A 115,343-nucleotide genomic window follows, 5' to 3' on the forward strand; every position below is an offset into this window, starting at 1 on the left:
CGCTGCCGGGTCCGGCGACATCGCTGCCGGTGCGCGTATGACATTGCCCCGCACCGGATTGCGTCATGACAATGACGAGTTCGTCGTGCAGATGCCGGTCGAATTTGTGCTCGCCGTAGCGGGCGCTGGCGAGACAGGCGCCGTCGAGCGCGCCGTCACGCCAGCACACCACTTCCGGCTCGCTTTTATCCGATGTGTCCATGGCTCGCTCTCCCGGGATGCCCTTCAAACCAGCTCTATTCTGACCCGGCGATTGCGGCGCCCCTTGTTTTCTATCTTCACGATGCGGATCGGTTTCGATTGCGCCGTGTTGGTCAGATGCGTGCCACCGCAAGCCTGCCGGTCCAGGTCGCCGATTTCGACGATCCGCACCGTGCCGTCGGAGGTCGGCGGCGGCGCCACGGAAAGGCTGCGGATCAGGCCCTGCGTCGATTTTGCCTCGGTTGCGCTGACGTAGTAGGTCCGTACGTCCATGGCGCTGCGGATCACCTCGTTGGCCGGCTCCTCGAGCAGGCGCAATGCGTCGTTATCCGCCTCTGGCAGATCGAAATCCATGCGAGCGGTGCCGTCGGCATTGATCTGCGCGCCGGTCACGAGTGCGCCGGCGAAGCGCTGATACACGAGCGCGTTGAGAATATGCGTGGCCGTATGAAGCTGGGCGACGGTGGCGCGCCGGGCCGCGTCGACGGCCACGTGGACCTCGCCGTTCAGTTCGAGTGGCTCGTCGAGCAGATGCCAGAGCATGCCGCCTTCCGGTGCGACGCCGGTAATGCGGACGGCGCCGTTCGCGTGCGTCAGCATTGCCGCGTCCGACACCTGGCCTCCGCCACCCGGGTGCAAGGCCGTGCGACCCAGCACGACGGCGCCGGGCCGCGAGGCGATCACGCTCGTTTCAAACTCGAGTAAGTCCGGCTGCTCATGGCAAAGATAGTGCGCCACCTTGAATTCCCCGTATGAAATGAAATGACTGATTACGCCTAGGATACTCAGTCTCATGGGAGGTCGTCTTGGTCAAAAATGCCCTGTGCGGTTGGGGCCGGACCATCGGTTTCAAAGCGTCCGGAAACGAACCCCTGGTTGATATAATTTTCCAGTCGCCTATGACCGGGCACGCTCGCCAGGAGCAAATATTTCGCCCGTCATACGTCAATCTGACTGGAAGATTCGATGTCCCAACAACTTGCCAACACGAGTCGACCGCCCACCCTCACCGGGCTCTTCCTGATATTCAGCCGTATTGGCCTGACCAGCTTTGGCGGCGGCCTGAGCGGTTGGCTCCTGCGTGAATTCGTCCAGGATCGCGACTGGATCAGTGAAGAAGACTTTTTGAACGGCCTGGCCATTTCGCAGGCGCTGCCGGGCATCAACGTCAAAAACATGGCGATCTGGATCGGCCACCGTCTGCTCGGCTGGCGCGGCGCGCTGCTGGCGGTTGCCGGCATCATCATCCCGCCCGCCATCTTCATCATTATTCTCGGCACGGTTTTCGGTCATCTGCTGCAGTTCCCGCTCGCTCACATTCTGCTTGCGGGCGCGGCAGCAGCGGCCACCGGCCTGTCGTTGTCGATGGGTGTGACGACCGCGCGCCGGGTGCCGCGCAGACTCCTCCCGCTGCTGTTTCTCGCAGGCACCTTCGTCGCTGTCGGCATATTGCGCCTGCCGCTGGTGTGGGTTGTGATCGGCGCGGGAGGCCTGAGCGTGCTGTTCGAATACATCAAACTGCGCAAAGCCTGACCATGTCGAATCGCGTTCTTCTACAGCTTGCGGCCGTTTTCGCGCCCCTGTCACTGGTGACGATAGGCGGTGGCCAGGCCATCATTGCCGATATCCAACGGCAGGTTGTCGACGTGCATGGATGGCTGACGCATGCCCAGTTCGGTGTGGATTTCGCCATCTCGCGCATGGCGCCTGGGCCCGGGTCGCTGCTAGCCACTTTGATCGGCTGGCAGATTGCCGGGTTCTGGGGCGCTGTGGTGGCCACGCTGGCATTACTCGCCCCGACCGGCATTCTGATCTATGGTGTGACTCATATCTGGACGCGCTATAAGGGCGCGGCGTGGCAACTCGCACTCGAGCGTGGGTTGCGCCCCGTCGCCTCCGGCATGATTCTCGCCGCGGGATGGGTTTTGTTGAAATCGCTCGACGGTGGGCATCCGGCCCAAGCGATTGCCCTCATGTCAGTGGGGACACTGCTCAGCACGCGAATCAACCCACTGCTTCTGTTGCTTTGCGGCGCGTTGATGCTGCTCGGTATGTACGAGCTTGGCGCCAGCCTTCCGTCCATCCTTCAAGTGCACATGGCGAGCTAGTGCAATCTCGTTACGGCGTCTGCAGCGTGCCGTCTTTCAGGCGGGTTTGCGTCCACGTCGTCACGGTGTTTTCGCAGGGATATTTCGCGGCCTCGGTTTCGTCGATGTCCACGCCCAAGCCCGGTTTGTCATTGGCATAAACGTGTCCGCTCCTGAATTCCGGCAGACCCGGGAAGACATCGAGCAAGGCCTCTCGTGGCCCCTTAAGATCCTGGATCACGAAGTTCGGCGGCTCGGTTCCCGACCACTCCTGCACACCGAAGTTGCGCGCGGCGAGATCGATATGGATGTTCGCTGCATGCGCCAGCGGCGACATGTCGCCCGGGCCGTGCCACGCGGTCCTTACTCCGAACTGCTCAGCAAATATCTGCAGCTTACGGCCTGCGGTGATGCCGCCGATCTGGCTGAGATGCACGCGAATGAAGTCGATCAGGCGCTCGGTGATCAGAAACCGCCATTCATACGGGTTGTTGAACAGCTCACCCTGGGCCAACGGCGTAGTCGTTTTGGCGCGTAGCTGACGCATCCATTCGCCTTCCTCGAGCGCAATCGCGTCTTCGAGAAAGAACAGCTCGTACTGTTCCAGCTCGCACGCGAAGCGGATCGCTTCCACCGGCTTCAGGCGTTCATGCACGTCATGGCACAACTCGACGTCGAAACCGATCTTGCTGCGAATGCCGTCGAACAGTTTGAGCGTCTCCCGCATGTATTTTCTGCTGTCGAGATACACGCCATCCGCGGCGCCTTCGGGTGCACTCGCTGGCGCCTTGGCGAAGCTACCTCCGCCATAGCCGCCGCTCTGGCAACGAATATGCGTGATGCCTTGCTCGCGATACTTCTGGATGTTCTCGCATAACTCGTTCAGATCGCGGCCCTCCGCATGGCGATAAATCGGCACGCCTTCGCGGCACTTGCCACCGAACAACTGATAGAGCGGCATGTTCGCCATCTTGCCCTTGATGTCCCACAGCGCCATATCGACGCCTGAAATCGCGTTGTTCTCGATCGCACCGTTGCGCCAGTACGCGTTCTGATGCATCAGTTGCCACAGCTCCTCGATCGCCTCGGCGTCACGACCGATCAGCAACGGCCGCAGGTATTCCTCGATGAGGCACTTCACCGCCACGTGCCGGTAGGCGAATGTCGCGCATCCGAGACCGACCAGACCGGGCTGGCTGGTCTCGATCTTCACGACGATCAGGTTGATGCCTTCCGGCGCGGTCAGGATGACCTTTACATCGGTAATCAAGGTTGCCATGTTCTGCCTGCCAAAATCGAATCAATCAAACGAAGTCGAATTGCGCTCTTCTTCGCCAAAACGTGACGTCCGGGGTGTCGGGAACGACGGACATTACGTGCGATGCAACGACAGCGAAGCTTCACGCCTGGCATGCTCGTCGGCATTCGCGGGCACGGTCATCATCAGGATCACCGAGAGCAGCAGGCCGGCCGCCATGAAAATGTACGAAGCCGCCGGGCTGCCGGTCGCGCCGTTCAGATAGCCCACCACCCACGAACCGAGGAACGCCCCCAACGCACCGCATGCGTTGATGAGGCCGATCGCGCCGCCCAGCACGTTGCTCGGAATCAGTTCCGGCACGAGTGCGAAGAACGGGCCATACGGCGCGTACATCGTTGCGCCTGCAACGACCAACAGCGCGAACGAGATCCAGAAGTGCGAGCCGCCGATCAGATAGGAAGCGACGAACGCAATGGTCCCGACGAGCAGCAGCGGCCAGACGAACAGCTTGCGATTGCGCGTCTTGTCCGAGAGCCACGACGCGAGCAGCATCAGGATGATTGCCGCGAGATAGGGCACCGCGGCGAGCCAGCCCACTGAAACGATGTCGATCGTCGAGGCGGCTTTGAGAATCGACGGCAGCCACATGATGAAGCCGTATACGCCGATGCTCCACAGCGCATGTATCGCGCAAAACTTCATCACGATCGACGAACGGAACGCCGCCTTGTAGTTGCGCACCGGCGCGATATGGGCCTGCTCGGCCTTCAGGCGCGCGTCGAGTTCAGTCTTTTCGGCGTCGCTCATCCAGGGCGCGTCGGCCGGACGGTCCTTCACCGTGAACCACCAGACCACGGCCCATGCGATTGCAGGCATGCCCTCAAGGATGAACATCTCGCGCCAGCCGAAGCTGCGAACCAGATAGCCCGACACCACCGACATCCACAGCACCGTCACCGGATTGCCGAGAATCAGGAACGTGTTGGCACGCGAGCGCTCGCTGCGCGTGAACCATCGGCTGATGTACATCAGCATCGACGGCATCACGGCCGCCTCCACGACGCCGAGCGTGAAGCGCAGCACCATCAGCATCGGAATATTGCTGACCATGCCGGTCGCCGCCGCGCACAGTCCCCACAGAATCAGACTGAAGAAGATCAGCTTCTTCACGCTGTTGCGCTGTGCGTAGATTGCACCGGGCACCTGAAACAGGCAGTAGCCAAGAAAAAACAGCGAGCCAATCAGCGACGAGGTGCCGTGCGTGATGCCGAGATCCTTGTCGATCCCGGCCGCAGCGGCGAAGCCGTAGTTCGCGCGGTCGAGATAGGCGAGGCTATACGTGATGAAGATGATGGGCATCAGATACCACCATCTTTGAGTTGCTACGGGTTTGACGCTTTCCATGATGTCTCCGGATCAGTGCGGCGCACGAACTATCTGATGCGAGTGGCTGTTTGTTTTGCTCTACTCGCGTGGACCTGCATTTAAAGAACGGCCAGCCAGCCGCCATCGACGTAGATGATCTGACCGTTCACATAGCTCGACGCCGGTGAAGCCAGATACACCGCCGTACCGACGAGTTCTTCCGGCTTGCCCCAGCGTTGCGAGGGATTACTGCTCTTGACCCATGCGTCGAAAGCGGCGTTCTCGATCAGCGGCTTGTTCATGTCGGTCAGGATGTAACCCGGGCCGATCGCGTTCGCCTGAATGTCCGAGGCCGCCCACTCGGCGCTCATGGCGCGGGTCAGCATCTTGATGCCGCCCTTCGCCGCCGTATAGGCGCCGACCGTCGCGCGCCCGGCTTCGCTCGTGAGCGAGCCGATGTTGATGATCTTGCCGCCCGTGCCGCGCGCGATCATGCGGCGTGCGGCCTGCTTCGCGACGATGAAGGCGCTCGTCAGATTGGTGTCGATCACGCGCTGCCAGTCGTTCAATTCGAGTTCGACGAGCGGTTTGCGAAACTGGATGCCGGCGTTGTTAACCACGATATCGACTGGCACGCCGTCCTTGTCCCACTGCGCGAACGCTTCGGCAACGGCGCTTTCGTCGGTCACATCGAAGGCGCGGCCTTGCGCATTGAAACCCTTGTCGCTTAAACGGGCGACCGCTTCGGCGACCGTATCGGCGCGCGTGCCGTTCAGGATGACGTTCGCACCGGCGGCCGCCAGTCCCTCGGCAAGCGCGAAACCGATGCCACGCGCCGAGCCGGTAACGAGTGCCGTGCGGCCGCTCAGATCGAATAGCTGTGTCATGCGTATGTCCTCTCGATGTTCAGAAACGAGGCGCGAGTGCGCCCCTCGCGATCCCGACGAGGATCGCGATGAAATGGGTTACGGCGATTGCTAAACGGGTTGGTCGTTGGCGGTTCGGTCTAGCGCGGCGCGGTCCTCGAAGTCCTGCTCGGCGCGCCTGATGAGCGTGAGTACGGCCTCTTCCGCCGCGACGGGATCCCCCTTCTCGATCGCGACGCACAGTGCCTCGTGCATCGGCAGCGAACGGGCCGGACCGCCGGCGATTTCAGAGCTGAGTTCGAAACTGGTGCGCAGGATCGCCGACAGCGCGTTCTGCATCTGCTGGACGAACTGGTTGTGGCACGCGGTCAGGATGGCGCCGTGAAACGCGAGGTCAGCGGGAACGTACTCGCCGTGGCCGGCGACCGCGCGTTCCATCGCCTTGAAAGCCTTCCGGACCGCGATGCGGTCTTCGTCAGTTGCGCGTTTCGCGGCAAGCCTCGCCGCGTTCGGCTCGATGATCAGGCGCAGTTCCATCAGGTCTTCGATGAGGCCGGGCTCGACGGCGCTTGCACGCGCGCGCCACATGATCACGTCCGGGTCGAACAACTGCCATTGCGCACGCGGCAGCACGACCGTGCCGTAGCGGCGGCGCACCTGCAGCATGCCCTTGGCGGAGAGCGACTTCATCGTCTCGCGGATGGTGATGCGGCTCACCTGCATCTGCTCGGCAAGCATCGGCTCGGCGGGAAGAATGTCACCGGGCATGAATTTGCCTGAACAAATCTGTTCACCCATCTGATTCAGGACCTGCCTGTGCAAAGTCGCCACAATTTGCTCTCTATGTCATACGTATGATGTAGAAAGATAGGCGTGACGAGGCCGCGTGGCAATTCGGGTTCACCCGGAGTGCGGGTCGGAATGGGTGGTCGGGGTGGAAGGGAATTGCTGGCGTGAAAGGGGTTGCCGAGGATGGCGGGCGCCGCCGGAGATGGAAGACACCGGGCAGACGCGCACCGGTTTTGTTGGCCTCGGAGCAGCGCGCCGCAAGACGCGCCGCCGTTCGCGTCAGACCTTCGCGATATGCGTCTCGGCAATCGCACGGACGTCGATGCGGCGCGGCAGGATAGCGTCGCGATCCGCGCTATCAGCAACCTTCTGGAGCGCGGCGATATCCGCCTCGGTCACGAAGTGCTGTTTCAATGCCGCGCGCTGCGTGATCTGCTTCGCGGCATCGAGTGGCGAGCGCGTCAAGGTTGAGTAGATCTGCGCGTAGGCATCGGGGTTCGCAAGCGCCCAATCGCCCGCGCGTTGCAACCTGAGCAGAACATCTGCGATAGCCGCGCGTTTGCGTGTATCAGCAAGCGCGGCGCCCGATGCAGTGATGAAGCCGAGACCACTATTGATGCCGGACCCGTCGCGCAAAATACGCGCGCCACGTTGAACAGCGATACCGTAGTACGGATCGAACGTCGCCCACACGTCGATCGAACCAGACGCGAACGCCGCAAACGCGTCGACTGGCAGGATGAAACGAACCTTAACGTCGTCCTTCGAAAGTCCGGCTTCGGCGAGCGCACCATACAACTGGAATTGCGAAATACTACCGCGCGCCGACGACACGAACACGGTGCGACCCTTCAGATCCGCCACGGCGCGAATCGATGAATTGGGCGCAACCAGAATGCCGAGTTGCGCGCCCGAACCCACACGCGTCGCGACAATCTTCAAGGTCGGATCGCCGACAGCCGCTGCAAGCACAGGCAAGTCGCCCGCCGGGGCAAGATCGACGGCGCCCGCGCGTTGCGCCTCGAACAGTGGCGCGGCACCCTGGAAGTTGGCCCAGCGAAATGCGTACGGCGTGCCGTCGAGTACCTTAGCGGCTTCGGCGAGCGCTCGTGTGCCACCGGCCTGGTCGCCCAGCACGATCGTGGTCGATGCCAGATCGGCGGCCTGCACGTTGAGTGAATGAAACGCACCGGTTGCGGCAAGCGCCGGCACTGCGCCGAGCAGCTTCAGCGTGCGCCGCCGCATGGGAAAAGACGTAGAAACAGAAGCGGCCATATGCCCTCGCTTGCAATATTTCTGCAAGCGTAGCGATCAGGACGCTTCGTGAGAATGATTCAATTCCGATATCCTTATCGCGACCGGGCAGCTATGTTTTTCACCCCGGCGCGAACCCGTCACCTACGACTTCTCGAATATGCCGCGATACGCGCCGTACATCGACAGAACGATCAGCGCGCTGACCAGCGGCGTCACCAACAAGCCGCGCAATATAAGCGGTGCAAAGGTGGCAAGCCACACGTCGACGGCGATCGCGATGCCAAATACCAAAGCGACGCGCCAGTTACGCGCCACGGCACGCACACTCGCCGCCATCGCGTTCAGAGGCGGCACGTTGTTCAGAACAACCAGCGCCGGCGCGAACCATACGAGCGAGGCCGCAACCGCATAGGCCAGCATATTGAGCACCGGCTCCAGCGCATTGCCCGTGCCGTTATGCGCGCCGTAGACGATCGTCAGATCATGCACGCCGTTCGGTGCAACAGATGTCTTCATCGACACATGAAACGCCACAAACGCAATCAGGTGCCCCGCATAGGCAACGGCCGCACCGCATTGCCCGATCAGGATCAACGCATTGCGATGCACGTTGACGGCTTCGATCGTCTCGCGGATCGACCACGGGCGTGCATTGCTCGCACGTTCCTGCATCAGCACCAAACCAGCGGCGAGGACCGGCCCGACGAGCACCGCCAGCACGCGCAACGGTGGCGCCAGTTCAAACAGCGTGACGAAATCGGCGCAGCCGAGAATCGCCACGAGCCACAACACCGGATTCGCGCGAGCGATACGAACCCCTTCCGCGAGCCAGCCGGCAACATTCTCGACGCTCACCACGCGACCATCTGGATAGCGCAGCCCCGAAGCAGGTTGCCGGTGTGCCGGGACTGCCGTACCGCCTGAATAATGCATGTTCATGACCGTTTCCTTTTCATCGAATGAGGATAGAGACGTCAGTCAACCTGCGCCGCACTTCAGGCGGATTGCCCTTCGTCGAGTCGAGCAGTAATCAGAGCGAGTTGCCGCTGAACATAGCGGACCAAGGCGCGCCATGTAATTCGCGTCAACCACAAACAAAGCCACAAACCGACGATGCCGGCGACCAGCATCGCGAATCCGTAAATCATTGCGCCGATGCCCGAGCCATGCGGCCCGACGATCACGACGTTGTCCGAACCGTCCTTAATCGAAATGTGGTCGCGATCGATCACGACCGAATCCGAGCCGCTGTTGACCGCCAGACGCTTGCCGCTGCCGTCCGCGCCCTGCACGAAGGACACGTGGTCGCCGTGGTTCCTGATGTCCCACGCCAGCGCCTTCGCACCGGTTCCGATGCGCGCGACCGATACCTTGTCCCCTTCGCCATCCTTAAGATCGAGCGCTACGATGTCGGTGGCTGCGATAGACCATGTGCCGTCCGGGTCGACCTTGAACAGATCGCGCGCGCCGCCAACCGAATTGACCTTGAGTTTGCCGTCGTCGTTCTTGATGTCGATCGGACCGGCCAGCGTCACAACCGAAATCCGCGTGGCTGCATCGGGCCGCAGCACGAAACGGTCACCGTCCACCCGGAACACCTTCATATTGGCGGTTGCGAGGCGCGGGTCGCCCTGCTTGGGGGCGTCATCCGCGTCGTCGTCATCATCGTCATCGTTTCCGTTGGCGCTCGCCTGCTGACCCGTTTTCACGTCACTGCTCTCGAAGGTGAACGGCACCGAATTAAACGCCGGCCACCCGAACAGATGATGACTTCCGAGCGCAACCACCGTCACGAGCCCGGCAATCGTCAGTGCGCCTGAAACCGCGTAGCCGATCGTCAGCATCAGCAGATAGAACATGAACGGAATCAGCAGGAACAATTGCAACAGGCCGAGCCCTGCGATCGACACGACCACCCGCATCAGGTTGCCGAACGAGCGCCGCGTTTCCCACTGACGGAAATTCGCCTGCGCCTTCAGTTCGCGTGCGAGCTTGACCGGGTCGCCGAGCGCTGCAACCACTTCCGCCTCACTGCGGCCCGCTGCGAGTGCATCACCGAAGTACTCGCGATAGTCGGCGACGATTTCGTCGACCATCTGCTTCGGCAAACTCCGCAGTTCGTGGCGCAATTGCTGGATGAATGCGTCCTGCGTCATTGCTTTTCCCCTGTTCCTGAGGGCGTACGGGACAAGGCCAGCACACCGTTGACTTCATCGACAAAACTGCGCCATTCGCTTTGCATTTCCGCCAGACTGCTGCGGCCCGCCGCTGTCAGCGAGTAGTACTTGCGCGGCGGCCCCGAACTGGATTCCACGAAATACGTCGACACCCACGCCTCGGCCTGCAGCCGGCGCATCAGCGGGTAAATCGTGCCCTCGCTGATCTCCATGGTTTCGGAGAGCGTCGAGACAAGCTCGTACGCATAGCTGTCGCCGCCGGCGAGGACAGCTAACACGCACATGTCGAGCGTTCCCTTCTTGAGCTGCGTTTTCATTCAATTCCATTACATTAGTGTGCATAACACGGTACCTTGCTATGCACTGGTGCCGAACGCACCGATCCGCGAAATGACGAACGAACTCTAGCACCCAGTATTGTTTAATGCAAGGTACTGTTTTATGCACAGGACACCCGTGCTCACCAGACCGGCCGTCCGATCATTCGCTCCATTAATACAAAGGATTAGAAATGAGACTTTTACTTATTGTTTTTGGCTTCCGATAAAGGCACCAGGCCATGCGCGCAATGGCTGCGTTCATCCACTGAAACCGCCATGCCTCAAGGAGAAACCCATGACGTCCTATCGTCCCGCGGACACGCCAGCGCCACCGCCAGGAGATGGCACCCCGGCCAACATGAAAAAAATCGCGGTGGCGAGTGTGATCGGCACGACCGTCGAATGGTATGACCTGTTCGTTTTCGCCACCGCCTCGGCACTCGTCTTCAACAAGGTGTTCTTTCCCGGCTTTGTGCCGTTGGTCGGCACCTTGCTGGCGTTCGGCACGTTCGCCTCCGCCTACCTCGCGCGTATTGTCGGCGCTGCGCTGTTCGGCCATTTCGGCGACCGCCTCGGACGCAAGGCGATGCTGCTGGTCTCCCTCATCATCATGGGCATCGCGACGTTCTCGATTGGGCTGCTGCCGAACTACGCGTCGATTGGCATCTGGGCGCCCATTCTGCTGCTCACCTTGCGCGTCATTCAGGGACTCGCGCTCGGCGGCGAATGGGGCGGCGCCGTGCTGATGGCGGTGGAACACGCACCGGCCGGCAAGCGTGGACTGTATGGCTCGTGGGTGCAGATCGGCGTGCCTGCCGGCACTCTGATCGCCAATCTGGCGTTTCTGGTCTGCAACGCGACGCTGTCAAACGACGCACTGCTCTCCTGGGGTTGGCGCATTCCGTTCCTTGCGAGCGCATTGCTCGTGGGGGTCGGGCTTTATATCCGTCTGAACACATCGGAAACCCCGTCGTTCCGCAAGGTCAAGGAAGCCGACGCGCAGGTCAAGCTGCCGATCGCCGAAGTCCTCACCCGATACTGGAAGCAGGTTCTGCTCGGCGGCATCGCGACGATGTCGACGGGCACCTCGTTCAACTTGATCGTCGCTTTCGGGTTGACCTACGGAACGCAGACACTGGGTTTCTCACGTAACGCGATGCTTTCCATCGCGCTGATTGCCTGCGCGCTTTGCATCGTGTTGTTGCCGGCCTTCGGAAAGCTATCCGACGTCGTGGGCCGCAAGCCGGTGATCATCGGCGGTATCGTCGCCGAGGCCCTGCTTGCTTTTCCGCTTTTCTGGCTGCTGGATACGCGCGAGTTTCCGTTCGCGCTGCTCGGCTATCTGCTGATGATGACCGCCTTCGCCGCGAACTATGGACCCATCGCCACCTTCCTCGCGGAGCTGTTCGGCACTGAGGTTCGCTACTCCGGCTTGTCGGTGAGCTATATGTTGTCCGGACTGCTCGGCAGTGCGGCCACGCCGATTGTCACCACCGCGCTGTTGTCCGCGACAGGCCGCGGTTCGTCGGTGGCGTGGTACATGATGGGCTCGGCTGCTGTTTCGGTACTCGCGCTCGTGCTGCTCGCGGAGACGCTTCGCCGCGATATCTCGTCTGCGGCGCGCACCAATGCGGCCACGGCGAGCCTTTCGTGAAGGTCTGATATGAAAACGGAAAATGCCGCTCTGATGCAAGCCACACCCGACTCATCCTTACTGCGCAGCCTCGAATCCGTCAGCTTCCCGACGCTCGGGCACTTCATGGAAGACGGCTTCGCGGACCATCGAATTCGCGCGATGGTCCCCAACGTGAAGGTGATCGGGCGCGCAGTGACGCTCAAGCTGCTGTCGCCCGACGCCATTCCCGTGAACCGCGCCCTCTCGCAACTCAAACCCGGTGACGTGCTGGTGATCGACATGAGCGGTAACCATACGCACGCACCGGTCGGAGCGGTCACGGCATGTGCCGCGCTCAACGCCGGCGCGAGGGGTGTTATCGTCGATGGCGTGGTGACCGATCTCATCGAACTACGCAGTACGGGGTTGCCGGTGTTCGCGCGCGGAACGTCGTTGCTAACGACCAAAAAGCGCGACACGATGTCGAGCCTGTTTAACGAGCCGGTGATATGCGGCGGGGTCGTGGTGCGCCCGGGCGACATCGTATTGGCCGACGACAACGGCGTGCTGTTCGCTGAAGCATCGGCCCTCGCCGCCGTGATCGATATGGCGCTGGCTTCCGACCGCGCGGAACCCACGATACTGGCTCGCCTCAACGCCAAAGCGCCGCTTCACAAGGTCCTGCAGTGCGTCATGTCGTAAAGTATTCACGCGGCTAATAATCTGCATTAGAACAATGAAGTTGACGGACACTGACGCGCTGACGAACACTACGCGCACTACAGCACGTGAGAACCTGGGAGTCTTCTGAAATGCAATCCACACCCACATCCGATCGCACGAGCGACAAACCGGCGCCGATCGGTACCGAACAGCAGGTACGGGAGGAACTGGCGGCACTCTACCGGCTGGCCGCTCACTTCCGCATGACCGACATGATCGACACGCACATCACGGCGCGCCTGCCCAGCTCGCCGGGCGAGCCGCCGGCCTTTCTGATCAACCGCTATGGCGTGCTGTTTCACGAGATGCGCGCATCGGACCTCGTGAAAATCGATCATCTCGGCAACGTCGTCGACGAGCGGGCGCACAGCGACCCGGCGTTGTTTCGTGTGAACGCCGCGGGGTTCACGATTCATTCGGCCATCCACGCGGCACGCGACGATCTGCATTTCGTGATCCATACGCACACCGCCGCCGGAACAGCCGTATCGGCCCAGGAGCAGGGACTGCTGCCGATCAGTCAGCATGCGCTGAAGTTCTACGGCAAGCTCGCTTACCACGATTACGAGGGCATCGCGCTCGAACTCGGCGAGCGCGAGCGTCTGGTGCGCGACCTCGGTTCCTGCAAGGCAATGATCCTGCGCAATCATGGCTTGCTTGCGGCCGGCGCCACGGCAGCCGAAGCGTTCCACGAAATCTATTTCCTCGAGCGGGCCTGCCAGGCGCAAATCCAGGCGCTGGCCGGCGGCAGCGCGCTGCGCATCCCGCCGCGCGAAGTGTGCGAGTTGACCGCGAGCCAGTTCGCTCGCGACGACTCCGCGGGCATTTCCGAGTTGGCGTGGCGCGCGGCGTTAAGGTTGATCGACGACCCGAAATCCGACTACCGCAACTAGGCCCGTTCTCCGATTCGATGCAATGACCAAATTAGTTCTGATGAGCCGTGACTTCGACATGTCACACCTGGTGCAGCCGATTCTGCGCGCCGCCCCTGAATTCGATGTCGTGATGCACGGCGAGCGGTCCAGCGGCGATGCTGACATCGCCGTGTGCTGGAACCCACCTGCCGGCGCGCTGGCGGAGCTACCGAAACTGCGGCTCGTGCATAGCATCGCTGCGGGCGTGGACAACATTCTGTCCGATCCTGCCCTGCCCGCCGTGCCGCTGTGCCGGGTCGTCGATCCGCAACACGCACGCGGAATGAGCGAATTCGTCACGTGGGGGGCGCTGCACTTTCATCGTCAACTCGACCGTGTGCTTGCCAATCAGCGTCTTAACCGCTGGTTCCGCGACGATCAGCGCGATGCTTCCGAATGCGCCGTGGGCATCATGGGACTGGGAGAAATCGGCAGCCGCGTCGCGACGGATTTGCAGCGCTTCGGCTTTGCGGTGCGCGGTTGGGCGCGCAAGCCCCGCGAACTGCCTGGCGTGACGACCTTCGCCGGTCCGCAGGAATTCAAGCCATTCCTTCAGGGGACAGACATCCTCGTGTGTCTCCTGCCGCTCACGCACGAAACCCGCTGGATTCTCAACGCGAACACGTTCGAACACTTGCGGCCGGGCGCGAAGCTGATTCACGTCGGTCGCGGCGAACATCTGGTGCCCGCGGACCTGCTCGCGGCACTGACGAGCGGACAAATCGGCGGTGCGATCGTCGACGTGTTTCCGACCGAGCCGTTACCCCCCGAAGATCATTTATGGCGCGCACCCAATCTGATCGTGACGCCGCATATGGCGTCGGTGGCAAGCTCGGACACGATCGCCACGCAAGTGGCGCACAACGCGCGCAGGCTGATCCGCGGCGAACCGCTGCATAACGTGGTTGACGTGACGCGCGGCTACTAAGCGCGAGGCTCGAGGCCGGCACCTTCCGCCTGACCATCGATGAACACATTCAGCGCATCGATAAACGCAGCCTCAGCAGCGCTCAGCTTACGGTCCTGTGACCACAGCATGTAGATATCGAGGTCGGCCACGCCTTCATCCGGCGGCAGCCGCTGAAGGCGGCCTTGAGCGATATCGTCGCGCACGACGTGTTCCGGCAGGCAGCCAATGCCGAAGCCCGCGAAAATGAAACGCCTCACTTCGGTCATGCTCGACGATGAGCCGACCACGCGCCCCGTGAAGCCCATCTCGTCACGAAAGAATGTGAGTGGCGACAGGTGGTCGCCTACTTTGTCGCCGGTGAAGGAGACGAACTTCTCGCCGGCGAGATCGGCGACCTGAAGATCGTCGCGTCCAAAGAGCGGATGATGACGTCCGCAGAAAAGTGCATACCGTTGACGCAGAAACACGCGGCTGTCGACTCGTTTGGGTAACGCGCGCCGCGGCGTCAGTCCGAGTGTTGCGGACTTTTGCTGGAGACTGTTCACCACATCGGCGCTGCGCATTTCCTGGCTTTCGAGCTCGATACGCGGATACGTGCGATGGAACTCCGCGAGAAACGTGTCGTAGGCCGGAAAATCGATTCCGCTGACGGTACTCACGCGCACCATGCCGGAGATATCGTGTTCACGATCCACCTCGGCCAGCGACAGCCGCGAGATCGTGCCGTACACGTCTTCAGCAATCTGCTTCACTTCGATACCGGCCTGCGTGACCTCGATACGCGGACCGTGGCGATCCACGAGGCGCAGACCCAACTGCTCCTCCAGCCGACGCAGCGCCTGGCTCACGGCGGGCTGCGTCAGATGCAGTTTCGTCGCCGCGCGACTCACGCTGCCTTCTTTCGCAATGGCAAGAAAGGTACGCAGCAGGTTCCAGTCGAGACGGTCGTTCAGATAAGTGTCCGGGCGGTCTTTGCTCACGATGAGCCTCACTGGTTTCATCATCCGCCAAAATTATACTTAGGATTAGAATTAGAAATTAGACTTATCATTTTTGATTACGGATAAAGGCATCACGACGAACCCGACGCGGTCAGTACGCCGCGACTTCAGGAGTGTGTGATGCTAAAGATCAATGGTGAGCGGCTCTGGACGAGCCTGATGAACATGGCCGCTGTCGGCGCCACGGCAGGCGGCGGTGTGCGGCGCCTCGCATTGACCGAACAGGACGCGGCAGGCCGGGCGCTTTTCTCGCAGTGGTGTGTCGACGCGGGGCTGACGTTGTCCGTCGACCAGGTCGGCAATCTTTTTGCGCGGCGCGCCGGCAAACGGAGCGACGCCGCGCCCGTAGCAAGCGGGAGCCACCTCGACACTCAGCCCGAGGGCGGCCGCTTCGACGGGGTCTATGGCGTGCTCGCCGCGCTCGAAGTCGTCCGCACGCTGAACGATGCGAACATTCAAACCGACAAACCCATCGAAATCGTCGTGTAGACCAACGAGGAAGGCGCGCGCTTCACGCCGGCCATGCTCGGTTCAGCGGCCTTCACAGGCGTCATGCAGCTCGCCCAGGCGTTGAACACGCGTGACGCAGCAGGCACATCGGTCGAGCAGGCATTGCAAGCGACAGGCTATGCCGGCACGCGCGCCGTGCCCGGCATCGTCTTCGACGCCTACTTCGAAGCGCATATCGAACAGGGTCCGGTGCTCGAGGAAAGCGGCGTGCCGATCGGCGTCGTCACGGGCGGCCAGGCGATTCGCTGGCTCGATGTGCGCGTGCGAGGGCAGGCCGCGCACGCAGGCACGACGCCGATGCAGTACCGCCGCGATGCGCTATTCGCGAGCGCGGAAATGGCCGCGGAGCTGGAGAGCATCGCGGCAGATTTCTTTCCGCAGGGTCTTGCCACCATCGGCGAGCTGCACATACGCAATGCATCGCGCAATACGATCGCGGCGGACCTGTCGTTCACTGTGGATCTGCGTCACCCCGACGATGCGATGATCGAGAAAATGGAAGCCGCGCTGCGTGAGCGCTTCGATGCCATCGCCAGAAGACGGCGCCTGACTGTCGAGGTGGGACAGCATTGGGTCAGTCCATCCACGCCGTTTGACCCGGACTGCATTGCGGCTGTCAGCAACGCAGTCGAGACGCTCGACTATCCACATCAACGCATCGTCAGCGGTGCGGGACATGACGCGATCCATCTCGCGAAGCATTGTCCGACCGCGATGATTTTTATCCCCTGCGTCGACGGCCTGAGCCATAACGAAGCCGAAGACGCTTTACCGGCAGACGTCACGCGCGGCACGGATGTGCTGCTTCACGCGATGCTGGCCCGCGCCGGGCAGGCCGTATGAACGCGCATCAAACGCCTCGTCCACCCGGCATCCGGCGCACATGGCTCTTTGTACCCGGCAACCATGCCGAAGCCCACGCGGTCGCGCTGCAAAGCGGCGCAGATGCAATCGTCGCCGATCTCGAAGAGATGACTTCGCCGCAAGACCGGCCGCAGGCACGCGAGCGCATCCTCACGCTACTACGCGAGGCGGCTCGCGCCGGCACGGTCGGCTCGGTACGGATCAACAAACTGGAGCACGACGGCCATGCCGATCTCGAAGGCGTCATGCCCGGCACCCCACGGGCGATTTTTCTGCCACACGCGGAGAGCGCGGCTCAACTGGCCGCGCTCGACGATGCGCTGGCCGTCATCGAGCGCAAGCTGGGCATTCCGGCGGGCTCGACGGAGGTGGTTCCAGTTATCGAATCCGCAAAGGGTCTGGTCAATCTGGGAGCGCTACTTCAGGTGGGTGCACGGATAAAGTGCTGCATGCTGGCGGTCGAAGACCTGGCGGCGAATCTCGGCGCGCGCCGCACACCGGGCGGTCACGAACTGCTCTACGCACGCAGCCGCTTTCTGATCGAGTGTATTGCCGCCGGCTGCGTGCCGATCGATCTTCCTTGTACGTACCGGTCGGCGCAGGTGCTTGGGCAGGACCTGGACCTCTCCACGCAACTCGGATTCGCATCGAAGAGCGTCGTGTTTCCCGAACACGTGCCCGCAATTCACCGCGCGCTGACGCCATCCGCGGAAGACGTGCAGGCAGCGCGCGCGCTCGTCGACGCACACGCAGTGCAGCTAGCGAATCCATCCTCTGCCGGATCGGAATGGATCGACTACCCGGAGCGCAACAATGCGCAACGGCTGATCGCGCGTGACGCGCTGCTCCGCGCCTTTGAGGAAAGCGGCAACGCATAAGCGGGCCAAGCATTAGCCGCTTTGATACTGAAGATTAAAAATCCGAATTTGGCGGCCGTATTTCGGCGACCGATAAAGACAGCGGTCAAGCCAACGCTGCGCGTTCAACAACAGGATTCCCCATGTCCCCTTCTGAACAGACTCATCAGCCCGTGCGCGCCGCCACCGCGGCTTTTATCGGCACGGCTGTCGAGTTTTACGACTACTACACCTATGCGACGGCCGCCGCGCTCGTGCTCGGCGAGGTGTTCTTCCCGAGCAGCAATCATTTCCTGAGTACGATGGCTTCGTTCGGCACGTTCTTTGTGGGCTTCATTGCACGCCCATTGAGCGGCGCGGCGTTCGGGCATCTCGGCGACAAGCTGGGTCGCAAGAAGATGCTGCTGCTGACCATGTTCCTGATGGGGATCGCCACCACCGGCATCGGCCTGCTGCCCGGCTACGCCAGCATCGGTATCTGGGCACCTATTTCGCTCGTGCTGTTGCGGATTCTCCAGGGCATTGCCGTGGGCGGCGAATGGGGCGGCGCGGTATTGATGGCGAGCGAGCACGCGCCAACCGGCCGCAAGACGTTCTTCGCGTCCTTTCCGCAGATGGGTAGCCCGGCGGGACTGATTCTTTCGCTCGTGTCGTTCAGGCTCGTCACTTCGCTCGATCACGCAAGCTTCGTTGCCTGGGGTTGGCGCCTGCCGTTTCTGGCCAGCTTCGTGCTGCTGTTGATCGGCATGGCGATCCGTCTCGGCGTTAAGGAGTCGCCCGAGTTTGAGCAGCTTCGCAAGAATCGCGAGGTGCTGAAGTCGCCCGTCAAGGAAGTGCTGCGCACCGCGTGGTATCCGATCGTCATGGCGGCGATGGCCACGACGATCGGCTCCGCCGGGTTCTTCTTCACCAACACGTTCATGATTTCGTATGTCACCGGTTATCTCGGCATGTCGAAATCGTTCATTCTCGATTGCCTGTTTGTGGTCACGCTGATCCAGTTGGCGTCCCAGCCGGTTTCGGCGCTGTTGGCTCAACGGTTTGGAGAGACCCGCTTTCTGACCTGCGCCGCCCTGCTATCCATGCTCACGCCATACCCGATGTTTCTGCTCGTTCAGACGCAAAATCCCGTCGCGATCGTGGCGGGTATCTCGCTCGCGGTGGTGGTACTGTCCGCCGTCTATGCCGTCATTGCCGGTTTCATGACGCCGGCATTTCCCACGCAAGTCCGGTACTCGGGCATTTCGATTGCCTATCAACTGTGCGCGACGATCGCCGGTGGGACGACGCCCTTGATCGGTACGATGCTCGCGCAGAACTACAAGGGCGAGTGGCTGCCGCTAGCGATTTTCTTCAGTGTGCTTTCGGCGGTGTCGCTGGTTGGAATCGTGGGGCTCGGGCGTTATCGCAAGGGGATATGCGCGGAGGGATCCGCTGCGGTGCTTGCTAACTAAGGCGGGCTGACGTTGGCCCGCGAGCCCTTCCGATTTCGGCGTGAATCGCGAATCGGATCGGCAAAGCGCCGCAGATCGAGGTCGGGGGCTAGAGCGACGAGCCCCCGCACATCACGATCTGTTGCCCTGTAATCGCGCCGGCATCTGCTCCTAGCAGGAAGCCGGTCAGCGCGGCCACTTCCGACGGTTTGACGAAGCGGCCGATTGGCGGCAATTTAGGCGGTGTTCCGGCTCGCGCCGGATCGTTGAGTAACGGCGTATCGGTGGCTCCTGGCGCAACCACATTGACTGTGATGCCACGCGGCGCGAGTTCCGCGGCCCAGGATCGGGCCATGCCGACCAGCGCCGCTTTGGTCGCCGCGTATTGACTGCGGGTAGCGGCGCCGTTCGCAGTCCGACTGCCGATCAACACGATGCGGCCGCCGGCGGACATCTTTGGCAACAACGCATTGGCGAGAAAAGCGGCAGCATCGACATGGAGCCGCCACATGGCTGCGCCGTCGGCGGCGGTCAGTTCGCCAAGTGGCGCCGTGCGCATGAATCCGGCCGCATGCACGAACGCGTCGCACGTATCGATCGCGTCGACGATGGGCCTCAGCGCGGCAAAGTCCGTCACGTCGACGGGGACGATCGTCAGGTGCTCGAGGTCATGCTTCGCCGGTGTCCGGCACAAACCTGTTACACGCCACCCATCCGCAAGCAGGCGTTGAACGATCGCCTCGCCGATTCCCGACGACGCACCCGTCACCACCGCATGCCGTTGCACAACCGCTTTCGCTGTCACTCCGTTTCCCCTACAAATCGGTCACGGAGAGCCATCGCGCACGCTTATCGAACCGCCGCGGTCTCCACCGTCACCTCGCCTCGCTCGTCGAACAAGGCCAGTTCCTGCGGCTCTGCCGCGTTATCGGTAATCAACGTCCAATCGCGCTCGAGCGGCGTCCAATGCTGCTGGCTGGCACGGCCAAGCTTGTCGGCGGTGACGAGCACGAACACGCTCGCCGCCTGACGGATCACGCACTCCTTCAGATACGCCTGCTCGGCGGTCGCCTCGCACAGGCCGCGCGTGGCCGTCACACCGTCGGCGCCAAGAAACGCCTTGTCGAAACTCAAGCGGCTCAGCGCAAGCTGCGCCAGCGGCCCAAGCGTACTCATGCTCGACGAACGGATATCGCCCCCGATCAGCGTCACCCGCACCTCGCTGGAGGCGAGCGCGCCGACCACCAGGAGGTTGTTCGTCACGACATGAATCGAACGATATCCGGCCAATTGCCGTGCAAGCGCCGCCGTGGTCGTCCCGCCGTCGAGAAACAGTGTGTCGTCCTCCTGGACATGCGCGAGCGCGGCGCGTGCGATCGCGTCCTTCTGCTCACGAAAGCTCTCGCTGCGTTCGTCGAGCGAAGCTTCCGGTTCGTGCGCGCTGACCGCCGCCGCACCGCCATAGGTGCGCAGGATCTGGCGGCCCTCCGCGAGGGCCCGCAAATCACGCCGTACGGTCGCCTCGGACATGCCGAAGTGCTCGCACAGCGTACCGACATCTGTCATCCCGCCCAGCACTGCGTGAAGCATCGCCTCGCGGCGTTTCGCAACTTTCATGATCTTGGATCGGAGGAACCGGTTAAGCCACAGCGCGCCATGAGCGCGCGCAAAAGTGTGCCTAGTGTAGCGAATTTCCATTCGTACGCCGTCTCCCTTTCCGGTCCGCTCAAAACCGACCCTTCCCTCTACTGCTTCACCGATGGTTTTAGCCGCGTACCCATGTTTCGTCGACGCGCACGTATTTGATCCGTTGACGGAAATACGTGAAAGCAATGTGCAATGCACCGTCGGCTGATTGCACGATGGACGGATACGAATACTCGCGGTTACGCTGCTCGGCCGAATTGTTCGTCATGCAGTAACCATCACCGATTTCCAGATTGCGCCGACGCGCCCACGTGTGGCCGCCGTCTTCGGAAATAGCCAGCGACATCGGGCTTCGCGGCGCGCCCCAGAACGCGCTGCCGCTGGCGGATGCGCTCTGGTCGCGCAACGCGCCGCTGTCTTCGGAATCTTCGATGTCGTCGTACAGCGAGGCGCGCCGTCCGGTGCTATGCGACGCGTCGCTCTCGTTGAACACCAGCGCGAGATGGCCATTCTTCAGCGACACGAACTGGATCGACGAGTTGTTGTTCGGCAACGTGGTCGCTTGCGGAGCGCTCCACGTGCGGCCATCTTTCGAGCGGCTCGCATAAACGAAGTCCGCCCACCGGCTGCGGAACAGCGCGAGCAACGAGCCGTCGGCGAGCAACTGCACGTTCATATGCACGCAACCGATGCTATCGGGCACCTCGTGCTCGCGCCACGAGCGTCCTTCGTCTTCGGAGATCAGCACAGCGCTGATGTCATTGTTGCCGACCCAGCGTTCGCCGGGTTCGGTGCGGCACATGAACACCGGGCACAACCATGCACCGTCCGGCAGCACCACGATCGGCTGACGCACGAAGGTGCCCGCGCGGTCGAACAACGTCTCGATCGGCCCCCACGTCAAGCCGCCGTCGGACGAGATACGTCGCCGCACGATCGCAGTGTTCTGATGTCCGGACAACTGTGCGGTATAGGTCAGCCACAAGCGGCCATCGGGGGCAGTGAACAGCACAGGGTTCTGCTCGGAGCGCGTCGGGTCGTTCGACAGTTTCTCCGGCTCGGACCAGACCTCGGTGCCCGCACGCAACCGCGACATGTAGATCGACACGTCCGGGATACCTTCCTGTGTCCCGCCGAACCAGACACATAACAGGTCGCCATTGGGCAGCGCATGCAGATTCGCTGCGTGATTCTGCACGCACGGGGACGGTAAATACGCGTCGTGGCGCTGTGCATCGGCATAGGCCACACGCACACGGCTGTCCCACGTCGTCGAGGTCGGGGCTTCTGCAGGGATGGAAGTCATCCGGTGTTCTCCTGAATTGCGTCGCTTCAATGTGATTCGCGATGCTGGAGCCGCTCACCGCTCGCGCCGACTGGCGTGGAACCCGAGGGAAACAGCAGCTTTTCCAGCACGATAACGATAGCCGGCGTCACCAACGATACATACATGTTGTCGATGCCGAACGGATTGCCGAGCAGATACCACACCGTCGTCGAGATCGTCGCGATGATCAGCGCGGCCATAGCGCCACGGCTGCTGTTGAAGAAGGGCAGATAGATGCCGATCAGGGCCACTACGGACACCGTCAGCCGCAACGCCCGCGTGAAGAACGACAGCGCCAGAATCTGCGGCACGAACAGCACGAACACGAGCGGGACGAGTCCGACTACGAGCGAAATCCAGCGCGTCATGCGCAGCTCGACATCCGGCGCCGGGTTGTAGCGCGGCACATAGAAGTCCTTGACGACCAGCGACGCGATAGCAAGCGCCACCGTGCACACGCTGACGAAAATTGACGCAACGAGCGACGTCGTCACCACACCGGCCAGCAGCGGATTCATATGCTGCAAAAACACCGGCAGCGCATAGAGGCTCTTAATGTTGGGAAACAGAAACTTGGCCGACACGCCGAGAAAACCGAGTGCGAGCGAGATCGGCACACACAACGCCGCAGCGAGCAGGGATGCATTGCGCGCCGCCGCTGGCGAACGGGTTGCGGAAATCGCCTGAATGATGAACTGCGTCGAGAAGATCGCGCCCGCCGTGCCGATGATCCACGCGCCGATCGTACCGTTGCTGAGCGAGCCGTTCCAGGTGAAGTAATGCTCGGGCATCTGCGCCATCATCGGTTTGATGCCACCCGTCATTTGCCACGCCACGTAGACCAGAATCGCGATGCCGATCAGCTTGACCGCACTATGCACAATGGTCAGATACGCCACGCTCTTCAAGCCGCCCCATGCGAAATACACCGTGCTGACGATCGCCGTGATCACCGCGGCGGTCGGCAGATTGATGCGCATCACCGTCGAAATCGCCGCCGCGCCGCTCACATAGTTGCCTACGTTCACGAGAAATAGCGCGTAGATCATGATCGCCGAAACAACCAGTTTCGCACGCTTGCCGTACTTCATCGCAATGAAGCCGGAGATTGTGAATTCGCCTGAACTGTAGAGACGCTTGGCCATGAACAGGCCGAAGAACAGAAAACCAATCGACGCGGCGATCACCGACCACGATGCCGCAATACCCGCACTGAACGCTTCCTGCGAGGTGCCTACCGTCGACTTCGCGCCGATGAATTCCGACATTAGCAACACCGCGACGACCACGGCCGGCATCGAGCGCGACGCCACCATGAACTGTTCGGAATTACGGCTGCGCAGCTTGACGCTAAACCAGCTGGTTAGAAGAATGTAGATCACGACCATCCCTATGATGATCGCTGTGTCCCAGTAGCCAAAAGTTGCCATGGTGTCTCCAATATATTTTGACGACGTCTTCGCATCGAACAATCCGGCCGCCGGGCGTGTCCCCGCCTTCTCGACGGCCGAGAATCTGTTTCCGCCGCAGCGGTCCTATCCTGCCGGTTCGTTGCGCTCAAGCTTCCAGTTCGGAGCGCCGCGTCGCGAGATCGAGTGCCTGTTTCAGCGCCTCGAGCATGCTGCGTTCGTCGGCAATGCCCTTGCCGGCAATGTCAAACGCGGTGCCGTGATCGACCGAAGTCCGAATCACCGGCAAACCGACCGTCACGTTGACACCGGCCTCGAGGCCCATCACCTTGACCGGGCCGTGGCCCTGGTCGTGATACATCGCGACCACCACATCGAAGTCTCCGCGGCCGGCGCGGAAAAACAGCGTATCGGCGGGCAACGGGCCCTCGACGTCCCAGCCGCGTGCCTGCAGAACCTGCACCGCCGGAATGATCTTTTCCTCTTCCTCGCCGTAGCCGAACAGGCCGTTCTCGCCCGCGTGTGGATTGATCCCGCATACACCGATACGCGGGTTGTCGATCCCGGCGCGCACCAGCGTTTCATGCGCCCTCTCGATGGTCCGTTGCACCAGGCCCGGTTCGATACGGCGAATGGCATCCAGCAGCCCGATGTGAGTCGTCACGTGAATCACACGCAGCTTTGGCGCGACGAGCATCATCGACACTTCGTCGATGCCGGTCAGATGCGCGAGCATCTCCGTATGCCCGGGGAAAATGTGGCCGCCCGCGTGCAGCGCTTCCTTGTTCAGCGGCGCCGTGCAGATTGCATCCAGTTCGCCCGCCGAAGTCAGTTTGACGGTACGCGCGATGTACTGATACGCCGCATCTCCCGCGACGGCCGAGAGCTTGCCGTACGGCAGGTCCGCTGGAATCAGCCCGAGATCGATGCAATCGACCACGCCGCATTCAAAGCCGGCGTCCGCCGGACTGCTGATCGAGCGCACTTCGAGCTCGACGCCGGCGCGTTTGCCAGCATCGCGCAGACGCGCGGCGTCGCCGATCACGAGCGGGCGGCACTGCTCGTAGACAGAGGCATGGGCCAGCGCCTTCATGACGATTTCGGGGCCGACGCCGGCAGCATCGCCCATGGTGATGCCGATAACTGGACGATAGGTCATTGTGGTGAGTCCTTTGATGGGGGCCTCGTGAGGCCGAGCGATGCGGTGAACGCCGGCGAGTTTCCGCCAGGCAAGATGAAGCGTATCGGGATGACCGAAACCACCCGCTTTGGTGACAACGCAAAGGCGGCGGCCGTTGTGATCCGCGTGCAGCAGCGGTACCCCGCTTTCGATTTCTTCGACGATCCGCAACTGGCTAATGCCGGCAGCGGACAACAACGCGCGCGCCGTTTCCCCGCCGGTGGCTATCACGCCGCCGGCAAATGGCAGCGCCGGCGCGAGCAGGGCTGCGAGGCGCTGGCAAAACAGCAGACCATCGGCGACGCTGCTGCGATCGACCTGGCTCAACGAGACGGCAACGTGACACCCCTGTTGAAGCGCTTCACTGACTTTGCCTGTGAGACTCGCATGCGCTTGCGTAAGCGGTTCGGCAAGCAGCGTCCTCGTGTCGACCTCGAACGAAACCAGTGTGCTACCTGCTTCTGTTTTAAGCCGCTCTACCTGAGCATGCGACACGCTCGACATGCTGCCGACCACGGTCAGTACCGGCTGACTCGGTGTGTGATGCGTCCGTGCGGCGAGCCGCGTAGCATCGGCCAGATTCAATGCGCTCATCAGATCGCGTGCAAGCCCTGCCGAGCCAACCCAGAACACGCCGCGCAATTGAGCGGACGCGCGGGCGACCCGTTGCAGATCGTCTTCCGTTTCGCTGTCGCACACCACCGCCTGAATACCGGCGTGACGCAACGTGTCGAGCCGGTCTGTCAGCACCGCGTTACCCGCACGAACCTCAGTCAACGTCAGCGCAGCCGTACGCACGCCGTATTGCTCGAGCATGGCCGAAAGATTTGCCTCGCCGCCAATGCCTTCGTTGCGCCAGACTTCGGTGTCTTCCACCGCCACGCCGTTCAGCCATTGCCGCGCGTCGCGTGTCGTGCGGCCTGCGGCCGGAAACGCCGGCGCCACGATTGCCATGCCGGCGAGCGGCACGAGTGCCGCCACTTCCGCGGCAAAGTTACCGCGCAGCGTTGAATCGATTTTCTTGTAGAGTTTCGTTTCCGCGTTGCCGAATTCGCGCCACACGTCCGCGTTACGGTGCGCCGCAGATGTAGCGTCGAGCCGGCGTGAATCGGCATCGACGGCGAGTACATCGATCACGTCGGGCGTGATGCTCGCTTCGGGCATCAAAGCCGCTGAATGCACGTGTGCATCTAGTGTCACCACGCTGCACAAGCCGAGACGCGCGCCCGTCACTGCACAATCTGCCGTGCCCGACAGATCGTCGCCGATGATCAGGAGCCGCAAGCGGCGTTCGCGTACGGTATTCATGGCAGCAGGCGACGATAGATCGCCTTCATGTCCTCGAGCGAAAGCGGCTTCGGATTATTGCCGAGCAGCCGTTTGACTTTCGCCGCTGCCACTGAGAGCGCATCGAGATCGTCTTCACTGACGCCAAACTGGCGCAGATCCTGGGGAATGTCGACGGCCGACGTCCATTCATTGATGCGCTCGATCAGCTTGCGCGCGGCAGTTTGCTCATCATCGTCGTGTGCACCGAGCGACAGGGCATGCGCAACATCAGCGAGACGGCCCGCGCATGCATCCATATTGAAGGCCATGACATGCGGCAGCAACATCGCATTCGCCACACCGTGCGTAATGTTGAACATACCGCCGAGCGGATACGCGAGGGCATGCACCGCAGCCGTGCCGGCTGCCGTCAAGGCGAGACCGCCGTACATCGAGCCGAGCATCATGGCTTCGCGCGCCTTGATCGACTCGCCGTTCCCGTAGGCTTCGATGATGTTCGCGCCGATCAGCCGCATCGATTCCATCGCGAACATGTCGCTGATCGGATTGGCCTTGGTCGAGATATACGACTCGAGCGAGTGTACAAACGCATCCATGCCAGTCGCCGCGGTGATCGCCTTAGGTAATTTCAGCGTCAGGGCGGCATCGAGAATCACGAGTTGCGGCAGCAGATGCCGGCTCACAATGCCAACCTTCAGCGCCTCGTCCGGCAATGTGACGATCGCATTCGGCGTCACTTCCGACCCGGTGCCCGCGGTGGTCGGCACGAGAATCAATGGCACACCCGGCTTCTTGATCAAATCGATGCCGAGCCATTCGCGCAGCGGCTGCTCATTGGTCAAGCGCACGGCAAACAGTTTGGCTGCGTCGAGCACGCTGCCGCCGCCGATCGACAGGATCGCGTGCGGCGCGAACGGTGCGATCTGCTCTCTGAACACGCTTTCCACGTTGCCGATGGTCGGCTCGGGTTCGACATCGCGCACGATCAGTACTTCGATGTCTTTCTCGGCGAGAGCAGCCATCACGCGATCGATTACACCGAGCGCTTCCATCGCGGGCTGGGTGATCAAGGCAATGCGTTTGACCGGCGTATCGAGCAAGGCAAGTTTGTCCGCCAGCAGGTCAAGGCTGTGCGCGCCGTGCACTATGTGCTTGACGGTCTGGAAGTGATAGGTCGTGGTCATGGCGGTAGGTCGTTGGCGATTGAATGGTGTAGCCGATGCGCTTCAGCGCGTTTCAGCGTGAATCGCGGTACACCGCGAGCGCCTGTTCGAGCCGGGCACGGGCGCCGGCGTCGAGCGGCTGCGCGGGCGAACGCGCGGGGCCTGCCGGCATGCCGAGCATTTCCGCTGCGGTCTTCAGTACCACCGGCATCGTGCCGAGCGCGAATGCGTCGCGCAGCGCACGCAACGACTCCTGTGCCTTACGGGCGGCCGCGATATCGCCGGCTTGAAAGTGCTTCCAGATCGACGTGACGACACCCGGCACCGCGTTAGTGGTCGCGGCCACCGCACCGTCACCGCCAGCGATCAGGGACCATAGAATCATCGAGTCGGTGCCGGTAAACACCGCGAAGTCATCGCGGCGCAGATTAATCAATTGCAACAGACGATCGAAGTCGCCGCCGCTGTCCTTGATGCCGCGAATGTTCGGAATCTCGGACAGGCGGCGCACCGTGTCGATGGTCAACGTGACGCCGGCCTTCGCGGGAATCGTATAGAGCATCACCGGCAGAGTGGTGGCTTGCGCGATCCGCTCATAGTGTGTGAACAGTTCCTGCTGCGTCGCGCCGTTGAAATACGGCGTGATCACCGACACCGCATCCACGCCCACGTCGAGCATCTTGCTGTTCAGATCGATTACGTCGCGCGTGGCATACGCGCCGGTGCCGGCAATCACGGGCACCCGCGAGCGCGCCTGGTCGACTGCGATCTTCGCGATGCGCAGCTTCTCCGCTTCGTTCAACGCGATGAATTCGCCATTGGTGCCGAGCACGAACAGCGCATGCACCCCTGCCTCGATCAGACGCTCGATCAGCGTGCGTAAGCCGGCTTCATCGACGTCTTCCACTGCCGTCATCGGCGTGATGAGTGCGGGAATGATCCCCTTGAACAAAACTGTCATGCTCGACTCCACTTCTACGAAAGAAGGCTTGAGCTTTTCCGCTAAGCCTTCCTGTTTGATCAAATTGCTCGAATCGTTCAGAACTTGTGACGCAGCCCAAGCGCCGTGACGAACTGGTGCGACGTGCTCGAAGCGGCAATCGGCCACAACGCCGCGGTCGCCGCGTGCCCGGTCGAATCGATACCGCTCGCCGCTTGCCAGCCGGCGCTCAGATAGACGTCCGTGCGCTTCGACAGGAAGTAGTCGGCGCCCGCATTCACCTGGTTGTAATGCGCGTCGCCGGCGCCGTGCGTACGGGTGTAGTTGTACGCCACACCGAGCAGCGTGGCAGGCGTCAACTGATAGCGGAAGTTGGCTTCGAGGTTATCGAACGTTGCGGTATCGCCGACAAAACGCGCCACCGGTGCGGAGGCCGCGCCCGAGCCCAGATCCTTGAACTTCGAGTTGGAGTAAATCAGGCCGAACGTGGCCGCGCCGAACGTGTATGCGCCGCCCACTGCCGCTATCTGAAGCGTACGCGCGGACGCGTAGCCGGAATAGATCGGCGTGTTGTTCGGCGAAATCGCCGCCGCACCGGCAGTGCCGTCGAATAGTCCGGTGTTCGGCGTGGTTGCGTTCACGTACGAGGCTGCGACCACGAACGGACCGTTCGCGTAGGTGGCGCCGAGCCCCCATACGCGGTTATTCGAGAAGTCGCCGGCTGTCCCGCCGAAGCTGAACAGGCCGCTAAAGCGAAAGCCCGCGTAGTCGTTGCTGGTGAACTTCACGCTGTTGCTGATCCGCTCATTCACGTAGAGGTTGTCAGTATTGCCCGGATGAGCGCCAAGACCACCCGCCCACTGATTTGCCGCCGTCAGCGCACCCAGAAAATCAGCGGAGGTGTCGTTCTGCCGCCCCGCCGTCACCTTACCGAAACCGCCGCTCAACCCGACATAGGCTGCACGTCCGAACTCGCGGCCGTTCTGACCGAGCGTACCCGTCGTGCTGCTGAAGCCATTCTCAAGCACGAACAGCGCGCTCAGGCCGCCACCCAGATCTTCCTGACCACGCAATCCCCAGCGGCTGCCAGACAACGTGCCGCTCGACATCTGGATATTCGAATGGCCTTTCTGGCTGTTCGAATAGACGAGCGATGTGTCGATCAATCCATACAGAGTAACGCTGCTCTGTGCGTGTGCGCCGGTCGTGGCCGCACCGAGTACGCCCAATGTGGCCAGGACCTGGAAAGAACGCTTCTTCAATTGTGTCTCCGTGATTTTTCTTGATGGCAGGGCATGGCGCTTCGGCCATTTGCAGACGGTCGGGATTCGCGAGTGTGAGCGGTTTGCTCATCCAAAACGACCGGTTCAGTCAATATAATGATCGAATCAGTCGTTTGCAAGATTTTTTTTCGATTTGATCACCGGAACGATCGAATCGATCAGAACGCGCGGGCGATCGTATTTCTGGATTCGAGCGCGTCGGGGGCACGCAGGACTCACATGCAGAACCGGCATGCGATCGCGTGAGGAGATGACATACGGGCAGTTTTTGCGCTGCGGCTGAGCTTCAATATCCGCCACGTGCATCAATGCGTATGCCGATAAATGACATAATTCCCGCGTCGTTGCTTTGCAACGCGACCACTACTTTCACGCCGCAAAACCAGGAGATTCACATGAGCAAGGGATATTGGGTGACCGCATACCGCGCGACGAAGGACCCGTCGAAACTGGCCGCGTATGCGCAACTGGCAGCGCCCGCGGTGGCAGCCGCCGGCGGCAAATTCATCGTGCGCGGCGTCGCCGAAGAAGCACATGAGCAAGGTTTGAAGGAGCGGACCGTCGTGATCGAGTTTCCGACCTACGAGCAGGCCGTTGCCGCCTATGAAAGCGACGCCTACAAGAAAGCACTTGAAGCGCTCGGCGACGGTGTAGAACGCGATCTGCGTATCGTTCGCGGCGCCGAGTAACGACGCATAACGATGCGTGCGCTCAGCCGGCCGCGGCGGCCTGCACGAGCGCACCGATGCCGTCGATAGCTTTCATCAACTCCGCAGGCGCGCCATGCCGCGCCTGCAGATAACTCGTTGCGTTATACGAGAGCCACACCCCACCGTCACCGTCCTGCCACACCAGCACCTTGAGAGGCAGATCGAGCGCCACGCTCGGCACGGCCTGCATCAGCGGCGTCCCCGCCCGCGGATTTCCGAATACAAGCAACTGTGACGGCGGCATCGCAAGCCCCGCGCGTTGCGCATCCGCCGCGAAATCGATGCGCGCGAACAGGATGATGTTCTTCGCTTGAATCAGCGAGGCGAGTGCGTCGGCGGCTTGTTCGACCGTGCGTTGCGTGGGCACAGTGACGATGCCGTTATCGGCGGTGAGTGAGGACATGGATTTCTCCGGGTGTTGACGATTGTTGACAATAGACAAGCTGGCAGGCTATGGTCAAAGAAGCGCACGGTCTGTTGTCCCATCCTTTGTTCTAATCGCCGATCATGACCACGTCAACCACGTCTAGCGCCATCGAACTGCTGCAGCGGCATTCCCTTGCGACGCTAGTGCAGGAAATGCTCGAACGCAGCATCGTCTCGGGGGAATTCGCCCCGGGAGAGAAATTGAACGAAGTCGAAGTCTCCACACGATTGAATGTGTCACGCGGGCCACTGCGCGAGGCGTTCCGCGCATTGGAACAGGCAGGTTTGCTGAAGACGGAGAAAAACCGCGGTGTCACGGTCCGCGCGCTGTCGCTACGCGAGGCCGAAGAGATTTATGAAGTTCGCGCCATGCTGGACGAATCGGTCGCCCGCTCGTTGGCCAATCGAATGACGCCTGAAACGCTCGCCACGCTCAAAGGCATCATTACGTCGATGAAAGCGGCGAAGAAGGATCACGATCTCACGCGCTACACGGCATTGAACGTCCAGTTGCACGATGCAATGGTAACGGGCGTCGGCAACCAGCACCTGATCGAAACCTATCGGCATCTCGTTCGCCAGCTTGGTTTGCTGCGTCAGGCCGCAATCGAATCGGAAAAGAGCGCGCTGGCGACGTCGGTGACGGAGCACGAGAAAATCGTCAACGCACTTGCTAAGGGCGATGCGGAAAGCGCCGTTGCGCTCGTGCGCGAACACGTCGCGCACGGACTCGCGAGAATGAGGCGTGCCCACGAGCACTGGGCAGCGTCTGCCGATAATAGCAGCAACACGGGCAACGCCTGAAACAGGGCCTGACGGCCGCGCACGCGGCCCCGCGCTCAGCGCAGCGGGACCGTCATTACACTAGGCTTTATCCGACTTCCCCGCGGCATTGGCGAACTTGCTAAGCAAGCGATCGACCAGCCAGGGCTGCCGGTCTTCGTCTTCCGCGCGCTCCTTGCGCCGAATCGCGTCGCGCACGGTAATCGAACCCACGTACCGGATCGGCTCGGGCGGGAAATAGCCCAACGGTCCCTTCGTCAACGGACTGCGCGTCCATTCGTTGTCGAGTTCGAGCAGCAGCGACGACAGAATCTGCCCGCCCATATAGGTCGGCCCAACGCCGTTGCCTGAATAACCAAAGCCATAGAGCACGTTCGGCGCGTCGTCGAGTCTGCCGAAAAACGGGAAGCCCGTGACCGAGCGATCCGACGGACCATTCCAGCTCGCCGTCACCGGCACGTCGCGCAACGCCGGGAAGAAATCGTGCAGGCTGCGCGTCAGATCCGCTTCATACGGCGAGCGCTGATCAAACACGGGCGCGATCCGGCCGCGCCAGGCGAACGTATTGCCGCCCTTGCCGAGCATCAGACGGCCATCCGCCGTGCTGCGATAGTAGTAAACGAAGATCCGCGAGTCGAGCACCGAAACGCCGTCTTTCAAGCCGATTTGTTGCAGCAACTCCGGGCATTTCTCGGTGACGATCATGTCGCTGGAAACCACAGCAAGCGTGCGCTCGAACTGCTTGAAACGGCTCGCCATCCACGCATTGATCGCGAGTACCAGTTTAGGCGCCGTGACGCTGCCAGCCGGCGTGCGCACGGTCACACGCTTGCCGGAGGTGAAGTCGAGCATCGGTGTGCGTTCGTAAATGCGAATGCCCATTTCAATCGCGACACGCCGTAATCCGCGCACGAGCTTGCCCGGATGCACCGTTGCCGCGACCGGCGAATACACGCCGCCGAGATTGCGCGCCGAACCGGAACGGCTCGCCACTTCGTCCGGCGCGAGATGTTGGTACGAATTGATGCCATGCTCACTCAGTGCGGCGATCACCGGATCGAGCAGGCCGATTTGCGCACGCGAGGTCGCCGTGTAGAGCGTGCCGTCCAACCGAAGCTCGGCATCGATCGCGTGCTCGATACAGAAATCGCGAATCCGTCCCACGGCCGCTTCGGACGCTTTCACCAGCCGGATCGCTTCGGCCTCGCCAAACAGACGCCGCAGCGTGAAGAACTTCGTCGACCATGTCAGCAGGCAGCCACCGTTGCGGCCACTGGCGCCCGCGCCGCACAGATCGCTCTCGATGATCACGATGTCGAGATCGGGTTTCCTCTGCTTCGCCTGGATGGCGGTCCACAAACCGGTGAAACCACCACCCACGATGCAGACATCGGCCGTCGTCGCACCTTGCAGTGCGGGCGCCAGTGAACCATCGGCGAAGAGTGCTTGTTCAATCCAGAACGGACGCATGAATTGCTCACATTGATACAACGGTTTAACGCCACGCGGCGAAAGGAAGGACTTCTCCCCGCGCCAACGGAAAGAAGACCTCGCCGGTGGACATGCGCAAGTCACTCAGACTCAGGCTAACGCTTTGGCCGACACCTGCTTGACTCCCATGGCCTTCAACGTATCGGCGATCGCGGCGATCGCGCCGGGGATGCCACTATCGCCAAAGTGCCCGATACAGCCGACACGGAATGTTTCCACCTGGGTCAGCTTGCCCGGATACAGGATGTAGCCGCGCTTTTTCACTTCCGTATAGAACGTCTTGAAGTCGTAGTTGGGATCATCAGGCGCATGGAACGTGACGATGATCGGCGCCTGAATCGCCGGGTCGAGAAAGGTGCGAAAACCGAGCGCCGCCATGCCTTCGATCAGCGCGCGGCAATTACTCGCATAACGTGCGCCGCGCGCTTCGAGACCGCCCTCTTCCACGTATTGCGCGATTGCCTGATCGAGTGCCGCGACGACGTGGGTAGGCGGCGTGAAACGCCACTGCGTGGTGCGGCTCATGTAGACCCATTGATCGTACAGATCCATGGCGAGCGAGGGGCTGTTGCCCTCGCATTGCTCCAGCGTGCTGCGGCGGATGATCACGAAGCCCATACCCGGCACGCCTTCAAGACATTTCCCGGAAGCGGCCACGACTGCGTCGAACGGTGTTTGGCGCGCGTCGATGTCGATGGCGCCGAATGAACTCATCGCGTCGATGATCAGACTGCGGCCGTGCTTTGCGACAACCATGGCAATCTCATGCAGCGGATTGAGCACGCCGGCGCCGGTTTCGCAATGCACGAGCGCGACGTGCGTGATGCTCGGATCAGCCGCTAGCGCACGATCGACGTCAGCCGCTTTGACCTGCGTGTCTTCGGGATAATCGAGTGTCTGATGACGGCGGCCGAGCGCCCTGCAAATCTTCGCGATGCGCTGGCAATACGCACCGTTGTTCGGTATCAGCACATGTCCATCGCGCGGCACCAGCGTACCGATCGCAGCTTCCACCGAGAACGTGCCGCTGCCTTGCAAGGGCACGCATTCATGCGTGTCTTCGCCATGCACGATGCGCAGCGTCTGCTGGCGGACACGGGCGGTGATCTGATTGAAATCGCCGTCCCACGATCCCCAGTCGCGCAGCATCGCCTGACGCGTGCGGTCTGAGGTCGTGAGCGGACCGGGAGTGAGCAGAATGGGCTGGGAAGGCAGATTCACAGTAGCTCCTTATCGATCTTGATGAAGACTTGTTTCAGCCACGGCGCGTGGTGCGCCATGCCTGGGTTCTACGCAATACGCCATGCGATACGCAGGCAAACAGTACGCAGGCGAACGCCGCCGTCACGAGGACCAGCGTGGCCATCGCCGCGGCGGGTCCAATCTGGCCGGCGTCGTCGAGATTGAGAATGGCGACGGAGGCCGGTTGCGTGTCGGGTGAATAGAGAAACGCGACCGCCGACACCGTCGTCATGCCGTTGACGAACAGATAACGCGCGATCTGCAGGATCGACGGCAGGCATACAGGCACGGTGACGCGCAAAAACGTCTTGTAGAAAGGCACTTTCAGCGAAGCCGAGACCGCTTCGAACTCGTTGTCGATCTGACGAAGCGCGGTGACCGCAGTCAAGTGGCTTGACGAGTAGTAATGCACCACCGTAACGATCGCGAGCAGCGCGAGCGTGCCGTAAAGACCGTTCAAAGGGTTAGCGGGCGAGTTGAACAGAAAGATGTAGCTGATGCCGAGCACGAGACCGGGCACGCCCATCGGCAGGATCGCGCACAGATTGATAAAACCGCGCAACCAGCGCGGTCCACGTGTCTTCTCCACCAGATACGCGCCGCCGAACACGATGATGGTGCCGCCGATCGCCACGCATGCGGCCATTTTCAGGCTGTTCTTGTACGCATCGAAAATCCCCGCGCCGATCAACCCCATCTTGTAGTGCTGCAAGCCGAGGCTCATCTGATACGGCCAGAACTTCACGAACGAAGCGAACACCGAAATGCCGACCACCGCCAACAGCAGCAGGCAAACGAAGCCACAGTACCCGAGCATCGCGATGTCGAAGCCGCGTGCGGGCTTCGGCTGGTAAGGCGTCGAGCGCGCGCCGAGTTGTGATTGCTGCTTGCGGCGAATGAAGAAGTCGACAGCGAAAGCAACCAGCGCCGGACAGAGCAGCAGCAGGCTGACCACCGCACTACGGTTGAAATCCTGCAGGCCGATGATGAGCTTATAGATGTCCGTGGAGAGCACCGAATAAGGCCCGCCGATCACAACCGGCACGCCGAAGTCGTTGATACAGATCGTGAACGACACCATCGTCGCGCTGATCAGGCCATACTTCGCGCCCGGCAGCGTGATCGTGAAGAATTTGCGCGCGCGGCGTGTGCCCATCGCTTCGGCGGCCTCGTACAAGCGCCCATCGGACAGCGATAGCGCCGTCACGAGAATCATCAGCACGTGCGGAAACGCGGCGTACACCAGACTGCATACGATGCCCGGCAGACCATAGATCGAATGCCCGTGAAGCAAGGGCTTCAGGATGCCCGAGTTGCCGAACCAGTAGATGAACGACACAGCGGACAGCAACGTCGGCGCTAGCAGCGGAAGCAGCGCGACCGTGCGCACGGCGTTCTTCATCGGCATGCACGAGCGGGTCAGTGCGTACGCAAACGTAAAGGCCATCGGAATCACGATCGCCGTCACGAGGCAGGCCACCGTGACCGAATGCAGTGTCGACGTCCACACGCCGGAATTCACCAGATAGCCGGTGAAATTGGCTAGTCCCACGAAATGGCCATCCGCATCGACGAAGCATTTGCCGATGACCAAGGCCAGCGGCAATAGCAGAAATACGCCGAGAAACGCGGACATCAACACAAGCGCCAACTGCGCGATCCGGTCATGCCAATGGCTCTTCTGGCGCACCTCGGCGTGACCTTCCTCGCCGCTGCGGCGCTCGATCAGAACGGCGCTCATTGGAGTCGCTCCTTCGCGGCGGAAAAGACGCACACGTGTTCGCGGTTGATAGCCAGATTGAAACGCGACCCTGGCTGCAGGCGGGTGCGATGCATTTCGTGAAACGACAGATCGGCGACGATCTCCTGCTCGCCGAGCCCATCCACTTTGAAGCTGACCCGGCAGAACGCACCGAGGAATTCCAGCTTTTCGACTGAGGCGGGCAGCAGGTTGTCCGCCTCGTTGCCCGGCGCGCTGAGGTGGATGTCTTCCGGGCGCACGAACGCCGACACTTTTGAACCCAGCGCCGCGCGCTCCGATCCGCACCCGTAGCGCAGTGCGATGGAGCCTGCCTTGAGACTGCCATCGCGTGCCACCTCGGCCGGAATCAGATTGACCTTGCCGATGAAATCGGCAACGAACGGCGAGGCCGGCTCGCGATAGATTTCGTGCGGCGTGCCGATCTGCTCGATCACACCTTGATTCATCACCACGATCCGGTCGGCCATGGATAGCGCTTCCTCCTGGTCGTGCGTCACCATGATCGTGGTCACGCCGAGGCGCTGCTGCAACTGACGGATTTCCTGGCGCAGTCGCACACGAACACGCGCATCCAGCGCAGACAGCGGCTCATCGAGCAACAGCAGACCCGGCGACGTGGCGAGCGCACGCGCCAGCGCGATACGCTGCTGCTGCCCACCGGATAACTGGTTCGGATGCTTCTTCTGCGCATCCGGCAAACCGACCAGGGCAAGCAGTTCGTTCACTCGATCGGCGATCGCCGCGCGCTTCATCTTGCGATTCACGAGACCATAGGCGACGTTGTCGAAGATGGTCAGATTCGGAAACAGCGCGTACGACTGAAACACGATGCCGTAATCGCGAAGCTGAGGCGGCAGCCGCGAAATATCGCGGCCGTCCTGCGTGATCTGGCCGGCGCTCTGTGTTTCGAGTCCGGCAATGATGCGCAGCAAAGTGGTCTTGCCGCATCCCGACGGCCCGAGGAAGCAAAGCATTTCTCCCTTCTTCACGCCAAGATTGATGTCCTCCAGAACCGGCGTGTCGTTGAACCGCTTGTAGACCCGCTCTACGCTCAAATACGTTGTCATCTGCTCCTCCGCTTCCGCTTGCATGTCGACGTGGCGCGACGCACTGCCGTGCGCTGTGTCGCTGCGTCGTTCGGGGGTCACGCAGCGCGCGCCCCGGCGCTCCTCGTCAAGACCCGGCTGAACCCGGTCTTACTTTTGTTCCTTGTTGCCGTAGCGCTTTTGCCAGTCTTCGAGAATTGCGTCGCGGTTCTTTGCGGACCATGTGAAATCGTTCTTCACGAGCAGTTCCGAATAGTTGTCGGGGATGCCCGAGAGTTTCTTCGCAACACCCGGGTACGCAACGATCGCCCACCACTGCGCGGTGATTTCATTGGCCTCCTTGCTGGCCATAAAGTCCGCGAGTTTTTTGGCCGCGTCCGGCTGCTTTGTCGTTTTCATAATGCCGGTGGCTTCCATGTCCCAGCCCAAGCCTTCCTTCGGAAAGATCAGGTCAATGGGAGCACCTTGCGCCTGCAACTCGTGGCCACGGAATTCGAATGAGATGCCGATCGGAAATTCGCCGGTGCCCGCCAGCGTGCAGGGCTTCGAACCCGAGTGCACGTATTGCGCGACGTTCTTGTCCAACGCGTCCATGTACTGCCAGCCCTTGTCCTTGCCGAAGGTTTGCAGCCAGGACGTCACATCCAGATAGCCGGTGCCTGATGACACCGGACTCGGCATCACGATCATGCCTTTGTAGACCGGCTTGGTCAGGTCTTCCCACGACGTGGGCTTAGGCAAATGGCGCTTCTCCGCTTCGACGCGGTTGTAGCAGACCGTCGCACCCCACACGTCCATGCCGACCCAGTGCGGCGGCGTGTTCATATCGCTGTACTTGCGCGTCAGGCTGTCGAAGCCCTTCGGTGCGTACGGCATCAGCATGCCCTGCAGATCGAGCAGCGTCAGGCTGGAGGCTGCAAGCCCAAGCACCACGTCGGCACGCGGATTGTTCTTTTCGGCGAGCAGCTTGGCCGTGACCGCGCCCGTCGAATCGCGCACCCAGCGGATTTCGATATCCGGGTTGGCCTTTTCGAACGCGTCTTTGTATGGCTTCATCGCTTCGTCTTCGAGCGCCGTATAGACCAGCAACTGCGTTTTTGCCTGCGCGAACTGGACAGCGCCGAGCGTGACGGTGGCGGCGACCAGACAGCGCAACGCCATATTCAGACGACCTCTACAAGCTTTAAACCCCGACTGTTCCTTCATTTCCAGACCCCTTGAGAAAGTGGCGTCGCGGCCAGCGACGAAAACGACCGGTGCTACGGGACGACTGTGTGTTGCAACCCTCTTAAGCAACTGCTGATGACTGCGGTTGATGATTTGCGATTTGTTGTCTGTTGTTGACAATCTACAAAGCATCAATTTTAATGTCAAGTATTGCCTCACTTTGCCACATAACGCCACACCGTCATTACCCGACTTACCCTAGCCAAAAGGACATGTCATGAGCGAAGCACCGGTTTCCATTGAAGTGAACGGCCGCAGCTACAACTGGATGCGCAGACCCGTCGTCGTGGTCTGCGTGGATGGCTGCGCGTATGAATATCTGGAGATGGCGGCCGCGGCGGGAGTCGCGCCCTTTTTGGCCACGTTGCTGCGTCCCGGCACGTCGCTCAAGGGCGAATGCGTGGTGCCGAGCTTCACGAATCCGAACAACCTGTCGATCGTGACCGGCGTGCCGCCCGCGGTGCACGGCATTAGCGGCAACTACTTTTTCGATCGCGACAGCGGCACCGAGGTGCTGATGAACGATCCGAAGTACCTGGTCGCCCCTACCGTGCTCGCCGGTTTCGCCGAACAGGGCGCACACGTTGCGGTGGTCACGGCAAAGGACAAACTGCGCCGGCTACTCGGCAAAGGCCTGAAGGGCATCTGCTTCTCGGCGGAGAAAGCTGACGAAGCGACGCTCGAAGAGAACGGCATCGACAATCTGCTCGAACTGGTCGGCCAGCCGGTGCCGAGCGTCTACAGCGCGGAGCTGTCCGAGTTCGTATTCGCGGCCGGCGTGCGCCTGCTCGAAACTCGCGATATCGACCTGATGTACCTGTCGACAACCGACTACGTGCAGCACAAGTGCGCTCCGGGCACCCCTGGCGCCAACGCGTTCTATCAGATGATGGACGGCTACCTGCAGCGGCTCGACGAGCTGGGTGCGATCGTCGCGCTCACCGCCGATCACGGGATGAATGCGAAGCACAACGAAGACGGCGAGCCCAACGTGATCTATCTGCAGGAGCGCTTCGACGAGTGGCTCGGCGAGGACGCTGCCCGCGTGATCCTGCCGATCACGGACCCCTACGTCGTGCATCACGGTGCACTCGGATCGTTCGCGACGGTCTATCTTCCCGCCTCGGCCGACCTCGAAGCAACGCGCCGCCGGCTCGCCGCGGAACCCGGCATCGAACTGGTGCTGACGGGCGCCGAAGGCTGCGCGCGCTTCGAACTTCCGCCTGCGCGCATGGGCGACCTCATCGTGATTTCGACGCAAGACGTGGTGCTCGGCACGCGACGGATCAAGCACGATCTGTCCGGCCTCGATGTCCCGTTGCGCTCGCATGGCGGCCTTGCCGAACAGATCGTGCCGCTTCTGTTCAATCAGCCGGTCGCGAAATCGGTCGGCGAGCGGGCACGCTTACGCAACTTCGACATCATCGATATCGCACTCAACCATCTGCAATGATCGGGGATCAGACATGAACGCTGTTGCTGAAATCAAGGCTCAATTGCAGGTGCGTCATGAATCGCTGCGCATCGGCGGCGAAAAAATCTTCCGCGACGAAGTGATCGAAGTGCGCAATCCTTACGATGGCACGCTCGTCGGCACCGTGCCGAAAGCGACGCTCGAGGACGTACGCCGCGCGTTCGAATTTGCACGCGCGTATCGTCCGGCGCTGACCCGCTACGAGCGCGCCGCGATCCTGCATCGTGCGGCCGATGCAGTACGAGCACGCACCGAAGAAATCGCCGCCGTTATCACGGCGGAAGCGGGCTTGTGCAAGAAGGATTCGATCTACGAAGCCGGCCGCGTTGCGGACGTGCTGGTGTTCGGCGCCGGCGAGGTGCTGAAAGACGACGGACAGATTTTCTCGTGTGACCTCACGCCTCACGGCAAGAAGCGGCGCGTCTATACGCAACGCGATCCGCTGCTGGGCGTGATCTCCGCCATTACGCCGTTCAACCATCCGATGAATCAGGTCGCGCACAAGATCGTGCCGGCGATTGCCACGAACAATCGCATCGTGGTGAAACCGTCGGAGAAAGTGCCGCTGTCATGCTATCTGCTCGCCGACATTCTCTATGAGGCAGGCTTGCCGGTGCAGATGCTGCAGGTGTTGACGGGCGATCCGAGCGTGATTGCCGACGAGCTGATCACGAACCCCGCGATCGATCTCATCACCTTCACCGGTGGCGTCTCGATCGGCAAATCGATCGCTTCGCGCATGGGCTACCGGCGCGCCGTGCTCGAACTGGGCGGCAACGATCCGATCATCGTGATGGAAGATGCCGATCTCGACGAAGCCAGTTCGCTCGCGGTGTCGGGCTCGTACAAGAATTCGGGCCAGCGTTGCACCGCCATCAAGCGCATGCTGGTACACGAGTCGGTCGCCGACCGCTTCACGGACCTCGTCGTGGAGAAGACACGCGCGTGGAAGTACGGCAATCCGGCCGATAGTTCGGTGGACATGGGAACGGTCATCGACGAAGCGGCCGCGCAGTTCTGCGAACGCCAGGTCAACGACGCCTTATCGCGCGGTGCCCGTCTGCTTGCGGGCAATCTGCGCGACGGCGCGCTCTACTCGCCGACGGTGGTCGACCGTGTCACGCCCGACATGCCGCTCGTCAAGTACGAGACGTTCGGACCGGTGTCGCCGATCATGCGCTTTGCCAATATCGATGAAGCGATCCGCATGTCGAACTGCACGGACTATGCGTTGTCATCGTCGGTCTGCACGAATCGCTTCGACTACATCACGCGGTTCATTACCGAACTGGAGGTGGGCAGCGTGAATGTGCGCGAAGTGCCGGGGTATCGGCTCGAACTCACGCCGTTTGGCGGCGTGAAGGACTCGGGACTCGGCTACAAGGAAGGGGTGCAGGAGGCCATGAAGAGCTTTACCAATACGAAGACCTATTCGCTGCCGTGGTGAGTGTGATGTGAGGATGAGAAGCGCTGACGCGCTTCTCATTACGTGCCCACACTGCCGTGGTTCGCCTGGAATCACGCTGGCTTGCTAGAGTCGCCGGAAACGTTCGGCTGCTCGGCCGTTAATGTTCCCTTTGCCATCACCGCGCGATGGATTGCTTCGGTTAGCGAATTGTTGATCTCGATGAGCCGGTGCATCTCATCCTGGATGTTCAGGAGCGCCTCGGCGTCCTTGTAGGTCTGTAGCGCCTGTTTGTCCGAGGCTGCGGCCGCAACCTTCTGCCCCACCATGATGACTGACAGCAGCACCAACTGCAAAAAAGTCTGCGCGATCCAGGCGATCAGCGTCGACACGCCACCCTGAATGGCCGATGGCAAACTGATAAGCGCGATCGCCGCGAAGACATAGGCACACCACATCGTGCCAACCGCGTTGGTGATGACGAGAGCGATCCTACCGTTCAGGCCCAAATGTTCCTGCGTGGTCAGGTGCGGTCCAGTTTTTTCGCGTTCCTTGAGCCGCTGATTGGGAAGATGTTCGAGTTTCATTACTGGGTCCCCATTGGAAAGTGAGTCATCTGCGGCACTATCAGCGCTTCACCGCACTGGTCTCGATTAACTCGCGCAGTGCATCATCCACCGTCTCCAGCAGCACAAATCGCAACTGGCTTCGTGCGTCGGCCGGGATGTCTTCGAGGTCCGCCGCATTGCGTGCGGGCAGCAGTACCGTCCCAATGCCGGCGCGCAAGGCGGCAAGCACTTTTTCCTTGATGCCGCCCACTGGAAGGACAATGCCACGCAGGCTGATCTCGCCCGTCACAGCGCAATCGCTGCGCACGGCTTGCCCCATCAACAGCGATGCGATCGCAATGAACAGGGCCACCCCGGCACTCGGGCCGTCCTTGGGGACCGCACCGGCCGGCACGTGGACATGAATGTCGCGTTTGTCGAAGCCCGAACAGTCGATATGCAGCGCCTCGCAGCGCGACTTGACTAACGTCAGCGCGGCCTGGGCGCTTTCTTTCATCACGTCGCCCAACTGGCCGGTCAGCACCAGCCTGCCTCCGCCCGGCGTACTACTGGCCTCGATGAAAAGCAGCTCGCCGCCAACGGGTGTCCATGCCAGTCCGGTCACCACGCCCGGCAAACTGGTGCGCATTGCCACCTCGCGCTCATAGCGGTGATGACCCAATATCGACGGCAAGCGATCAGGCTCGATTCGTTCATGCGTCGCCGGGTCCTCGGCAACGCGCAATGCAACATACCGAAACACTGAGCCGATCTGCCGCTCCAGGCTGCGCACACCCGCTTCGCGCGTGTAGTCGCGGATGATGGACCGCAGAGCCTCGTCGCTCAACTCGCATTGCGCGGGGGTCAGCCCGCACGCTTCCAACTGGCGTGGAACCAGGAAGCGCCGGGCGATCTGAAACTTCTCGGCCTCGGTGTAACCGGGCAGATCCAGAAACTCGAGACGGTCCCTCAAAGGCCCGGGAATACCTTCAAGCTGGTTGGCCGTGGCAACGAACACGACGGCTGACAAATCGAACGGCACGCCAAGGTAGTTGTCCCGGAACGAGGCATTCTGCTCGGGATCCAGCACCTCAAGCATCGCCGCAGCCGGGTCACCGTGCACGCCATGCCCGAGCTTGTCGAGTTCATCCAGCAACATAACGCAATTGCGCGCCCCCGCTTTGCGGATCGCCTGGACGATATTGCCGGGCATAGCGCCGATATAAGTGCGCCGATGGCCGCGGATTTCCGATTCATCATGCACGCCGCCAAGGCTAACGCGAACGAAAGGCCGCGCCAGTGCTTGAGCGATGCTCTGCCCCAGCGATGTCTTGCCCACCCCAGGCGGTCCGAGAAAGCAAAGAATCGGTGCCTTACCGTTCGGATTGAGCTTTCTGACACCGAGATATTCGAGGATGCGGCGCTTGACCTTGTCCAGGCCAAAGTGCGCTTCATCGAGAATCTGCCGCGCCTGCGCGATGTCGATCGGCGCTTCCTGCGGAAGTGCCCAAGGTAGTTCGGTGAGCCATTCGAGGTAGCTCACGCTCATCGAGTATTCGGAGGAAGCGTCCGGCATCCGCTCCAGCCTGGCGAGTTCCCTGCGGGCATGGGTTTCGACATCCGAGGGCATATGAGCGGCGTCAATCGCTTCGGCCAGCTTGCGGGCTTCTTCGCGGTTGTCGGCGCTCTCGCCGAGTTCGTGCTGAATGGTGCGGAGTTGCTCGCGCAGCATCATCTCGCGCTGGCGCTGGTCGAGCCGGCCGCGCGTCTGCTCGCCGATTTCCTGCGACAGGCGCAGGACTTCGATTCGTCCGGCAACGGCATCCAGCACCTTGTCCAGCCGCTTGCAGTGATCGAGCGTCTCCAGGATGTCCTGCTTGCGCGCCGGCGGGATGTCGAGCAAACCGGCCACGGTGTCGGCCAGCAATCCGGGCGACTCGATCGCGTCCAATGCCCTCACAAGTTCGCCGCCCGCATTGGGCAACAGTCCGATCATTTCCCCGGCGCGTTGCCGCAGGACCAGCACGCGCGCGTCGATGGCGGAGTCACTGGGCGCGGTGTCGGGCAGCAGCTCCACCCGGGCGGCCCGGAACCCGAGGCCGGCCACCGGCGCGATCAGACGAAAGCGCTCCACACCCTGGCATATCAGGTGATGCGCGCCATCGTCCGGACTGGTGACATAGCGCAGCACGTTTGCCACCGTGCCGATCGGGTTGAGGCCATCGAAGGGCGGATCCTGCACCTGAGGGTCGCGTTGCAGCACGATGCCCAAGGGCTGCTGGCGCTTAACGGCAGCCTGCACGTCGTCCTTGATCTGCCCATGTCCCGCCGTCAGCGGCAACACCATGCCCGGAAACAGCACGGCATTACGGACCGGAAGCAGGATCAGGCTGTCTTTGGGGAGTGCGGATGCCGGGGTCGGAGCCGCGTCCTGACGCACCGGAGTCGACTCGGAAGCCTCATTTTCGCTGTCCGTGCTCATCTTCGTTCCTCGATTCGCCGACGCTCGCCGGACTCAATCCAGCCTCTCGAAGTCCAGCAACAGGCAACCGTGTTCGGAATCGCGCCCTGCCAGACGGTAGCGCCCGGCTGGAAGCCGGATGTGCCGCTCGAAGCGGCCATAGGGAATTTCCATGCAATGGACCGCGCCCCCGGCGAAGGCCCGAGGCAAGGTCCTCTCGGCCACAACCACCAGCGTCCCGCCTTGGAGGTCCAAGCTGACCTGATCGGGCGGCACGCCGGGCAGCGCCACCACGATCGCCAGCCGGCCGTCATGCTCGAACACCTCGATGGGTGGCTCCCACACTGGCACCCGCGCATGCTGACCAGCCAGGCGGAAGAACTGGCGATGCAATCGCTCGGCGCGCTCTAGCGCATCGACGGCGGCTTCCCACATCAGGGTATGACTGGAGGATGTCACGGCTGGCTCCCTGCCTGTTCTGTCAGCCCAACACTGGCTGTCCATTCATCAAAGGCCAACGGTGCACGCGTGTCAAGTAAGCGGGCGGAGTGCACCGCACCAACCAGTCCGGCCAGCGGGTCTCGAAGTCGTATTGGACCAGTTGATTATAGTCAGCCCGATCACGCTCGATGGAGGTTGAAATGTCGATGTACTGATCAATATGACCGATAGTTACTATCGGGTTTTGCGCTGTTGTACAGATGGGGGGACTGATGTCAGCCCCCAAGGGAGCTCAGCGTTTTACGTTAAGGAAGGAAGAGTTCAATGCCAAGCGGCAACGGATCTCCCTTCGAACCGCTTCGAATTGCAAGTGCGGCCTTCTCGCTGATCAACTCGCGGTGCCGCTCGAATTCCTGCAACAAATCGCTTTTGTGGCCACCCTGCTGCGACAACTCCTTAAGCACTTCCCTGCTCACAATGCAGAAGTGATGGACGCTGTCGACTCTAATGCCAAACTTAACGGCCTCGCCGTCATTTGCGACACTAATCCCTTCAATGTTGTCAGCCATCATCGCCTCCGTTGGCAGCTAGCTGTGCAAGAAGCCTAGCACGTAATATCTAACCGTTACGGACTCTTACATCAGCGCGCTGCGATCCAACCGCAACGCGAATGTGCAGGATATGCCTAGTTAAAAATCAGGAAATCCTGACATCAAGCCGCATCTCGACGTCGCCGTATACCTAATGAGGCGCCGCCAATTCCTTTGGCGCAACACCGTGCCTCCTGAAAGCGTCCCGAAGGAAAACAGAATGAATAAATTCGTCTACACCATCCGGTTCAAGATCATTGTCGTCCTCGGTGCCAGCATCGCACTGACGGCCGCGATGGGCGTGATGGCGATCGTAGGGCTCGCAAGACTGAACTCGAACATGAGCGAGGCGTACGCAGGCAGCGTAGTGCCGCTTGCGCAGCTCTCGGAGGTACGTGCGGCCCAACTGAACATCAGGGTCAAGCTCAGGCGTATCCAGGCCCACGGATCGCCCGACGCGGTCGACAAAACGTTGCCGACTGTTCTGACCGATCTCGCCAGTATCGGTCAGATCTGGCCGCAATATTATCCCGCAGCGGTATCAAGTCCCAGCGAACGAGAGGCCGCCGACCGGGCCGACCGCGATCTCAAGGAATTAATTGCGCAGACAGGCAGCATCATTACGCTTCTGAAAGCCGGGAAATTCGATGCTGCGTCGAACCTGATCAACAGCACGGCGAGTCTTTCCGACGCATTGAATCTCGCATTGAGCGACGACACGAAAACAAATGTACTCGAGGCAAAGCAGTTTGCCGACGACGGTGAATCGACCTACAAAACTCTGCTCATCGTGACCGTCGCGCTCCTCAGCGCAGGCGTACTGATCGCGGGCGGCATGTCGATTTACCTTATGCGGGTCATTACCCGGCCACTCAACCGTGCAGTCAACGTCGCCAACCGCATCGCCGAGGGCAAGCTCGAAAACCGGATTACCGTCGATATACGCGGCGAATTCGGGCTGTTGCTCGACGCGTTGAAAACCATGGACGGCAAACTCAGCGATACCGTTCGCGGCATCAAGGCCTCGGCCGAGTCGGTCACGGTCGCTTCACGCGAAATCGCCAGTGGCAATCTCGACCTGTCCGCGCGTACAGAGGAACAGGCAGCGTCGCTGGAGGAAACCGCAGCCAGCATGACGCAGTTGACCGAGACGGTCAGACAGAACGCGGACAATGCCCGTCAGGCGAATGCACTGGCCTCGGGCGCAACGGACATGGCGCACGCCGGCAACCAGGCGGTGCAGGACATGGTTGCAAGCATTGGCCGGATCAGCGAAAGCTCCAGCAAGATTCGCGATATCACGGGCGTCATCGAGGGAATCGCATTTCAGACCAATATCCTTGCGCTGAATGCAGCAGTCGAGGCGGCGCGTGCCGGTGAGCAGGGCCGTGGGTTTGCGGTCGTCGCCAGCGAGGTTCGCAGTCTTGCGCAACGTTCGGCCACGGCTGCGCGGGAAATCAAGGAACTGATCAGTACGTCCGTTGCGATGATCCAGGGCGGCTCAAAACAGGCGGCTGATGTAGGCGTCACCATCGGACAGGTCAAGCAGGCGATCAGGCAAGTCGCCGACATCGTGGGGGAAATCGCCGCCGCCTCGGAGGAACAGAGCCGGGGCATCGAGCAGGTCAACCAGGCCGTGACACAGATGGATGACGTGACCCAGCAGAACGCGGCACTTGTCGAACAGGCCGCGGCCGCAGCGCAATCCCTCGAGGAGCAGTCTTCGAAGCTGCTGGACGCCGTTCTGGTGTTCAGTACGACGGACACGGAATCCGCACGAACGCCTGCGCGCGCCGCCGGAAGCAATGCGTTGAGCGGCCGTCGCGATCTCGCGCTGGCGGCGCGTTGAGCAACTCCGTGTACACGTTATCCATGGCGATCCAGCAACTCCTAACGATGGACACTGACCGGTGAATCCGCAGACGTTTGTCCTCCAGGCGCGGCTTTGCGCTCGCGCCACGGCGCTTAAAGTGCGGATGACCGAAGCGCACGATCAGGCGAAGGGGCTGATCGAACGCGCTGAGGGTTGTCTCGCCGTGCTGGATCATCTGGGACAGAGCACCGCCGCCCTGGCAAACATTTCCCCAAACGCTGACGTCAGTCTTTTTATCGAAGAGTTGCGTCGTTCGGAGAGCGGTTGGCACGACCAGCTACAAATGTTGAGGACGCTACTGACTGAACTCACGGCTCAGACTCATAGCGCCCGAGGCGAGATCGAGTCGCTCGCCTCGCTTGCGATTGGTGCGCAGACTGCCCCCGAGACGATTGCCGATGCTGAGTTCGCCGTCGAAGCGAGTGAAGCGCACTTCCACGAGGTAATCGCGCAGTTGGAAGCGACGCAGGTGTGGTTCGAACACTTCGACACGCAGATCAATACGATCATGGCCAGTTTGCGAAAATCGCGCTAATGCTCGCGCTCGGCCGAGAATCCTGTTCATCGTGCCGCGGTTTGAACACCCGGATAGAAGCCCACAACCAGCACGATGTATGCGAGTGCGGCAAAAATACCAGCCAGCGTGCCGAGCCAGTCTCTCGCGGTCACGCCGCGCGTGAAATGAACCGGAATCCCCACCAGCAGGTACGCGATCGAGAAAACGATCGCAACCATCAAGGGCGGGGGAGCGAACGAAACAACGACTTCGGCAAAGGGCCGCATTCGCACACCTCATAGAAGTCCGAAACAGCCGCGTTATCGCTGCGGCGGGTCCCGTTGCCCCGTCACTCGGGGCTATCGCGCGCTGAGAATATTCGCCGAACCGCGTGCGATGCCCGGGCGACAGACAGACCGCTTAACGAAGCTGTTCCACCAGCGCATCAGCGCCCTTGTCGAGGCCGGTCTTCGCGGCACCCAACGAACCAAAGGCTGCCGGCAGATTCATGGCATTCGGATACTGCTTCGAAACGTAGGCCTTCAGCAGACGACCGCTAGTGCCGTCAAAGACCTCCACGGAGTAAGTCACCGAGCCGCTGAATGCGCCCTGCCCCCCGCGGACTGCCTGCACGCCGTTATAGAGATTGCCCGCAAGGTCGAAATGCATGAACTGCCCGACGAGTAACGTCGTCTTTTCGGCGCCGGTGAGTGTCAGCTTGATTCGCAGCGTATTCGGACCGGCCTGGTTCGCAACGCTGAACCGCTTCGCGAGTTTCTCGGAGAACGTCTTCCCCATGTAATCGGCTAGCGCCGCCTTGTCGGCTTCCTTCAGGTCGCCGAACTGGTTGTCGTTGCCTTGATACACGGTAACCGGGTCCAGTATCACCTGCGTGTACTGGGGCCAGGCAACCGAAGTGGCGTACTTGTAGGGAACCTTGCCTGAGTCGTCATCACGGTTCTGCTTCAACTGCGACGACGATGCGATGCCCGTGTAGGCCACCGGTTGCACGCCGGCACACGCTGTCAGGGTTAGCACCGCGACTCCGGTGAAAAGAAGCGGGACTAGTTTGTTCTTCAACATTTAGGTTTCCTCGAAAGCCCGGTTAAGTGCCAGGTGGCGCTCAGTTCAGGCGAGAACTGATCAGGTCGCCACAGTAGCACCGGCAGAAAAAGATGTAAACCGTCCAGACGGTCTGTACATTAAAAAACTTAGCGCGTAGAATTACGCTTTGTCAGGAGACCGCCTGCTCCGTGGGCGGTACATAGGGCCATTCGCCAGCAGTGTGTTGCAGCCGGCTATTTGTCCACCAACAGAAGAGAGGCGCGCCGGCGATCCGGTGCGCGCTGCAATCGTCGCAACGTCATCAATATCGATAATGGATAACCAGACCCGCTCGGAGATTTCCCGCAAAAAAGCAATCGCGGCCGCTTTCACCATCCTCACCCGAGACGGTGTGGGCGGGCTTACGTTCGATTCGCTGTCGCGTGAAAGTGGTATCAGCAAGGGTGGACTGCTTCACCAGTTCCGCACGAAGAACGGGGTGCTGTCCGCACTGCTGGAACAGCATCAGATTCAGTTCGAGCAAATCGGACGCGAATACATCGCGAAGGAAGGTGCATCAAAGGCGGAGCCAACGCTTGCCGCCCAGATTGCAATGTATCGGGAATCCTCGAATCAGCCGCATTCCGTGGCACGGGCTATTCTTGCAGCGCTCGTCGAGAGTCCTGAGTTACTCGAAAGCATCAAGGCGGCTGACACGGCGAAAATGAAGGCGTTGCAGGATGAGGCGCCTGATCTCGACTTGTCATTGTTGCGATACTTTGCGGCCAGCGGTCTCGCATTTCATTCGTTGATGGGACTGTCGCAATTGAGCAATTCGACGCGGAACAGACTATTCGACCGTCTTCTTGACGAAGAGAGTTGGCCGGCGCAGGTTCCACAACCCAAGCCTCGTAAGCGGTCCGCTCGCTAGCCGGCATCAAATCCCTTTAGGCGATCGGGGGCGTTCTCACACGCCCCAGGTCGTGGGCCGCTTCGACACTTTACGTCGGGGGCACAACACTTCTAACGCATACGCATTACCCCGGTTGCAGTGAAAGTTCCCGAATAATACAAACCGTCTATCCGGTTTACATTCGGTATTTGCGATGCTACGCTGGGGCCTCACCTGAATCGTCAGCTCTGGGATCTCCCAGAAAGACACGTGTGAAGGCAACGGCCAATCGGGCCCAGCCCCTTCGAGTTAGCCGATGCCTACTCCCTTACGACCCTCACCCCGAAAGTCAGATTGGGGCGTTTCTGGATCGTGTTTCCACGAGCGGATGCAGAAGATGAACAGAGACAACTTGATCGCATGTCACGAATGTGACTTCCTTCAGCGAGAAACGCCGCTCGTTGAGCGCGGTGCTGCGCGATGTCAACGGTGTGGTGCTGCGCTCTACCGATACCGGAACGTGCCGATGTCGCATGACTGGGCACTGGCGTTCACCTTGGCCGCGGCAATCCTCTTCGCTGTTGCCAACCGCTTTCCGATCTTTGAACTCTGGGTCAATGGGACATCTGTCGAAACCACCCTTTTCGGCGCCGCATCCGCGCTTTACGCAGACGGCATGTGGCCGATCGCGGGCCTTGTGTTCGTGACCACACTTCTGATGCCTTCATTGAACATAGCAGCGGTGATCTATCTACTCCTGCCGTTGCATACAGGCGGATTTCCCCACAAACCTGAAATCGTTCTTCGTGTGCTGCGGCACGTTGCGCCATGGGGAATGATCGAGGTGCTGATGGTCGGCATGCTGATCGCGCTCGTCAAACTCCAGCACATCGCGACAGTCGTACCAGGGGTGGGTGCCTGGGCGCTCGGAGCCGTGATGGTTCTGCTTGCCGCCGCGACCGTTGCGTTTAACCCCCGCGAACTGTGGGCGCGTATCGACACGTTGCGTCGCGACGGCGGCATGTCACACGCGCAAAACGCCAATATCACGGCAGCAACTGCCGCGCGCGCTGGTCTGTTCGCCTGTCACGATTGCGGCCTGCTCTCTAAGCCGCTTTTCCCCCATGTCCACGCCGGAATCTGCCCACGTTGTGGCGCGGTGCTGCACTTGCGCAAGCCCAATAGTCTGGTTCGCACGTGGGCATTCCTTGTCGCCGCCATGATCCTTTACATCCCCGCCATTCTCCTGCCGGTCATGGTCACCAGTACCTTATTTGGCGCCCGCTCCGACACTATCCTGAGCGGCGTCGTGTTGCTCTGGACCTCCGGGTCGTGGTTGCTGGCAACGATCGTTTTCATCGCAAGCATCGTGGTGCCCGTGCTCAAAATTCTTTCGTTAGCCTATCTCGCGTGGAGCACCCAGTTGCGCTCTCCGCGAATTCCCCACCAACGCACACGTATTTATCGAGTGATCGAGTTTGTCGGTCGCTGGTCGATGCTCGATATCTACGTAATCACCATCCTTGTCGCGTTCGTGCAATTCGGTTCGATCGCAACAATCGACGCAGGTCCGGGATCGATTGCCTTCGGCGCGGTAGTCGTGTTGACTCTGTTCGCGGCGTTGTCATTCGACCCACGGCTCATCTGGGACGCAGTGGAGTCAGAACGTGAATGAATTGTCCGGACAGAAAGATGACCAGGATACGTCCGGTTTTCCGAGCGCCATTGCCGTCAAACATTCGAAGTGGCGCATGCAACTCGTGTGGCTGGTGCCCATTGTCGCCGTGCTGATCGCCGGTTGGCTAGCCGTGAAGTCCGTCATGCAAACAGGCCCGACCATCACGATCAGGTTTTCCACTGGCGAGGGCATTGAGGCCGGCAAGACGAAGATCAAGTTCAAGAACGTCGATGTCGGCGTAATCAGGAACGTTGAACTCTCCGACGATCACAAGACAGTGCTGGCAAGCGCTGAAATGTCTCGCAACGCGTCCAGCATGCTCGTCGACGATACCCGCTTCTGGGTCGTTCGGCCGCGTATATCGGGCGGCACGGTGTCGGGCATCGGTACCTTGCTGTCCGGTTCTCACGTCGGAATGGACATCGGTACATCGCAAAAGGCACGGCGTGATTTCGTCGGACTCGAGTCACCCCCAGTACTCGCTTCCGGTGCACCGGGGCGAGAGTTCGTGCTTAAAAGTGAAAACCTCGGCTCACTCGATATCGGCTCGCCAGTGTTCTTCCGAAAGCTTCAGGTTGGCCAGATCGTCTCTTACGCACTCGATCCCGAAGGCGCAGGGATGGTCGTACACGTTTTTGTCAATGCACCTTACGACAAGTACGTGACGAACGACACCCGTTTCTGGCATGCAAGCGGCGTCGATGTGACCGTGGATACGACGGGCGTAAAGGTCGACACCGAATCATTGGCATCAATCCTGATCGGCGGCCTTGCATTTGAGAATCCACCTGACACAAAGACTGCTGCTGAAGCCGATGCCCTGCACCAGTACCCGCTTTTCCTCAATCGAACAGAAGCAATGAAGCGGCACGACTCAATCACCGACAAGTACGTGTTGAACTTCAAGGAGTCTGTGCGTGGGCTCGCCGTGGGTGCGCCCATCGACTTCCGCGGGATCGTCATCGGCGAGGTATCGGCGATCAACACACACTTCGATCCGGCTACTCGGGAATTCAGTATCCCGGTCGAAGTCAACATCTTCCCGGAACGCCTCATCCCACGCGACGAATGGAAAGACCAAGGTGGCCGAATATCCTCGGCACGACAAGAATTTGCGGACTACCTGGTCTCAAAGGGCCTACGGGCACAACTGAGGACAGCGAGCCTACTGACAGGACAACTGTACATCGCGATCGATTTCTTCCCCTCCGCGCCGAAAGTGACCATGGACTGGAGTAAAAAGACGCCGCAACTGCCCACCGTGCCAGGCAATCTGCAGGGGCTTCAGGAATCCATTACCGATCTCGTCGCGAAGCTGAACCGTATTCCGTTTGAAGGAATAGCCACCGACCTGCGCAAAACACTGGGTGACGCGGACACGCTCCTGAATACGATCAATACAGATATTGCACCTGACGCAAAAACGACGATGGCCGCAGCCCGTGAAGCACTCGCGTCCGTCAATCGCACGATGCAAAGCGATTCGCCTTTACAGCAAAGTACCGCCGACACCATGCGCGAAGTTTCGCGCGCCGCCGCCTCGATCCGTTCGCTTGCGGAATACCTCGAACGTCATCCCGAAGCGCTGATCCGCGGCAAAACCGAGGACAAGCCATGAGCCGACGTTCAGCATTACCTGTGCCGATGATCGCGCTTGTTCTGGTCGCCGGATGCGCAACGTCGCCGACGCCGGAGTTCTACACATTGAGCGCTGTCCAGCATATTGAACAGCCGCCGGGCGCTAGTCCGATTGCAATCGCGATTGACCTGGTTACGGTTCCGGAACTGGTCGATCGCGCGCAAATAGTCACGAAGCTCGACGCGAACCGCGTCCGTATCGACGAGTTTGCGCGCTGGGCCGATCCATTGAAGAGTCAGATTCCCCGCGTACTCGCCGCGGATCTGGCGGAGATCGTTCCGGGGGCGATCGTATCGACTGTTCCACAGCGCGCGAGCGACAACGCCTACCGCGTAACAGTTGACGTGCAGAACTTCGATTCATTGGCGGACGGTACGGTGACGCTGGTCGTTATCTGGTCGGTGCGTCCTCCAAATGGAGGAAAGCAGATTGCGGGACGTTCTGTCGTTCATCAGACCGCCGTCGGGCCAGGTTACGACGGCTTGGTCAAGGCGCACAGCCGTGCCCTGTCGTCCGTGGCGAAGGATATCGCTGCGGCAACGCAATCGGCTTTGCGGCTATGAAAGCGCCAGTTGCGCGCTTTCGCGTCAGGAGAATACGCCCGGCGGCTTTTCATGAGAATCACAAGATAGATTGGAACCTCTCACCCTGCCATGCCGAAGTGGATAGCGCAGCCACCGGCGCTACGTTAGCACCGGTCGCTGCGTCGTTCAGGCCGTACTTGCGTGAAGTGAGGCAAGTACCGGAATCCGCCCTTCCGGGTCCGGACGGTGGCGTGAAGACTTACGCCGCCTGCGTTTCAGCATGGAACGGATAGTCGGTGTAACCGCGTGCATCGCCGCCATAAAAAGTACTACGGTCGTACCGGTTGAGTGGCAGATTCAACCGCAGGCGCTCGGGCAGATCGGGGTTAGCGATGAAGTGACGGCCAAACGCTACGATGTCCGCGTGGCCCGCTTCGATGATCGCGTCCGCAGTCTCTTTCGTGAACCCGCCTGCAGCGATTAACGTGCCGGTGAACTTCGGGCGCAGATGGCGCGCCGCGACCGGATCGTGAACTTCGCCGATCGTCTCCGTGCCCTTGATGCGTGGCTCCACCACGTGGAGATAGCCGATGCCGCGCTTGTCCAGCTGCTCCGTCACGTAACCGAAGGTGGTTTCCGGATCGCTGTCATACATTGAGCCATAGGTGCCGCTCGGTGCAATGCGCACGCCAACCCGATCCGCTCCCCACACCGAAATCAGTGCATCGGTCACTTCCAGGAAGAAGCGGGCGCGATTTTCAATCGGTCCACCGTACTCGTCGGTGCGAGCATTCGAACCGTCCTGGAGAAACTGGTCCGGCAGGTAGCCGTTTGCGCCGTGCAGTTCGACACCGTCGAAGCCGGCGCGCAGTGCTCGCTCGGCACCCCTGCGGAAGTCCTCGATAATGGCGGGGATTTCGTGCAGTTCAAGTGCACGGGGCATCGCAAATTCGACTTCGCCGTTCACCGAATACGCGTGACCTTCGGCTTTCAGCGCAGACGGAGCGACAGGCGCCGCGCCACCTGGCTGAAGATCGGGGTGAGACTGACGGCCTACATGCCACAACTGGAGGAAGATGCGAGCGCCTTTGGCGTGCACGGCATCCGTGATCCGGCGCCACCCCGCAATCTGATCGTCGGAGTAGATTCCCGGGGCCATTGCATAGCCGTAGCCCTGTACCGAAACGGGGGTTGCCTCCGTGACGATAAGACCACCTTCGGTTGCGCGCTGCGTGTAGTACTCAACCATCAGATCGCCCGGCACGTCGCCGGGCTCCGAACGCATGCGTGTCAATGGCGCCATCGCGACGCGATGGGAAAGCGTATAAGGACCTACTTTGACGGCTGAAAACAGCTTGCTCATGGAGTTACTCCTTGCGGATCAGTTAGTACCGGCTTGTGGTACGAGCGCGGTAACACGTTCGATGACTCTTGCAACTGCGGCGGCGAGCCGCAACGGCGATTTGCTGTCGGACGAGTTCCTGATAGCGGTTCGCCAGACACAGAAGCATCGTCGTTGAATTGAACGAGCCAGGGTAGGCAGCGCGACTGCATAACAGTCATTCCCTTGCGGCATATCGGGCGAACCTCATCCCGGCCGGTGAACGGCTTACGGCGCAAGGGAAGGCGCTGAGGATAAGAACGCGTTACCGTATGCTTGTGCGGAATGAGTGCTATGCCAACGCTACGGAAAACAGCGTGGCGCGGTGGTGTATCTTCCGGCAAGCAGGTTTCGTCGCGCGTGTTTGACGGTGCGACGCACGAGCCCCAAACATCTGTTCGAGGAGGGACGACCGTGGACCGACTGACAGCGATGGAAACGTTTGTGTGTGTGGTGGAGTCTGGCTCCTTTTCGGCGGCAGCGCGGCTGCTGAATGTTGGGCAGCCCGCCGTTTCCAAGTCCATCGCGCAACTCGAAGAGCGGCTCGCAGTTCGACTGCTACTGCGCTCGACACGCGGACTGACGCCGACCGAAGCGGGCCACGCATTTTACGAGCGCGCAAAGCGGGCGATCGAAGAAGCGGACGAGGCGGAGGTTGCGGCAAGAGGTTCGGCTGGCGCCCTCTCGGGTCGCCTCAGGATTTCAGCAGCGGTGACCTTTGCGCGGATTCACATCCTTCCGCGGCTCCAGACATTTCTTGATCGGCACCCTGAACTCAACATCGACATTGTGCTCGACGATGAAAACATCGATCTGCTGGAACGCGGCATCGACGTTGCACTCAGGATGGGAGTGCTTGGCGACTCGAACATGACTGCGCGCAAGGTCGGTCACGGCCGGCGTTGCGTCGTCGGCACGCCGGCCTGGTTCGCAAAAGCCGGCGAACCGCGGGTCCCTGCGGATCTGCTATCACATCAGGCGATCGTGTATGAGCAGGGCGGCGGCGGAAGCGTGTGGTCGTTCAGGCAAGGCAATTCGGAAACGGCAATTGTCGTGGCCGGGCGCGTCCGCGTGAACGCGGCGGAAGGCGTGCGCGCGGCCGTGCTCGCCGACATGGGCGTCGCGATCGCTTCGGAATGGATGTTCACGCCGGAACTCGCGAATGGTGCCGTTAAACGCGTGCTGCCCGACTGGGAATTGCCGGGTATCGACCTGTGGGCAGTTTTTCCCAGTGGGCGCATGGTCAGTGCAAAGGCACGCGCTTTCGTCGCCTGGATCGAGGAGATATTCGGCCCTCAGATTGAGGCCTTGCCGATCGAGGCGCCGCCATCGACAAACAACATTTGACCGGTAATGAAAGCAGCATCTTCGGACAGCAGGAAAGTGATGGCTGCAGCAATCTCGTCTGGCTTGCCGAAGCGTTTCATTGGGACGGCGGAGAGATAGCGCTGCTCCCCTTCGCTTCCTGGCGCGTTGTTGGCTCTAAACAGTTCGGTTTCCGTGGGGCCGGGAGCGACGGAATTGACCGTGATGCCGGTGGTCGCCAACTCAAGCGCCCAGGAGCGCGAAAAACTCACCAGAGCGGACTTGGCGGCGGCATAAGCCGTACGTTCTACGATGCCAAGAACAGTGAGGCTCGTTATGTTGACGATCCGCCCCCAGCCTTGGGCGCTCATATTGGGCAGGAGTGCTTGCGCCGCCTGTATAGCTGGATGCAGATTGAGCGACATGACCGAGTCAAGCGTGTCCAGATCGATGGCGCCCAGCCTCTGCGGTTTGACGAGACCTACGTTATTGACCAGGCCGTCGAACTTGTATTCCGCCACAAGCCTATCGAGCACAGCCTGCGTTTTCACGCGGTCGGACAGGTCGACGGACACGAGCGTTCCTGGGAAGCCAGGGTCGTCTGCCTGACGCGCCAGTCCCACAACCCGGTGCCCGTCTGCGTTCAGCCGCGCTGCGACGGCTCTGCCGATGCCTTTACTGGCACCGGTTACAAGAAAAGTGCGTGATTTCATATTGCCTCAATATTGATGTACCGGCTTGTCTGTTCAATCGTTCCCGGCGGTTCACGGTCGGGAACGAAGCAGAATCCAATCAGGATGCCGAAGCAAGCTTCTTGCGAAGAACCGGCAACATATCCTGAGGCTCAGGACGGTGCGTATAGTCCGGGTTGACTTCCGAATACAGGATCGTTCCGTCTTGCCCGACCACGTAGCGCGCCGGCATCGGCAACGTCCAACTATCGTCTCCGTTGAACGCCGGCAGATCGTTTTTGAGGTTCTTGTACAGATCCACCAGATAGTCGGGCAAAGCAAAGCGGATGCCGAATGCGGCGGCCACATCGTTGTGCGTGTCGCTGAGGATCGGGAAGTTCAGCTTGTTGGTGCGGACCGATTTGCGGCTGTTCACGGCATTCTGCGGAGAGATCGCAACCAGATTTGCGCCCTCGGCTTTGAACGACGGTAGCGCTTCTTCAAGGGCCGTCAGTTCAAGATTGCAATACGGGCACCATACGCCACGGTAGAAGCTGATCACGAGCGGCCCCTGCTTCAGCAGCTCGACAGACGACACGGGTTTGCCGTCCGGATCATTGAGGGTAAATTCCGGCGCTACATCGCCTGCTTTGAGAGCGCGTGCGGCCTGACCAGACGCGACGAGTTCGGCCGTCGCACGTTCCATGATCGGATGAATTTCCGGCGGAGCAAAGAATGGGGCTTTGCCGCCTTTGAAATCGGCCTTGAATGCGTCGAGCCTGGCTTGAAGTGACATGACAATCTCCTTCCTGATGATGTTTAACGCACATTGCGTAGGAGGGATAGTCCGACAATGCAAACCGGCGCAGAAGACGGCACGATTGCATAACTGTCATTCCTGCTGGGCATGGGAGGCGATGGGTGGATGTCTGCTACGGTATCGCTGTACATAGCAGAAATTCTGGAACTCTCTGGAAGCGTTGGCTGGCGGAAGGCAGCCGAGTCCTACAATCGCGTGGAAAGCTTCTATTGCCCAGCCACCCGAAATACCGCCACCACAGAACGCAGGCGCCCTGCTTGTTCATCAAGCGACGCCGCAGCCGCGGCCGCCTGCTCCACCAGCGCCGCATTCTGCTGCGTCACTTCATCCATCTGCGACACCGCGCGGCTGACCTGCTCAATGCCAGTGCTCTGCTCGTCCGACGCGGAGGAAATCTCGCCCATGATGTCGGTTACCCGGCGAATCGACTGCTCGATCTCGGCCATCCGGCCGCCCGCTACCTCGACCAGCCGGGTGCCGCCGCTGACATTCGCCACAGACGCCTGGATCAGGCTCTTGATATCTTTCGCGGCTGCAGCGCTGCGTTGCGCAAGGGCGCGAACCTCGCCGGCCACAACAGCAAAACCGCGCCCTTCCTCGCCTGCCCGCGCTGCCTCGACAGCGGCGTTGAGCGCGAGGATGTTGGTTTGAAAGGCAATACCTTCGATGACCGAGGTGATCTCGGCGATCTTTTTCGACTCGCTCTCGATCTGCTTCATCGTGCCGACTACTTCCTGCACTGCGGAACCGCCACGCGCTGTGGCCTCGGTCGCGGCATTGGCGAGCCCGTTTGCCTGTCTTGCGTTGTCCGCGTTCTGCTTAACGGTCGCCGTAATCTGCTCCATGCTGGCAGCCGTTTCCTGCAATGACGCCGCCTGCTCTTCCGTGCGTTGAGAGAGATCGAGGTTGCCTTGCGCGATTTCGCCTGAGCCGGTCGCGATCGAATGACTCGCCGACTGAATCTCGGACACGACGGCCGCGAGCTTTGACTTCATGTCGTTCAGCACGCATAGCAGGCTGCCCGGCAACGCCCGGCCCACTTCAACCTCGATGCCCAGATTACCGTCCGCGATTTGCGTGGCGATATGAGCAGCGTAAGCAGGCTCCCCACCGAGTGCCCGCTTCACGCTGCGCGTCACGGTCCATGCGATCACACCAACCGCTGTGAAGATGACGGCAGCAATGGACCCCAGAACGATGACGAGCTTGATGAACGCTGCGTTGATGTCGTCATAGAAGAACCCGGTGCCGATCCACCAGTCCCAATCGGGTATCGCGACCACGCCCTGCAACTTCGGCTCCGGGTCCGCATCCGGTGTGCGCTTCACGAGTACGTCGACGAGCGCAATATGCGAAGCCGCCATGCCCTGACGGTAAGCCTCGCTGTCGGTCAACCCGGTCGTGGTTTTATTGCCCTTAGCCTTGGTCCCGATGAACTTGGCATTCGGGTGGACCAGGTTCACGCCGTCGGCCGTGGTGACCCAGTAGTAGCTCTTCGTGTTCGCATTGAGCTGGGAGACGGCGTCTTTGGCGGCCTGTTGCGCCTGGTCACGCGTCAGCACGCCACTCGACTGCAGGTCGTGGTAGTGATTGACAAGATGCTCGGCTTTCGTCAGAAGAATGACGATCTGCTCCCGCCGACTGTCGACGAGCGAGCTGCGTACAGTCTGAACGGCAGTTGCCGCCACGAGTACGACGCCGAGCAAGGCCGCCACGACCAGAGCCAGCAACTTGGTGGACAACTTCATGTGAACGCCCCAATTTGTAACTATCTAGTACATTTAACGGCATTCACGACATACTTCTTCAAGCCTCTTGCCCCAGGAAAAACCCTTAGCCACCTGCACTTCTGTGTTGCGGTGGCGGTGTCGACAGACACCGCCACGCCACCTGGCAATTAGAACCGGTGGATGATGCCTACGCCTGCAGCAAACTGGCTGCGTGACGAGGACGGCGCGCTGTTCTGGCCGTCGCCGATATCGGCCGTTGCGTTGATGATGCTCGTGCCGTTCGTTCCGATCGTCTGGCCACCCGCACGCTGATAGGCTTCCAGCGCGTACAGACCGGTCCGCTTGGAGAGGCTGTAGTACTGCGAGAGGTTGAACTGCTGATAGCGTGCCGAGCTCGAAATGCCGTTCGACTGCGTTGCGCGCGTATAGCTATAGCCGGCAGCCAGATCCAGCACCGTCAGCGGCTTGAAGTGCAGCACTGCGCCAGCCGTATTGAAGATCGCCTCGTTGTGGAACTTCGAGTTGATGCCCGGGATGTATTGCACGTTCGAGTACGAGAACGAGACGTCCCATTGCGCGCTGAACGCATAACCTCCCGTCACCGCAACGCGTTGCTGCGCCTGCGCCGTCTGGTAGCCGTTATTGATGCCCGACACACCCGCCTGCGCGCCCGCATTCGACGTCGTGGAGTTAGCGTCCCACGCACCGCCGCCAGACGCCGCGTTATTGATGCGCTGGTAGCCTGCCGCGATCCCGAACGGACCATTCAGGTACTGGATCGCCGCGCTATACGTCGAACCGGCATTGGTGCTGCCTGCCACGCCGCCCAATGCATACGAACCGCTCACCGTCAGGCCATACATGCTCGGCGACGTGTACACCAGCGAGTTATTCACGCGGTACAGCGTATCCAGCGAATCGATATCGCCCGGGTGTGCGCCGTACGCGCCCGTCAGCCACGTGGTTGGGCTATACGGCGACAGCAGCGTGTAGTACGACGTGTACTGGCGGCCGGCCGTGAACGTACCGTAGGTGGGATTGGCCACACCGACATACGCCTGCCGGTTGAACGCCAGACCGCTGACGGACTGTGCGCCGGTTGCGCTGTTAAAGCCCTCTTCCAACTGGAAGATCGCCTTCGTGCCGCCGCCCAGATCTTCGGAGCCCTTCAAACCGAAGCGGCTGCCGGCCCAGATGCCGTTCACCATCTTGATCACCGAGCGGCCGCCACTCGTCGAACCGAGCGACGTCTGGCTGCTCTGATAACCAAACCCCGTATCGACGATCCCGTACAGCGTCACACTGCTTTGAGCGTGTGCGCCGAGGGCGACCAACCCAAGGGCCGAGGTTGCTATTACCTTTTTCATTTCTGCTCCTCTTTAAAAATCTTTTCTTGGTTCCTTACACAAACTCTCAATCTCTTACACCGACAATCGCCCCGGTAAGCCAGGGCGTGCAGAACTACCCGGCTCAGCATGCCGGTGCAAATACGAAGAGGGATGAGCAATGAGTGACGCCTGGATCTCTAAACCAGCCCGAAGTGTCGTTCAAACGCGATCCGATGTCTTTCGGGGTTTATACGCATTTGTACGATCTAGTTAGTTTTTTCTGGTGCAATTTTGGTTGAGCCAGGGTGGCCGGCCTGATCAGCCCGAGGTTCCGAACAAATGCACCACCAGACCACGCAGCCAACGGTTGCCCGCTTCGTGGTGATATCTGGCGTGCCAGTGCTGCCGAACCGCAAACCCATCCACCGGAACCGGGCACGGATGGACCGCCAGATCGTTGACCTTTGCCAGCGTCTCACCGATGTGCCGCGGCAGCGTGGCGATCAGGTCGGTACTCTTGATGATCGCCCCGAGCCCGAGAAAACCCGGCAACTCCAGCACCACGTCGCGATCGATATGCTCACGCACCAGCGCCTGTTCGAGCAATTGCGCGCCCGTCCCCGCAGTGATCGCGACATGTCCCTCCGCGCGATAGTGCTTCAGGCCAAGTTTGGCGCCTAACCTCGGGTGACGGCGATTCGCCAGACAGACCCAGTCCTGCAGATAAAGCTGCTGCTGGTAAATCCCACCGCCAAGCCAGGGCACATGGCCGATCGCAAGGTCGGCCTCACCGGATTCCAGCGCCCGCTCCGTATTGCCGTCAATCCTCGTCGCTTCGAGGCGTAGGCCCGGCGCCTGCGCGCGCACATGCGCCAGCAGGCGTGGCAGCAGCGTTATGTGGCTGGCGTCGGTCATGCAGATACGGAACCGCCGCTTCGCGGTGGCGGGATCGAACGCGATCTCCCAGGCAGCGAAGCGCCGCAGCGATTCGAGAATCTCGCGGCACGGACCAATCAGCGCATCGGCTTGCGGCGTCGGCACCATACCGCCCGATGTACGTATGAACAACGGGTCCTGTAGATGCTCCCGCAAACGGCCGAGCCAGATGCTAATCGTCGGCTGGCTTTGTCCGATCTGTTCGGCCACACGCGTGACGCTGCGGGCGTCGTACAGGAGGTCGAAAAGCTGCAGCAGTTTCAGATCAGGAAGTTCGGTCGAGTCCATAGGATTATTGTCCTCCACAATGACGTCATTGTATTCATTGCATTGCCGATATGAGCGTCGGCTCGTATCTTGGTCGCCAGGTTAAGGAGACGGCCGTGAAGATTGCGATTCTGGGTGCGGGGGCGTTGGGCTGTGCCATTGGCGCCGCGCTGACCGAAGGTGGCAACGAGGTCTGGTTGCTGAACCGTTCGGTGGTGCATGTGGAGGCGATGAGGCGTCATGGTCTGCAGGTGGACGATGCGAATGGCTCCCGTCGCGTTAAGGTCCGCGCGGCGACGCAGGCGGCCGAGGCCGGCGTCGTCGATCTGGTCGTCGTGCTGGTCAAATCATTTCATACCGATGCCGCGATGCGCGGCGCGCTGGAGTTGATCGGACCCGAAACGCTGGTCCTGTCGTTGCAGAACGGCCTGGGGCACGAAGACGTCCTTGCCGGCGTCGTGGGGCGCGAACGCGTGCTGGCTGGCAAGACGTACGTTGGCGGCGTGATGCGCAACCCGGGCCACATCGAGTCAGGCGTGGCCGGCAAGGCCACCTACATCGGCGAACTCGACGGCCGGATTACCTCCCGCGCAAACGCGCTCGCCGACACCTTCAACGCCGCCGGACTGGCCACTACGGTCAGCGACAACATCGTCGGCACGATGTGGGACAAGCTGCTGGTCAATGTTGCGACCGGCGCGCTGACTGGCATCACCGGCCTGACGTACGGCCAACTCTACGACGAAGCGCTTCTGAAGACGACCGCGCTCGCAGCGGTCGCCGAGGCGATGGCGGTTGCTCACGCCGCCGGTGTGAAGCTCTCCACCCCTGATCCCGAACGCCCGTGGACGCTTGCCGGAGAAGGACTCTCCCCTGCCTTCAAAACCTCGATGTTGCAAAGCCTCGAGAAGGGCTCCATCACCGAAATCGACTTTATCAACGGCGCGGTCGTGCGCTGGGGACAACGGCACGGCGTACCGACCCCGGTCAACGCGACGCTGGTGGCCTGCATCAAGGGCATCGAGCGCGCCATGACCGACCGACAACATAGGGAGACAACCGCATGAACGGCAGCAAGGCCTATCTGGAGCACGTCGCCATCTGGGTGAAAGATATTCACTGGCATATCCGGTTTTTCGAGGACGTGCTCGGCATGACGATGCGCGAGGTCGACGGCACGGTCGAGGAACCCCGGCAGTACTGGACGCTCGGCGGTCTGCAATTCATCCATAACCCGAACCATGACGCGCCTGAAGGCAGGCTCGGCCATCTCGGCGTGATGTGCGAAGACCTGGAGGCGGCGCTCGCCGCCGCGCATCGATACGACGTCAGCGAAATGCCGCAGGGACGCAACTGGTTGCGCCTGCCGGACGGACTCGCCGTCGAACTGATTCAGGCTAAGCCAGCCTCGTGCGTGGCGCGTGCACTGAACATCAATCCGCGCGCGGAGGTGTGATATGACGATCGTCGATAAATACTGGGACGATGCCCGCGAAGGCGACGAATGCGTAAGCCCGACTTACACGGTGACCAAAGAACGCATTCTGGCCTACGCCGATCTCACTGGCGATCACACACCGGTCCACGTAGACGAGGCATACGCGAACGCGAGTCACTTCGGCTCGATCGTGGCACACGGTCTGTTTGGCTTGTCTATCGCCGATGGCCTCAAGACCCAAAGCACCTACCGTTTCCTGCCGGGTATGTCGCTCGGCTGGACGTGGGATTTCAATCTGCCGATCAAGGTCAACGACGTGCTGCACGTGAAATTCCGCGTGGGCGCGATGCGTGCGAGCAAAAGCCGTCCAGGCTGGGGAATCGTCGTGCTGCCCTCCGATCTGATCAATCAGGATGGCCAGGTTGTCCAGCACGGCGAACATCGTCTGATGGTGCCGCGCCGGCCGGGAGCGTTCTGATGCAAGCCCGTCCTCTCGAAGGTATTCGCGTCGTCGACTACAGCCACTTCCTCGCCGGTCCGTACGTCGGGCGCTGCCTCGCGGCGCTCGGCGCCGAAGTCATCAAGGTCGAACGTCCGGTCAGCGGCGATGCTGGACGTCAGCATGCCACCGTGCTCGATGATGAGCAGAGCGGCTACTTCCTGCAGCTCAACATGGGCAAACGCGGCGTTAGCGTCGACATGAAGGACTCGCGCGGCAAGGAATTCATGCAGCGTCTGTGCGACTCGGCGGACGTGTTTGTCGAGAACTACCGGCCCGGCGCACTGAACAAGCTCGGGCTCGGCTACGACGAATTGTCCGCACGCAATCCGGGCCTCGTCTACTGCTCGATCTCGGCATACGGCCATACGGGACCGGACGCGCATCGCGCCGGCTTCGGCCTGATTGCCGAAGCGAAGAGCGGGATCATGCAGATGATCGGCAATCCCGGCGAGCCACCGCCGCTGATGCGCATCTCGCTCGGCGACATGTACACCGGCATTCACGCGGTGGCGGCGATCAACGCAGCGCTGCTCGGCCGCGTGAAGAGCGGCCGGGGCCAGCACATCGATATGGCGCTATATGACACGCTGGTGTCGATGCACGAATACGCGGTGCAGTGCTACACGATGCAAGGCGTCGTCCCCGAACAAACCGGTCACGACATGCCGACGTCGACGCTCTACGGCGTGTTCCGTGCCGCTGATGGCGACCTTGTGATCGCCGCGCAAGTAGACGACGCGTGGAAGCGCTTCGCAGCGCTGATCGAGGCGCATGGCGGCCCGGCTGGCTTCGGCACCGACACGCGTTTTCACACCCTCGCAGGACGCAATACGAACCGGCTGGAGATTCTGTCCATCGTGAAGCCCTGGGTGGCCAACCAGCCGGTCGCACAGGTGCTGGACCTGCTCGATGGCATCGACGTGCCTTGCGCGAAGGTGCAACGCATCGACGAAGTGCTCACCGATCCGCAGATCGTCGCGCGAGGCATGGTCGTCGAGCAGGAGCACCCGCGTTACGGGAAGCTGCGTCTGCCGAACCTGCCGTTCCGATTCTCCGATTGCGACACGACGATTCGCGAGGTCGCGCCCGATCTCGGTCAACACAACGCGGAAGTCGCGCGGTCGCTCGGCTTCAGCGTCGCCGAAATCGACGCAATGCAAACCGATGGTGTGCTGTATTCAAAGCTGAGGCCGTGATGACTGACCAGTACGCCGTGATCGGCAACCCGATCGGCCATTCGAAATCTCCGTTGATCCACGGCCTCTTTGCGCAAGAGACGCAGCAGGATATGTCCTATACGGCCATCGAGGGTCCTGTTGAGCCGCAGGATGCCTTCGCCGGGACCGTCCATGCGTTCGTCGCGGCCGGTGGCAAGGGCATGAACGTGACCGCGCCGTTCAAGCTGAAGGCGTTCGCGATCGCCGATGAGCGCAGCGAGCGTGCCGCACTCGCTGGCGCGGCCAACGCGCTGAGCTTCAAGGATGGCCGGATCGTTGCCGAGAACTTCGACGGTGTCGGTCTGGTACGCGACATCGAAGTCAACCTGAGCCTGCCGATGGCCGGCAAGCGCGTTCTAGTCCTTGGCGCGGGAGGCGCGGTGCGTGGCGCATTGCTACCGTTCATCGCGGCGCGGCCTGCTGAGCTGGTCATCGCAAACAGGGACATCGCCAAGGTAAAGGCCCTGGTCGAACAGGTCGCGAGCAGCGGTCCGCTGGCCACCTGCGGGTACGGTGATCTGGAGGGGATGGGGCAGTTCGACCTGGTGGTCAATGCGACATCGGCCAGCCTCACCGGCGAGTTGCCGCCGGTCCCGCCAAGCGTTTTCGGCCCCACAGGTGTGGCTTATGAACTCGCCTATGGCAAGCGACTAACGCCCTTCCTGAGGCTGGCCCGCAACGCGGGCGTGCTGGGTATCGCAGACGGTGTCGGCATGCTTGTGGAGCAAGCTGCGGAAGCCTTCGCCTGGTGGCGCGGTGTGCGACCGCAGACACGTGCCGTAATCGACAGGCTTACCGTTCCGCTCGATTGAACCTGAACCGGAACCATGTCGGGAAAAGACGCGCCTATGAACCTTTTCTGTCACCCAGAACAATTTTGTGGAAATTCGCCGGATACACCCAGTCGCGAGCCTGGCGCTCGATAAGATCCATAAATGCCGGGGGGCCACTGCAATAGATCTGCGTGTTCGCATGTGCCGGGCTCATCGCGTGGGAAGTGGTCTGCTCCAATCGGTCAGCATTCAAGCCAAAATGGTGATGGACCCTGCCCTCGCTTTTGAGCGCATCAAGTTCTTTCCGAAACACCGCCCGTTCAGGTGATCGAGCGAAGTTGTGCAGCTCGAATTTTTGACCTGCCGAGGCAAGCCGATTCGCGATTCCCGCGATCGATGCGGCACCAACGCCTCCAGCAAAAAGAATAGACCGTGTGCCGCCGTCTAAAATAACTGCTGGACTCCGGGGCGTTACGATGAACGCCTCGTCTCCTTGACTCAACGAGATGTCAGCTGCTTCTGCGTCCGTATCGTCATCATCCTGTCGCACAGCGATTACATATTCGCTCGGCCGGGACGTAAAACAGCACAGTGGATATATTTTTTCCTTGCAGATGACGTTGTCGCGAACAAGGGTAATGCAAGCGCCATCGTCAAACGATGGAAGCTCCGATCGGGACCTGGTTTGAAGTTCGACGGCATGGTAACTCTCGGCGAGTTGCCATTTCCGTGTGATGATGACTGGGAGGAGGTTGTCGTGCATGTCTTCTCCAATAGGACCTTCGTCTTCCGAAATCGGAAGTTGGTCGATGTATGGATTGCATGAGATGGCCGGCCCAGGAAACTGTTCGAAGGACCGCTGAATGTCGGATTCAGGTTAGGGCGCGAGAAATCCATCAGCAAGGCGTTCAACGCGCATACCACGTATACAACCACGCGGATAAAGGGTGGCCGTTAGCCGGTTTTCACCTTCCGCTTAGTTCAACCGCGCCTCAGGCGCCAAAGTGTGAGTGCACCGTGAACCTCGAATGCGGCCACACCTTCTCTTTCAGCCCTGACGGCGAACACTTCCTGCTCGACGGCGAGCCGCTCCAGATTCGCAGCGGCGAGATGCATCCGGCCCGTATCCCGCGCGAGTATTGGCAGCATCGAATCAGGATGGCCAGGGCGATGGGGATGAACTGCATCGCCTTGTACATCATGTGGAATTACCACGAGACGCGTCCGGGCGTATTCGATTTCCACAGCGGCAACCGCGATATCGAGGCCTTCATCCGGCTGTGCCAGTCCGAAGGAATGTGGGTGCTGCTGCGCCCCGGGCCTTACGTCTGCGCCGAATGGGATCTGGGCGGGCTCCCTTCCTACCTGTTGAGCGATCCGGATGTCCAGTTGAGGACCGACTCGGCCACCGATGCCCGTTATATGGCGGCGGTGGCTCGCTACATCGAGGAACTGGTCCCGCGTATTAAGCCGTTGCTGATCGATCACGGCGGTCCGATCCTGATGATCCAGATCGAAAATGAATTCGGTTCGTACGCGAGCAATCCGGCTTACCTCGAAGAGCTCAGGCAGCTTTGGCTCAAAGGAGGCGTAACCGGGCCGTTCTACACCGAAGACGGCCTCCTGCAACTCGAACGCAATCGCACCACGGTAAGCGGTGGTGCGATTGCGTTGAGCAATGGCGACGCGGCACAAATCGCAACCGTCCGGCGGGAATTTCCCGCCGTGCCCGCGATGGCCGGTGAGGTGTACCCAGGGTGGCTCACTCATTGGGGTGAACCGGGTTTCGCAGGAACGAACTACGACCTCTCGCACACCTTGACCGCGTTCATGCAGTCGCAACAGTCGTTCAATCTGTATGTCATTCACGGCGGTACGAGCTTTGGTTTCTATGCCGGCGCAAACGTGGATGATTCAGGCAACTATCAGCCCGACATCACCAGCTACGACTATTCGGCGCCGATCAACGAGCAAGGCGCGGCGACGCCGAAATATGTGAAGTACCGCGATATCATCGGCAGCTACCTGCCTGCGCCATTGCCTGATATACCTGACGCCATCGCCACGCTCGAATGCACAGGCATCGATGCCTTGATGCCGACCCTCTACGCGTCGATCTGGGACAACCTGCCCGCGGCACTGCCGCGCGAACAAAGCATCGATCCACAGTCCTTTGAAAGCTATGGTCAGGCGTTCGGCTTCGCGCTGTACCGCAAGCAGTTGCAAGAGTACGCGGGCGGCGTGCTGGATATCAGCAGCGTTCATGACTATGCGACCGTTTTCGTCGGCGAACGCTACGCGGGCGGCATGTCGAGGGCGAAAATACCACGGAAGTACGCGCAGCCGCTCCACGTGATGCATCGCGCGCCGCTCGCGCTATCTTCGACGTTGCCGGAGCACGATTCGAACTCAGGTGGCCCGGTATCGTTAGAGGTCCTCGTGGAAGGCATGGGGCGGATCAACTTCGGCTCCGAGCTCGTCGACCGCAAAGGACTACTCGATCCGGTCAGGATGAAAATCGCCGATGGGTCGTTCGCCACGCTCAAAGGCTGGGAAGTCTTCCTGCTGCCGATGGATGAAACGTTTATCGCCAACCTGAAGGGACGCTGCGTGAACCCGTTGAAGCCCGGGCTATTCTTCAAGGCAAGCTTGCAGCTGGATGAAGTCGGCGACACCTGGCTCGACATGAGCAACTGGACCAAGGGCGTCGTCTGGGTCAATGGGCACAATCTCGGACGCTACTGGAATATCGGTCCGCAAAGGCGTCTGTATTGCCCTGCGCCGTGGCTCGTGCGCGGTGACAACGAGGTGCTGGTCTTCGACTTGCACCAGACCCAGGCGAAGCCGGTGGAACTGGCGGATGCGTTGTCTTAGCGCGGACGCCACGGGCTGCGGACCGATGCCGGGCAAGCGGCCACAGGGCGGCCATATCCACGTTACTACTCCTCTTCAGCGACCGGCAACAGCTCCAGCGTAAGCACTTCGAACGGCGCGAGCTGGACTTCCTGCGGCACATCAGCGTCCAGCAAAGCTGAAATATCGGAGGCCTCTCCACGCCAAACGCTACGCGAATTGAAGCGCCCCGCCGCCGCAACCGGCAACTCCAGTTGTCGCCGTAAATCCAGCGTAAAGCGTTGCGCGCGGCTGTCCGGATTGCGCAGCGTCACGATCGCCTTGTGCTGCGCCCACGCTGCCCAGCCGTAAACCGCTTGCTGATCCGGCGCCCCGCCGATCCAGTGGCTGTCACGCAGTACATCGCCGTTTTCGCGTGCCCATCTGGCGGCGTCCGCGAGCACATCCCAGTCGGAATCACCCAGCAGCGCCGGCGTAATGTACAGCTCCTGCAATTGCGTGCCGCTGCCGAAGTAGGAACGCACCTCGTTGGCGAAATCATCGCCTGCCGACGTGTCGAGGCGCGGATTGCACTGCGCGAAGAGGATGCCGTGCAGCATCAGCGAATTGAGCGGGAAGAGCGGACTGCGCACCACGACGTTGTGATACGTCTGCGCGTCGCGGTACGTAATCCAGCGCTCACGGTTAGTGCCGGTTCCCGCCAGATCGTCGTCCCTGCCACCGCGCCAGATGGAGTCCGCGTAACGCAACCAGAACGGCGACGGATGCGTCCCCGTAGTGAGATTGATGAAGGTCTCGGGTTTGGCCACGCGGATGTCCTCGATGAGCTGGATCGCCGCGTCCCAATCGCTATCGAAGAGACTGCCAGGAAACACTCTGTCGGCGTTGCCCGTACCGTCGAACTTGAACTGGTTGACGCCGTCCTCATCAAGCAAGGCCATCACGACTTCGTGAAAGCGTCGATAGTAATTCGGCCCCGATAGCGCGAGTCCGTTATCGATGACCTCATAGCCAGCAGCCTGGCCGCGCATCACGCGCTCCTGTTGCGGCGCACAGTAGCCACCCCACGGGGACAGCCATACCCCAGGCGCGGCGCCGCATCGTGCTGCGGCCTCGCGCAGCGGAACAAAGCCATGGGGAAAATCCTTGCTGAAATTCCAGCCGCCGCCAAGATCGTCCCAGCCATCGTCGAATAGAAACGAATCGATCTGCACGTCGCGCGCTTCATACAACTCGCGGCCGATTGTTTCGATGCGCTCCAGCGCTTGCTCCTGCGTGTACGGCGTGAGATAGCCGATGTCGCCCCAGCTGTTGTAGTGCAGAAACGGGCGGCACGGGTGAGCTCGCTCCCGTTCCAGATAGGTGGCGAAGTCGCGCCGCAACTGACCCTCGCGCACCACGCCGGCCACGGCGGAGTACACCAGCGTCCTGTTCTTTTCCAGCGGCAATGCGCGTTGCAGAGTCAAACTGACGCTGTCGCCGTCCACATGACTTTCCGCCAGCGGCAGCTCGAAACCTAGATAGAAGTTACCCGCGATGACAGGCGTGCCCTTCAATTCGCTGCTGGCCTGTGCGTCAGCGGCACGCGTCTCCAGCAATGAAACGACGGCGACATTTTCGTCCCGAAGAAGCGCCGTAATCGCCAGCTGTTCGCGCAGGTATCGTGAGCCCTCGCGCTGCTCCACACTCCACTCCACCTTCAGACGGCCTTGCGCGTCGACGAGGGTGGCGCTCACGCGTCGGCCTGCGATTCGTTCGGCCAGGCGGGACGCGTGAGGGTTGGGTGCGAGTGCGGTTTCGTTCAGCGGCGCAAGGATCCTCAGCTCGGCCATACCAACAGTACTTCCGTCACCGAGCGATAGCGCGAATGGCGCGACGATGGGCAGCGTGCGCTCCGCCGCGAAATCCACCAGTGAGAAATCGGCCAGCCGTTCGTCCCTGACGATCCAGCGCAACGCGAGCGCGTCGTTACCGAATGAGCAGGCATCGCCCGTCGTCTGGAACACGGGCACGCCGGCTTGCGTAGGCAAAGCATCGTTGGCGCGCATGGGGTGGCCGGTCTCGAGCAGCAGCAACGTCCATAGAGTACCGGCAACGGCCCAGCGCGTCCAAACCCGCCAGCGAACCCCGCTCCTGCCTAGTTCGCCAAAACGTTCTGCTCAGGCGGCTCGAGCATATCGTCCTCGTCGACATCGCGCGTGGCGCCGAGCAAGCCTTCCGACTTGGCCACCACCGCGGTGGCGATGCTGTTGCCGATTACGTTCGTGGCCGTGCGGCCCATGTCGAGAAACTGGTCGATGCCGAGGATCAGCAGAACGCCGGCCTCGGGCAGCTTGAACATCGGCAGAACGGCAGCCACCACCACGATAGACGCCCGCGGCACGCCGGCGATGCCTTTGCTCGTGATCATCAGCACCAGCAGCATGGTGATCTGCTCCGTCAGGCTGAGCTGGATGTTGTAGGCCTGGGCGATGAACAGCGACGCGAAGGCCGAGTACATCATCGAGCCGTCGAGATTGAACGAGTAGCCGAGCGGCAGCACGAAACCGGTGATCTTGTCGGGCACACCGAACTTCTTCAGTTGCTCCATGACCGCGGGATAGGCGGCCTCGCTGCTGGCGGTCGAGAAAGCCAGGATGGTTGGCTGCTTGACCAGCTTGAGCAGCGTAAATACGCGTGCGCCAAGAAATAGATAGCCCGCCGCGATCAATGCCACCCACAGCACCAGCAAGGCCACGTAGAACTCGCCGATGAACCTGCCGTAGGTCGCCAGCACGCCGATGCCCTGAACGGTGATCGCGGCGGCCACTGCGCCGAATACGCCGAGTGGGGCAAAGCGCATCACGAAGTCGGTCACGCGCAGCATCGTCTTGCCCAGGTCCTCGATCGGCGCAAGCAGATGCTGGCCGGCGCGGCCCTTGAACGACGCGATGGCGAAACCGAAGAACAGCGAGAAGACCAGAATCTGCAGCACCTCGTTCTGGGACATCGCCTCGAACACGCTCCTCGGGAAAACGTGCGTGACGAAGTCCTTCACGTTCAGCGTGGAGGTCTGCAGATTGGTCGTGGCAGCGATGTCCGGCAGCGGCAGGTTTAGCGCGTAGCCCGGCTGCAGGACGTTCACGAACAACATGCCGAGCAACAGCGATACCACCGAGGCGGAGATGAACCACCCCATTGCCTTGACGCCCATGCGCCCGACGGCGGACGAGTCCCCCATGCTGGCGATACCCCCCACCAGGGTCGCGAACACGAGCGGCGCGATGACCATTTTTATCAGACGCAGGAACACATCCGTGGCGATCGAGAAATAGCCGGCGATCTCCTTGGCGGCTTTCGCATTGGGTGCGTTGATGTTGCAGATATAACCCACAACAACCCCCAGAACCATGGCGACCATGATCCACGTAGTAAGCTTGTTCGTCTTCATGAATTCCTGTCTCCGGCAACTGCGCTAGATCGTGGGTTGAGCATCAATCAATTGGTACCTGGGCAACGCGTCGTCTCCCGGCTCGGCACCGGGCGCTTCATACGTCCAGATCGCTTTTACTGCTTCGGCGGCATATAAAGCGGCATGGGCTGCGTGAGGACCTCTGGCTTGAGGATCTCGTCGAGTTGTTGCTCGGACAACAGCCCCCTCTCGAGCACGATGTCGTAGACGCGTCCGCCCGTGGCATGCGCCTCCATCGCGACGGATGTCGCGTTGGCGTAACCGATGTACGGATTGAGCGCGGTCACGATGCCGATCGAGTTCTCGACCGACGCGCGCAAGTGCGCCTCGTTGGCGGTAATGCCTTTGACGCAGCGTTCGGCGAGCGTCAGGCAGCCGTTGCGCAGGTGGGTCACACTTTTGAACAGGCTGTGCGCGATGATCGGCTCGAATGCGTTCAACTGAAGCTGACCGGCCTCGGCCGCGAAACTCACGGTGACGTCGTTGCCGATGACCTCGAACGCTATCTGGTTGACGACTTCGGGAATGACCGGGTTGACCTTCCCCGGCATGATGCTCGAGCCAGCCTGCATGGGCGGAAGGTTGATTTCTCCAAGACCCGCACGGGGACCGCTGGAGAGCAGGCGCAAGTCGTTGCAGGTCTTTGAAAGCTTGACTGCCACGCGCTTGAGCACGCCGGACAACTGAACGAAAGCGCCACAGTCCTGCGTCGCTTCTATGAGGTTGGGTGCCGTGACAAGCGGAATGCCGGTAATTTCCTTGAGATGCTTCAGGATCAGCGGTGCGTAATCGGGATGTGCGGTAATGCCCGTTCCGATCGCCGTCGCGCCCATGTTGATTTCACAGATCAGCAGCGCCGCCTCCCGAAGCCGCTCTTCATCCTCTCCGAGCATCACGGCGTAGGTGCTGAACTCCTGGCCGAGCGTCATCGGCACCGCGTCCTGCAATTGCGTACGTCCCATTTTCAGAACGTCCTTGAACTCCACCGACTTTGCTTCGAAAGCGCGCCGCAAAACGGCCATCGCGTCGATGAGACCCAGAATGCCGAACCATGTCGCGACTTTCAGGGCCGAGGGGTACACATCGTTGGTGCTCTGGCCAATGTTGACCTGCTCATTCGGGTGCAGATACTGGTATTCGCCTTTCTTCTTCCCCAACAGTTCGAGCGCTCGGTTGGCGATCACCTCGTTCGCATTCATATTGGTCGATGTCCCCGCGCCGCCCTGAATGACGTCGACCACAAACTGATCATGCAGCTTGCCTTCCAGCAATTCCGCGCAGGCTCCGACGATGGCGTCGCAACGCGTCGCGTCGAGCAGGCCCAGCTCATGATTCGCCTGTGCGGCGGCCTGTTTGATGCAAGCCAGCGCCTTGATCAACTCCGGGTATACCGAGATCGGCGAACCGGTAATCGGGAAATTTTCCAGCGCGCGTAGCGTGTGAACCCCATAGTAGACGTGAGCGGGAACGTCACGATCGCCAAGCAGATCATGTTCGGTTCTAAACGAGATTTCAGCGGCCATAGACATGTTCCTCGCGCGGGATTGGGGTTGAAGACACCCTTGCACCTATATGGAGGAAACAAAAATCCAGCGCGACCGTCATGCTAATTTTTCATGACGCGCGCCAGTCCATGCATAGGTCAGCCGCGTTTGTCGGAAATTACATGATGGCGAAACCGAAATCAGGCAGAATTCGAACACGAATGCCGGTTTGTGACGCGGCCGGTGACATCCAAAACAGGTTTCCCGATCTTGAGGCAAGCGATGAGCACCCAGCAACCGACAATCATCTACACCCTGACCGATGAGGCCCCGCTGCTAGCCACCAGCGCCTTCCTGCCCGTCGTCCGTACATTCACCGCGGCGGCCGGTATCGACGTCACCACCAGCGACATCTCCCTGGCGGGCCGCATCCTGGGCGAATTCCCCGAATTTCTGACCGAGGCGCAACGGGTGCCCGACAGCCTGTCCGAACTCGGCCGCCTCACCCTCCTGCCCGACACCAATATCATCAAGCTGCCCAACATCAGCGCCTCGGTCCATCAGTTGGTCGGCGCGATCAAGGAGCTGCAGGCCAAAGGCTACGCGGTGCCGGATTTCCCTGAGGAGCCGAAAACCGACGTTGAGAAAGCCATCCGCCAACGCTATTCCAGGTGCCTCGGCAGCGCCGTCAATCCCGTACTGCGCGAGGGCAACTCGGATCGCCGCGCACCCGCCGCCGTAAAAAACTATGCCCGCAAGAATCCGCACAGCATGGGCGAGTGGAGCATGGCTTCGCGCACCCACGTGGCTCACATGAAGCACGGCGACTTCTACCATGGCGAAAAGTCCTTGACGGTGGACCACGCCCGCGACGTGAAGATGGAATTGCTGACACAAAGCGGTAAAGCCATTGTGCTCAAGCCTAAAGTGTCGCTGCTGGACGGCGAGATCATCGACAGCATGTTCATGAGCAAGAAGGCGCTGTGCGACTTCTACGAAGAGCAGATGGAAGACGCCCGCAAAACCGGCGTCATGCTGTCGCTGCACGTCAAGGCCACGATGATGAAGGTTTCGCACCCCATCGTCTTCGGCCACGCGGTGAAGATTTTCTACAAGGAAGCCTTCGAGAAGCACGGCAAGCTGTTCGACGAACTGGGTGTGAACGTCAACAACGGCCTCGTCAATTTGTACGACAAGCTGGAAAGCCTGCCCAGCTCGAAGCGCGAAGAAATCATCCGCGATATGCACGCCTGCCACGAGCATCGTCCCGAACTGGCGATGGTGGACTCGGCCAAGGGTATCTCCAACCTGCATGCGCCCAACGACGTGATCGTGGACGCCTCGATGCCGGCCATGATCCGCATCGGCGGCAAGATGTGGGGCGCCGACGGTCGTCCGAAGGACACCAAGGCGGTGATCCCGGAGAGCACGTTCGCCCGCATCTACCAGGAGATCATCAACTTCTGCAAAACCAACGGCAACTTCGACCCCGTCACGATGGGCACTGTCCCCAATGTCGGGTTGATGGCCCAGCAGGCCGAGGAATACGGCTCGCACGACAAGACCTTTGAAGTCCCGGAAGCAGGCGAAGCCCGTATCGTCGACCTCGCCACCGGCGAAGTGCTGCTCACGCAGAACGTTGAAGAAGGCGACATCTGGCGCATGTGCCAGGTGAAGGACGCGCCGATCCGCGACTGGGTCAAGCTGGCCGTCACGCGCGCCCGCAACTCCGGCATGCCGGCCATCTTCTGGCTGGACCCGTACCGCCCGCACGAAGCCGAGGTGATCAAGAAGGTCGAGGCCTACCTCAAGGACCACGACACCTCGGGCCTGGACATTCAGATCATGTCGCAGGTGCGCGCCATGCGCTACACGCTGGAGCGCGTCATCCGCGGGCTGGACACCATCTCGGTCACGGGCAACATCCTGCGCGACTACCTCACCGATCTGTTCCCCATCATGGAACTGGGCACCAGCGCCAAAATGCTCTCCATCGTTCCCCTGATGGCCGGCGGCGGTATGTACGAAACCGGTGCCGGCGGCTCGGCGCCCAAGCATGTCAAGCAACTGGTGGAAGAAAACCATCTGCGCTGGGATTCGCTGGGTGAATTCCTGGCGCTCGCCGTGTCACTGGAAGAGTTGGGCATCAAGACCGATAACGACAAGGCAAGAATCCTGGCCAAAACACTGGATGCCGCCACGGGCAAGCTGCTGGACAACAACAAAAACCCGTCGCCCAAGACCGGTCAGTTGGACAACCGCGGCAGCCAGTTTTATCTCGCCATGTACTGGGCCCAGGCGTTGGCGGCGCAAACCGACAACGCCGCGCTTGCCGCACAGTTTGCCCCGCTGGCCAAGCAGCTGACTGACAACGAGCAGACCATCGTGGCCGAATTGTCAGCCGTGCAAGGCCGGCCGGCAGATATCGGCGGCTATTACCGGCCTGACGCCGAAATGCTGGCCGATGTCATGCGTCCGAGCAAGACGCTGAACGCGGCCCTGGCGACGACGCGGGCTTAAGACGGTTCGGTCGCCGCCCTGTCAGTGAGCGGCTCGACCGTCACGCCCACCGTGAGCGCATGCTCGCTGCCGCCACCGCGGATGACACCGCGCAGCGGCGCCACATCCGCATAGTCACGACCGGTGGCGAGCACCACGTAATCGTCACCGGGCGCGCGGTTGTTGGTCGGATCCAGTTGCAGCCAGCCACCGTCCTCGGGCCACGCCGGATCGTAGACTTCGGCCCAGGCATGCGAGGCATCGGCGCCAATCAGCCGCGGCTTTCCGGGGGGCGGCTGGGTGAGCAGGTAGCCGCTGACATAGCGTGCCGCCAGACCGAGCGAACGCAGGGCGCCGATCAGCACATGCGCGAAGTCCTGACAGACTCCACGTCGCATCGCCAGTGCGTCGAGCGCGGTCGTCGTCACCTCGGTGCTATTCGACGCGTAGTCGAAGTCTTCGTGAATCCGCTGCATCAACTCCCACGCCGCCTGCACGAGCGCCCGGCCGGGTGTGAAACTGGGCGCCGCGTAGCGAGCCAGTTCAGCATGACGGGCGGCATAGATTGAAGCAAAAGTAAATTCGCAGGCGGGGTCGTACGCTTGCCCTGCGCGATAGCTAAGGCTTGCGCGGATGGTTTCCCAGGCACTGGCGTTGCAGCTCGATGGATCGGCGATCACCGGCGGCCGCTCGCCGGATGCGGCTGCCGCCAGTCGCGGCGGCATCACGCGAACCAGGCTGCTGCTGCGTACGAGCAGTTCGTCGTGCGGCTGGTTGAGCGCGAAGAAGTAACGCCGATTGCCGAAAGTGTCGAGCTCGGTGCTGATCAGATCCGGCGAGGGTTTGACGTCGAGTGAAAAATCCAGCACCTGCTGGCGAGGCGTCTCCCGCGGATGCAGCCATGACTGATGCTGCGCGTATTCAACCCGTGCCGAGTATTGGTAATGCGTATCGTGCGTCACGCGCAGCAAACGCGCGCCGTCGGCGCGCTGATCGTGGCTCGCGGACTGTTCGGGCAGGTTCATAATCAATTTCTCTTTAGCCCCACAGTGTCGTCTCGGCTTCGCGCACATGGCTGAAATAGCGCTCGCCGATGCGGTCAGACAGCTTCCAGACCGCCTCGCAACAGGCGTTCAGGCGATCCAGCAGCGGCCCGTAAAGACCGTCTTCGCCCGGATCGCACAATTCGCGCAACGGCCAGCTCGCGACGTCCGGGATGATTCGAGCCAGGTCCGACAACTCATGACGCTCGCAGCGCTCCACTTTGGATAGGCGTCCGCGTAGTGTCTGCGCCACCCACGCCAGCGAGCGCGGGTTGTCGGTGTCCAGCACGAGCAGATCGATCAGCGGCGCGACGTCGAAGCGGCGCTGGAATTGCGAGCGAAATGTGATCGCGCTGTCGAACAGTTCGAGCACCAGTTCGAAACCATCCTGCTCGTGGACCGCACCGTTTCTGAACGCCGCGGTGAGGACGGTGCCGAGAAACTCCAGGCGGTCGATCTGGCGCCCGATCGACAGCAGGCGCCAACCATCGTCGCGTGTCATGTGATCGGTCTGTGCGCCGGTGACGGCGCCCAGGTGAATGTTCAGACGCGCCAACGCGCGCAGCACGTCATGACAGGACGATTCGCGCTTGCCGCCGCAGGTTTGCCACGTCTGAGTGAAGCGCTGGGACGCCTCCTCGATCAGTTGCCAGTGTTCGACGGACAGGCGCTCGCGGATCGCCGTCGCGGTGGAGCGCATGCCCCGCAGGCTGAATGCGACGCTGGTGAGCCCTTCATCGCTGCTCACCAGCGCCGCGCGCAGCGCACGCTCGAATTCGCGCGGCGCCTGCTGGGCAGGCAAGGTCTTGGCAGGGATCATGCGGTTTTCGCGGCACAGCACATCAAGCAGTTGCAGCTGTGCCGCACTGTCTTTGTCGGCCTCCGCACTGAGGCGTTCGAGCGCCGCGCGCGCGAGACGGACACTGTTCACCGCGCGCTCGGTGTAGCGCCCGAGCCAGAACAGGTTTTCGGCGGCACGGCTGGAAACGGTACGCGATCGCGCGATCAGGTCGTCGGGACCGAGATGTTCGCGCAGCATCGTCGTCGCATCGACAGCGCCCTCGGTCATGACCCACGTGTCGACGCTGCTGCCGCCTCGCTGCATCGACACATTGGACAACTGCTCGCGGCTCGCGATACGCGTCAGCCCACCCGGCAGCACACGCCAGGCGCCTGGCCCGTCCGAAATCGCGAAGACGCGCAGCATGGCCGAGCGCGGCACGATGCGCTCGTGCGCCGCGCTGCCCGCCGGGTCACGGCTCTGCCAGGTCGGCGCCTGCGAGAACGGCAGATAGCTCTGCACCGTGTAGTTGTCCGGTTGCGCGGCGATGAGCGCGCGCCACTCGTTGAGCATCGACTCCGACAAGCTGCTGCCGATAACCGGCTCGAACCGGCCGCCGCATTGAGCACCGGCTGGATACGTCGGCTTGATCACGCACTGCGACAACTGCGGCATGGCTTCGTCGTAGGCGAGCCGCTCGCCGCACCACCACGTCGGCACCGCCGAAAGGAGCAGCGGCTCGCCGAGCAGACGTTCAGCAAGCCGCGGCAGGAAGCCCAGAATGCCGGGCGATTCCAGAAAGCTGGAGCCAGGCGCATTGGCGAGCAGCAGATTGCCGGCACGCACCGCCTGCAACAGCCCCGGCACACCCAACGCGGAATCCGAGCGCAGTTCGAGCGGGTCGAGATAGTCGTCATCGAGGCGCCCCAGCACGCCATGCACGGGCTCCAGCCCCTGCAGCGTCTTCAGGTACAAACGATTGTCGCGCGCGGACAGATCGCTGCCTTCCACCAAGGTCAGCCCGAGGTAGCGGGCAAGGTACGCATGCTCGAAGTAGGTTTCGTTGAGCGGTCCCGGCGTCAGCAGCACGATGCGCGAGTTTCGTCCCGCCGCGCTCATGTCCTGCATGCTCTGCAGCAACGCCCGATAGCTGGCGGCGAGGCGCTGCACGCGAAGACTGTGAAACGGCTGCGGAAACAGACCGGAAACGATCAGACGATTTTCCAGCAAATAGCCGAGGCCCGACGGCCCCTGGGTACGCTGCGACACCAGGCGCCAATCGCCATTCGGCGCGCGCGCAAGATCGAACGCAACGATATGCAGCCACGTGCCTCCGGCGGGACGCACACCGTGCATAGGCCGCAAATAACCGGGATGCCCCGTCACCAGCGCGGGTGGCAACAACGCGTCACGCAGGATGGTTTGCGGTCCGTAAAGGTCATCGAGCATGGCATTGAGCAGCCGCGTACGCTGTAGCACGCCGCGCTCGATGGCAGCCCAGTCCTGCGGCGTGATGAGCAGTGGAAACAGATCGAGCGACCACGGGCGCGTCGCCCCCTTGCTGACATCGGCATGGACGTTGTAGGTGATGCCGTTGTCATGCACGCGGCGGCGCAGCGCCTCGATGCGCTTGTCGAGGCCGGCGAGGCCCTCGCCGCCCAGCTGCGTGAAGAATTCACGCCACTGCTCCGTCAGCGGCATGAACTGCGTCGCGTCGGCGCTGCCACGCAGTTCATCGTAGGGACCGGCTTCGGCGACGCGAGCCGGCTCGGCGACGCCCTCACCTGAGCCGGCCTGACCCTGCGCCGCTCTTGAGTTACCGTCGGACGTCAGGCCATCTGGTTGGGTAGAAAGCACTTCCACGATCTCGTGTTGTTATTGGAGACATCGGCCCTCGCGGGATACAACGCCCTCAGCGCTTCGTCTGGCTCGCATGTCGAAGGTCCAGCGTGAACGGGAACTCCCGGCTCGGCATGGCCGGCTCCACTTCCATCCTGCCTGGCGTGTGTCCCATGTCGAAGAAGCGCGCCAGGCGCCGGCTCTCGGCCTCATAGGCGTTGACCGGCAGCGTGTCGTAGTTGCGGCCTCCCGCGTGCGCGACGTGATACTGGCAACCGGCCAGCGAGCGCTGCATCCATGTGTCGACAATGTCGAAGGTCAAGGGCGCATGCACGTCGATAGTCGGATGCAAAGCGGACGGCGGCGCCCATGCCTTGTAGCGCACACCCGCCACGTATTCACCGACCGTGCCGGTCGGCTGCAAGGGCAGCGCCTGCCCGTTGACGGTAACGACATAACGATTGTCGTTAAGCCCGCTCACCTGCACTTCCAGCCGTTCGAGCGACGAATCGACATAGCGCGCCGTGCCGCCGGGTGCGCCCTCCTCACCCATCACATGCCACGGTTCCAGCGCACCGCGCAGGCTGAGATGGATGCCTCGCGCCGCCACCTGCCCATACAAGGGAAAGCGGAACTCGAAGTGCGGCGCGAACCACGCCGGGTTGAACGGGTAGCCGGCATCGTTGACCTCGGCGATCACGTCGTCGAAGTCCATTTTCAGAAAGGCGGGCAACAGGAAGCGGTCATGCAGCTCCGTCCCCCAACGCGTCAGGCGCACCTTGTAGGGCTGCTGCCAGAAGCGCGCGATCAGGGCGCGCAGCAGCAGTTGCTGCACGATGCTCATGCGCGCGTGCGGCGGCATCTCGAACGCGCGCAACTCGAGCAGGCCGAGGCGCCCGGTCGCGGAATCAGGCGAGTACAGCTTGTCGATACAGAACTCGCTGCGGTGCGTGTTGCCCGTCACGTCGATCAGGATATTGCGCAGCACCCGGTCGACCAGCCAGGGCGGCATGGCCGCCCCAAACAGCAGCTTGTTGCGTTCGATCTCCTTGAACGCGAGCTCCAGTTCGTAAACCTGATCGTTGCGCGCCTCGTCCACGCGCGGCGCCTGGCTGGTCGGACCGACGAACAGCCCCGAAAACAGATAGGACAGCGACGGATGGTTATGCCAATACGCAATCAGGCTGGCGAGCAGATCGGGGCGGCGCAGGAACGGGCTATCCGCCGGCGTGGCGCCGCCCAGTACGAAGTGATTGCCGCCGCCCGTGCCGGTGTGACGGCCGTCGACCATGAACTTCTCGCTGCACAGCCGCGACTGGTAGGCCGCGTCATAGAGGAACTCGGTACGCTGCACCAGTTCGTTGAAGTCATGGGCCGGATGGATGTTGACTTCGATGACGCCAGGGTCCGGCGTGACCTGCAGCATCTTCAGCCGCGGGTCGCGCGGCGGTGGATAGCCTTCCAGTACCAGCTTGACGCCCAGCTCCTCAGCGGTCAGTTCGACTGCACCCAGCAGATCGAGATAGTCTTCGAGCGCGGCGAGCGGCGGCATGAAGACATACAGGATGCCTTTGCGCGCTTCGACACACAGCGCCGTGCGTGTGATCCACCCCGCCGACTCGTGAAGTTGCGGATAGCGCTTGTCTTCGTCGCCGCGTCCCGGTCCATCGGCATCAAGACCTGCACCGGGACCCACGCCGCCGCGCAGCGGCTGCATCAGCGTGCGCGTACCCATGCGTTCATCTCTTCCCGCTGCCCATGCCGGCGCGCCGCCCACGCCGCCCACGCCACCCACGCCACCCACGCCACCCACGCCACCCACGCCGGCATAGCGTGCGCGCAGCGCCTCGGTGCCCGGCAGCGCCGCGCGCGGTGCGAACGGATCTTGTTCGACCGTGTACGGATAGTCGCTCTCACTGACCCAGGGCAGCGAGTCTAGCGGCAAGCGATAGCCCATCGGCGAATCGCCCGGATATAGGTACATGCGTTCGTCGCGGAAGAACCATGGCCCGGTCTGCCAGCGCGAGCCGCCGAGACCCGGACCCTTCTCCGAAGGCTTGAGCGGAAGCAGGTAGCCGACCACGCTGTCGAGTTTCTGGTCGAACACCTTGCGCAAGCGGGCGCGCTCGAGTTCATCGTCAAGGCGCGAATCGAACGGGTCGACGTTGACCGGCAGGCGGCGTTCGCGCCACAGGTAGTACCAGACATCCTCGTAACCCGGCTCGATGCATTCGCCATCGAGGCCGAGACGTGCGGTCAGCGCCGCGATGAAACGCTGCGCATCGGCTGCCGTATAGGACGAGGGTTCACGCTCGTCGGCGAACAGCGCCGGGTTGCGCCAGGCCGGCTGACCGTCCTCGCGCCAGAAAATCGACAGCGCCCAGCGCGGCAACTGTTCGCCCGGGTACCACTTGCCCTGGCCGAAGTGCAGAAAGCCGCCTTGTCCGTATTCCGCGCGCAGACGCTGCACGAGTTCGGTCGCGTAGCCACGCTTGGTCGGCCCCAGTGCCTCGGTGTTCCACTCGGCGCCATCGCGCTCGTCGATAGAGACAAAGGTCGGCTCGCCGCCCTGCGTCAGACGCACGTCGCCCGCCAGCAGATCCGCGTCCACCACTTGCCCGAGCGCCAGCACGTCCTGCCATTGCTCTTCCGAGTAGGGCTGGGTCACACGCGGCGATTCATAAATGCGCGTCACGTTCATCGCATGCGAAAACTCAACCTCGCATTCGTCGACCAGCCCTTCCACCGGCGCCGCGCTCATCGGCTGCGGCGTGCAAGCGAGCGGAATGTGCCCTTCGCCGGCCAGCAATCCGGACGTCGGGTCGAAGCCGATCCAGCCCGCGCCAGGCAGGTAGACCTCGCACCAGGCGTGCAGGTCGGTGAAATCCACTTCGGTGCCGCCCGGGCCGTCGAGCGCTTTGACGTCGGGCTTGAGCTGGATCAGGTAGCCCGATGCGAAGCGCGCGGCGAGCCCTAGATGCCGGCAAATCTGCACCAGCAGCCAGCCGCTATCGCGGCATGAGCCGGAACCCAGCTCGAGCGTCTGCACCGGCGTCTGCACGCCAGGCTCCATCCGCACGAGATAGCCGATGTCCTGCTGAAGCTTCTGGTTGAGCGCCACGAGGAAATCTATCGTGCCCTCGATCGAACGGTCGATGCCCTCCACATAGGAGCGAAACACCGGTGCAGCCGCTGCGGCCGGATCGCATGCCAGGTACGGCGCCAGTTCCTGGCGCACCGAACTGTCGTACTGGAACGGAAACGTCTGGGCACTTTCTTCAAGGAAAAAATCGAACGGGTTATAGACCGACATCTCGGCCACCAGATCGACCGTGACCTTGAACCCGCGGGTTTTCTCAGGGAATACCAGGCGCGCCATGTAATTGGCGAACGGATCCTGCTGCCAGTTGACGAAGTGCCCGGCGGGTTCGACCTTCAGGGAATAAGACAGGATCGGCGTTCGGCAATGTGGTGCGGGACGCAAGCGGACGATTTGCGGACCGAGGTTGATCAGCTTGTCATAGCTGTAATGGGTGACGTGATGGAGCGCGACGTGGATGGACATGTAGGACGCTTCTATTTCTATTCGACGGATGGATGTGCCGGACCAGCAATCTCTCCGGGAGCGCAGCGCGCACGCTTGCCTCACTCAGGAGCCTGGCGTCGCGAATCTCGGGACGCACTGAGCCCTGCAACCGGAGGTGCCGAATCCGGCTCCTTCCAGTTGCATCGAGGCCCAGCCGTATCGCAATGTGCCGGTGACCCGGCGGACTATTTTCGGCCGATCAACAAACCGATTAGCACACCGACGCCCAAGGCCACGCCGGCCGTCGTCCATGGACGGTCATGCGCATAGTCGTTGGCAGCCCGGGCAGACTTGCGCCCTTTCTCGATGACGATGACCTGCGCATCGGCCGCTTTCTGTTTCGCGCGCTTAAGACGCGCGCGCACCTTGCCGGACACCGGCTCCGCGTCCACGCTGGAAGCGTGTGCGAGGTCTTCCGACGAGCCATTGATGTCGCTCACTGCGCTACCGAAATTTGACATACTGCCTCCCTGCAAGCGTGGTTAAGAACATCTACGCATCCCTCATCAGTGCGACCGCTAATGAGGTGTTACATCGGTCCGTCAGCTTTGACTTTGACTCTGGCTTTGACCCTGGGCCGGCAAAACGCTGATCTCGACAGTCAGCGTCTCAGCACCCTGGCCGGTGCGAATACCGGATACGGGCATCGCGTCGCGATAGTCGAGGCCGGTGGCGATGCGCACATAGCGCTCGTCCGGACACGTGTTGTTGGCCGCGTCGAAGCCGACCCAACCGAGTCCGTCGAGATACGCCTCCGCCCATGCGTGGCTCGCCGTCTGCGTCGCGACACCGTCCATCAGCAGATAGCCCGAGACGTAGCGGGCCGGCACATGAAGCGCTCGCGCTACGGCTATAAAGACGTGCGCGTGGTCCTGACAGACTCCCTGGCGGTTGAGCAAAGCCGTCTCTGCATCCGTGCTCACTTCGGTCGTGCCGGGCTGATAAGCGATCCGGTCGTGGATCGTACCCATCAACGCATGCAGCGACTGAAGCTGCGCGTCTTCGGAGCGCAGGTCGGCGGCAAGCGCTTTGACGCGTTCGCCGGCCAGGGTCAGCGGCGTCTCCCGCTCGAAGACCCAGGACGGGGCAACGCCATCGACCGCGCCGAAGATCCCGGCCCGGTCCTCCGTGTCGACCGTTCCCGCCGCCACGATGACGATCTCGCGCTTGTTGCGCTCGTGCCGCACGAAATCGACACGGTTACCCAGACCGTCCACGTAAGAGACGTTCGGCTCGACGCCGTCGACCGTGACCTGCCAGTCGATCACCGTCTGCCCGGGGCAAGACTGCGGACGCAGCCTCAGACGTTGCAATGCGTAAGGGACCGGCTGATCGTACTGATAGTGCGAGGTGTGGCGAATAGCGATACGCATGGCCGGTCTCAATCGAAGTTGTAGGTTTCGGCGATTTCAAAACCAAGCCGGTTGTTCTGCCCGATGAAACCCTCGAGAAACTCGTGCAGGCCCTGCGCAAAGATCTGCTTGACCGTATTGTCCCGAAGCGTGGCGAGCGTAATGTCGGCGGTCTTGTGGCAGGCATGGGTGAAGCCATAGTCGTGCGCCAGATACGCGAGGTTCTCGACGATGTTCAGGTAGCAGAAGTTCAGCGAGCGCGGCATGCGGCCGTTGAGGATCAGATAGTCGGCGATATTGGTCGGCTTGTACTGAACGTCGTAGACCCAGCGGTAGGATCGATGCGCGTCGACCGAGCGCAGGATCGATTCCCACTGGTAGTTGTCGAGCGTCGTGCCCACATAGGACACCGCGGGCAGCAACAGGTGGTATTTGACGTCGAGAATGCGCGCGGTGTTGTCAGCGCGTTCGATGAACGTGCCGATGCGGGCGAAATCGAAAATCTCGTTTCTGAGCATCGTGCCGTGGAAGGTGCCGCGAATCAGCGCGGTCTGGCGCTTGATCTGATCGAGCACGACCGGCAGTTCACTCGCCGCCACCGGCGTTGCGAGCACCCGCCTGACCACCATCCACGCCTCGTTCACGCTCTCCCACGCCTCGCGGGTGAGCGCCGTGCGCACCATGCGGGCGTTCGAGCGCGCCGCTTCGATGCACGACAGGACGCTCGACGGATTGTGGCCGTCGCGCAGCAGATAGTCGGAAACGGTGCCGGCGGTATAGGCGTCGTGTTTCTCCCGGAAACCCTCTTCCGTGCCGGAGGTCACCACCACGGACGACCAGGTTGCCTGCGCATCGGACGTTCGGGTCAGCGCCATACGCAGCCCGGCGTCGACTATCCGTGCGATGTTTTCCGCGCGTTCGATATAGCGGTGCATCCAGTAGAGTCCGCTTGCTGTGCGTCCGAGAAGCATGTGCTGTCCAATTCCAGTGTCTGTTCTTTTCCGTGTGCCAGCTCTGTATCAGGCTGGCGTTCTGCGAGGCTCGCCACCGGCCCTCAGTCGGCAAGCACCCAGGTGTCCTTGGTGCCGCCGCCCTGGCTCGAATTGACTACCAGCGAACCTTCTTTCAAGGCGACGCGCGTCAGACCGCCCGGCGTGATGCGAATGCGGTCCGACACCAGCACAAAGGGCCGCAGATCCACGTGGCGCGGCGCGAGACCTTTTTCGGTCAGGATCGGTGTGGTCGACAGCGCCAATGTTGGTTGCGCGATGTAGTTGTTCGGACGGGTTTTGAGCTTGGCAGCGAAATCTTCGCGTTCCTTCTTCGACGCGGCGGGCCCGACCAGCATGCCGTAACCGCCCGACCCGTGGACTTCCTTCACCACCAGTTCCTCGAGATGCTCCAGCACGTATTTCAGACTGCCCGGCTCGGAACAGCGCCAGGTCGGCACGTTCTCCAGGATCGACTTGCGCCCTGTGTAGAACTCGACGATTTCCGGCATATAGGAATAGATCGCCTTGTCGTCGGCGATGCCGGTGCCCGGAGCGTTGGCGATCGTGATGTTGCCCGCGCGGTAGACGTCCATGATGCCGGCGACGCCAAGCACGGAATCGGGCCGGAAAGTCAGCGGATCGAGATAGGCGTCATCGAGCCGGCGATACAGCACGTCGATGGCGCGGAACCCTTCGGTTGTGCGCATTGCCACGCGGCCGTCCACCACCTGCAGATCGCTGCCCTCGACCAGATGAACCCCCATCTGATCGGCGAGGAACGCATGCTCGTAGTACGCGGAGTTGTGGATGCCTGGCGTCAGCACCGCGATGGTCGGATTGTCCTGATTGCCGCCGGGCGGACACACCGCGGCAAGCGACTCGCGCAGCAGTTGGGGATAGGCTTCGACCGGCCGCACCTTGACCTGCTGAAACAGCTCGGGGAAAAGCTGCATCATCGTCTCGCGGTTCTCCAGCATGTAGGAGACGCCGGAGGGCGTACGCGCATTGTCTTCCAGCACGTAGAACTGGTTTTCGGCCGTGCGCACAATGTCCACGCCGATGATGTGCGTGTAGACATTGCCCGGCGGCCGGAAGCCGATCATCTCCGGCAGGAAGGCCTCGTTCTGGGCAATCAGTTCCTTCGGGATACGCCCGGCGCGCACGATCTCCTGACGATGATAGATATCGTCGAGAAAGGCGTTGAGGGCGATCACGCGCTGTTCGATGCCTTGCGAAAGGCGCGTCCATTCCGAACCGGAAATGATGCGCGGGATGATGTCGAACGGAATCAGACGCTCGGCGGCCGCTTCTTCGCCGTACACGGCAAACGTAATGCCCGTTTTGCGGAACACGCTTTCCGCCTCATCCGCTTTCTGCGCGAGACTCGCGGGTTGCTGCGTATCGAGCCATTGCTTGAGCAGTTCATAAGGCGCGCGGACCCCGTCAGCGGACGTCAGCATCTCATCGAATGGCTTCACTTCGGTTCTCCGTCGTTATTGCGGTTGTTGCTGTCGTTACTGTTGTTGTCGATGCAATAGGGAGGAGCTGCGCGCCGGGTTAGCCCGCACCAGCCAGCATTAGCCCGCGTTGTCCTCGAGCACGCTCTGAGTCAGGGTGACCGACGGGATCGTCGGCTTCATCATCGCATGCGCGCGGCGGCGTACCCCGTACCAGCCGGCGACCAGGATCAGGGCCACGACCGGAATCGAAGCAACGGTCCACGTGCCGTTCGGATAATCGAAAGCCATCAGTACCAGCACCCCCACCAGAAACGCCAGCGTCAGCCAGGACGTCACGGGCGCGCCGGGCATTCTGAACGTCACCGGCTCAGCCTCACCACGGGCCACCGCCTGACGGAACTTCATCTGGCAAACCACGATGAATCCCCACGTGCTGAGAATACCAAGCGACGCCACGTTAAGCACGATTTCAAATACACTCGACGGCACGAAATAATTCAGCACGACACCCACGATGTAGATCGCGACCGTGACCAGAATGCCGGCGTACGGAACGGACTGCGAGCTCATGCGTGACAGAAAATGCGGCGCGGAGCCGCCCATCGACAACGCACGCAACACCCGCCCGGTCGAATACAGCCCCGAGTTCAGGCTCGACAGCGCCGCCGAGAGCACGACGACATTCATGACCGAGCCGACACCCGGCACACCGAGTGCGGCGAAGAACGTGACGAACGGGCTCTGCCCCGCCTTGTAGGCACTCCAAGGCAACAGACAAACCAGCAATACAACAGCGCCCACATAGAACACGGCGATGCGCCAGATCACGCTATTGATGGCGCGCGGCAGCACCTTGCGCGCATCCTTGCATTCGCCCGCCGCCGTGCCGACCAGCTCGACGCCGGCGAACGCGAACACCACGCCCTGCACGAGCACCAGCGCAGGCAGCAACCCATGCGGAAACAGCCCACCGTTCTCGCTGATCAGATGCACGCCCGTGCTGTGGCCACCGACGTGCGTCCCGGTACCCAGAATGATCGAGCCGATCACCAGGAACAGCGAGATCGCGGCAACCTTGATGAGCGCGAACCAGAACTCCATTTCGGCAAACCATTTCACGCCGATCAGGTTCATTGCCGCGACGATGCATAGCGCAACCAGTGCGAAGATCCATTGCGGCACGGACGAGAACGCCGCCCAGTAATGCATGTACAGCGCGACGGCAGTGATGTCGACGATGCCGGTCATCGCCCAGTTCAGGAAGTACATCCAGCCGGCGACATACGAGGCTTTTTCTCCGAGGAACTCCCGGGCGTACGACACGAAGCTGCCGCTGCTCGGCCGATGCATCACCAGCTCGCCCAGCGCGCGAAGAATGAGAAACGAGAAGACGCCACAAACCAGATAGACAACGGCAAGCGAAGGACCCGCTATTTGCAGGCGCGCGCCCGCGCCGAGAAAGAGGCCCGTGCCGATCGCCCCGCCAATGGCAATCATCTGAACCTGACGATTACCCAACGTTTTGTGATACCCCGCTTCGTGCGACTCCAGCCAGCTTTTCTTGTCTACGTCGCCTGGGGATGCCGGGGAATTTGGGTTGTGCAGTGTGGACATAATCAGTTCGATCCTTTTAATGCGGGCACTTGACTTCGCAATCCCGGGGACATATACGGAAGGATGGTTGCGCGATAGCGCATCGATTAAGCTGCAAATCAACAACGTAAATTTTTGAACGGTCGTTCGTTTTTTAGCGCCGGACCAAGGGCGGTTTGTATCGGGTCACTGCTGGCAGACAGACAAAAGGTATGTAGCCCAATTTATGGGGGCAACGCTCATGCATATTTCGACTAACACCTATCGAAAAAAAACATCGGTATTCTTGCAATGAGTAACGGTAGGCTAGCGTTGCCGCGTCGCACAGACGCGGTTGTCGATTTACCCAACACAAGTGATCAATATGGAAGCAAAGTGGTTGGAAGACTTTCTTAGCCTCTCGGATACGAAGAGTTTCTCCCGGTCGGCGCGCAGCCGGCATCTCACCCAGTCAGCTTTCAGTAGACGGATCGTGGCGCTCGAAACGTGGATGGGCACGAAGCTCGTCGATCGCAGCGTCAATCCGATCACCCTCACGCCCGCCGGCCGGATGTTTCGCAGTCTCGCGGCGGACATCCTGCGCAGCATGCATGCGGCGCGCAACCTGGTGGGCGGGTATGAGCAGTTCGCGGAAAATGACCATGTGGTTCATTTCGCGGTTGCCCACACACTTGTCTTTACGCTTTTTCCCGACTGGCTCAAGCGCCTGACCAGCGAGTTCGGCCACATCATGGCCCGCGTTCAGGCCGTCAACGTACCCGAGGGTGTGCAACACCTCGTGGCAGGCGACTGCGATCTGCTAATCGGCTATCACCACCCGCAATTGCCGATCGCTCTCGATCCCAATCACTTTCCATTCCTTACATTGGGTGTCGAGCGCATCGTGCCGGTCTCGGCAGCAGGCAGCGACGGCAAGCCTCTCTTCGAACTCCCTGGCAAGACCAGCAGGCCGCTGCCCCTGCTCGCCTATTCATCCGGTGCATTCCTTGGCAACGTTGTCGAAATGCTGTTGATGAACGCGACGCAACCGTACTCGCTGTTCCGCTGCTTTGAGACTCACATGTCGGAAGCGTTAAAAGGCATGGTGGTAGCCGGCCACGGAATCGGCTGGCTTCCGGAGAGCTGTATCACCAAAGAGTTAAGCGAAGGAAATCTGGTTCGCGCAGGCTCGGACACTTGGGCGACTGAGCTGGAGATACGCCTGTACCGCCCGGTCAAGGAGCGGGGCAAAGCGGCCGAACAGCTTTGGGCTTTCATCAGCTCCGAGCTGGTCGAGCCGCGGGTGGTTCAGTTACCGGACATCCTGACCGCGGCGTGAGGCCGACCGATACGCAGCTATAAGGCGAGCTTGGCCAATTCACCATAAGCGCGATGTAGCCACACCTTGACGCGTTGCCGCTCGAGCATACCCAGGCCGGCGGCGGCGCGGTCGGGATGATTGACGGCTGCCCAGAAGCTTGCGCTTTGCCGATCGATCTTCTGCATCGTCGCGTCGGGAAGCCGGCGCAGCGTGATCACGCTCGCGCCGAGCGCTTCGGCACGCGCGAGTTCACCGGATGCCTCCAGGATCTCGAAGCGGTCACCGCGAAGTTCGTTCAATACGATCACCAGCTTGATTCGTCCACCAAACTGGTCGAGCCACTGCCGCAGCAGATCGACCGAATCGCGTCCTGCGTCCATGACGTGCCACCAGGTCAGCGTCAGACCGTGCTCTTCGGCAAGACCGATGACGTCCGCGTCGTCCAGCCATTGTCCGAGAGACTGCTGCGTTTGCGCGGCAAGATCGACCAGCACACGCCGCTGCGGATCTTCGAGTGCCTGTTCGATAATGGGATCCAGGCTGTCGTGCTGATCGAGCACTGCTGGAGCCGCAAAATCGGCATAGAAGCGCAACAAGGCGCCATGTGATTTATCGGTGTCGAAGCCGACGAACTGAATATTCTCGTCGATTAAGTACTGGGCCAAAACGCGGGCGACCAGCGATTTGCCGACGCCGCCCTTCTCGCCGCCAATAAAGTGGATGAAGCTCATCTGTGCAGATCCTTGGTTATGAAGCCGGCTGGGTTGAAAGCAAAAAATACCAGATCTAAAAGACGGAACTGCGACTAAGTCTACCGAGAATTTCTTACGCCCCCCTCCGAGGGAGTACCTCTTCGCGCCGCTTGCCCCACCGATATTGGCCGGTGAATGTCGCCAGAGTGACAACACCTCTGGAGAGCCGAACGTGAGTTCCGTAAACGATGCAGGTCAGGAGCTTCATCTTGCCGCGCCGGCAGAAGACGCAACAGGACTTCATAGAAAGATCGGCTGGGCAGGCGCATTCTGGGTAGCCAGCGGCGTACCGGCGCTGGTGCTGTTCTCGATCGGCTCGATTGCGGCGACCGTCGGCAAGCCGTCGTGGATCATCTGGGCGATTTCGATCTGTTTCGGCTTCATCCAGTCCTTTTCCTATGCTGAGATCGCCGGGCTGTTTCCACATAAGTCCGGCGGCGCATCGGTGTATGGCGCGGTTGCCTGGGTGCGCTACAGCAAGCTGCTCGCGCCGCTCTCCGTGTGGTGTAACTGGTTCGCGTGGTCACCGGTATTGGCGATCGGTTCGGGCCTCGGCGCAGGCTACGTGCTGAACATGTTGTTCCCGGCGACCGCCGCGATCAACACCTGGCAAATCACGCTGGTCGATCTGGGCTGGTTGTCGAGCGGCCTGAGTCTGCGGGTCAATGCCACCTTCGTGATCGGTGCGGCGATTCTGCTGACAACCTTCGCGATCCAGCACCGCGGCATTCTTCAAGCCGCGCGGCTCCAGATGATTCTCGCGATCTCCGCGCTGCTGCCGCTCCTATTGGTCGGCGTCTACCCGCTGCTGACGGGCGATCTGCCAATGCACAATCTTTTCCCGCTCTATCCGCTGGCGAAAGACGCCGGCGGCCGCGTGATAGACGGCACGTGGGATCTGAGCGGTATCGAGCTGATGGCCGGCGGCCTCTTTATCGCGGCCTGGTCCACCTACGGATTCGAAACGGCAGTCTGTTATACACGCGAATTCAAGGACCCGCGCCGCGACACGGTCAAGGCGATCGTCTATTCCGGACTCCTGTGCCTCGTGTTCTTCACGCTCGTCCCGCTCGCGTTCCAGGGTGCCCTCGGTCTCGGCCAACTCGTCTCGCCCGAGGTCAAGGATGCCGCGGGTAATGTCACGCAAGCCGCTGTCTATGACGGCATCCTTTCGCCTGGCATCTACAGTGGCATGGGTGTTTCCGAAGCGATGGCGAAAATCGTGCATGCCGGCAACTGGGGCGAATTCATTCTGAAGCCAATGCTGGTGTTCGCGCTCGTGCTCGCCATCATGACCTCGATGGCGGGCTCATCGCGCACACTCTACCAGGCTTCCGTCGACGGCTGGCTGCCCAAATATCTTTCGCACGTCAACCACAACGGCGCACCGACCCGCGCGATGTGGACCGACCTCGTATTCAATCTCGTGCTGCTGTTGATGTCCGACTACGTCGTCATACTCGCGATGTCGAATGTCGGCTACATCATCTTCAACTTCCTGAATCTCAATGCCGCGTGGATCCATCGGCTCGACCGGCCAACCTGGGAGCGCCCTTTCAAAGCGCCCAAATGGGTACTCGGCGCCGGCGCCTCGCTGTCATTCGTCAATCTCGCGCTGATGGGACTGGGGGCGGATGTCTGGGGCAAGGGCACGCTGATTTCGGGCATCGTCTTCTCGGCGCTGATCGTGCCGGTGTTCATCTGGCGCCACTACGTGACGGACAAAGGCCGCTTCCCGGAAGCGATGCTGGACGACATGGATCTCTCGAACGCCAGCATCAAACGGCGCGCGGGTTTCCTGCCGTATGCGGCGTTAGTGCTCGGCGTAGTAGTCGTTTTCGTGAGTCACTGGATCACGACCTGATTGCGCACGTTGCTCTGAAAACCGAACGCCCGTATTACGCGAATCTCCGCGCAATACGGGCGAAGTTCATCGCACAGCGAAGATCGCACCTTCGATACCCAGCACCTCACTGCTGGCTGAATAAATACCGATGCCGCGCTCCCATACGTTTCTCACATCGCCATTCGCGCCGCGAATGCGATAACGCAGTTCGAACGGCCTGCGATCCGCCAGTGCTTCCTGCACGGCACGCCAGACGTAATCGACATCATCCGGCACGATCAACTGGCTGTAGCTATGTTCGTGACTGTCGACAAACCAGGCGGCCGGATAGCCCGTCAACTCTTCGCAGCCGTCGCTGACGAATTCCATCGACCACGATGGATTGTTACGGCCGCGATAGATCAATCCCGGTACGCCGTTCAGGAGTCCCATCGCGCTACGCAACCTGGCTTCGATTGAAGTCTCCTGACGTTTTTGCGCCGTGGTGTCGAACGCGGAGATAAAGAAGGTGTCTTCGTGCCGGCGGCATGCCACCTCCAACCAGCGAAGCTGACCGTGCGGATGAACAAAACGTATCCGCTCGCGGCTACAGACACCGGTTTCGTTACGCAGCCGCGCCAGCATCTCGCGCCAGATCAGGCGATCTTCCGGATGGACATACGCGGCCATCTCGACGCCCACGGCGCTTGCATCCATCAGCTCGGCCCATGCCGCGTTCGCGCTGCGAATGCTGCCCTCGTCATCCACTTGAAGCAACGCGACCGGATAGGCATCGAGATTCATCGCGGCTGCGGCGAATTCGCTTACAACAGCATTGTCTTGCATTCGTTTACGCCTTCTTCATTGACGCGTAAGGGCATCGCGGTGAACCCACGCTGCCAGTTCAAGCCGGGAACGCAAATTCAGCTTGCGCAGCAGATTCTTTACATAGACCTTCACGGTGCCATCGCTGATGCCCAATTGCCGGGCGATCTGCTTGTTGCTCATGCCCTCCGAAATGAGCGCCAGCGTCTGCGCTTCACGCTCGGTCAGTTCGACCCGGCGAGCGCCTCGCTCACCTTCGAGAACATCGTCGTCTTTCGCCAGCAGCGTGACCAGACAATCGTCCAGCACGATCACGCCCTGCACGCAGTTGCGTATGTATAAGCGCAGGTCGTCGGGCTCGGTTTCCTTCAGCATATAGCCGTCGGCACCGAGACGAAGCGCGCTCAACAACTCCTTGCGATCGAGCGAGGCGGTCAGCACGACTTTGCGGCTCTCGATCTCGAGCTGGCCTAATTCATCGAGCACATGCAAGCCACCGAGTCCCGGCATGTGAAGATCGATCAGGATCAGACCGGGTCGTAACTGCTCCGCGAGCGCAATGCCCTGCCGGCCGCTGGAAGCTTCGCCGACTACCTGAAACTCCCCGGTCGAGTTGAAGTACTCGGCGAGGCCACGCCTGAACAGCGGGTGGTCGTCAATCAGAAGCAACGTCGTCGGACCCATCAAGGAACTCCTTTCCGGCATCGTCATTCGGGACAAGCAGGCGCACCCGCGTGCCGTTCGGCTGCACATTCTCGATTGATACTCGCGCGCCTATCGCACGCGCCCGCTCGCGCATGATCTCCAGCCCATAGTGATTTTCCTCCACCGATGCGGGCCGCAATCCGAGCCCGTCGTCAGTCACGGTCACACACAAAGCGCCTGCAGGGTCGTCTATCACTTCGATCCGCGCATGTCTTGCATGCGCGTGGCGGACCACATTCGACAACGCCTCGCGCACGATCTGCAATGCGTGCAGCGCGACATCCGGCGCGAGTTCGATTTCCGGCATGCGGTTATCCAGTTCGAAGACCACGTTGCAGCGACGCGAAAATTCATCGACGGAATCAGCCAGCGCCTGGCGCCACGAGCGCCCTTCGAGCGTCAGGCGCGCACCGGTGATCAACTGGCGAACGTCGCGCTGCAGCCGCGTCGTCGTGGTCCGCAACTCCGCGAGCAGCGGTTCGGCAACCTCCGGATTACGCACCTGCTGTTGCACACGGCTGACGAGAAACGACATGAAGCCCAGTTGCTGTGCGACCGAATCGTGAAGCTCACGGATAAGCGCACGGGTACCCCCGTCGCAATCGACCTCATCGCCCCCATCCACCACTTGCGTGGATGCATCGCGCTGGATCAGGGTCCGGGTCACCGCCATCCAGGCCACCCCACGAGAAAAGCGATTTTAGAGGCAAGAAACGTGCCGTTTGCCGCACTACTCCTTTGGGCATACCTCGTTGTCAGGATTGAACGGTGTTTCCCTTTAAGAAACTATTTTGCTTGTGGGGAACGTGGTTTTTCGAGTGTTTTATCCGTCAGACCAGCGTTTCGCAACGCACTCGAATGGAGCACACGCCCCGTTTTAGTTCAGATGCAAATGCACACGTTTGAAGCGAAACAAGATCCACGCGCTTTATCCGCATCCACAGAACCGCGACTAAAGACATGACATCGACGCACGACAGAACACCAGGCTCTCCGCCGAGTCTTCCGCGATATCAGGCGCTCCGGATATGTGAGGATGCGCGTCAACACGTTGTAGTCGTTCAAGCCGACGCACTCACGAAGATCGAGGCTTTCATCGCGACGCTGCCGGTCGAGCCTGACGTGAGCACGCTGCTCGTTCAAGGCGACACGTCGGCAACGGCTCGCCGTGCATCGTTCTTCACGACACACGACGCGCTCGAGCGCCATCTTCTCGCGACACTGGATCGCGCGGCAATCGGCTTACGGCTCTATGTATGCGGCGATGAAGCGTTCGTCTGGCGCATCCGCCGCCTCGCTGGCGAGGCCGGCATGCTGCCGGAAGAAATCACCGCCGAACTCGATGCCGCACGGCGCGCCGTCTATTGCGTGCACTGCAGCGCTTCGCATGTGTACGACGCGCTGCCCGAAGTCGAATGTGCCGGCTGCGGAATCAACCTGAGTGTGCGCCAGCATTTCTCGCAGCGCGTCGGCGCCTATCTGGGCGTCTGCGCCGATCCGGATCGTCCTTACCTGGCGCGCCACGCATGAACACGATCGAGGTTCGAGTCGAAGCAACGCGGCTGCTGACGCCGGTGGTACGCGAGTTCACCCTGGTCGCCGCGCACGGCCGGCTGCCGAAGTTTTCCTCAGGTAGCCATATCCAGGTGCAGTTGCCGCTGGATGAACGCCCATTGCGCAACGCCTATTCGTTGATTAGCGATCCGGCGGACGCATCCAGCTATCGCATTGCCGTACGCAAACAGGACGATTCGCGCGGCGGCTCGGTATTCATGCATGAGCGAATGGGTGAAGGTTCGACACTGAAAATCACGCCGCCGGCCAATCTGTTTGCACTGCATTCCAGCGCTCGCGCTCACATCCTGATCGCGGGGGGCATCGGCATCACACCGTTCGTCGCGCATGTCGCCGCACTGGAGCGCGATGTTGCCGACTTCGAACTGCACTACGCCTACCGGCAAGGGCTCACGGATGCGTATCGCGCCGAGTTGAGCGAGCGCCTCGGCAGCCGCTTCCATGGATACGACAGTGAGCGCGCACGCCTCGATGTTGAACGCGTGCTGCGCGGTCGCCCGCTAGGCACCCATGTTTACGTGTGCGGTCCACAAACCCTTCTGGACTCGGTGCGAGACACAGCCCGTGCCCTCGGCTGGCCGGACGGCCGCGTGCACTGGGAAGCTTTCGCTGCGCCGCAGCCCGGCACGCCGTTCGTCGTGACACTCATGCGCAGTGGCTCGAGGTTGGATGTCGCGGCTGATCAGAGCCTGCTTGAGGCGCTCGAAGCAAGCGGACTCGATATCCCGAACCTGTGCCGCGGCGGTGTCTGCGGTCGGTGTTCGACCCGTCACGTTGCCGGCGAAGTCGACCACCGCGATCTGTTCCTTCACGAATCCGAGCGGGCCACGCACCTGATGCCGTGTGTCTCGCGTGCCTACAGCACCTCCCTTTTCCTGGATCTTTGAGGAACGCCCGCCATGAGCGTCATTCTGAAGCCCGCCGAAAGCTATCGTGAAGCGTTTTCGTTTCGCAACAGCGAAGCCGCCATCGCCCGCTTCCCCTTCCCGTTTCCCGAAGACGCCTACATGTATTCGGTGAATATCGAGCCGGCCACCTCACGCGATCCAGGCTCGGTCTTCGAACACTGGTTCGATATCGACGAGCACTATCGCTCCGAAGTTGCTGAACGCGCGATCGTGCTGCAAAACGACTCGCGCCGCTGCATGGTGATGCCGCACATGCAGAGAGCGTCGTGGGACGCGCTGGAAATGATCATGGAGCATCTCGCCCAGGATTATCCAAAACTGTTTTCGCTTACCCGCACCGGCGACCAGTGGTTGTGGCGCAATCGCGCGCTCGGCCTCGAGCAGGCGTTTCGTTTCGGCAATGCCGAGACGCTGCCGTGCGAGCCGCTCGAATACATCATGCGGCAGACGCAAGGCGATATCGCGTTGCTCGATCAGCGCGACGGCGACCTCTTCATGGATGCCGGCGTCATCACCGGCCCTGCCGACTGGTCGCTCGCGTTCGATGCAGGAATGAGCTTCAAGCAATGGCATTCGCCGGTGCCTATGGCGCACGACATGGGCATTTTCGATCGCGCGCTGAAGTATCTGCTGCATATCCAGGTAGACCGCCCGGTACGACGTCTGAACTGGACGCTCACGATCAACCCGCGCCTCGATACCGCTCCCGAGAATTACCACCTGTGGGGCGCGGAGCGCGGCCAGGTCACGCCGGAGAACGTCGCGCAATGCGTGCATCTGCGCGTCGAACTTCAGTTCATGGCGCGGCTGCCACAGAGCAACGCGATGATGTTCAGCATCCGCACGTATCTCGCCAGCATGGCCGAGCTCGTCACCCAGCCGGCGTGGGCGCGCCGTCTTCATCGGGTGCTGCGCGACCTGCCTGAGCCCATTGCCGACTACAAGGGTATGACGCGTTACCGGAAGACCCTGGTCGACTGGTTGAGTCAGTTCGACAACGGCGCCTGATGCCTTGCCGATTTCGTACACCGACACATCCCCACCTCTGGAGTAGCAGACATGGCTAATTCATGGCGTATTTCCGCGCTCGCGGACCGTCATCGCGCATTGGGCTCGAACCTCGAAGACTGGAACGGCATGGGCACCGCATGGACGTACTCCGGCGACCTCGCCGATCAGCACGAGGCGATTCGCACCAAGGCGGGTTTGATGGATGTATCTGGTTTGAAGAAGGTCCACTACGTCGGCCCGCACGCGGAAAGCCTGCTCAACTGGGCGACCACGCGCGACGTCAGCAAGCTCTACCCCGGCAAGTCAGTGTATTCGGCGATGCTGAATGAAGACGGCAAGTTTATCGACGACTGCATCGTCTACCGGACCGGGCCGAATGCGTTCATGGTCGTGCATGGCTCCGGAACCGGCTATGAACGCCTCGTTCGCTCCGCGCAGGGCCGCCAGGTCGCTGTGCTGTTCGACGACGATCTGCATGATCTGTCTTTACAGGGTCCCGCCGCCGTGGACTTCCTCGCGGAACACGTGCCGGGCATTCGCGATCTGCCGTATTTCCATCACCTGCAAACGCGGCTTTTCGGCAAGCCGGTGACGATCTCGCGCACCGGCTACACCGGCGAGCGCGGCTACGAAATCTTCTGCAAGGCCGCGGATGCCCCCTTCATCTGGGACACCGTCCTCGACAAAGGCGCGCCGGCCGGCATCATCCCGTGCGCGTTCACGGCGCTCGACTGGCTACGCGTCGAAAGCTATCTGCTGTTCTTCCCCTACGACAACTCCGAGATGTACCCGTTCGCGAACGAAAAAGCGGGCGACACCCTGTGGGAACTCGGCCTCGACTTCACCGTATCGCCGGGAAAAACCGAGTTCTGTGGCGCCGGCGAACACTTTCGCCTGCAAGGCAAGGAGCGTTTCAAGATCTTCGGCGTGCTGGTGGACTCCACTGAAGCAGCCAACGGCGGCGACGCATTATGGAACGACGGCAAGCAGGTCGGCGTCGTGACATGCGGCATGGTCTCGCGGTTGAGCGGCCGCTCGATGGCGATTGCCCGCCTCGACGTGGACTACGCACGCCCCGGCGCGCCGCTCGAAGTGCGCGGCCGCATCAAGGCTCGTGCCAGCGCCGCCGAACTGCCGTTCGACGATCCGGAAAAGAAGAAGCGCACCGCAATCGGCTGATCCGTCGACGGTCTCCCGTTACGTCTCTCACGTATTTTCAGGAGTGTCGCAGTGACCCAGAATTACATACTGACGATCAGTTGCCCGGCCACCTCCGGCATCGTCGCGGCCGTCTCGTCCTATCTCGCGCAATCGGGCTGCTATATCAGCGAGCTCGCGCAATTCGACGACGAATCCAATGGCACATTCTTCATGCGTGCGGTGTTCCGCTTCAACGACGCGAAGACCGGCAGCATCGACAAGCTACGCACCGACTTCGGCAGCATCGCAAACGACTTCGCGATGCAATGGAAGCTTTACAGCGCCGCACAGCCGATGAAGGTGCTGCTGATGGTCAGCAAGTTCGACCATTGCCTCTCCGACCTGCTGTACCGGTATCACAAAGGCCAGTTGCATATGCAGATCACCGCCGTCGTCTCCAACCATCTGGACCTGCGGCCGATGGCGGAGCGCGAAGGCATCCGTTTTATCTATCTGCCGGTGACACCGGAAACCAAGGACCAGCAGGAAGCCGAACTGCTGAAGATCGTCGCCGAGACGGAGACGGAACTCGTGGTGCTCGCGCGCTACATGCAGATTCTCTCCAACAACCTCTGCAAGCAGCTTGCCGGCCGGGCCATCAATATTCATCACTCGTTTCTGCCGGGATTCAAAGGCGCAAAACCGTATCACCAGGCATTCGAACGCGGCGTGAAGCTGATCGGCGCCACCGCGCACTACGTCACCTCAGATCTCGACGAAGGGCCGATCATCGAACAGGAAGTGCAGCGTGTTGATCACGTCCTGCAACCTGACGGGCTCGTCGCGATCGGGCGCGATACGGAAACGGTGGCGCTGTCGCGCGCGGTGAAATTCCATACTGAGCATCGCGTCTTCCTCAATCGCGATCGCACCGTGATCTTCCGCTAACCCTGGCTCAACTCATCGGCGGCAAACCATGAAAAAACGCGTTGCAATCATCGGTGCGGGCCCTTCCGGGATGGCGCAATTGCGCGCTTTCCAGTCCGCGAGAGAAAAAGGCGCAGACATTCCCGATATCGTCTGCTTCGAGAAACAGAAGGACTGGGGCGGCATGTGGAATTACACGTGGCGCACAGGCACCGACGAGAACGGCGAGCCGGTGCACGGCAGCATGTATCGCTACCTGTGGTCCAACGGGCCAAAGGAATGTCTGGAGTTCGCGGACTATACCTTCGAGGAGCATTTCGGCAAACCGATCGCCTCGTATCCGCCGCGCGAGGTGCTGTGGGACTATATTCGCGGACGCGTCGAGAAAGCCGGTGTACGGCCTTATATTCGCTTCAATACGGCGGTCCGTCAGGTGTGCTTCGACGCCGCATCCAGGAAATTCACCGTCACTGCTCAAGACTATTCCGCCGGCACCACGACGTCGGAAGAGTTCGATTACGTCGTCAACGCGTGCGGCCACTTCTCGACACCGAACGCGCCAAGCTTCTCCGGCTTTGAGAGTTTTGGTGGCCGCATCCTGCATGCACACGATTTCCGCGACGCGCTGGAGTTCAAGGACAAGGATGTGTTGCTGGTCGGCAGCAGCTATTCGGCGGAAGACATCGGTTCCCAGTGCTACAAGTACGGTGCGAAGAGCATTACGAGTTGCTATCGCACCGCGCCGATGGGCTATCACTGGCCCGAAAACTGGGAAGAGAAACCGATATTGCAGCGCGTGCGCGGCAATATCGCTTACTTCGCCGACGACACGCACAAGCGCATCGACGCGATCATCCTGTGCACCGGTTATCAGCATCACTTCCCGTTCCTACCCGACGAACTGCATCTGAAGACCGGTAATCGCCTGTGGCCTTTGAACCTCTATAAAGGCATTTTCTGGGAAGACAATCCAGGCCTGATCTACCTTGGCATGCAGGACCTCTGGTATTCGTTCAACATGTTCGACGCTCAAGCCTGGTACGCGCGCGAGGTGATCCTCGGACGCATCACGTTGCCGCCGAAAGCGGAAATGACCGCACACAGCCTCGCATGGCGCGCGAAAGAAGAAAGTCTCGTCACCCACCAGGAGATGTTCGAGTTTCAGGGCAGCTACATCCAGGAGCTGCTCGATGCGACCGACTACCCGAGTTTCGACATCGACGGGGTGAACAGAACCTTCCTCGAATGGAAACACGACAAGCACGACGACATCATGGGCTACCGCAACAAGTCCTATCGCTCGCTGATGACGGGCACGCAATCCCCGCCTCATCACACGCCGTGGCTGTCGGCACTCGATGACTCGATGGATGCGTATCTTGGCGAACCCGTTGCGGCGTTGAAAACCGCCGGCTAAGCGGCGCGAGCCAGGGAAGAACATGCTGATACGCACCCCCATAAGCTCGCGTCCTGCTGAGCCGGCGCTGTTTGCTCGCGCGGCCGGATGCGAACGATATCGCGTGGCGGGCGGCGGCCTCACGGTCGTCGCACTCACGCCCGGCGATACTTTGCAGATCGAGGATATCGAAGGCCTGCAGCCCTGCGAACTCATGGCTTTCGATGCGCATGGCGAAGCGGCGCTGAGCGCGCTCGACCTACACTCGTCGGCGGGCGCTTCGTTCGTGGCGAGTCTGTTGCATAGCGGCTCGGCCGCGCGTGTGCTGACCGGTCTGCGCAAGCATGGCGTTCAAGCGAGCGCATTGCAGTCCGCGGCAGCAATCTGGAGCGGCGACACACCGGCTGGCTTTACGCGAAAACTCATTGCCTCCGAAGCGCTGCTCGTCATCGTCGCCGCGCCGGGTGCCGCAAGGACAATCGATTCGCAGAACCCGCCCACGGGCTTGCGTCTCACGATCGATCGCGCGAATCCCGCGCTGCTCGCCGCGCCGCCGCTTCCCCCACCATTGGCGCACGCGCTGAACGACTTCACGATCCAGCCCGGTACCGCGACCGCGTACACGGTGCGCGCGGGAGAATACATTCAGGTACTGGACGTTGCGGGTCGGCAATGTTCGGATTTCGTCGCCTTCGATCTCGCCGCGCTGGATAGAAACGAGGAACTCGACCTCGAACAGACCGTGACGAGAACGCTGAATGGCAATGCGTATCCCGCTCCCGGCCTGTTCTCGAAGTTCTTCAATCGAAACATGCAGCCCATGCTCGAAGTGGTACGCGACACGGTGGGCCGTCACGACTCATTTGCACTGGCGTGCGCGGCGCGCTATTACGAAAGCCAGGGCTATTTCGGCCATAGCAACTGCAGCGACAACATGAGCCGCGCCCTCGCCGCTTTTAACGTGGCGCCGCGCCCCGGCTGGCCCGCGATCAATTTCTTCTTCAATACCGGCGTCAACGCCCATCAGCAAATGACGCTCGATGAACCGTGGTCGCGTCCAGGCGACTACGTGCTGATGCGTGCGCTGACCGACCTCGTGTGCGTGAGTTCGTCCTGTCCCGACGATATCGATCCCGCGAACGGCTGGAATCCGACCGATATCCAGATCCGCGTCTATCCGAACAAGGAACGCTTCTCCATTGCCATGGCTACCCGAACCACGCCCGATGCCGAACCGGTCCTGACCCGCGAGTCAGGCTTTCATGCAAAGACGTCCGCGCTCACCGGTCATTTCACCGACTATCGCGGCTGGTGGTTGCCGACGCACTACGAGGGCTTCGGCACCGCCGAAGAATACTTCGGCTGCCGGGAGCGCGTCGCGATGATGGATCTGTCCGCGCTTCGCAAGTTCGAGATCATCGGTCCCGACGCGGAAGCCCTGTTGCAATACTGTTTGACGCGCGACGTCCGGCGGCTCGCGGTCGGGCAGGTCGTGTATTCGGCGATGTGCTATCCGCACGGCGGCATGCTCGACGACGGCACGCTGTTGCGCCTCGGCCCGGACAATTTCCGCTGGATTTGCGGCGAAGACTACGCCGGTGTCTGGCTGCGCGAGCAGGCGGCGACGCTCGGCATGAAGGTGTGGGTCAAATCGGCCTCGGATCAGATTCACAATCTGTCGATTCAGGGACCGCTGAGTCGCGAGTTGTTGAAGCAGATGGTGTGGACACCGCCCACCCAGCCGGCGCTCGATAAACTCGGCTGGTTCCGCTTTCTGGTCGGTCGGCTCGACAATTACGAAGGCTGTCCGATCATGGTCTCGCGCACCGGCTACACCGGCGAACTCGGCTATGAAGTCTGGTGTCATCCGCAAGATGCCGAACGCGTGTGGGACCGCTTGTGGTCGGCTGGGCAACCGCTAGGCATGGTTCCGCTCGGACTGAACGCGCTCGATATGCTGCGCGTCGAGGCCGGCCTGATCTTCGCCGGCTACGAGTTCACCGACGAAACCGATCCGTTCGAAGCCGGCATCGGTTTTTCGGTGCCGCTGAAAACCAAAGAAGACGACTTCATCGGCCGCGACGCATTGCTGGCCCGCAGCGCGCATCCGCGGCACAAGCTGGTCGGGCTCGAACTCGACGGCAACGAACCCGCACATCATGGAGATTGCGTGCACGGGCAACACAACGCGCGCGCGCAGATCGGTGTGGTCACAAGCGGCGTGCGTTCTCCGATCCTCGGCAAGAACATTGCGCTGTGCCGTATCGATATCACTTACGCCGAACCGGGAACACGCGTGCAGGTCGGCAAGATCGACGGGCATCAGAAACGCATCGACGCTCAGGTCGTGGCGCCGATCTTCTACGATCCGGACAAGAGCCGTGTCCGCGCTTGAACGGCCGCGCCACCAATCCCGTTCAATGCCGCATCAACGACCACAACAGCAGCGCCAGCAACAGAACGACGACCACCTGCCAGAACAGCACCGGATCGCTCTCGAGCAAGGGCTTGCGCCGAATCGGCGCCATTGCGTCCCGGCCACTCGAAAAACGTTCGAGGTCAGCGCAGACTTCGAGCACGTCCTGATACCTGCGCGCCGGATCGGACTGCAGCGCTTTCTCCAGCACCAGGTCGAGCCATAGCGGCGCGTCCTGCCGGTACTGATAGAGCGGCACACGGCCATTGAAACCGTAGGGCAGTTTGCCGCCGCTGAACAGCCGGTACAGGGTCACGCCAAACGCGAACACCTCGGAGCGAGCATCGCCCTGTGCGCCCTTCATCAACTCGGGCGCCATATAAGCGGGTGAGCCCGGCGCCGCGTCGGGGCCCGGCAACTGCATGCCAGGCATATAACCGAAGCCGAGATCGAGCAGGCGCGTGCTATCGCCCCACATCACCAGTACGTTCTCGGGTTTGATGTCGCGATGGAAGATATTGCGGCGATTCAGCACGTCGATCGAATGGCCTAGCTGTTGCGCGATCTTGAGCGCACGCGGCAGCGCCATGGGCTGAGGCGCCGCCAGCAGTTTTTCGAGCGTGACGCCTGAGCCGAGCGGCATCACCACGTAGAGCCGGGTTTGCCGGTCGGCATCGATCGGCATCGGCGCGAGCACGCCATCGTCGCTGATCTTGCCGGCCAGCCAGCGCTCGCGCACGATCGACTGGCGCACGTTCTCGTCCTGTTCGACACGCGGCTTGGGAAACTTGAGCGCCAGCGGCGTGTTCGGATCGGCCAGATCGTAGCCCGCGAAAATCCGCGAATAGAAGCCATCGCTCAACACGCTCTTGAGCAGATAGCCGTCGACCACCTCGCCTGCGTCGGGCACCGCCGGAATCGGCAAGGTGCCGACCACCCGCTCAAGGTAACCGACATCGAGCAAAGGCAGGCCGCCCACATCGAGCACCGCGCTCGTCACGTCGTCTTGCGAGCCGCGCGTCATCGCCAGCGCATTGAGCCGGCGTGCCGTTTCGAGCGCACCGCCGCGCGCCGCCAGCACCGTCTGCAGCTCGCGCATCGGCACGCGGCGATAGAGTCCGTCGGAGCACATCAGCAGGCGGTCGCCCTCGCGCAACTCAAGCGTTTCGATGCGCGTCACCAGCGTCGGCAGCATGCCGACCGCGTGCGCCACATAAGAACCGAAGGCGACCGGCACCACGTCGTCGTCACCGAGCTGGGCCAGTTGGCCATCGCGCAGCAGATAGAGCCGCACATCGCCGGCCGCGACCAGATACGCGGTAGCGCGGCGCACGATCAGCGCCGCAAAGGACGCGGACATCTGCTTCAGTGCAGGGTCGACCCGGCCGATCTGATGCAGCCAGCCGTGTATTGCCTCGAGCGCGCGCGCAGCGGCGACGCCGGGTTGCAAGGTGTCGGCGAGCCCGTAATAGGCATCGATAAAGGTCCGCACCGAGAGTTCGGCCGCGACCCGCCCGCCTTTGCTGCCGCTCACGCCATCGGCAAGAGCGATCACGCTGCCACGCGCGGCGCGCTCCGCCAGATCGCCGAGCATCACGCCGACGTAGTCTTCGTTGATGTGATCCTGCCCGCGGGCGCGGGCAGGGAAAGAAACACAACCGATCTCGAGCGCGGCGCACTCGCCGCGCTCCGGCTTCAACTGCAGATCGATTTCCTGGCCGCCCATTCCACGGCCGCTAGCGGACCTTCCCTCTGGATCGTCTGGCACCTGGCTGGTGTTCGGTGCGGGCAAGCTATCCTGGGAGAAGGGTTCACTCATTTACTTTTTGCCGTGGGTCATCACGTCGCTTGTTTCCAGATCGTGCTCGATCTTAGAGAGCACCTGCGGCGAGCGCTTCTTGAGCATCAACAACCAGACTGCGCCAACCAGCATATACGCAACGAACAGATACGGCAGGATGTTATACGGATAATCGGGCACCGGATACACGCTGCCGATCACCGCGCCGACCATTGCCAGTGCGCCGAGCACGCCCCACACGACGTTGCTCGTCTTGAGCTCGCCCTGCTTCTTCAGATAAACCGGTGCCGCGATGGCGACGAGGAAATACACGACCAGGAAGCCAAAGGTCGCAAACGTACTGGTATAGCCGAAGGTGTTGAGCGGACCGGTACCGAGCATCGCGATACACACCACAAAGGTCACGATGGAGGAAAACGCAACGGCCAGGTACGGCGTCTGGTGCGTGCGGTGCACCATGCCCATCGAGCGATGCACGAACTGATAGCGGCCCATCGAATACAGCAGGCGGCTGGACGAGTTGATACACGCAAGCACGCACGAGAACGCGCTCACCGAAGCGATCAGATAAAACACCGGACCGAGCGGCGAGGCGCCGACGCTCGTGAGCAAGGTGCTGAGCACGGCCGAATCGCCGCCGAGCTTGGCTGCGTCGTCGTGATAGGCGATCGTCATCGAATAGGCCACAAACATGAAGAACAGGCCCGACAGGATCACGCACCAGACCACCGCACGCGGAATGACGCGCAGCGGGTTCCTGGTTTCCTGGCCGAGCGAGGCCGCGCTCTCGAAACCCACGTACGAGAAGATGCCGAGCACCATGCCCTGTGCCATGCCCTTACCGCTCACGCCCTGCAACCCAAGTTGCGTATGGTCGATGATATGGTCCGGATGCAGTGCGAGCACGTAGATCAGCACACCGCCCACGATCACCACCGAAGCGGCTTCGATTGCCAGCGACAGGCGCGATGAAAGCTTCACGTCACGTGCCGAGAAGAACCAGGCGAGCCCGACAAAGACCGTGTAGACCGCCCACGACGGGATATTGATGCCCCAAGCCGTAAAAGCGTTCTGCACGAACACCACACCTGCGGCGCCAACCCCCATTGCCGTGCCCACGTAAGCCGCGATCAATCCCCAGCCGGCAATGCCACCCGCCATCGGCCCAAGCGCGCGCGAGATATAGATAAAGAACGAACCCGCCGAGGCGATCCGGCTCGAGAGCGCGATGATGCTCATGCTCACCAGCAGCAATCCAAGCGTTGAAAGACCATAAATCAACCACGTCCCCGCACCGGCCAGCGCGGCAATCGCAGTCACGTTGATCGATGGCGTGAAAGTTGGTGAAAGGTTCGCGATGGATTGGCCGATGACCTCGGGAAAACCTAGCGTACCGGCACGCAGACCGCCGGATGGTGCCGAAGCAGCTGCTTGCGTGGTGCTTTGCGGAGTGCTCATGTCGGGCTCCTGATAGAGGGGTGAATCAAGGTTGAATGCACTCAACTTTTCCACAGTCAAAAATCTCAAAACAACTCAATTCATGGGGTCCATCCAGGAATCCACGACGTACCCGCGAGCGGAATGCGCGCCATTGCCGCCGCCTCGACCGTCAACGCGACCAGATCCTCCGGTTCGAGGTGATGGACGTTCTGCTTGCCGCACGCTCGCGCGATCGTCGTCAGTTCCATGTTCAGCGTCTTCAGGTAGTTGCGCACGCGGCGCGAACCTTCATCGGGCTGTACACGCTGTTCGAGCACCGCGTCCTGGGTGGTCACGCCGACCGGGCACTTGCCCGTGTGGCAGTGATGGCAGAAACCCGGCGACGTGTTCAGCGCCGCGTAGTCCGCCGCCGCCGAATGAAGCGCGCCGTTCTGAAAGTACGTATCGCTGTTGCAGCCGAGCGCCATCAGCATGCCCTGCCCGATCGCCACCGCATCCGCGCCGAGCGCCAGTGCCTTCGCCACATCAGCACCGGTACGGATGCCGCCCGAGACGATCAGTTGCACCTGGCCTTTCATATTCAGGTCTTCGAGCGCGTCCACCGCCTGGCGAACCGCGGCCAGCGTCGGAATGCCGACGTTCTCGATGAAGCAGGTCTGCGTCGCCGCCGTGCCGCCCTGCATCCCGTCGATCACCACCACGTCCGCGCCCGCATGCACCGCGAGCTTGACGTCGTTGAACGTGCGGGTTGCGCCGACCTTCACGTAGATCGGTTTTTCCCAATCGGTGATTTCGCGCAGTTCCTGAATCTTGATCGCCAGATCGTCCGGGCCGGTCCAGTCCGGATGACGGCTCGCCGAACGCTGATCGACGCCGGCCGGCAAGGTGCGCATCGAGGCGACGCGCGGATTGACCTTCTGCCCGAGCAGCATGCCGCCGCCACCCGGTTTCGCGCCCTGGCCGATCACGATTTCGATCGCATCGGCGCGGCGCACGTCGTCCGGATTGAAGCCGTAGCGCGACGGCAGGCACTGATAGACCAGCGTCTTCGACGAGCGGCGCTCTTCCTGCGTCATGCCGCCGTCGCCGGTGGTGGTCGAGGTGCCCATCGCGGTCGCGGCCTGGCCGAGCGCTTCTTTCACGTTCGCGGACAGCGCACCGAAGCTCATGCCGGCGATCGTGATCGGAATGTCGAGCACCACCGGCTTTTTGGCGAAGCGCGTGCCGAGCACGGTCTGCGTCGCGCATTTCTCGCGATACCCTTCGAGCGGATAGCGCGACAGCGAGGCGCCGAGAAACAGCAGATCGTCGAAATGCGGCACACGGCGTTTCGCGCCCAGACCGCGAATTTCGTAGAGGCCGCGCTGCGCGGCCGAGTGGATATAGTCGATCGTCTTGCGGTCGTAGCCTTGCGACTCTTCCTGCTGCAAGCGGACGAATTGAACGGATTTGGCTTCCATGGGGGCCTTCTTCGAGAGCGTGTGTTCAATATTCCTGGTTCGCGTCGGCGTTCCAGTGATAGAGCGTGCGAGCGGAGGCGATCCGTTTGAACGACGCCGGGTCGTGGTCCATGCCGGCGGCGGTGAGCAGCGCGCGCACCGCGTCGATATCCGTCTGCGTCATCGGCTCGTACTGCGCGTCCGCGCCGAGTGATTTCACTTCGCCGCGCACGTACAGCACCGCTTCGTAAAGCGAGTCGCCGAGCGCATCACCCGCATTGCCACAGATCACCATGCGGCCCGCCTGCGCCATGAACGCGGAGAAGCTGCCCACCGAGCCGCCCACCACGATGTCGCCGCCCTTGAGCGAAATACCGCAGCGCAGGCCCGCATCGCCGTCGATCACCAGCAGGCCGCCGTGCGCCGAAGCGCCCGCGCCGTTCGACGCGAAACCCTTCACATGCACCTTGCCGCTCATCATGTTTTCCGCGACGCCGGTGCTCGCGCTGCCTTCAATCTCGATGATGGCGTGCTTATTCATGCCGCCCGCGTAATAGCCCGCGTGACCGGCGATCGTCACGCGCACCGGCGCATCCACACCGACAGCGAGGTTATGCGCGCCGTTCGGCGCGACGACCGTCACCGCCTGGCCCTCCAGTTCGCTCGCCGGCTTATGCAGGAACTGGTTCAGCTCACGGACCGTCGTGCGCTCCAGATCGAAAGTCAGGCTTTCCATACATACATCTCCTCAGGTGCGGGTTCGAAGACCCTGGCGTTCTTGATATCGGGCAGATGCGCGAGCGAGCGAAACTCGGAAGCGATCGCGACGTAGTCGTCGTTTTCCGCGACCACCGCCGGCTTGCACGCGAACGGATCGCGAATCAGCGCGAGTTCGGTCGAGGTGCCCATCAGGAACGTGTAGAAGCCGTCGAGTTCTTCGAAACCCTTCTGCAAGGCGACCGGCAACGTGTCGCCTTCGCGCAGCCGCCATTCGAGAAAGCGGCAGGCGGCTTCGGTGTCGTTGTCGGTATCGAAGTGAATGCCTTGCGGTTCGAGCTTGCGGCGCACGCCATGCGCGTTCGAGAGCGAGCCGTTGTGGACGAGGCAGAAGTCGTCGCCGGCCGTGAACGGATGCGCGCGATCGGGCGTCACCGCCGATTCCGTCGCCATGCGTGTGTGGCCGACCAGGTGCGAGCCTGTCAGGTTCGCAAAGTCATAACGCTCGGCGACTTGCCTGGGCGAGCCAATATCCTTGTACAGATCGATCGAGCGGCCGCTCGACAGCAGATACAGCTTCGGATAGCGCTCGCGCAGCCATGTCTTCACGCGCTCGACATTGCCTTGCACCGTCAGTACCGCATGATTGCCTTTCGCCTCGACATGGGCGGTCACGTCCATTGCTGCGTTCAATGCGTCCAGCAGCGGTTGCCATGCGAAGTCCGCGCCTTCGTCGGTGAAGCCCGCGTAGATGCTCAGCTTGCGTTGGCTCGCATCGACCTGTTTGCCGAACACCGCGAGGCCCGCCGAATCCGGTCCGCGCTCGGTCATGCCGATCAGCATCGGCACCATCAGTTCGCCGAGCCGTTCGCGCAATGCCGGCGTCTTGACCAGCAAGCCCACAATTCCGCACATGGTGCTTCTCCTTAGAAAAATTCGAGGTAGGTCTTCAGTTCCCAGTCCGAAACGTGGCGCATGTATTCGAGCCACTCCATCCGTTTGAGCTTGAGGAATTCATCGGCAACCGGGCCGAGCGCGTCGCAGATCACGCGGTCGCTTTCCAGCGCATCGAGCGCCTGCTCGAGGTTTTGCGGCAGCACGCCGATGCCGTGTTCGGAGAGTTTCGCGGGCGACCACTCGTAGAGATTCTCGTTAGCCGGTTCGCCCGGTGACAGACCACGGTCGATGCCGTCCAGCCCCGCGGCAATCACGGCCGATGTCGCGAGATACGGATTGCACGCACCATCCGGCAAACGCAGTTCGATGCGCTCGCCGGGCATGCGCACCATCGTCGAGCGGTTGTTGTCGCCGTAGCTGATGTAGGCCGGCGCCCACGTTGCACCTGTCAGCGAGCGGCCAACCACGAGGCGCTTGTATGAGTTCACCGTCGGATTGCACAGCGCGGCCAGCGCGGGCGCGTGCGCGAGCAAACCGGCGGTGAATTGATAGCCGAGCGTCGACAGACCCATGCCGAGCTTGTCGCTTTTGTCCGAGAACAGGTTGCGTTCGCCGTCGCCGATCGACATATGCATGTGCATGCCATTGCCGGGACGGTTCGCGAACGGCTTCGGCATGAACGAGCAGATCATGTCGAGTTCATTGGCGATCTCGGAGGCGGCCATCTTGAAGAACACGTAGTGATCGCACGAGGTCAGGCAATCGGTGTACGTGTAGTTGATTTCGAACTGACCGTTCGCGTCTTCGTGATCGATCTGATAGACGTCGATGCCGACCGCGCGCATCGATTCGGTGAGCTTTTCCAGGAAGACGCGCGTGCGCGAGAGTCCCTTGTAGTCGTAGCACGGCTTGGCGAGCGTATCGCTCGGATCGCATGGCTCAAGCGTGCCGGACGCCGAACGGCGCAGCAGCGAGAATTCCGGCTCCAGACCCGTGAAGAGCGTCCAGTTGCGCTCGGTCATCCGTGCGACCTGTTTCTTCAAGGTCACGCGCGAATCGTATTGCCACGCTTCGCCATCCACATGACCGTCGCAGACAATCCGTGCCAGGCCCGGCTGCCACGGCACCGGCGTGAGCGTCGCCAGATCGCCGACGGCCATATAGTCGGGGCCGTTGGGCTCGATACCGACTCCCCAGATCGCAAACCCCGCGAACCCGGCACCCGCCGTCAACACGCTCTTCAGATGACTGACCGGCACCGATTTCGCCTTGGCCACGCCGTGAATATCGACAAACTGCGCCAGCACGTACTTCACGCCCTGCTGCGTCAGATACGCTTGCGCCTCTTCCGCCGAGCCGAAGCGGGGCACGCATCCGAGCTCGTTGACCGGCAGCTTGCTCGCATCGTTCAGGTTCATCGCCACTCCTTGCAACTGCATCTTTCGTGGTTTGGAAAAGCCACACGCAGCGCGTGTGACCGGGTTACGCAACACGCTCCCGAACGCCTGTTGTGGCGCACTTCAAGCTTGTTTTTGATCGGCCGGATACTTTATTGGTGAGAAACAAAGATTCTTTTTGTGAAACTCTTTGCGCGTGACTCGGCGCTGCAATCTGCTACGCTTTCGTTTTACGTGAGGCTTACATGCAACTCGGTGAAGACAATAAAACGCCGCTTGAACGCTATCTCGGCAACACCATTCGCGAATTACGTCAGCGCCACGGCCTGACCATTGCTCAGGTTTCCGCTCAGGCCGGCATCAGCCGCGGCATGCTCTCGAAGATCGAAAACGCGCAGACTTCCGCAGGTCTCGAGGTCCTCAACCGCATCGCCCAGGCACTCGGCGTTTCGCTCTCCATGCTGTTTCGCAATTTCGACGTGCCGCAAGGCGGTGCACAACTCGTCAAAAAAGGCGGCGGCATGGAAGTGGTTCGCAAGGGCACCAAAAGCGGCCACACCTATCACCTGCTTGCCTATGACCAAGGTCCGCGTAAGCTTTTCGAACCCTTCCTGATCACGATGGAAGACGAAGCCGAACGCTTTCCCGTGTTTCAGCATCCGGGCACCGAATTCATTCACATGCTCAAGGGCGTGATCGAATACCGCCACGGTCAGCAAACCTACATTCTTCATCCTGGCGACACGCTCACTTTCCAGGGCGAGATACCGCACGGTCCGGAACGCCTGATCAAGACGCCTATTCAATTCCTGTCGATTTTTGTCTATCCGCAATCGAGTGCAGCCGACTGATCGCTCGCTGCGGCCGTCTCAGTCAATGCCTTTAACAATGCAACGTTTGTGCCATGTTTATCTGAGTGAATCAAAGATTCCCACCAATAAACGCTTTGGGCGCCATGCGCCGTTCCTGATTTCGACGTTGAAAGGTTCATCAGCCTGACTGCGGTGCACAGCGTCGCTGTGACTGGTGCGACTTTGCACAAAAACGAGGTGTGCGGTTAAACAGCGTTAAAAGCAACACTTATACAAACCCGTGCTATCGCACCTAATCAGCGCAATGCATCGTCCGGCAGATCGGGCAGCGCCCGTGCGAGCGACGGTTGAATCGCGTTGTCCAGCACGCCGCGCGTCAGCATGACGATGTCGCCCGCGAACTGTTCCCACTCGCCCTGGCGATGCAGCAGGAAAAAATCGCGCCGCCCGAGCCGGCTCGACGGCAACGGCATCACCGCGATATCGTCCAGATAGTGCCGCGCCTGCCACAAACACAAAGGCGTCGAAATCGCGAATCCCGCCCGCGCGGCCACCAGACTCAGCAGCGGATCGGTCGCGTCGAACTCGTAACGCCGCGGACTGTTGATGCCCAGATGCCGTGCGAAACGCTCGATCTGCTGGCCGATCACCGAGCGCGCCGTATAGCGGATCAGCGGCAGCTCGAGCGCAAGCGTGCGCCAGTCGATATTGCGGCGTCCGTTCAAATGGCTGCGCGCCACCACCACCACGAATGCCTCGGAAAACAGCGGCACTTCGACGATCCGTGGGTCGCTTAACGTGGTCTGCGTGCAGATCGCGATATCCAGTTCGCGGTCGTGCAACTGCTTGCTCAGGCCCGGCGTGAGACCGGACCACATCGAAATCTGCCGCTCTGAATTCGACACCGCACGAATCAATTCAGGCCCGACAGTGGCCGCGAACGAATCGACGCAACCCAGGCGCACCGGCATCTTGCCCGTATGCGACGCGTCGCCGATCCGCGCGCTCACCATCTGCGCGTGTTCGATCAACGGCCCTGCCAGTTCCAGCAACGCGCGCCCCGCTACATTCGGGCGCGGCGGACGGCTCTCGCGGTCGAACAGCGTCAGGCCCTGATCCCGCTCCAGCGCGGCAATCGACTGGCTGATGGCGCTCTGGCTCACGCCGAGCTGCTTCGCCGCGCCAGTCATCGAGCCGCTGTCGCAGACAGCCACAAAAGCCTGCAGCGCGCGCAGATCGATCGGGGTCGGGGTTCGTCTCATGAAATGCTCCGCTCGCGTGGGTGACATGCCGGTCATCCTGTGCGGTACGACAGCATGGTGCCGAGGTTCGCAGGCTTGGTGCACAGGATGAGAAATTGCATTGGCTCGCCATAAGTTTGCCTAATACAAAATTGGCGCGGCCAACGTTTTCCTAGAATTCGCCTCATTGCCTACACAGAGGTCCACATGAGCCACTACGATTTCATCGTGATTGGCGCTGGCGTCATCGGCGCGTCGGTCGCCCATCATCTCGCCGCACTGGGCGCGCAAAGCGTGCTGGTTATCGAACAGGGCACGATCGGCGCGGGCACCACGTCACAGTCGTCCGGCCTGTTGCGCACGCACTATTCGGTGCGCCAGAACGTGGAACTCGCGCGCTCTTCGTGGTGGGCATTCAATAATTTCGCTGACTACCTCGGTGACGACGAAGCGTCCTGTGGTCTCGTCAAATGCGGCTATCTGATCTGCGCGCCCGACGGCGACAAGCTCGAGCCGCTGCGCGCCTCGCTCGCCGCGCAGCAGGATATGGGCATCGAAGTGCAACTGCTCGACAAGGCTGAGGCGCACGAGCGCCTGCCGATTGCGAACTTCGACGACGCCGCGCTGATCGGCTATGAACCGGAGGCGGGTTTTGCGGATGCCTATCTGGTGGCGACCGGCTTCGCCCGCTCGGCGCGCCGGCGCGGTGTCAAGATCATGGAAGGCGTGACGGTCACGGGCCTCGTGCGCGAAGGACGCCGGATCACCGGGGTCGCAACCAGTGCGGGTAACTTCAGTTGCGGCACGCTGATCAGCACGCAGAACATCTGGACGCCGGAACTCGCGGGCTGGATCGGTGTGCCGCTGCCAGTTAAGCCGGAGCGTCATACGGTGCTCGCGCTCGAATGCGACGGCGCCGCGTATTCGTTCAAGATGCCGGCGTTCAAGGACCTGGGTTCGGACGGCATGCTCTATTACCGCAGTTACGGCGGCAGTCAGATGCTGGTGTCGGAAGGTGTGGTGGGCGAGACGTTGAACTCGCCGGAAACCGAACAGGGCGATATCTCGCTCGACTACGTCGCCGAAGTCGGCGCGCAGGTGGCCGAACGTTTTCCGGCTTATGAAGCCGCGGGTCTCGCTTCGTCATGGACCGGTGTCTACGACGTGACGCCCGATTGGAATCCGGTGTTGGGCCAGGTCGCCGATATCGAAGGACTCGTTGTCGGCTTTGGCTTCTCCGGGCATGGCTTCAAGCTGTCGCCGGGCATCGGCAAGATCCTCGCGCAGCATGCGCTCGGTCTGTCCACGGATGTCTCCCTCGCGCCCTATGCACTCGACCGGTTCGCCAGTGGCGCGCTGCTGGTGGGCAAGTACGGTTCGGGCGCGGTTTCCTGATGTCCGATCGATGGATGGATGCTCAAGTCATGACAATCAACATACTGGTTCCAGTCAAACGCGTCGTCGATGCCAACGTACGCGTGAGGGTCTCGTCGAACGGGTCGATCGACACCACCGGCCTCAAGATGTCGCTCAACCCGTTCGACGAGTGTGCGGTCGAAAAGGCAGTGCAACTCAGGGAAGCCGGCGTTGCGTCGAAGGTGACGGTGATCACGTGCGGCACGCAAGCCAGCCAGGACGTCTTGCGCACGGCACTGGCAATGGGCGCGGACGATGCCGTGCTGATCGACACATCGGCGGCAACCGCCGCGCTGGATTCGCTGGCGGTGGCGCGTCTGCTGAACGCTCACATGGCGAGCCGGCAATATGGCCTCGTGCTGTGCGGCAAGCAGGCGATCGACGGCGATATCGGCGGTGTCGCCGCCATGCTAGCCGCGCTGCTCGACTGGCCGCAAGCGTTGAACGCAGGCGCACTCTCGGCGGATGGCACAGGCTGGTCCGTCATGTGCGACGACGACACCGGCACGGCGACGTGGCTGCTCGAGGGTCCGGCTGTCGTCAGCGCGGATCTGCGCCTTGCCGACCCGCGCCGCGTGACCTTGCCGAGCATCGTCAAGGCGAAGCAGAAGCCGCTCGCGATCGTGGACGCCACCACGCTGGCAATCGATCTGACGCCCCAGAGCCATATCGTCAAGCTCAGCGATCCGCCGGTCCGTCAGCCCGGCATCAAGGTCGCCGACAGCGCCGCGCTCATCGCGGCGCTCGCAGAACGGCGCGTATTCGATCAAGCAGGAGTCACCGCATGAGAAGCCTTGTCGTAGCTGAAAGCGAAAACGGCCGCGTGGCCGACGCGACGCTTCGCGTCATCACCGCGGTCATGCAACGCGGCCTGCCGGTCGATGTGCTCTTGCCGGATGCCTCGCTTGCATCCACGGTCGAAAAGATTGCAGGTGTCGAGCGCGTTATCGTGATGACTGAC

General features: G+C 61.4%; 99 protein-coding genes and 1 pseudogene (2 of these 100 running past the window's edge). 40 read left to right on the top strand and 60 right to left on the bottom strand.

Annotated elements, in window-relative coordinates:
* Positions 1 to 202: the start of an AraC family transcriptional regulator gene (locus KHO33_RS12585; RefSeq protein ID WP_054039347.1), read on the bottom strand. 653 nt of this gene lie to the left of the window's left edge; 202 of the gene's 855 nt are visible here — the first part of the coding sequence; its start codon is at positions 200 to 202; the stop codon falls past the left edge of the window.
* A gap of 23 nt (positions 203 to 225) precedes the next feature.
* Positions 226 to 939 (bottom strand): alanyl-tRNA editing protein, encoded by a 714-nt coding sequence (locus KHO33_RS12590; RefSeq protein ID WP_054039349.1) that lies wholly within the window; start codon positions 937 to 939, stop codon positions 226 to 228.
* 228 nt (positions 940 to 1,167) lie between these two features.
* On the opposite strand from KHO33_RS12590, the gene KHO33_RS12595 reads away from it, so the two are divergent.
* Complete coding sequence (locus KHO33_RS12595; RefSeq protein ID WP_054039351.1) at positions 1,168 to 1,734, top strand: chromate transporter; 567 nt, start codon at positions 1,168 to 1,170, stop codon at positions 1,732 to 1,734.
* 2 nt (positions 1,735 to 1,736) lie between these two features.
* Positions 1,737 to 2,309, top strand: a complete 573-nt coding sequence (locus KHO33_RS12600; protein WP_200566955.1) for a chromate transporter — start codon at positions 1,737 to 1,739, stop codon at positions 2,307 to 2,309.
* 10 nt (positions 2,310 to 2,319) lie between these two features.
* On the opposite strand, the gene KHO33_RS12605 is transcribed toward KHO33_RS12600, so the two are convergent.
* The 8 genes from KHO33_RS12605 to KHO33_RS12640 all read right to left on the bottom strand — a co-directional run bounded on the left by KHO33_RS12605 (position 2,320) and on the right by KHO33_RS12640 (position 10,320).
* A complete protein-coding gene (locus tag KHO33_RS12605) occupies positions 2,320 to 3,567 on the bottom strand; it encodes an enolase C-terminal domain-like protein (protein ID WP_200566954.1) in 1,248 nt (415 codons plus the stop codon).
* Between the two features lie 93 nt (positions 3,568 to 3,660).
* A complete protein-coding gene (locus tag KHO33_RS12610) occupies positions 3,661 to 4,953 on the bottom strand; it encodes an MFS transporter (RefSeq protein ID WP_200566953.1) in 1,293 nt (430 codons plus the stop codon).
* Between the two features lie 80 nt (positions 4,954 to 5,033).
* Positions 5,034 to 5,801, bottom strand: coding sequence for an SDR family oxidoreductase (locus KHO33_RS12615; protein ID WP_200566952.1), 768 nt, complete (start codon positions 5,799 to 5,801; stop codon positions 5,034 to 5,036).
* A 90-nt stretch (positions 5,802 to 5,891) separates the two neighbouring features.
* Positions 5,892 to 6,611: a FadR/GntR family transcriptional regulator gene (locus tag KHO33_RS12620; RefSeq protein WP_200566951.1), complete on the bottom strand. Its 720-nt coding sequence runs from the start codon at positions 6,609 to 6,611 to the stop codon at positions 5,892 to 5,894.
* Between the two features lie 237 nt (positions 6,612 to 6,848).
* The gene (locus KHO33_RS12625; RefSeq protein WP_200566950.1) at positions 6,849 to 7,844 is read right to left on the bottom strand and encodes an ABC transporter substrate-binding protein; all 996 of its coding nucleotides are present in this window, start codon (positions 7,842 to 7,844) and stop codon (positions 6,849 to 6,851) included.
* Positions 7,845 to 7,967: 123 nt separating this feature from the next.
* Positions 7,968 to 8,765: a BPSS1780 family membrane protein gene (locus KHO33_RS12630; protein WP_200566949.1), complete on the bottom strand. Its 798-nt coding sequence runs from the start codon at positions 8,763 to 8,765 to the stop codon at positions 7,968 to 7,970.
* A gap of 56 nt (positions 8,766 to 8,821) precedes the next feature.
* Entirely contained in the window at positions 8,822 to 9,982 is a 1,161-nt protein-coding gene (locus KHO33_RS12635; protein WP_200566948.1) for an HAAS signaling domain-containing protein, read from the bottom strand.
* Positions 9,979 to 10,320: a PadR family transcriptional regulator gene (locus KHO33_RS12640; protein WP_200566947.1), complete on the bottom strand. Its 342-nt coding sequence runs from the start codon at positions 10,318 to 10,320 to the stop codon at positions 9,979 to 9,981. The genes KHO33_RS12635 and KHO33_RS12640 overlap by 4 nt, the downstream gene beginning before the upstream one ends.
* A 298-nt stretch (positions 10,321 to 10,618) precedes the next feature.
* Between KHO33_RS12640 and KHO33_RS12645 the strand changes: the two genes are divergently transcribed.
* The 4 genes from KHO33_RS12645 (at position 10,619) to KHO33_RS12660 (ending at position 14,503) form a co-directional block, all read left to right on the top strand.
* Positions 10,619 to 11,977: an MFS transporter gene (locus tag KHO33_RS12645; protein ID WP_200566946.1), complete on the top strand. Its 1,359-nt coding sequence runs from the start codon at positions 10,619 to 10,621 to the stop codon at positions 11,975 to 11,977.
* Between the two features lie 9 nt (positions 11,978 to 11,986).
* Positions 11,987 to 12,640: an RraA family protein gene (locus tag KHO33_RS12650; RefSeq protein WP_200566945.1), complete on the top strand. Its 654-nt coding sequence runs from the start codon at positions 11,987 to 11,989 to the stop codon at positions 12,638 to 12,640.
* 110 nt (positions 12,641 to 12,750) lie between these two features.
* Positions 12,751 to 13,554, top strand: a complete 804-nt coding sequence (locus KHO33_RS12655) for a class II aldolase/adducin family protein (RefSeq protein WP_054039370.1) — start codon at positions 12,751 to 12,753, stop codon at positions 13,552 to 13,554.
* 22 nt (positions 13,555 to 13,576) lie between these two features.
* Entirely contained in the window at positions 13,577 to 14,503 is a 927-nt protein-coding gene (locus tag KHO33_RS12660) for a 2-hydroxyacid dehydrogenase (protein WP_200566944.1), read from the top strand.
* Here the strand turns inward: KHO33_RS12660 and KHO33_RS12665 are convergent.
* A complete protein-coding gene (locus tag KHO33_RS12665) occupies positions 14,500 to 15,465 on the bottom strand; it encodes a LysR family transcriptional regulator (protein WP_236074671.1) in 966 nt (321 codons plus the stop codon). The two genes, KHO33_RS12660 and KHO33_RS12665, sit on opposite strands and share 4 nt — an antisense overlap.
* Positions 15,466 to 15,606: 141 nt before the next feature.
* On the opposite strand from KHO33_RS12665, the pseudogene KHO33_RS12670 reads away from it, so the two are divergent.
* The 3 genes and pseudogenes from KHO33_RS12670 (at position 15,607) to KHO33_RS12680 (ending at position 19,171) form a co-directional block, all read left to right on the top strand.
* Positions 15,607 to 16,839: pseudogene (locus KHO33_RS12670) on the top strand (Zn-dependent hydrolase).
* On the top strand, positions 16,836 to 17,738 hold the full coding sequence (locus tag KHO33_RS12675) for an HpcH/HpaI aldolase/citrate lyase family protein (RefSeq protein WP_200566943.1): 903 nt from the start codon (positions 16,836 to 16,838) through the stop codon (positions 17,736 to 17,738). Before KHO33_RS12670 ends, KHO33_RS12675 begins: the two are co-directional and overlap by 4 nt.
* Before the next feature lie 122 nt (positions 17,739 to 17,860).
* Complete coding sequence (locus KHO33_RS12680) at positions 17,861 to 19,171, top strand: MFS transporter (protein ID WP_200566942.1); 1,311 nt, start codon at positions 17,861 to 17,863, stop codon at positions 19,169 to 19,171.
* Positions 19,172 to 19,259: 88 nt separating this feature from the next.
* Here KHO33_RS12680 and KHO33_RS12685 read toward each other — a convergent pair whose 3' ends face one another.
* The 8 genes from KHO33_RS12685 to KHO33_RS12720 all read right to left on the bottom strand — a co-directional run bounded on the left by KHO33_RS12685 (position 19,260) and on the right by KHO33_RS12720 (position 29,368).
* Positions 19,260 to 19,955 (bottom strand): SDR family NAD(P)-dependent oxidoreductase, encoded by a 696-nt coding sequence (locus KHO33_RS12685; RefSeq protein ID WP_054039382.1) that lies wholly within the window; start codon positions 19,953 to 19,955, stop codon positions 19,260 to 19,262.
* Between the two features lie 44 nt (positions 19,956 to 19,999).
* Positions 20,000 to 20,767 carry a DeoR/GlpR family DNA-binding transcription regulator gene (locus KHO33_RS12690; protein ID WP_054039426.1) on the bottom strand — a complete coding sequence of 256 codons (768 nt, stop codon included), beginning with the start codon at positions 20,765 to 20,767 and terminating at the stop codon, positions 20,000 to 20,002.
* A gap of 148 nt (positions 20,768 to 20,915) precedes the next feature.
* Positions 20,916 to 22,103 (bottom strand): sialidase family protein, encoded by a 1,188-nt coding sequence (locus KHO33_RS12695; protein WP_200566941.1) that lies wholly within the window; start codon positions 22,101 to 22,103, stop codon positions 20,916 to 20,918.
* A 26-nt stretch (positions 22,104 to 22,129) separates the two neighbouring features.
* Positions 22,130 to 23,554 (bottom strand): sodium:solute symporter family protein, encoded by a 1,425-nt coding sequence (locus KHO33_RS12700; protein ID WP_054039386.1) that lies wholly within the window; start codon positions 23,552 to 23,554, stop codon positions 22,130 to 22,132.
* A gap of 127 nt (positions 23,555 to 23,681) precedes the next feature.
* On the bottom strand, positions 23,682 to 26,021 hold the full coding sequence (gene pdxA / locus KHO33_RS12705; protein WP_200566940.1) for a 4-hydroxythreonine-4-phosphate dehydrogenase PdxA: 2,340 nt from the start codon (positions 26,019 to 26,021) through the stop codon (positions 23,682 to 23,684).
* Entirely contained in the window at positions 26,018 to 27,187 is a 1,170-nt protein-coding gene (locus KHO33_RS12710) for an iron-containing alcohol dehydrogenase (RefSeq protein ID WP_200566939.1), read from the bottom strand. The genes pdxA and KHO33_RS12710 overlap by 4 nt, the downstream gene beginning before the upstream one ends.
* 52 nt (positions 27,188 to 27,239) lie before the next feature.
* Positions 27,240 to 28,127, bottom strand: a complete 888-nt coding sequence (gene dapA / locus KHO33_RS12715) for a 4-hydroxy-tetrahydrodipicolinate synthase (protein ID WP_054039430.1) — start codon at positions 28,125 to 28,127, stop codon at positions 27,240 to 27,242.
* Positions 28,128 to 28,204: 77 nt separating this feature from the next.
* The gene (locus tag KHO33_RS12720) at positions 28,205 to 29,368 is read right to left on the bottom strand and encodes a porin (protein ID WP_407946174.1); all 1,164 of its coding nucleotides are present in this window, start codon (positions 29,366 to 29,368) and stop codon (positions 28,205 to 28,207) included.
* Positions 29,369 to 29,784: 416 nt separating this feature from the next.
* On the opposite strand from KHO33_RS12720, the gene KHO33_RS12725 reads away from it, so the two are divergent.
* On the top strand, positions 29,785 to 30,078 hold the full coding sequence (locus KHO33_RS12725) for a DUF1330 domain-containing protein (RefSeq protein ID WP_054039434.1): 294 nt from the start codon (positions 29,785 to 29,787) through the stop codon (positions 30,076 to 30,078).
* 22 nt (positions 30,079 to 30,100) lie between these two features.
* Here KHO33_RS12725 and KHO33_RS12730 read toward each other — a convergent pair whose 3' ends face one another.
* Positions 30,101 to 30,502, bottom strand: a complete 402-nt coding sequence (locus KHO33_RS12730) for a DUF302 domain-containing protein (RefSeq protein WP_200566938.1) — start codon at positions 30,500 to 30,502, stop codon at positions 30,101 to 30,103.
* Positions 30,503 to 30,606: 104 nt separating this feature from the next.
* Here KHO33_RS12730 and KHO33_RS12735 point away from each other — a divergent pair, with 104 nt between their 5' ends.
* Entirely contained in the window at positions 30,607 to 31,329 is a 723-nt protein-coding gene (locus KHO33_RS12735) for a phosphonate utilization associated transcriptional regulator (protein WP_200566937.1), read from the top strand.
* Positions 31,330 to 31,389: 60 nt separating this feature from the next.
* Here the strand turns inward: KHO33_RS12735 and KHO33_RS12740 are convergent, their stop codons facing one another.
* The 5 genes from KHO33_RS12740 to KHO33_RS12760 form a co-directional block, all read right to left on the bottom strand.
* Positions 31,390 to 32,778: an FAD-dependent oxidoreductase gene (locus KHO33_RS12740; protein WP_200566936.1), complete on the bottom strand. Its 1,389-nt coding sequence runs from the start codon at positions 32,776 to 32,778 to the stop codon at positions 31,390 to 31,392.
* Between the two features lie 111 nt (positions 32,779 to 32,889).
* Positions 32,890 to 34,020: a 2-aminoethylphosphonate--pyruvate transaminase gene (locus KHO33_RS12745; RefSeq protein WP_200566935.1), complete on the bottom strand. Its 1,131-nt coding sequence runs from the start codon at positions 34,018 to 34,020 to the stop codon at positions 32,890 to 32,892.
* A 34-nt stretch (positions 34,021 to 34,054) separates the two neighbouring features.
* A complete protein-coding gene (locus tag KHO33_RS12750) occupies positions 34,055 to 35,782 on the bottom strand; it encodes a putative 2-aminoethylphosphonate ABC transporter permease subunit (RefSeq protein ID WP_200566934.1) in 1,728 nt (575 codons plus the stop codon).
* Positions 35,779 to 36,870, bottom strand: coding sequence for a putative 2-aminoethylphosphonate ABC transporter ATP-binding protein (locus KHO33_RS12755; protein ID WP_200566933.1), 1,092 nt, complete (start codon positions 36,868 to 36,870; stop codon positions 35,779 to 35,781). Before KHO33_RS12755 ends, KHO33_RS12750 begins: the two co-directional genes overlap by 4 nt.
* A 129-nt stretch (positions 36,871 to 36,999) precedes the next feature.
* Entirely contained in the window at positions 37,000 to 38,010 is a 1,011-nt protein-coding gene (locus KHO33_RS12760; RefSeq protein WP_234480742.1) for a putative 2-aminoethylphosphonate ABC transporter substrate-binding protein, read from the bottom strand.
* 283 nt (positions 38,011 to 38,293) lie between these two features.
* Between KHO33_RS12760 and phnA the strand changes: the two genes are divergently transcribed.
* Both phnA and phnY read left to right on the top strand, forming a co-directional pair.
* The gene (gene phnA, locus KHO33_RS12765) at positions 38,294 to 39,529 is read left to right on the top strand and encodes a phosphonoacetate hydrolase (protein ID WP_200566931.1); all 1,236 of its coding nucleotides are present in this window, start codon (positions 38,294 to 38,296) and stop codon (positions 39,527 to 39,529) included.
* Between the two features lie 13 nt (positions 39,530 to 39,542).
* Positions 39,543 to 40,997, top strand: a complete 1,455-nt coding sequence (gene phnY, locus KHO33_RS12770; protein ID WP_200566930.1) for a phosphonoacetaldehyde dehydrogenase — start codon at positions 39,543 to 39,545, stop codon at positions 40,995 to 40,997.
* A 71-nt stretch (positions 40,998 to 41,068) separates the two neighbouring features.
* On the opposite strand, the gene KHO33_RS12775 is transcribed toward phnY, so the two are convergent.
* From KHO33_RS12775 to KHO33_RS12790, 4 genes are all read right to left on the bottom strand, one after another.
* Positions 41,069 to 41,542, bottom strand: coding sequence for a hypothetical protein (locus tag KHO33_RS12775; protein WP_054039394.1), 474 nt, complete (start codon positions 41,540 to 41,542; stop codon positions 41,069 to 41,071).
* A gap of 40 nt (positions 41,543 to 41,582) precedes the next feature.
* Positions 41,583 to 43,985, bottom strand: a complete 2,403-nt coding sequence (lon, locus tag KHO33_RS12780) for an endopeptidase La (RefSeq protein WP_200566929.1) — start codon at positions 43,983 to 43,985, stop codon at positions 41,583 to 41,585.
* A gap of 33 nt (positions 43,986 to 44,018) precedes the next feature.
* Entirely contained in the window at positions 44,019 to 44,423 is a 405-nt protein-coding gene (locus tag KHO33_RS12785; protein ID WP_236062681.1) for an Hsp20/alpha crystallin family protein, read from the bottom strand.
* A 287-nt stretch (positions 44,424 to 44,710) separates the two neighbouring features.
* Positions 44,711 to 44,977 carry a DUF1488 family protein gene (locus KHO33_RS12790; protein ID WP_054039396.1) on the bottom strand — a complete coding sequence of 89 codons (267 nt, stop codon included), beginning with the start codon at positions 44,975 to 44,977 and terminating at the stop codon, positions 44,711 to 44,713.
* A 238-nt stretch (positions 44,978 to 45,215) separates the two neighbouring features.
* Here KHO33_RS12790 and KHO33_RS12795 point away from each other — a divergent pair, with 238 nt between their 5' ends.
* Positions 45,216 to 46,844, top strand: a complete 1,629-nt coding sequence (locus KHO33_RS12795) for a methyl-accepting chemotaxis protein (RefSeq protein ID WP_200566927.1) — start codon at positions 45,216 to 45,218, stop codon at positions 46,842 to 46,844.
* Between the two features lie 61 nt (positions 46,845 to 46,905).
* On the top strand, positions 46,906 to 47,403 hold the full coding sequence (locus tag KHO33_RS12800; RefSeq protein WP_200566926.1) for a hypothetical protein: 498 nt from the start codon (positions 46,906 to 46,908) through the stop codon (positions 47,401 to 47,403).
* Positions 47,404 to 47,429: 26 nt separating this feature from the next.
* Here the strand turns inward: KHO33_RS12800 and KHO33_RS12805 are convergent, their stop codons facing one another.
* Together KHO33_RS12805 and KHO33_RS12810 are read right to left on the bottom strand one after the other, a co-directional pair.
* Positions 47,430 to 47,651, bottom strand: coding sequence for a hypothetical protein (locus KHO33_RS12805; RefSeq protein WP_200566925.1), 222 nt, complete (start codon positions 47,649 to 47,651; stop codon positions 47,430 to 47,432).
* Between the two features lie 133 nt (positions 47,652 to 47,784).
* Positions 47,785 to 48,447, bottom strand: a complete 663-nt coding sequence (locus tag KHO33_RS12810; protein WP_054039404.1) for a DUF3313 domain-containing protein — start codon at positions 48,445 to 48,447, stop codon at positions 47,785 to 47,787.
* Between the two features lie 295 nt (positions 48,448 to 48,742).
* Here KHO33_RS12810 and KHO33_RS12815 point away from each other — a divergent pair, with 295 nt between their 5' ends.
* The 4 genes from KHO33_RS12815 to KHO33_RS12830 all read left to right on the top strand — a co-directional run bounded on the left by KHO33_RS12815 (position 48,743) and on the right by KHO33_RS12830 (position 53,180).
* Positions 48,743 to 49,339 carry a TetR/AcrR family transcriptional regulator gene (locus KHO33_RS12815; protein ID WP_054039406.1) on the top strand — a complete coding sequence of 199 codons (597 nt, stop codon included), beginning with the start codon at positions 48,743 to 48,745 and terminating at the stop codon, positions 49,337 to 49,339.
* A gap of 358 nt (positions 49,340 to 49,697) precedes the next feature.
* Positions 49,698 to 50,975: a paraquat-inducible protein A gene (locus KHO33_RS12820; RefSeq protein WP_200566984.1), complete on the top strand. Its 1,278-nt coding sequence runs from the start codon at positions 49,698 to 49,700 to the stop codon at positions 50,973 to 50,975.
* A 76-nt stretch (positions 50,976 to 51,051) separates the two neighbouring features.
* Positions 51,052 to 52,596, top strand: a complete 1,545-nt coding sequence (locus KHO33_RS12825) for a PqiB family protein (protein WP_054039442.1) — start codon at positions 51,052 to 51,054, stop codon at positions 52,594 to 52,596.
* Positions 52,593 to 53,180, top strand: coding sequence for a PqiC family protein (locus tag KHO33_RS12830; protein ID WP_234475481.1), 588 nt, complete (start codon positions 52,593 to 52,595; stop codon positions 53,178 to 53,180). Before KHO33_RS12825 ends, KHO33_RS12830 begins: the two co-directional genes overlap by 4 nt.
* Before the next feature lie 220 nt (positions 53,181 to 53,400).
* Here the strand turns inward: KHO33_RS12830 and KHO33_RS12835 are convergent, their stop codons facing one another.
* The gene (locus KHO33_RS12835) at positions 53,401 to 54,504 is read right to left on the bottom strand and encodes an alkene reductase (RefSeq protein WP_200566924.1); all 1,104 of its coding nucleotides are present in this window, start codon (positions 54,502 to 54,504) and stop codon (positions 53,401 to 53,403) included.
* A gap of 432 nt (positions 54,505 to 54,936) precedes the next feature.
* Here KHO33_RS12835 and KHO33_RS12840 point away from each other — a divergent pair, with 432 nt between their 5' ends.
* Complete coding sequence (locus KHO33_RS12840; protein WP_200566923.1) at positions 54,937 to 55,869, top strand: LysR family transcriptional regulator; 933 nt, start codon at positions 54,937 to 54,939, stop codon at positions 55,867 to 55,869.
* Here the strand turns inward: KHO33_RS12840 and KHO33_RS12845 are convergent.
* The 5 genes from KHO33_RS12845 to KHO33_RS12865 form a co-directional block, all read right to left on the bottom strand.
* The gene (locus KHO33_RS12845; RefSeq protein WP_054039413.1) at positions 55,818 to 56,540 is read right to left on the bottom strand and encodes an SDR family oxidoreductase; all 723 of its coding nucleotides are present in this window, start codon (positions 56,538 to 56,540) and stop codon (positions 55,818 to 55,820) included. The genes KHO33_RS12840 and KHO33_RS12845 overlap by 52 nt on opposite strands.
* A 79-nt stretch (positions 56,541 to 56,619) precedes the next feature.
* On the bottom strand, positions 56,620 to 57,294 hold the full coding sequence (locus KHO33_RS12850; RefSeq protein WP_200566922.1) for a peroxiredoxin-like family protein: 675 nt from the start codon (positions 57,292 to 57,294) through the stop codon (positions 56,620 to 56,622).
* A gap of 230 nt (positions 57,295 to 57,524) precedes the next feature.
* The gene (locus KHO33_RS12855; protein ID WP_200566921.1) at positions 57,525 to 59,066 is read right to left on the bottom strand and encodes a methyl-accepting chemotaxis protein; all 1,542 of its coding nucleotides are present in this window, start codon (positions 59,064 to 59,066) and stop codon (positions 57,525 to 57,527) included.
* A 149-nt stretch (positions 59,067 to 59,215) separates the two neighbouring features.
* Positions 59,216 to 60,415: a porin gene (locus tag KHO33_RS12860; RefSeq protein ID WP_211606302.1), complete on the bottom strand. Its 1,200-nt coding sequence runs from the start codon at positions 60,413 to 60,415 to the stop codon at positions 59,216 to 59,218.
* Between the two features lie 279 nt (positions 60,416 to 60,694).
* Positions 60,695 to 61,600, bottom strand: a complete 906-nt coding sequence (locus tag KHO33_RS12865; protein ID WP_200565704.1) for a LysR family transcriptional regulator — start codon at positions 61,598 to 61,600, stop codon at positions 60,695 to 60,697.
* Between the two features lie 95 nt (positions 61,601 to 61,695).
* On the opposite strand from KHO33_RS12865, the gene KHO33_RS12870 reads away from it, so the two are divergent.
* From KHO33_RS12870 to aroE, 5 genes are read left to right on the top strand one after another with little or no spacing between them, the layout of a single operon-like run.
* Positions 61,696 to 62,646 (top strand): ketopantoate reductase family protein, encoded by a 951-nt coding sequence (locus tag KHO33_RS12870; RefSeq protein ID WP_200565705.1) that lies wholly within the window; start codon positions 61,696 to 61,698, stop codon positions 62,644 to 62,646.
* Entirely contained in the window at positions 62,643 to 63,035 is a 393-nt protein-coding gene (locus KHO33_RS12875; protein WP_054041241.1) for a VOC family protein, read from the top strand. Before KHO33_RS12870 ends, KHO33_RS12875 begins: the two co-directional genes overlap by 4 nt.
* A 1-nt stretch (position 63,036) precedes the next feature.
* Positions 63,037 to 63,495 carry a MaoC family dehydratase gene (locus KHO33_RS12880; RefSeq protein WP_054041239.1) on the top strand — a complete coding sequence of 153 codons (459 nt, stop codon included), beginning with the start codon at positions 63,037 to 63,039 and terminating at the stop codon, positions 63,493 to 63,495.
* Positions 63,495 to 64,715 (top strand): CaiB/BaiF CoA transferase family protein, encoded by a 1,221-nt coding sequence (locus tag KHO33_RS12885; RefSeq protein WP_054041237.1) that lies wholly within the window; start codon positions 63,495 to 63,497, stop codon positions 64,713 to 64,715. The genes KHO33_RS12880 and KHO33_RS12885 overlap by 1 nt, the downstream gene beginning before the upstream one ends.
* Positions 64,715 to 65,548, top strand: coding sequence for a shikimate dehydrogenase (aroE, locus tag KHO33_RS12890; protein WP_200565802.1), 834 nt, complete (start codon positions 64,715 to 64,717; stop codon positions 65,546 to 65,548). The genes KHO33_RS12885 and aroE overlap by 1 nt, the downstream gene beginning before the upstream one ends.
* Positions 65,549 to 65,582: 34 nt before the next feature.
* Here the strand turns inward: aroE and KHO33_RS12895 are convergent, their stop codons facing one another.
* Positions 65,583 to 66,272 carry a ferredoxin reductase domain-containing protein gene (locus KHO33_RS12895; protein ID WP_200565706.1) on the bottom strand — a complete coding sequence of 230 codons (690 nt, stop codon included), beginning with the start codon at positions 66,270 to 66,272 and terminating at the stop codon, positions 65,583 to 65,585.
* Between the two features lie 254 nt (positions 66,273 to 66,526).
* On the opposite strand from KHO33_RS12895, the gene KHO33_RS12900 reads away from it, so the two are divergent.
* Positions 66,527 to 68,383: a beta-galactosidase gene (locus KHO33_RS12900; RefSeq protein WP_200565707.1), complete on the top strand. Its 1,857-nt coding sequence runs from the start codon at positions 66,527 to 66,529 to the stop codon at positions 68,381 to 68,383.
* A gap of 65 nt (positions 68,384 to 68,448) precedes the next feature.
* On the opposite strand, the gene KHO33_RS12905 is transcribed toward KHO33_RS12900, so the two are convergent.
* The 3 genes from KHO33_RS12905 to aspA all read right to left on the bottom strand — a co-directional run bounded on the left by KHO33_RS12905 (position 68,449) and on the right by aspA (position 73,336).
* Positions 68,449 to 70,410, bottom strand: a complete 1,962-nt coding sequence (locus KHO33_RS12905; protein WP_200565708.1) for an enterotoxin — start codon at positions 70,408 to 70,410, stop codon at positions 68,449 to 68,451.
* Between the two features lie 89 nt (positions 70,411 to 70,499).
* Entirely contained in the window at positions 70,500 to 71,792 is a 1,293-nt protein-coding gene (locus KHO33_RS12910; protein ID WP_200565709.1) for a dicarboxylate/amino acid:cation symporter, read from the bottom strand.
* Positions 71,793 to 71,908: 116 nt separating this feature from the next.
* Positions 71,909 to 73,336: an aspartate ammonia-lyase gene (gene aspA, locus KHO33_RS12915; protein WP_200565710.1), complete on the bottom strand. Its 1,428-nt coding sequence runs from the start codon at positions 73,334 to 73,336 to the stop codon at positions 71,909 to 71,911.
* 243 nt (positions 73,337 to 73,579) lie between these two features.
* Between aspA and KHO33_RS12920 the strand changes: the two genes are divergently transcribed.
* Positions 73,580 to 75,817: an NADP-dependent isocitrate dehydrogenase gene (locus KHO33_RS12920; protein ID WP_200565711.1), complete on the top strand. Its 2,238-nt coding sequence runs from the start codon at positions 73,580 to 73,582 to the stop codon at positions 75,815 to 75,817.
* On the opposite strand, the gene KHO33_RS12925 is transcribed toward KHO33_RS12920, so the two are convergent.
* The 8 genes from KHO33_RS12925 to ansP all read right to left on the bottom strand — a co-directional run bounded on the left by KHO33_RS12925 (position 75,814) and on the right by ansP (position 88,463).
* Positions 75,814 to 76,821, bottom strand: a complete 1,008-nt coding sequence (locus KHO33_RS12925) for a transglutaminase family protein (protein ID WP_200565712.1) — start codon at positions 76,819 to 76,821, stop codon at positions 75,814 to 75,816. The genes KHO33_RS12920 and KHO33_RS12925 overlap by 4 nt on opposite strands.
* A 13-nt stretch (positions 76,822 to 76,834) precedes the next feature.
* A complete protein-coding gene (locus tag KHO33_RS12930; RefSeq protein WP_236074672.1) occupies positions 76,835 to 79,477 on the bottom strand; it encodes a circularly permuted type 2 ATP-grasp protein in 2,643 nt (880 codons plus the stop codon).
* Between the two features lie 55 nt (positions 79,478 to 79,532).
* Complete coding sequence (locus KHO33_RS12935; RefSeq protein WP_200565713.1) at positions 79,533 to 83,024, bottom strand: transglutaminase family protein; 3,492 nt, start codon at positions 83,022 to 83,024, stop codon at positions 79,533 to 79,535.
* A 206-nt stretch (positions 83,025 to 83,230) separates the two neighbouring features.
* The gene (locus KHO33_RS42775; protein ID WP_054041226.1) at positions 83,231 to 83,506 is read right to left on the bottom strand and encodes a DUF883 family protein; all 276 of its coding nucleotides are present in this window, start codon (positions 83,504 to 83,506) and stop codon (positions 83,231 to 83,233) included.
* Positions 83,507 to 83,587: 81 nt separating this feature from the next.
* A complete protein-coding gene (locus tag KHO33_RS12945) occupies positions 83,588 to 84,418 on the bottom strand; it encodes a transglutaminase family protein (protein WP_200565714.1) in 831 nt (276 codons plus the stop codon).
* An 8-nt stretch (positions 84,419 to 84,426) separates the two neighbouring features.
* Positions 84,427 to 85,368, bottom strand: coding sequence for an alpha-E domain-containing protein (locus tag KHO33_RS12950; protein ID WP_054041222.1), 942 nt, complete (start codon positions 85,366 to 85,368; stop codon positions 84,427 to 84,429).
* A gap of 83 nt (positions 85,369 to 85,451) precedes the next feature.
* Positions 85,452 to 86,867, bottom strand: coding sequence for a circularly permuted type 2 ATP-grasp protein (locus KHO33_RS12955; RefSeq protein WP_200565715.1), 1,416 nt, complete (start codon positions 86,865 to 86,867; stop codon positions 85,452 to 85,454).
* 99 nt (positions 86,868 to 86,966) lie between these two features.
* The gene (gene ansP, locus KHO33_RS12960) at positions 86,967 to 88,463 is read right to left on the bottom strand and encodes an L-asparagine permease (protein WP_200565716.1); all 1,497 of its coding nucleotides are present in this window, start codon (positions 88,461 to 88,463) and stop codon (positions 86,967 to 86,969) included.
* A gap of 343 nt (positions 88,464 to 88,806) precedes the next feature.
* Here ansP and KHO33_RS12965 point away from each other — a divergent pair, with 343 nt between their 5' ends.
* Positions 88,807 to 89,760 carry a LysR substrate-binding domain-containing protein gene (locus KHO33_RS12965; protein WP_200565717.1) on the top strand — a complete coding sequence of 318 codons (954 nt, stop codon included), beginning with the start codon at positions 88,807 to 88,809 and terminating at the stop codon, positions 89,758 to 89,760.
* 17 nt (positions 89,761 to 89,777) lie between these two features.
* Here the strand turns inward: KHO33_RS12965 and KHO33_RS12970 are convergent, their stop codons facing one another.
* Entirely contained in the window at positions 89,778 to 90,473 is a 696-nt protein-coding gene (locus KHO33_RS12970) for a P-loop NTPase family protein (RefSeq protein ID WP_200565718.1), read from the bottom strand.
* A 193-nt stretch (positions 90,474 to 90,666) separates the two neighbouring features.
* Here KHO33_RS12970 and KHO33_RS12975 point away from each other — a divergent pair, with 193 nt between their 5' ends.
* The gene (locus KHO33_RS12975; protein WP_236074673.1) at positions 90,667 to 92,358 is read left to right on the top strand and encodes an APC family permease; all 1,692 of its coding nucleotides are present in this window, start codon (positions 90,667 to 90,669) and stop codon (positions 92,356 to 92,358) included.
* A 66-nt stretch (positions 92,359 to 92,424) separates the two neighbouring features.
* On the opposite strand, the gene KHO33_RS12980 is transcribed toward KHO33_RS12975, so the two are convergent.
* Genes KHO33_RS12980 through KHO33_RS42780 form a run of 3 tightly spaced genes read right to left on the bottom strand, consistent with a single transcriptional unit; the run spans position 92,425 to position 94,516 of the window.
* The gene (locus tag KHO33_RS12980) at positions 92,425 to 93,165 is read right to left on the bottom strand and encodes a PAS domain-containing protein (RefSeq protein ID WP_200565719.1); all 741 of its coding nucleotides are present in this window, start codon (positions 93,163 to 93,165) and stop codon (positions 92,425 to 92,427) included.
* Between the two features lie 15 nt (positions 93,166 to 93,180).
* A complete protein-coding gene (locus tag KHO33_RS12985; RefSeq protein ID WP_200565720.1) occupies positions 93,181 to 93,828 on the bottom strand; it encodes a response regulator in 648 nt (215 codons plus the stop codon).
* Complete coding sequence (locus KHO33_RS42780) at positions 93,800 to 94,516, bottom strand: sensor histidine kinase (RefSeq protein ID WP_200565721.1); 717 nt, start codon at positions 94,514 to 94,516, stop codon at positions 93,800 to 93,802. Before KHO33_RS42780 ends, KHO33_RS12985 begins: the two co-directional genes overlap by 29 nt.
* Before the next feature lie 293 nt (positions 94,517 to 94,809).
* Between KHO33_RS42780 and KHO33_RS12995 the strand changes: the two genes are divergently transcribed.
* The 7 genes from KHO33_RS12995 to KHO33_RS13025 are packed head-to-tail and all read left to right on the top strand — an operon-like array spanning position 94,810 to position 103,201.
* Positions 94,810 to 95,379: a dimethylamine monooxygenase subunit DmmA family protein gene (locus KHO33_RS12995; protein ID WP_200565722.1), complete on the top strand. Its 570-nt coding sequence runs from the start codon at positions 94,810 to 94,812 to the stop codon at positions 95,377 to 95,379.
* Positions 95,376 to 96,311 (top strand): PDR/VanB family oxidoreductase, encoded by a 936-nt coding sequence (locus KHO33_RS13000; RefSeq protein ID WP_200565723.1) that lies wholly within the window; start codon positions 95,376 to 95,378, stop codon positions 96,309 to 96,311. Before KHO33_RS12995 ends, KHO33_RS13000 begins: the two co-directional genes overlap by 4 nt.
* 12 nt (positions 96,312 to 96,323) lie before the next feature.
* Positions 96,324 to 97,340, top strand: coding sequence for a heme-dependent oxidative N-demethylase family protein (locus KHO33_RS13005; RefSeq protein WP_054041206.1), 1,017 nt, complete (start codon positions 96,324 to 96,326; stop codon positions 97,338 to 97,340).
* Positions 97,341 to 97,391: 51 nt separating this feature from the next.
* Positions 97,392 to 98,522 (top strand): aminomethyltransferase family protein, encoded by a 1,131-nt coding sequence (locus KHO33_RS13010; protein WP_200565724.1) that lies wholly within the window; start codon positions 97,392 to 97,394, stop codon positions 98,520 to 98,522.
* A gap of 51 nt (positions 98,523 to 98,573) precedes the next feature.
* Complete coding sequence (gene purU / locus KHO33_RS13015) at positions 98,574 to 99,431, top strand: formyltetrahydrofolate deformylase (RefSeq protein ID WP_054041202.1); 858 nt, start codon at positions 98,574 to 98,576, stop codon at positions 99,429 to 99,431.
* 28 nt (positions 99,432 to 99,459) lie between these two features.
* Positions 99,460 to 100,827: an NAD(P)-binding domain-containing protein gene (locus KHO33_RS13020; protein ID WP_200565725.1), complete on the top strand. Its 1,368-nt coding sequence runs from the start codon at positions 99,460 to 99,462 to the stop codon at positions 100,825 to 100,827.
* 22 nt (positions 100,828 to 100,849) lie between these two features.
* Complete coding sequence (locus KHO33_RS13025) at positions 100,850 to 103,201, top strand: DUF1989 domain-containing protein (RefSeq protein WP_200565726.1); 2,352 nt, start codon at positions 100,850 to 100,852, stop codon at positions 103,199 to 103,201.
* Between the two features lie 22 nt (positions 103,202 to 103,223).
* Here the strand turns inward: KHO33_RS13025 and KHO33_RS13030 are convergent, their stop codons facing one another.
* The 6 genes from KHO33_RS13030 to glnT form a co-directional block, all read right to left on the bottom strand.
* A complete protein-coding gene (locus KHO33_RS13030) occupies positions 103,224 to 105,041 on the bottom strand; it encodes a bifunctional protein-serine/threonine kinase/phosphatase (RefSeq protein WP_200565727.1) in 1,818 nt (605 codons plus the stop codon).
* Positions 105,042 to 106,481, bottom strand: coding sequence for an APC family permease (locus KHO33_RS13035; protein WP_054041195.1), 1,440 nt, complete (start codon positions 106,479 to 106,481; stop codon positions 105,042 to 105,044).
* 80 nt (positions 106,482 to 106,561) lie between these two features.
* Positions 106,562 to 107,923, bottom strand: coding sequence for an FMN-binding glutamate synthase family protein (locus KHO33_RS13040; RefSeq protein ID WP_054041194.1), 1,362 nt, complete (start codon positions 107,921 to 107,923; stop codon positions 106,562 to 106,564).
* Between the two features lie 25 nt (positions 107,924 to 107,948).
* Entirely contained in the window at positions 107,949 to 108,638 is a 690-nt protein-coding gene (locus tag KHO33_RS13045; RefSeq protein ID WP_054041193.1) for a GltB/FmdC/FwdC-like GXGXG domain-containing protein, read from the bottom strand.
* Positions 108,626 to 109,534, bottom strand: coding sequence for a class II glutamine amidotransferase (locus tag KHO33_RS13050; protein WP_054041192.1), 909 nt, complete (start codon positions 109,532 to 109,534; stop codon positions 108,626 to 108,628). The genes KHO33_RS13045 and KHO33_RS13050 overlap by 13 nt, the downstream gene beginning before the upstream one ends.
* 11 nt (positions 109,535 to 109,545) lie before the next feature.
* Entirely contained in the window at positions 109,546 to 110,934 is a 1,389-nt protein-coding gene (glnT, locus tag KHO33_RS13055) for a type III glutamate--ammonia ligase (protein ID WP_211606283.1), read from the bottom strand.
* A gap of 224 nt (positions 110,935 to 111,158) precedes the next feature.
* Between glnT and KHO33_RS13060 the strand changes: the two genes are divergently transcribed.
* Positions 111,159 to 111,764, top strand: coding sequence for a helix-turn-helix domain-containing protein (locus tag KHO33_RS13060; RefSeq protein WP_054041189.1), 606 nt, complete (start codon positions 111,159 to 111,161; stop codon positions 111,762 to 111,764).
* 257 nt (positions 111,765 to 112,021) lie between these two features.
* On the opposite strand, the gene KHO33_RS13065 is transcribed toward KHO33_RS13060, so the two are convergent.
* Positions 112,022 to 112,987, bottom strand: a complete 966-nt coding sequence (locus tag KHO33_RS13065) for a LysR family transcriptional regulator (RefSeq protein ID WP_054041186.1) — start codon at positions 112,985 to 112,987, stop codon at positions 112,022 to 112,024.
* A gap of 186 nt (positions 112,988 to 113,173) precedes the next feature.
* On the opposite strand from KHO33_RS13065, the gene KHO33_RS13070 reads away from it, so the two are divergent.
* The 3 genes in view from KHO33_RS13070 to KHO33_RS42785 are tightly spaced (at most 35 nt apart) and all read left to right on the top strand, a layout consistent with a single transcriptional unit that may run on beyond the window.
* On the top strand, positions 113,174 to 114,361 hold the full coding sequence (locus KHO33_RS13070) for an NAD(P)/FAD-dependent oxidoreductase (RefSeq protein ID WP_200565728.1): 1,188 nt from the start codon (positions 113,174 to 113,176) through the stop codon (positions 114,359 to 114,361).
* A gap of 35 nt (positions 114,362 to 114,396) precedes the next feature.
* Positions 114,397 to 115,170, top strand: coding sequence for an electron transfer flavoprotein subunit beta/FixA family protein (locus tag KHO33_RS13075; protein ID WP_200565806.1), 774 nt, complete (start codon positions 114,397 to 114,399; stop codon positions 115,168 to 115,170).
* Positions 115,167 to 115,343: the 5' portion of an electron transfer flavoprotein subunit alpha/FixB family protein gene (locus KHO33_RS42785; protein WP_200565729.1), read on the top strand. Its footprint extends 759 nt past the window's final position; 177 of the gene's 936 nt are visible here — the first part of the coding sequence; the start codon lies at positions 115,167 to 115,169; the stop codon falls past the right edge of the window. Before KHO33_RS13075 ends, KHO33_RS42785 begins: the two co-directional genes overlap by 4 nt.

The organism is Paraburkholderia nemoris, from assembly GCF_905221015.1.
In the GTDB taxonomy this organism is placed as follows: domain Bacteria; phylum Pseudomonadota; class Gammaproteobacteria; order Burkholderiales; family Burkholderiaceae; genus Paraburkholderia; species Paraburkholderia nemoris.

Bases quoted from the DNA above. Each gene is read 5' to 3' on its own strand.
- KHO33_RS12675 (WP_200566943.1), top strand. From the start codon at position 16,836: ATGAACGCGCATCAAACGCCTCGTCCACCCGGCATCCGGCGCACATGG.
- KHO33_RS12910 (WP_200565709.1), bottom strand. From the start codon at position 71,792: ATGAAGACGAACAAGCTTACTACGTGGATCATGGTCGCCATGGTTCTG.
- KHO33_RS12635 (WP_200566948.1), bottom strand. From the start codon at position 9,982: ATGACGCAGGACGCATTCATCCAGCAATTGCGCCACGAACTGCGGAGT.
- KHO33_RS12680 (WP_200566942.1), top strand. From the start codon at position 17,861: ATGTCCCCTTCTGAACAGACTCATCAGCCCGTGCGCGCCGCCACCGCG.
- KHO33_RS12965 (WP_200565717.1), top strand. From the start codon at position 88,807: ATGGAAGCAAAGTGGTTGGAAGACTTTCTTAGCCTCTCGGATACGAAG.
- KHO33_RS13020 (WP_200565725.1), top strand. From the start codon at position 99,460: ATGAAAAAACGCGTTGCAATCATCGGTGCGGGCCCTTCCGGGATGGCG.
- lon (WP_200566929.1), bottom strand. From the start codon at position 43,985: ATGAGCACGGACAGCGAAAATGAGGCTTCCGAGTCGACTCCGGTGCGT.
- KHO33_RS12795 (WP_200566927.1), top strand. From the start codon at position 45,216: ATGAATAAATTCGTCTACACCATCCGGTTCAAGATCATTGTCGTCCTC.
- ansP (WP_200565716.1), bottom strand. From the start codon at position 88,463: ATGTCCACACTGCACAACCCAAATTCCCCGGCATCCCCAGGCGACGTA.
- KHO33_RS12695 (WP_200566941.1), bottom strand. From the start codon at position 22,103: ATGACTTCCATCCCTGCAGAAGCCCCGACCTCGACGACGTGGGACAGC.
- KHO33_RS12970 (WP_200565718.1), bottom strand. From the start codon at position 90,473: ATGAGCTTCATCCACTTTATTGGCGGCGAGAAGGGCGGCGTCGGCAAA.
- KHO33_RS12935 (WP_200565713.1), bottom strand. From the start codon at position 83,024: ATGTCCATCCACGTCGCGCTCCATCACGTCACCCATTACAGCTATGAC.
- KHO33_RS13010 (WP_200565724.1), top strand. From the start codon at position 97,392: ATGGCTAATTCATGGCGTATTTCCGCGCTCGCGGACCGTCATCGCGCA.
- KHO33_RS13070 (WP_200565728.1), top strand. From the start codon at position 113,174: ATGAGCCACTACGATTTCATCGTGATTGGCGCTGGCGTCATCGGCGCG.
- aroE (WP_200565802.1), top strand. From the start codon at position 64,715: ATGACTGACCAGTACGCCGTGATCGGCAACCCGATCGGCCATTCGAAA.
- glnT (WP_211606283.1), bottom strand. From the start codon at position 110,934: ATGAACCTGAACGATGCGAGCAAGCTGCCGGTCAACGAGCTCGGATGC.
- KHO33_RS12860 (WP_211606302.1), bottom strand. From the start codon at position 60,415: ATGAAAAAGGTAATAGCAACCTCGGCCCTTGGGTTGGTCGCCCTCGGC.
- KHO33_RS12950 (WP_054041222.1), bottom strand. From the start codon at position 85,368: ATGCTTCTCGGACGCACAGCAAGCGGACTCTACTGGATGCACCGCTAT.
- phnY (WP_200566930.1), top strand. From the start codon at position 39,543: ATGAACGCTGTTGCTGAAATCAAGGCTCAATTGCAGGTGCGTCATGAA.
- KHO33_RS12640 (WP_200566947.1), bottom strand. From the start codon at position 10,320: ATGAAAACGCAGCTCAAGAAGGGAACGCTCGACATGTGCGTGTTAGCT.
- KHO33_RS12790 (WP_054039396.1), bottom strand. From the start codon at position 44,977: ATGATGGCTGACAACATTGAAGGGATTAGTGTCGCAAATGACGGCGAG.
- KHO33_RS12985 (WP_200565720.1), bottom strand. From the start codon at position 93,828: ATGGGTCCGACGACGTTGCTTCTGATTGACGACCACCCGCTGTTCAGG.
- KHO33_RS13065 (WP_054041186.1), bottom strand. From the start codon at position 112,987: ATGAGACGAACCCCGACCCCGATCGATCTGCGCGCGCTGCAGGCTTTT.
- KHO33_RS12650 (WP_200566945.1), top strand. From the start codon at position 11,987: ATGAAAACGGAAAATGCCGCTCTGATGCAAGCCACACCCGACTCATCC.
- KHO33_RS12830 (WP_234475481.1), top strand. From the start codon at position 52,593: ATGAGCCGACGTTCAGCATTACCTGTGCCGATGATCGCGCTTGTTCTG.
- KHO33_RS12885 (WP_054041237.1), top strand. From the start codon at position 63,495: ATGCAAGCCCGTCCTCTCGAAGGTATTCGCGTCGTCGACTACAGCCAC.
- KHO33_RS12730 (WP_200566938.1), bottom strand. From the start codon at position 30,502: ATGTCCTCACTCACCGCCGATAACGGCATCGTCACTGTGCCCACGCAA.
- KHO33_RS12850 (WP_200566922.1), bottom strand. From the start codon at position 57,294: ATGTCACTTCAAGCCAGGCTCGACGCATTCAAGGCCGATTTCAAAGGC.
- KHO33_RS12815 (WP_054039406.1), top strand. From the start codon at position 48,743: ATGGATAACCAGACCCGCTCGGAGATTTCCCGCAAAAAAGCAATCGCG.
- KHO33_RS13025 (WP_200565726.1), top strand. From the start codon at position 100,850: ATGCTGATACGCACCCCCATAAGCTCGCGTCCTGCTGAGCCGGCGCTG.
- KHO33_RS12755 (WP_200566933.1), bottom strand. From the start codon at position 36,870: ATGACAACGTATTTGAGCGTAGAGCGGGTCTACAAGCGGTTCAACGAC.
- KHO33_RS12825 (WP_054039442.1), top strand. From the start codon at position 51,052: ATGCAACTCGTGTGGCTGGTGCCCATTGTCGCCGTGCTGATCGCCGGT.
- KHO33_RS12855 (WP_200566921.1), bottom strand. From the start codon at position 59,066: ATGAAGTTGTCCACCAAGTTGCTGGCTCTGGTCGTGGCGGCCTTGCTC.
- KHO33_RS12645 (WP_200566946.1), top strand. From the start codon at position 10,619: ATGACGTCCTATCGTCCCGCGGACACGCCAGCGCCACCGCCAGGAGAT.
- KHO33_RS12820 (WP_200566984.1), top strand. From the start codon at position 49,698: ATGAACAGAGACAACTTGATCGCATGTCACGAATGTGACTTCCTTCAG.
- KHO33_RS12880 (WP_054041239.1), top strand. From the start codon at position 63,037: ATGACGATCGTCGATAAATACTGGGACGATGCCCGCGAAGGCGACGAA.
- KHO33_RS12700 (WP_054039386.1), bottom strand. From the start codon at position 23,554: ATGGCAACTTTTGGCTACTGGGACACAGCGATCATCATAGGGATGGTC.
- aspA (WP_200565710.1), bottom strand. From the start codon at position 73,336: ATGGCCGCTGAAATCTCGTTTAGAACCGAACATGATCTGCTTGGCGAT.
- phnA (WP_200566931.1), top strand. From the start codon at position 38,294: ATGAGCGAAGCACCGGTTTCCATTGAAGTGAACGGCCGCAGCTACAAC.
- KHO33_RS12595 (WP_054039351.1), top strand. From the start codon at position 1,168: ATGTCCCAACAACTTGCCAACACGAGTCGACCGCCCACCCTCACCGGG.
- KHO33_RS12625 (WP_200566950.1), bottom strand. From the start codon at position 7,844: ATGGCCGCTTCTGTTTCTACGTCTTTTCCCATGCGGCGGCGCACGCTG.
- KHO33_RS12920 (WP_200565711.1), top strand. From the start codon at position 73,580: ATGAGCACCCAGCAACCGACAATCATCTACACCCTGACCGATGAGGCC.
- KHO33_RS12690 (WP_054039426.1), bottom strand. From the start codon at position 20,767: ATGAAAGTTGCGAAACGCCGCGAGGCGATGCTTCACGCAGTGCTGGGC.
- KHO33_RS12725 (WP_054039434.1), top strand. From the start codon at position 29,785: ATGAGCAAGGGATATTGGGTGACCGCATACCGCGCGACGAAGGACCCG.
- KHO33_RS12925 (WP_200565712.1), bottom strand. From the start codon at position 76,821: ATGAACCTGCCCGAACAGTCCGCGAGCCACGATCAGCGCGCCGACGGC.
- KHO33_RS13050 (WP_054041192.1), bottom strand. From the start codon at position 109,534: ATGTGCGGAATTGTGGGCTTGCTGGTCAAGACGCCGGCATTGCGCGAA.
- KHO33_RS12945 (WP_200565714.1), bottom strand. From the start codon at position 84,418: ATGCGTATCGCTATTCGCCACACCTCGCACTATCAGTACGATCAGCCG.
- KHO33_RS12655 (WP_054039370.1), top strand. From the start codon at position 12,751: ATGCAATCCACACCCACATCCGATCGCACGAGCGACAAACCGGCGCCG.
- KHO33_RS12610 (WP_200566953.1), bottom strand. From the start codon at position 4,953: ATGGAAAGCGTCAAACCCGTAGCAACTCAAAGATGGTGGTATCTGATG.
- KHO33_RS12735 (WP_200566937.1), top strand. From the start codon at position 30,607: ATGACCACGTCAACCACGTCTAGCGCCATCGAACTGCTGCAGCGGCAT.
- KHO33_RS12895 (WP_200565706.1), bottom strand. From the start codon at position 66,272: ATGCACGACAACCTCCTCCCAGTCATCATCACACGGAAATGGCAACTC.
- KHO33_RS12600 (WP_200566955.1), top strand. From the start codon at position 1,737: ATGTCGAATCGCGTTCTTCTACAGCTTGCGGCCGTTTTCGCGCCCCTG.
- KHO33_RS12660 (WP_200566944.1), top strand. From the start codon at position 13,577: ATGACCAAATTAGTTCTGATGAGCCGTGACTTCGACATGTCACACCTG.
- KHO33_RS13060 (WP_054041189.1), top strand. From the start codon at position 111,159: ATGCAACTCGGTGAAGACAATAAAACGCCGCTTGAACGCTATCTCGGC.
- pdxA (WP_200566940.1), bottom strand. From the start codon at position 26,021: ATGAATACCGTACGCGAACGCCGCTTGCGGCTCCTGATCATCGGCGAC.
- KHO33_RS12615 (WP_200566952.1), bottom strand. From the start codon at position 5,801: ATGACACAGCTATTCGATCTGAGCGGCCGCACGGCACTCGTTACCGGC.
- KHO33_RS12740 (WP_200566936.1), bottom strand. From the start codon at position 32,778: ATGCGTCCGTTCTGGATTGAACAAGCACTCTTCGCCGATGGTTCACTG.
- KHO33_RS12775 (WP_054039394.1), bottom strand. From the start codon at position 41,542: ATGAAACTCGAACATCTTCCCAATCAGCGGCTCAAGGAACGCGAAAAA.
- KHO33_RS13045 (WP_054041193.1), bottom strand. From the start codon at position 108,638: ATGGAAAGCCTGACTTTCGATCTGGAGCGCACGACGGTCCGTGAGCTG.
- KHO33_RS12760 (WP_234480742.1), bottom strand. From the start codon at position 38,010: ATGGCGTTGCGCTGTCTGGTCGCCGCCACCGTCACGCTCGGCGCTGTC.
- KHO33_RS12805 (WP_200566925.1), bottom strand. From the start codon at position 47,651: ATGCGGCCCTTTGCCGAAGTCGTTGTTTCGTTCGCTCCCCCGCCCTTG.
- KHO33_RS12845 (WP_054039413.1), bottom strand. From the start codon at position 56,540: ATGAAATCACGCACTTTTCTTGTAACCGGTGCCAGTAAAGGCATCGGC.
- KHO33_RS12995 (WP_200565722.1), top strand. From the start codon at position 94,810: ATGACATCGACGCACGACAGAACACCAGGCTCTCCGCCGAGTCTTCCG.
- KHO33_RS12905 (WP_200565708.1), bottom strand. From the start codon at position 70,410: ATGCGCGCCAACGATGCTTTGCCTACGCAAGCCGGCGTGCCCGTGTTC.
- KHO33_RS13000 (WP_200565723.1), top strand. From the start codon at position 95,376: ATGAACACGATCGAGGTTCGAGTCGAAGCAACGCGGCTGCTGACGCCG.
- KHO33_RS12835 (WP_200566924.1), bottom strand. From the start codon at position 54,504: ATGAGCAAGCTGTTTTCAGCCGTCAAAGTAGGTCCTTATACGCTTTCC.
- KHO33_RS12710 (WP_200566939.1), bottom strand. From the start codon at position 27,187: ATGACCACGACCTATCACTTCCAGACCGTCAAGCACATAGTGCACGGC.
- dapA (WP_054039430.1), bottom strand. From the start codon at position 28,127: ATGACAGTTTTGTTCAAGGGGATCATTCCCGCACTCATCACGCCGATG.
- KHO33_RS12630 (WP_200566949.1), bottom strand. From the start codon at position 8,765: ATGAACATGCATTATTCAGGCGGTACGGCAGTCCCGGCACACCGGCAA.
- KHO33_RS13035 (WP_054041195.1), bottom strand. From the start codon at position 106,481: ATGAGCACTCCGCAAAGCACCACGCAAGCAGCTGCTTCGGCACCATCC.
- KHO33_RS12750 (WP_200566934.1), bottom strand. From the start codon at position 35,782: ATGAGCGCCGTTCTGATCGAGCGCCGCAGCGGCGAGGAAGGTCACGCC.
- KHO33_RS12810 (WP_054039404.1), bottom strand. From the start codon at position 48,447: ATGTTGAAGAACAAACTAGTCCCGCTTCTTTTCACCGGAGTCGCGGTG.
- KHO33_RS13030 (WP_200565727.1), bottom strand. From the start codon at position 105,041: ATGAGTGAACCCTTCTCCCAGGATAGCTTGCCCGCACCGAACACCAGC.
- KHO33_RS12865 (WP_200565704.1), bottom strand. From the start codon at position 61,600: ATGGACTCGACCGAACTTCCTGATCTGAAACTGCTGCAGCTTTTCGAC.
- KHO33_RS13040 (WP_054041194.1), bottom strand. From the start codon at position 107,923: ATGGAAGCCAAATCCGTTCAATTCGTCCGCTTGCAGCAGGAAGAGTCG.
- KHO33_RS13005 (WP_054041206.1), top strand. From the start codon at position 96,324: ATGAGCGTCATTCTGAAGCCCGCCGAAAGCTATCGTGAAGCGTTTTCG.
- KHO33_RS12605 (WP_200566954.1), bottom strand. From the start codon at position 3,567: ATGGCAACCTTGATTACCGATGTAAAGGTCATCCTGACCGCGCCGGAA.
- KHO33_RS12980 (WP_200565719.1), bottom strand. From the start codon at position 93,165: ATGCAAGACAATGCTGTTGTAAGCGAATTCGCCGCAGCCGCGATGAAT.
- KHO33_RS12875 (WP_054041241.1), top strand. From the start codon at position 62,643: ATGAACGGCAGCAAGGCCTATCTGGAGCACGTCGCCATCTGGGTGAAA.
- KHO33_RS42775 (WP_054041226.1), bottom strand. From the start codon at position 83,506: ATGTCAAATTTCGGTAGCGCAGTGAGCGACATCAATGGCTCGTCGGAA.